The sequence below is a fragment of the Aeromonas enteropelogenes genome, from assembly GCF_000819845.1.
Lineage (GTDB): Bacteria > Pseudomonadota > Gammaproteobacteria > Enterobacterales > Aeromonadaceae > Aeromonas > Aeromonas enteropelogenes.
In genome coordinates this window covers 409,531-511,660 of record NZ_CDCG01000037.1, presented here as the reverse complement: position 1 = coordinate 511,660, position 102,130 = coordinate 409,531, and the positions used below count along the sequence as shown (strand labels likewise).

Sequence of the window (102,130 nt, the reverse complement as noted above, 5' to 3'; positions counted from 1 at the left end):
CCCGCCATCACGGCGGGAGCCCGTTTTTTTATCTGAGTGCAATAGGAATAGCTTGGGTCAATAGTCGTAGCGACCGCACTGTTTCTTGTTGAATTCACCCTGCCAGCGCGCCAGTTCCTCCCGTGTGCCCAGGGTATCCCCCTTCTCGATGGCCTGTTTGAGATGCGCCATCCTGTCATAAAGCCAGCGGCACTCCGCCGTGGGGTTGTTCTTGGCGCTCACGGCCAGCGGCAGCAGGCAGAGTCCCAGCCATAGATATTTCATCCCGAACGTTCCTTGTTGTGCATGAAAGGTCTCTTTGGAGTCTATCATCTTGTGCCGATGACGGGGATAGTGCGCTGTTTCACCCTGGGGTAAGATAGCCGCATGTCTGGTTATTTATACAGTAGTATGCGCAAGATCATCCATATCGACATGGACTGCTTTTATGCGGCGGTGGAGATGCGGGACAACCCGGCGCTGCGTGACGTGCCGTTGGCGGTCGGCGGTGCATCCGATCGCCGTGGCGTCATCTCCACCTGCAACTATGTGGCCCGCCGTTTCGGCGTACGTTCCGCCATGCCGACGGCGCTGGCGAAAAAGCTCTGTCCCCCCCTGGTGCTGCTGCCGGGGCGCATGGCGCTCTACAAGGATATTTCCCGCCAGTTGAGGGCCATCTTTCTGCGCTATACCGATCAGGTTGAACCCTTGTCGCTGGACGAGGCCTACCTCGATGTGACTCACAGTGCCTGCTGTGGTGGCAGTGCGACCCTGATGGCCCGGGAGATCCGCCATGCCATCGCCACCGAACTGGGGTTGACCGCCTCGGCCGGGGTGGCCCCCAACAAATTCCTGGCCAAGCTTGCCTCGGAGCAGCGCAAGCCCGACGGCCTGTTTGTCATCCGTCCCGACGAGGTGGCCGAGTTTGTCCGCCAGCTGCCCCTTGGCAAACTGCCCGGGGTGGGGCGCAAGACGGCGGAGCGGCTCGAAGCGCAGGGGCTCTACAGCTGTGAAGATGCCAGAGCCTTGAGCACGGAGGAGCTGTGCGAGCGGTTTGGCAAATTGGGCGAGATGCTGGCAGGCCGGATCTGGGGGCGGGATGATCAGCCGGTTCAGGCACAACGCATACGCAAGACCATAGGGGTGGAGACTACGCTGGCGAGCGATCTGTGTGACGAGCAAGGCTGCCTTGCGGTACTGGGATCCCTGCTCCCCGAACTGGAGCGACGTTTTGAGGCCGTCTGCCCGGCAGATCAGTTGATGGGGCAGGGGATCAAGCTCAAGTTCTCCGATTTTCACCAGACGACTGTCTACCGCAGCCAGGGGGGTTACCAGCGCGGACTCTTTGCCGTCTTGCTAAAGGAGGGATTGCAACGGGCTCAAGGGCGGCCGGTGCGTCTGCTGGGGCTGGTGGTCGGCCTGCCGAAAGAGGGGGAAGTGAACCAACTGTCGCTGGATTTGCTCTGAAAAAGTTAAGTTTTTGTTTATAAAGTCGATACTCTATTTATCTCAGTATGACGTGAAGTAGGAACTTGGCATGCGCGCTCTCTCTGTCCAGGGTCGGATCACCCTGATCTCCGGTTATTGTCTGTTGGTTACGGCCGCCGTCCTGGTTATCTCCTCGCTCTACAATGCTAACAAAATGCAGGATCAGGTGCTGAAGGCCACCATGCAGGAGGCCCAGCTGTCGGCCGAGCACTGGATGACGGCGATAGGGGGTGAACAGGCAGCCAAGGTGACCAGTTACCTCGACGAAGCCTACTTCCGGGCCACCTTGCTGGCCGAAGATCTCCTGTTCCAGCGCAGGAATGCGGCCGAGAACTTTACCCATTCGGAAGCTCTGCGCGGAGCTCTTAATCAGCAGCTGAGGGATGCCGTGGCCTCTTCTGCCAATCTGCTCGGTGCCTATGCGGTGTTCGAGCCGGATCAGCTGGATGGGGAGGACAGCAACTATCAGGGCTCCAGCGCTCTGGGGGCCAATGACAAGGGGCGCTTTGCCAGCTACTGGGCCAACGATCACGGAAAGATAGTCTCCGAGGTCATGGATGAGGAGGTGCTGGCCGACGAGAGCCTGACCCCGACTGGCGGGGTGGAAAATGAGTGGTATCGTTGCAGCATCCGCACCCGGGCGCTCTGTCTGCTCGAACCCTATCTGGATGAGGTGGGGGGCCAGCAGATCCTGATGACCTCGGTCACCTATCCCTTGCAGGAAGAGGGGGCCTTGCTCGGTATGGTGGGGGTCGATGTCCCCCTGACCAGTTTGCAACAGCTGGTGAACAGCATGGATCAGCAACTCTACAGCGGAAAAGGCAAGATCCTGCTGGTCAGCCACGAGGGGCGGGTCGCCGGGGCCAACGAGTTTGACGTGTCCATGGGGCAGACGCTGGGTCAGCAATATTCCGATCTGGCCGCCGATTTGAAAGGGTGGCTCGATCAGGGGCAAGTGCTGAGCCGCTGGAGTGATGACGGTGCCTTGTTGCAGACCTTCGTGCCAGTCACGATGCGCGGTACCCCGCAACAGTGGGGTATTTATATCGAACTCCCCAGGAACGTGGTGCTGGCGTCGGCCAAGCGGCTGCATGGCAATCTGGCCGAGGAGGGCAGACGCAGTGTAGCCACCCAGGTGGTGATTGGCGTGCTCATCTCCCTCATCGCCCTGTGCGGTATCTGGCTGATGGCACGCCAGATAGTGGCTCCCATCCGTGCCGTGGTGGCTCGCCTCAAGGACATTGCCAGCGGTGAGGGGGATCTGACCCAGCGCATCGAGATCCAGCGCGAGGATGAGATCGGCGAGCTGGCCAAGTGGTTCAACAGCTTCCTCAACAAATTGCAATCCACCATCAGCCAGGTCATCGCTACCGTGGAAGGGACGCGAACCAGCGCGGAGCGGGCCGCCCAGGTGGCCGAGCGTACCAGCAACGGCATGCAGGCCCAGTATCAGGAAATTGATCTGGTGGCCACGGCATTCGAAGAGCTCAGTGCGACGGCGCTGCAGGTGTCCGGCAATGCCAGCGCCGCGGTGACGGCGGCCAACGAGACAGACACGGCGGCCCAGGAGGGCAAATATGTGGTGGCCGATACCCAGACCGCCATGGGGCGGTTGATGACGACCATCAATGAGGCCCAGCCTGTGGTGGAGCGGCTCTCGGCCAACAGCGAGAACATCAATGACATCCTCATCGTCATCCAGGGGATCGCGGAGCAGACCAATCTGTTGGCCCTGAACGCCGCCATCGAGGCGGCCAGGGCAGGTGAACAGGGGCGGGGTTTTGCCGTGGTGGCCGATGAGGTTCGCAATCTGGCGGGCCGCACCCAGAACGCCATCGTCGAGATCCAGACCCTGATCAGCGAGCTGCAATCGGGCACGGGGGCCGTAGTCAATGCGATCCGCGAGGGCCATGGTCAGGCGGATCAGACGCTCGCCAAGGTCGACCTGTCGGTACGGGTGCTGGAGCAGATCATCCAGTCCGTTTCCACCATCCATCAGATGAATGAACAGATCGCCAGGGCAGCCCAGGAGCAGACCCGGGTCGCGGAGGAGATCAATCGCAATGTCAGCAATATTCGCGATGTGAGCCACACCATTCGGGGTGAGGCGGCCACTTCCGCCGAAAACGGTCGCGAGCTGTCGGCACTGGCGGACAAGCAGCAGCAACTGGTGGGGCAGTTCAAGGTATAGAAAAAAGGCGCCATCCAATAAGAGGCGCCAAACACATTCAGATGACAGACTGGGTTAAATCGCGTCGATTTAGCCCCTCTTCCCGCAGAGGAAGAAACACAACACCACAATCACAGTCGGAAGGCTCACGGAAAACACATTAAACCAATATGTCGCAGAAAATGTGAGCCATATGACAACTGATTGCAGGGCGAATTATGTTTATTCACTGGTCGACCCGCAACCGACAAATTATAATGCGCCCCATTAGAAAAACTCATCGTCGGCTGGTGTCATGTCTCGTCGTTTACCCCCGCTCAATGCCCTCAAGGCGTTTGAAGCAGCGGCCCGTCACTTAAGCTTTACCCGCGCAGCAGAAGAGTTGTTTGTGACTCAGGCTGCCATCAGTCACCAGATCAAGGCGCTGGAGGAGTATCTTGGCATCAAGCTGTTCCGCCGCAAGAATCGCTCCTTGTTGCTGACCGAGGAGGGGCAGGGCTATTTTCTCGATATCAAGGATATCTTTGCCTCCATTTCAGAAGCGACCGACAAGCTGCTGGCGCGCAGTGCCAAAGGGGCGCTCACCGTCAGCCTGCAGCCGAGCTTTGCCATCCAGTGGCTGGTGCCCAGGCTGGTCAAATTCAGCGAGCGTCACCCCGATATCGACGTGCGGATCAAGGCCGTCGACATGGACGAGGGATCGCTCACCGATGACGTGGACGTGGCCATCTACTATGGCCGTGGCAACTGGCCCGGATTGCGTTGTGACAAACTGCATACCGAATACCTGATCCCCGTCTGCTCTCCCTTGCTGCTGACCGGCCCCAAACCGCTGCGCACGCCGGACGATTTGACCCGGCATACCCTGTTGCACGACACCTCGCGACGGGACTGGAAGGCCTGGTTCCGCCAGCTCGACATCGATGCCCCCAACGTCAATCAGGGGCCCATCTTCAGCCACTCCACCATGGTGATCCAGGCGGCCATTCATGGACAGGGGGTGGCCCTTGGCCACAGCGTGCTGGCCCAGCCCGAGATCGAGGCTGGCCGCCTCATCTGCCCGTTCGAGCAGGTGCTGGTGAGCAAGAATGCCTTCTACCTGGTGTGCCAGGAGCAACAGTCCGATCAGGGCAAGATAGTCGCCTTCCGCGACTGGATGCTGGAGCTGGTGGAACAGGAAGAGGCCCGTCGCCGGGCAAGGCTTGCCGATGCATGAGGTGATCCGGGAGGGGGCGAGTGACGCCCCCGTTCGTATTTTGCTGGCCCACGGAGCCGGCGCCGGCATGGAACACGCCTTTCTCGCCGAGCTCTCCCGTCTGCTGGCCGGGCCCGATATCGAGGTGGTGCGCTTCAACTTCCCCTACATGATCAAACGGGCCCGGGATGGCAAGCGTCGTCCGCCCGATCGTCAGCCGGCGCTGCTCGAGCACTGGCGTCAGATGGTGCGGGAGTTTGCCCACCCCAGACTGTTTCTGGCAGGCAAGTCCATGGGCGGGCGGATGGCGGCCGAGATTGTGGGCGAGATGAATGCTGCAGGATTACTCATTCTCGGGTATCCTTTCCACCCCCCGGCCAAGCCCGAGTGCTGGCGGGGCGAGGTGCTCAAGCAGATCACCACGCCGACCCTGCTGCTGCAGGGGGAGCGTGACACCTTTGGCAGCCGTGCCGAACTGGTCGATTTCCCCTTCTCCTCCGTCGTATCGGTCCATTGGCTGACCGATGGCGATCATGGCTTCAAGCCGCGCAAGGCGAGTGGCGTGAGTGAACAGGAAAATCTGCAGCAGGCAGCGAACGAGATAAGGCGCTTTGTCACCAACCCCCCGGTACAGGGTTGAGGACGGCGAGCGAGAACACAAGGAGAGTTGGGATGCAGACCCATCGACACTGGCTGGTACTGGCCGGCTGCTTTGGCCTGACGGCCACCATGCTGGGCGCCTATGGTGCCCACGGCCTGGCGGCGACCGGCATTACGCCCGAGCGCCTGGCGGCCTTCAATACCGCCGTGCAATATCAGTTTTTTCACGCATTGGCCCTGCTGGTGCTGGGTTGGTGCGGTGTGCGCAGCAAGTTGATCACCTTTGCTGGCACCGCCTTTGTGCTGGGGATCCTGGGATTCTCCGGCAGTATTTATGCCATGGTGCTGCTTGGCAGCAAGGGGTTGGGGCTTATTACCCCGGCCGGTGGCCTCTGTTTTATGTTGGGATGGGCGGCCCTGATCTGGGCTGGCTGTCGTCTTGGAGGAAAAAATGAATAATCTGCTGCTGTATTGCCGCCCCGGTTTTGAGAAAGAGGCGGCGGCAGAGATCACCGAACGAGCCACTAACATGCAGTGTTATGGCTTTGCCCGGGTCAAGGACGACAGTGGCTACATCATCTTCGAATGCTACGGTGAGGAAGAGGCCGACCTGCTGGCGCGCAAGCTGCCATTTCGCGAGCTCATCTTTATCCGCCAGATGCTGGTGGTGACCTGCGAGCTCAAAGATCTGGATCTGTCCGATCGCATCACCCCCATCCTGGAGGCGACCCGTGACTACGCCATCTGCGGCGATCTGCGGGTGGAAACCGCCGATACCAACGAGGCGAAAGAGCTGTCGGCCTTCTGCCGCAAGTTCACCGTGCCGTTGCGCCAGGCGCTGCGCAGCAACGAGATCCTGACCAAGAAGGAGACGCCGAACCGCCCCGTATTCCACGCCTTCTTCCTGGCCAACGATCACGTGATGCTGGGCTATTCCTACTCCTTCAACAACTCCGCATTCCACATGGGGATCCCGCGCCTGCGCTTCCCGGCCGATGCGCCGAGCCGCTCCAGCCTCAAGCTGGAAGAGGCATTCTATGTGTTCGTACCGCGGGAAGAGTGGGACGTGCGGCTGCGCTCCGGCATGAAGGCGGTGGATCTCGGTGCCTGCCCGGGTGGCTGGACCTATCAGCTGGTGCGTCGCGACATGATGGTGACCGCGGTGGACAACGGCATGATGGCGCAATCCCTGATGGATACCGGCCAGGTCAAGCACATCCGCGATGATGGCTTTGTCTGGCGCCCCAGCAAGAAGAATATCTACTGGTTGGTGTGTGACATGGTGGACAAGCCGGCGCGGGTCACCCACATGATCGCCGACTGGTTCCGCGAGGGTGACTGTCAGGAAGCCATGTTCAACCTCAAGCTGCCGATGAAGAAGCGCTACGCCGAGGCGGTGCACAACATCGAGGTGCTGCGTGAACTGCTGGCCGAGATCGACAGCGGCTTCATCATTCAGGCCAAGCAGCTCTATCACGATCGCGAAGAGATCACGGTACACGTCTACAACAAGTACTGGGTCTCCAAGCTCGAACCCAAGGCGTGATAGAGACGGGATATCAGCCGTAACATACGGAAATGATGTCAGGACCGGCGGGGTTGCCCGTCGGTCTTTTTTTATCTGCAAAAATGCGACAGGTTCAGAAGCGGTAGTCGACGCGCAGGGAGGATTCGTCGTCGGTCACTTTCAGCTCGATCTGCAGCGGAATGGTCTTGTCGACCGGATTGAACTGCATCTTGACGCCATCCCCTCTTAGCTTGATGGCGGTGTGCATGCCACCGGCCTGGAATTTGACCCTGGGTTTGTAGCGCTCGAACGACAGGCTGACACTCTTTTCCGGTGTCAGGTTGAGCTGCGGGTAGGAGGTGACTCTCTGGTTGCCATAGTTGTCAGTGGCGACATCGATCCCGAACGAGAGCGGCTTGGGGGCCTTGAGAAGGTCATTGGTATCCAGGCTGGAGCGCCACACCTCGGTGGCGGTCCGCTTCTCCTGCTGCGGCAATCTGGCGGTCTGGGTCGGCAACGTTTGCTCGAAGGCAGAGACTGAGCCCCATATCAGCAGGTAACCCGGAACCAGAAAGCGCCCATACCCGTTCATGAAAAACTCTCCCTGTTCTTCTTCTCTATTGAACATAGTTGCTCTCAAGAAGAGGGGAAAGTTGTCTGGAGCATAAAAAAGGGAGCCGAGGCTCCCTTTTAAAATCAATGAATTAGCTTACAGGCGATCGATAATGGCCTGGGTGAATTCACTGGTGGAGGCGCTGCCCCCCAGATCCCGGGTAACCCTGTCGCCGGATTCGATAGTGGCGCGAACCGCCTCGCGGATCCGCTCTGCTTTATCCTGCATGCCGAGGTATTCCAGCATCTGGATGGAGGCGAGGATCACCGAGGTGGGGTTGGCGATATTCTTGCCTGCGATATCCGGGGCCGAACCGTGCACCGCCTCGAAGATGGCGGCGCCATCGCCGATATTGGCGCCAGGTGCCATCCCGAGACCACCGACCAGACCGGCACAGAGATCGGAGAGGATATCGCCAAACAGGTTGGTGGTGACCATCACATCGAAACGCTCCGGGTACATCACCAGATTCATGCAGGCGGCATCGACGATCATCTCCTCGCTCTGGATGTCCGGATAGCGGGTCGCAACCTCGCGAGCCACTTCCAGGAACAACCCTGAGGTGGATTTGAGGATATTGGCCTTGTGGATGATGGTGACCTTCTTGCGCCCTTCCTGGCGGGCCAGTTCGAAGGCGAACTTGACGATGCGCTCGGCTCCGTCACGGGTCACTATGCTCATTGCCTCGGCGCTCTGGTTGTCGTCGCTGCGCTTCTGACCTGCGCCCGAGTACATCCCCTCGGTATTTTCACGGACCGTGATGATATCGATGTTGTCGTAACGGCTCTTGGTGCCCTTGAAGGAGATGACGGGGCGGACGTTGGCGTAGAGGTTGAACTTCTTGCGCAGGGAGACGTTGATGGAGGTAAAACCGCCGCCGACCGGGGTGGTGAGCGGTCCTTTCAGACTGACCTTGTTCTTCTCGATGAGATCCAGGGTTGCCTGGGGCAGCAGTTCGCCATGTTTTTCGAGGGCGGTCAGGCCCGCATCGGCGTAGTCGTATTCGAAGTCACAGCCGGCGTGGTTCAGGATCTGGATAGCCGATTCGATGATGCTGGGGCCAATGCCGTCGCCGGGGATCACGGTAATTTTTGTTTTGGACATGAGAGGGTTCCACTTCCAGGGAGTAGGGGAGGATGGGGCTGTTTTATATCATTTACTCAGCAAACCAACCAGATTCCTTTACATTTTACTCAATTTCCTCAACGAGGTGGGTGAGTCGTGTCATGGTTCGCGCCCTCGACCGGCAATTTGTGTGCACCAGTCACTCGGGTTGTGGCGGATAACGGATATCCCGCAGGTTGAATCCCAGTGGAATATCCTGTTGCAGTCGGACCAGCCGCTGGGCCAGCAGAGCCTCCTCCTGATGCTGCTGTAGCTTGCGCAGGGCCTTGGGGGCCTCTTCCTGTTGGCAAGCCGTCAGCAGGGTAGCCAGATCGCCATATTGTTGCAGCAGCTGGGTCGCTGTCTTGGGGCCTATGCCGGGGACTCCCTTGATGTTGGAGCCGCTCACCCCGGTCAGTGCCCAGAAATCCACCAGTTGGGCCGGCGCCACCCCGTAGTGCTGCTGGACGAAGGCAGCATCGAGCCAGCGCTTGTTGAAGTAGTCGCGGATCCGGATCTGCGGGCAGATGAGCTGGCAAAACCCCTTGTCGGTGGAGATGATGGTGGCCTGATGGCCGCGCCTGGAAATGCCGCAAGCCAAGGTTGCGACGAGATCGTCCGCCTCGTCGGTCTCGGACAGCAGGGCGTCCACACCGCACTCCCAGAATGCATCCTGCAGCTCTCCCAGCCCTTCACGCAGTTCGGCCGGCATGGGCGTGCGTCCCTCCTTGTAGGCCGGGTAGACCTCCTTGCGCCAGCTGTGCACCTCGCCATCGAACACGGCGATGACATGGGTGGGTTCGCTGGCGGCCAGCAGCTTGCGGCAGGTATTGACGAGGTTGGCGCGAGTGGCGACGAGGGCCTGGGCGGGAGTCAGGGCCTGCTGGGCTTGCACCGCATGCAGACGGCGGATGAGATTGAGGGCGTCGATGATGAGCAGGTGTGGCCTGAGATTTGACATGGGGCACTCTTGGCAGTCGGGGCGCCACATTGTAACAACTGACGGAAGTCATGGCAGCCCTTCCATAGTCCGCACCGCAAGCAGAGGATAAAAACGGGGGCCGATGCGCCCCCGTTTGTCATCTTGATCTGCCTATGAGCAGGCTTGATTGGCCGTCAGCGCACTATCTCGTAACAGGGCACATACTGGCTGCCAGGCAGCTTCATCCGCTGCTGTTTGACGAAGCTCTCCAGCAGCCTGTCCATCAGGTGCATCAGCTCCTTGTCGCCATGGATCTTGAAGGGGCCCTTCTTCTCGATGGCGCGAATGCCCCCTTCCTTGACGTTGCCTGCGACGATACCAGAGAAGGCGCGCCTCAGATTGGCTGCCAGCAGCTGGGGGGGCTGGTTACGATGCAGATCCAGGCCCCCCATGCTGGCGTGATCCGGCTCGAACGGCAGCTGGAACTCGGGCTCAATCCGCAAGGACCAGTTGAAGGAGTAGGCATCCCCGACCGATTTGCGGTATTCGCGAATTTTCGGCATTGCCTCTTTCATCACCCGGGCCACCTCGGGCGCATCGCCGACGATGATCCGGTAGAGCTTGGTGGCCGGTTCTCCCAGCGTCGCCTTGATGAAGTCGTCGATGGCGCGGAAGTAGTCGGCACTCTCCTTCGGCCCGGTCAGCACGATAGGCATGGGCTGGCGCTCGTTGGCCGGGTGCATCATGATGCCGAGCAGGTAGAGCAGTTCCTCTGCGGTGCCGACGCCGCCCGGGAAGATGATGATGCCGTGACCGAGGCGCACGAAGGCCTCCAGGCGCTTCTCGATGTCCGGCAGGATCACCAGCTCGTTGACGATGGGGTTGGGCGGCTCGGCGGCGATGATAGAGGGTTCAGTCAGGCCGATATAGCGGCCGCTGCGCACCCGCTGCTTGGCGTGGCCGACGGCGGCGCCCTTCATCGGACCCTCCATGGCACCCGGGCCACAACCGGTGCAGATATTGAGTTCACGCAACCCCAGCTCGTTGCCCACGGCCCTGGTGTACTGGTACTCGATCTCGTTGATGGAGTGACCGCCCCAGCAGACGATCAGGTTGGGATCGGCGCCGGGCTGGATCACCTTGGCGTTGCGCAGGATGGCAAACACCACGTTGGAGATATGGGTGGAGTTGGTCAGGTTGACCTGGCGGTTGGACTCCAGCTGGTTAGAGACATAGAGGATGTCGCGCAGCACGGAGAAGAGGTGTTCCTGAATGCCGCGGATGATCTCGCCATCGACGAAGGCGTGCTCGGGGGCGTTGAACAGCTCCAGCTTGACCCCGCGCTCGCGCCGGATCACATGAATATCGAAGGATTTGAAACGCTCCAGTATCTCCTTGGAGCTGTCGGTATGGCTGCCCGAGTTGAGTACCGCCAGTGAGCAGTTGCGAAACAGCTGATAAATATCGCTGGAGGCAGTCTGTTTGAGGCGATCCACCTCGAGCTGTGACAGCAGGTCCATGCTGCCAACGGGATTGATGTGCGTAATCATAAATTCCCCTTTCACTCGCTTGTTATCGTTGTGTTTTCCCTGGGGAGAAAAGGGGGATGCTTGTGCATCCCCTGAGTTCGATAGTAGTGGCAAGGCAGGGGGAAGGGGAATAGGGATGAGTTGCGTTTGCCGTTTTTTTAGCCGCCTCAGGCAAGTGTCACTTGATCCCGGCCATTGTTCTTGGAGTGATAGAGCGCCTTGTCTGCCCGCTCGAACACGTCCGAGGGGTTGTCACCATCCTGGAACAGGGTGGCACCGATGGAGATGGTGATCTCCACCTTGGCATCACGAAACCGGAACGGGATGCTCTTGATGGTCTGGCGCAGGGCCTCCAGCGGCTTCTGGAATTTGTCCGGATTGATGTTGGGCAGCAGCACCACGAACTCCTCACCGCCAAAACGGGCGATGAAATCGGTATCGCGCAGGGTGCTCTGCAGGGCCTTGGCGACCACCTTCAACGCCTTGTCGCCGGCCATGTGGCCGTAGTTGTCATTGATGTGCTTGAAGTGATCGATGTCGATGATCGCCATGCACAGCGGGGTGCGGTAGCGCAACCAGCGCTTGTACTCCTGCTCCAGCCGCTCGTCGAGGGCGGCCCGGTTGTGAACTTGGGTCAGGCTGTCGAGGAACAGCTTGTGCTTCTGGATAGTGAGCCGCTTCTTGTACTCGGCAGTCTCCTCCTTCATCAGCCGCAGCTTGGACTCCATGGTGGAGAGGCGGGTGAGCAGGTGACGCTCACGGGCAGCGGTGTTTTCCCGCTCCTGCAGTAGCAGATTGATGGCTCCCATATGACTGGAGATGGTCTCTTTGAGTGCCTCCAGAGTCTGGTGGTTGGCCAGGGAGTGATCGATGGCCTGCAGTTCGCTGACCAGCGCCTCCCGGGTCTCTTTGGTCTCGTTTTGCAGGGCGCGCCCTTCATCCAGCGATTCGGTAAAGCCGACATGTACCGCAGACAGGCTCTCGTTGAGGGTGCTCAAAAATGCCCGGGAGGCTTTGCGCTCCTCACGGGTGCCCTCGATGATAAGCTCGATCACCTGCATGCAGGTCTCGGCCAGCAGGTGAGGGGCTATGCCAAGCAGCAGTTGGCGGCGGATATCCCCCAGGCTTTCGCCGATGGCGCCGGCAAAATCGAGTTCCGTGATGAGGCGCTGCAGCTCGTCGGCAATACGGGCATGATCCTTGAAATCGAAAGAGTCATGTGGTGCCTGATGATGCTTTTCGCTTTCTGACGCCTGGGGAGCTGGTTTGACAAGCAGTGGCTGGCTTGGCAGCAACTGGATCTTGATCGCCTGCTGATAGAATTCGAGCAGCTTGATCACCTTCTTCTGGTGGTCGGCGATACCGTAACCGGCGGGGCTTGCCAGAAACTCCTTGAGGGATTTACGGGTCTCTTCCGGGAAGCCTTTGATGGTTTTGAGCTGCTTGGAGCCGAGTTCGATGGCCGCCTGGGTCAGGTTCATCGACTCTTCCAGGGCATTGCTGTGCTGTTGCAGCAGTTTTTCGATGGCGAGCAGGTCGGCATCCAGCGAGGTGTAGGATGGATTGCCGTCGAGTTTTTGTTTCAGGCGGGCAAACCGGTTGTCGAGTTCCCGATCGAAACCACGGCAGGATAGCATCAGTTTGTTGATGAACTGGATGCTGCGGATGCGTTCCGCATCGGAGAAAGAGAGAAGACCGTCAAGCTCCAGCTGTTTCTGCTGGAGGGACTCCCTGAGTCTGGCCAATTGTCCTGTTACGGCAGCGATGTCGTTCATTATCAGGTCGCCCTGTTGTCATTCTTGTTTTTTATGTTGGATAGCAACCGTGGTCGAACCTCGCTTCGAGCCTCGTCTGTTATCTATGTTTTTATTGGTCAACTGGTGCTTGCGTCCTTGCAAGTCGGGGCCAATTAACCCATTGCTTTTCATGAGAAGAATTGACTTTTACCAATCCCTTGTCAATCGCCATCAAGCCGCATTGCCACACATCCCCATTAAAAAATGCCGCCTGCTGGCAATCGATGGCAGCCAGCTCCAGCCAGGCACTTTCCTGGCATTTTTCACTGAGCTGAATGGCTCCCGACAGGGCGAGATAGCAGAGATCGAACAGCCCGTTGTGATCCAGCGCGGTGGCGGCCTTTGGCAGGAAGGGGTGACTCACTATCCCGAGGCTTATCTGGCGATCCAGCGGATATTCGCAGGGGAAAGCGGCGATGGACGCCAGCAGGTCGCCAGCCAGCTGATGCAGATTGGCGACGTGACGCTGGGGCACCACATAGAGGATATGGCCTTCCCGCAGATCATAGATACGGCCATCCTGGGGGGTCAGGGTGTCGACATAGGTGCCAAAGGCCTGCTCTATTTCGCGACTGGCCTGATAGCCGTGATGCTCCAGGGCGTTGATCAGGAAAGGGACCCGGAACAGCAGGTAGTGCAGCTTGTCGTCAAATTCGCTGGTGGGCTCTTCACTCAGGAACCAGCGTTCCGATTTCAACTGGCGTTTGGCCATCTCCCGCGGCCAGCGATTCATCAGGCGTTGCCAGTTGGCGAGGCCGGAGCGTGGCTCGATCTGCAGGGCCTCACCGGTACGCTTGACCTGCAGGCGGGCGGTACGCAGCTTGAGCCAGAGCGTGAAGAAGAGGTAGATGAAGAGCGCCAGCAGCAGGCTGGTGGTGATGCTCGACCAGAGGTAGCGCTCCTGCTGGTGCTGGCTGTTGCTCAGGCGCTGCTCCAGCTCCTTGATTTGCTGAGCCCGTTCAACCTGAACATAGTTGTCACGAATGGCCGCCTGCTCCAGGGCCAGCTCCTGCTGGCGCACCTCTTCACCCAGGCGATGGAACTGCTTGTAGCTGTCGAGGGCCTGGCGCAGATAACCCTTTTGCTCATATGCGAGGGAGAGCAGGCGGAACACTTCGTACTGGCGGCGAGTGTCACCAATCTGGCTGGAGAGGGTTCTGGCATTTTCCAGCTGCAAGATGGCAATGGCGGCTTCCTGCTTCTTCAGATAGAGCTCCCCCAGCAACAGCAGGGTGTCGATCAGAGGCTCCTTGGCATCGTTCAGCTCATGGGACTGACGTGCCGCGTTGAGGTAGTTGCCGGCCAGCGAAAGATTGCCGCTGTACAGGTAGGTCTTGCCGATCTCGTACTTCAGCAGGGAGGCCTGTGCCCGGTTGGTGCCTTCATCCAGCAGATCCAGCGCATTGAAGAAGTAGACCAGCGCCATGTTGAGATCATTTTGATCGCGGTTGAGGCGGGCCAGCACGATGAGGGAGTCACATAGCAGCGAACGGTTGCCGATGGAGTGAAAATAGTTGGCCGCCTCATTGGCATATTGCAGCGCCTTCTGGGGCTCCTGCTCCTCCTGATAGAGCTTGACGATCTGGTTCGACAAGAGACCGAGGAAGAGGGGGGCGTTGAGGTTCTTGGCGCGCTGCTGGGCATCGATATATTCACCGAGCGCCAGCTGGGGTTGTTGCAGAGCGCGATAGAGATCACCACTGATGGCGCTGACCCAGGCGCTGGCGAGCGGATTGGTGGACTTGGCCGCCCAGGTCCTTGCCTCGGCCAGATGGGCCTTGGCCCCTTCAAACTGCCGCTGCTCGATATCGTAACTGGTACGCAGCAGACGGCTGTATACCTGCAACTGGCTCTGCTTGAGAAGAGGGGCTGCCAGCTGGCCGTCCAGCTGTTCCAGCAGGGATTGCCGATTGCCCTGCTGCTCCGGCATGCGCTCCAGGCTGCGCAGTTTGAAATAGAGCGCATGGGCTTTGAGTTCGGGTTGCTGCTCTTTTTCCGCGAGCGCGATGGCCGTGTCGAGCGCCTGTTGGGTGGCCTGATATTGACCGAGTTGCAGCAGGCACTTCCCCTTGAGCAGATTGGCACTGATATTCTGCGTCATGTTGCTGTAGCTCAGGAGCGGTTCGCGATAGCCGAACTCCTGGCGATTGCTGATGATCTGCTGGGGATTGTTGGCTGCTCGCGTCAGGAAGGCGGAGGTGATCTGGACGCATCTGGCCGGATCGGTCAACACCAGGGACTGAGCCTGTTGCAGGTCGACGGAGAGCTGCTCCCTGTCCAGATCCAGATTCGGAGCGGACACGGAGGTCATCATCATGGCCAGAAAAAACAGTTGATTCATTGGATTAAGGGCGGCGCAGAGGTGAGGGCATGTTATCCAAGGCCCCCCCTCTGAGTCCAGTGTTTACTGGTGGCCGCGATGCGGTCCGGGGGCCGGAGAGGGGATTTATCCTCGCCTCTACTGTCTGGAGGCGGGCAAGGGGAGGGCGGGTTACCCTCTCTCCTTACCTCTTCGAGCCGGGGTTACTGACGGATCAGGCGCAGGTTGGCGGGGACAGCCTCGAAATCGGAGCGGAACGGATTGATATCCAGCCCGCCGCGGCGAGTATAGCGGGCATAGACGGTCAGCTGCTGCGGTTGGCAGTAGTGCTGCAAGTCGATGAAGATCCGCTCGATGCACTGCTCGTGGAACTCGTTGTGCTGGCGAAACGAGATGAGGTAGCGCAGCAGCTTCTCCCGATCGACCCTGGGCCCCTTGTAGCGGATCACCACCGAGCCCCAGTCCGGCTGGCTGGTTACCAGGCAGTTGGATTTGAGCAGGTGGCTGTGCAGCGTCTCTTCCACCACCTCTGAGCCTGCGGCCCCCTGCAGCAGGGTCGCGTCAAACTCGTAACCATCGATCTCGATATCCTGATCGTCGATGCACTCCCCGGGCAGGGTGGCAATCTGGTGCGGCGCCCGGTCGAGGGGGAACAGGGTGACCTGGACGGCTTCTCCCGCACAGGCGCTGAGATCCTTGATCAGCATGGCCTGCACCGCCTCTATGGAGTCGCAGCGGGTCTGGTTGAAGGAGTTCAGATAGAGCTTGAAAGACTTGGATTCAATCAGGTTAGCGCTGGTGGCCGGTATGGTCACCTCGCCCACCGCGACCATCGGCTTGCCCTTGGCATTGAGCCAGGATAGCTCGTAGAGGGTCCAAACATCGCAACCGGTAAATGGCAGATCGCTACCCAGTTGCAGGTCGTCCCGGTTCAGGCTGCGCGGAACCGGCTGCAACAGGGAGGGGGTGTACTGGCTGATGTAGTCGGACTGCTGGCCCAGGGTGAGGCCCTTGAGAGCGCTGGCCCCCGCGTATCTTTCTTGTTTGCTCACGTGTTTGCTCATGAAGTGTAGTGATCCCAGGGAAAGGCATGCCGACGGCCCAGTACGGGCTCGGTTCAGGCAGCCTTGTCTGTCGCCATGTTTGATGGTGCAATAGCGGACTTTGCCAGCAATTGTGGGGATTTTCGATGTCGGATCAAGTTTTGTCTGCCCTGGCGCATTTTTTGGCCCGCTGGCAACGGGATGGTGAGGCTCGCCGAGGTCTGCCCCTGTGCGACTGGGAGGCGGACTGGCGCTCCCCCTGCCAGTTGCAGGAACCGGTCGATGGTCGCATCTCCTGGCGCCCTTATCAGCGCACCGAACCTGCCGATTTCAGCGCCCTCGCCGAGGCGCTGGAGCTGACGCTGCACCCTGATGCGCTGGTGCTGTTTGGTCACTGGTTCAGTCGCCCCATCCCCTGCCTTTTCAAGGGGCTGCGCCTTGAGCTGCTCCTGCCCTGGAACGAGGACGATCTCGATCTGCTGAAAGAGAACCTCATTGGCCATCTGCTGATGCTGCGCAAACTCAAGCGCCCCCCTTCCATCTTCATCGCGACTACGCGCAATGAGATGACCCTGATTTCGCTTGATAACGAGAACGGTCAGGTGTGGCTGGAGTGGCTCGACTCCGGTCGCCGGTTGGTGCTGGCGCCTTCCCTGGCCGAGTTTCTCGCGCGGCTGGAGACCCTTTCGCAATAAAGTTGTCGAAGAGTTGTGAATATAAGAGAAGGGCCTTGCCACGGAGCAAGGCCCTTCTTTTTATCTATCCCTGGCCGGTCTATCTGAGCCCGACTCTTAATCCTTGAAATCCCAGGAGAGGTTGGAGACCAGTCGGCAGTGGTCACATTTGAAGTCGAAGATCTCGTGCAGCGGCTCGGCCAGCGCCCACTCGCCGCCACAGCCGGGGCAGGGGCGGGCTTTTTCCTCGGCGGCGTTCAGGCCGCCAACCCGGTAGAGGTAGTAGTAGGTGGGTATGCCGGTCAGGGCCTCCAGCCGTTTGCCGAGATCGCTGCCCCGGCGATGGAGGCGACTGCCGACTTCGCCAATCTCGTGCAGCGCCGCATGTTCGGCGATGGAGCCGTTCATCTGCAGCTGATCGCACGCCTCCCAGTCCTCCTGCCACTTGATGATCTGCTTGTGATCCCCGTTGGCGATGGCGGGCAGGCGGTAGAGCGGGATGGGGGCGAAGTGATCGCCGCAGCGTAGCGGCGAGCAGGTGTGCAGGAAGCTGGTATAGAGCAGCATCCAGCTGGGGCGAGGACAGGGATCCGTGCTGTCGGAGAGCAGGTCGGCCCCCTGCAGATGGAGCTTGGGCGCGAGCAGCCCCGCCTGGTGAAGCCCCTGTTCCGCCAGCTTGACCTGTTCGCTCTGGTTGTCCGGGTGCAGGCTGTCCTGCTCGGGGCAGACGACCCGGCTGACGAAATAGCCCTCGTGCATGCTGGTGGGGAACTCGCGCCCGAGGACCTGGCCCTGATAGCGCAGCATGTCGAGATAGTTGACGATGGCACGCTCGGCTTCGCCCAGCGAGGTGTCGCGGTAGCATTCAAAACAGAGTTCGACGATATACATGACTCAGTTCTGCCCCTGGCGGATCAGCAGTTCGGTCAGTCGATCCAGTTTTTGTTCGAGTCGGTTCAGCTGTTCGCCCAGCTGTTGCAGGGTCGGCTCGCCCACAGGTTGCGGCGTTTCTTCTGGCTGACTGTTGGCCAGTTGTGGCTCGGCAGGCTGTTGTTTCCACTGGCTCAACACTTTGAGCAACTCGGCCATGGGGACGGGCTGGCTCAGGCGAGCCTTGATCATGGCGGTGGTGGGGGTCAGGCCCCGGGCGGCCAGTTCATTGGCGATACGGATGATCTCGTGGGCGGACATTAGCGTGCTCTGGAGGGATGGGAGATTGATGGGGGATCTTAACCAAACCCCAATGGTGAGGAAAGAGGTTGCCTAGCGGGGCTGGCGCAGCATCACATCCAGCTGATCGATCGCCTCGCACCAGTCCGAGTCGTGCCACAGGGCATCACGTAGAAAGCTGGCCTGGGAGCGGTTCCAGAAACTGGCTTCCGGCAGCAGGGTTTCATTGTCGAGGTGATGCTCATGCACGAAGCGGTGCAGGCTCAGCTCGTCGTTGGCCATGCCCAACTGGGCAAACAGGGCCGGCAGGTCGTGGACAAGGGGTTCCATCTCGTCTCTCCCGTTGCTTGACCCTGAGATTATAGCCAGCCAGTTCCCCCTGTTGCAGCCATGCCCCGGTTCAAAGTGAGGGCATGCGGTGTGGCGGCAGTTCGACGCCGACCACGTGCAATCCCTGCATCTTGAGAGTGCCCTGATAATGGCTTTCGCCGTCGCTGGAGAACTCGAACTGGTAGTGGGTCAGCAGACGCAGTGGTTGGCGGGCCAGCTCGCGCTTGCCACGGGCCAATGACAGGAGCTGCAAGTCGTGGTGCTGACAGTAGCGACGCATATATTGCCAGGCCAGCTCGGCCTGTCGCCGCTGCTGCCAGAAGAGTCCGCCGATGGCCATCAGCAGCAGGATTCCGAGCATCTCTCCCATGGAGGGGCTTCCTTGTTGTCCGTGTGATGACGGGAATCCCCATGCCGGGCTTCCCGTCTCCTTTTCGTTGTCCGTGCGCGAACGCGGGGTTAGGCCGAGGCGAACAGACGGCCGATGGCCTTGCCCAGTGCCTCGCTGCGCTCTGGGTCGCGCAGCCTGGCCAGCATATCATTGCGCAGGGCCGGCAAGGTGACCAGTTCGGCAAAAACCTGATTGAAGAACTGGGTCGGTTGCAGGGCCAGCTGCTCCAGATAGTGGCTGAGCAGATCGGCATTTTTCAGATCGGGCCAGAGCCGGCCGGCGATGGCAAGCAGCAGTGCCGGACTGGGTTGGGTTTGCAGCAGGGTCAGCAGCTTGTTAGTGCGCAGAGTATTACCGTTGCAGGAGGCCAGCGCCCGGCACAGATAGGCGAGGGTCTCGGGATTGGGGGCTGCGCACTCCTGCTCCCGGCCGATGCGCTCCAGCAGGGCACCTTGCACTGCCGGTGGCAGGGGGGCGCTCTCCAGACTCTGGCAGAGGGCATAGAGGGGCTCCAGCGGCAGGGTCGGCAAAGCCTTGCACACCAGTGCCAGGTTGCGCTCATCGTGCAGCCGCTCCGCCAGATCGGCGAAGCCCTGTACCCCCAGGGTTTGCCAGCCATCGGCACCGGGCGCCGCCAGATAATGGCGCAGGGCATCGTAATAGGCGGACGGTGCCTGTTCCAGTTGATAGGCCAGCTTGGCATGCAGACTGGCCATCTTGGCCTCGGCCGGGCGGAAGGTATAGGGATTGTCGGCCAGCCGTTGGGCCTTCTCCTCGTCCAGCTCGCCAGTCAGCTTGTAGCCTAGGGTTTTCACTACCTGGTCCATGAAGTGTTTGGGGCCGCTTGAGATGAGCAGGCCGCGTTCATCGAGGGCAAACTTGAGGAACCAGAGGTAGTGACGGGATTCGGCAGGCTGGAAGAAGTGGACGCCGAGCCAGGCATGCTGCTGCAGGGGCCAGGGGTAGGGCTCCTGCTGCTGTTCGATGCGAAAAAAGAGATCGCTTGGCAGCGGGCGCACCTGGCGGCCCATGTCAAACAGCTGGAACTGGGTTCCTGCCTGGGTCAGAAATTCGGTCAGGGTATTGATGCTTGAAGCGGTGGCAGACATGGTGTAATCCGGCTTTGGGTGATGCGGGCCGATTATAAGGCCCTCGCCGAGGATCGCCAGTGGTTGCCACGGTTCGCCATGGCAGCCGTGCGGGGCGAGGTGTATAGTATCGCCCTTTTTTGACGGCGGCAGGCCCGGTCCGGCCGCCAGGCGATCGCGTCATGTTCGCCGCCCAAGGATCAACCCGTGGTGAAGAGGAAGAGAGCGAGATGAATCAATATTTGCTGGTAGCTGGCCTGTTGGGGGAACTCACCGCCGAGTTGCAACGCCTCGAACGCTGGCAAGCCGAACACCCTGGCGAGGAGGCGCTGGCGAGCACCCTGCCTTTTTGTGTCGATACCCTGAGCTTCGATCAGTGGCTGCAGTTCGTGCTGATCCCGCGCATGGAGCAGCTGGTGCTGCTGCAGGCCCCGTTGCCGAGCAACGTCTCCATCTATCCCATGGCCAGCGAAGTCTATAAAGAGGAGCTCGCCGAGGTGGCAGATCTGCTGCGCCTCATCGCCCGTTTCGATCTGCTGCTTTCCGGCAAAGTGGTGGAAAAATGAGCCTGACCCTGCTTTATCAGGATGACTGGCTGGTGGCGGTCAATAAGCCCTCCGGCCTGCTGGTACACCGCAGCTGGCTGGACAAGGCCGAAACCCGCTTTGCCATGCAGATGACCCGGGATCTGATCGGGGGCCGCCATGTCTACCCGGTTCATCGCCTCGATCGTCCCACCTCCGGGGTGCTGCTGTTTGCGCTGGATCCAGCCGTGGCCCGCACCCTGACCGAGGCGTTTGCCAATCGCCAGGTACAAAAGGAGTACCTGGCGCTGGTGCGGGGCTGGGCGCCCGAGCAGGGGGTGATCGACTATCCCCTCAAGGAGCAGCTGGACAAGATAGCCGACGCCATGAGTGACCCGGATCGTCCGGCCCAGGAGGCCGTCACCACCTTCCGGCGTCTGCACAGCGTCGAGCTGCCTTATGCCGTCTCCAAGAAACACCCTACCAGCCGTTACAGCCTGGTCAAACTGTTCCCGAAGACAGGTCGCAAGCACCAGCTGCGCCGCCACCTGGATCATCTGTTCCACCCCATCGTCGGTGATACCACCCACGGTGATGGTCGCCATAACCGCTTCTTTCGCGAGCAATATGGCTGTGAGCGCCTGCTGCTGGTGGCGCGCACCCTGAGCTTTGAGCATCCGGTGTTGAAGGTGCCGATGCGCATCCAGGCCCCCCTCGGTCAGGACGTGCTGCAGCTGTTTGCCGAACTGGGTTGGCCCGCCAGCGAGAGCGATTACTGAGCCTCATTCGGTGGCATCCCCGGTCTGCTTGCTGATAGAGTCGGTGATTATACCGACAACAAGTGCGTGCAGGAGGCAGGTAGTGGCGCAGATCGATATTGTGGTGGGAACCGTCTATGGTGCGGCCATGCTGGTGGCCGAGACGCTGACGGACGAGCTTGAACGCAAGGGGCACCAGTGTGCCCTGCATGAAGAGGCTCGGCTGGAGGACATAGACCCCGGCCGTTTTTTGTTGCTGGTGAGTGCCACCACGGGGCAGGGAGATATTCCGCCCAATCTGCAACCTTTTGCCAGCGATCTGGCCGATCGGGCGCCCTGGCTCAAGGGGTTGCGCTATGCCCTGATCGCCATGGGTGACAGTAGCTACGAGCATTTCTGCGGGGCCGGCCGTCGTCTTGACGAGCAGCTGCAAGAGTTGGGGGCGAGCGCTGTGATCCCCCGCCTTGAACTGGATGCCACCCTTCATGATGAACCCGAGCAGGTGGCACTTTCCTGGCTCAAGGAGTGGACGTTTCAGCCCTGAATTGCTTGTTAAATAGCGCCATAAAAATCCCCTGTCGGTTTGCCACAGGGGATTTTTATTTTCACTATCCGCCAACCCAATTGGTATCCATATTTCTCCCCTGTAAGGTATCTATTTCAAGATGCTAAAAAGTTATCCCGCTCATTTAGTGCCCAGAGGCCGCGACACAACGAGGAAATAAAAGTTCAATCATGAAAGCGATTTCAGTCATGTTTTTAAAAAAGGATGCACAAATATTCACTTTTGCTTAGAAGCAAATTAATTGTTGGTACCGATTTCAAGTGCAATGTTATTTGCATTTTGTGTGTTTTGGCGGTGTTTTATTGCTCAGTTTTCTCTGTTTTTACTTCCTTTTGGCGCCACTAACGTTTGCCGAGCGATTTGTCGCCATTTTGTGAGTCTGCTCATATTTGTCGCGATATGCGCTCCCTATAATCGACCTCGGTTATCACCTGCAGGATTGCCTGGTGATATGAAGTTGAATATTCAGGATCACACTCCTCACAGCGGGAAATAAGGAATATGACAATGAAAATGAAGTGGCTCCCGATTGCAGCAGCTGTTACTGCCGCCCTGGCTTCCCAAGCCGCCTTTGCCGTAGATTTCCACGGTTACTTCCGTTCCGGTGTCGGTGTTTCCAGTGATGGAGACATGCAGACCCTGAGTAAACAAAAGGTTGGTCGTCTGGGTAATGAAGACGACACTTATGGTGAGGTTCAACTGGGCCAAGAAGTATTTAACAAGGATGGTAAAACTTTCTACGTTGATTCCATGTTCGCAATGGCATCCAATGGGTCCAATGATTGGGAAGGTACTAGCTCGGTATGTAATTTTGATGAAAAACAGTGCAATGGCGATTCAGAATTTGCTCTGCGTCAATTCAACGTACAAGCCAAAGGACTGTTGAACTTTGCACCTGAAGCCACGCTGTGGGCCGGTAAGCGTTACTACCAGCGTCACGACATTCATATCTCCGACTTCTACTACTGGAATATCTCCGGTGCCGGTGCTGGTATTGAAGGCGTTCAGGCCGGTCCTGGCAAACTTTCCTTCGCCTGGGTTCGCAATGACCGTGGTTGGGATGGTAAAGACGGTTGGACCAAGTTTGAAGGCATGGATGTTAACACTCTGGATCTGCGTTATGCAGGTATTCCTCTGTGGCAAGACGCCTCTTTGGAAGTTGGTGTTGATTATGCGTTGGTTAACCCGACAGATGCTCAAAAAGATTCTACCAATGCTCAATATAAAAACGCCAAAGATGGTGTCATGTTGACTGCAGAACTGACTGCGGGAGTGTTGGGTGGCTTCAACAAAACTGTACTGCAATACGGTACAGAGGGTTATTCCAAAACAATGGCGTTTTATGGTGATGGCTCCTGGTACGGTGCTGAAGCCAAAGATGGCGCCGATGGTTTCCGGATCATCAACTGGGGTGTGATCCCCATGGGTAACTCCTGGGAGATGGGTCACCAGCTGGTGTACGGCGTAGGCAATGAAATGTGGGATGGCAACGACAAGTGGGAAACCATGTCTGTTGTAGCGCGTCCGATGTTCAAGTGGGATGATTTCAACAAAACAATCTTTGAAGGTGGTTACTTTAAAGATGCCAACAAATCCAATGACGGCACTGAAGCTAAAGATTCCGGTTACAAGCTGACTCTGGCACAAGCCTGGTCTGCTGGTTCCAGTTTCTGGGCTCGCCCTGAAATCCGAGTATTTGCTTCTTATGTAGCGTTGGACGACAACGATATGGCAGGCACTCCTTACAACAGCAACACATCCAAAGATACTTGGAACTTTGGTGTCCAAGCAGAAGCGTGGTGGTAAGCCGCTGTTTAAGTTAAGTTAACCACTGCCCCCATATGGGGGCAGTGTTGTTTCACCGGGTACGGTAACCGGGTTAGGGAGATAAGAAGAATGAAACTGGTAAAGATGTCTATCACGGCTATGGTTACTGCGCTGTTGGCTGGTTGTGCTGGCAGTATGGTGGTTCCGACTCAGGAGCATGCATCGGTGTTGAACAACGCTGAACAAGCTAAGCAGGCGTTGTTGCAGGCAGTCAGTTGCTGCAAGTCATTCAATGATTTTAGTTATGCATCTTTACCGGAAGGAGATACCTTGCTGGTGGTTGATGGCAAACAGCCCAGCTTTCAGTTTGAAGAGGGCATGAGTTACTTTGCCGCTTATCGCCTGCCCGTCAATACTGGAAATCTGGCTATCGGTATTGCGTCTCAGGTAAGTAAAACAGTGATGGTGCCCAAGGTCATCATGTTGGATAGCCAATTCAAGGTAACCCGTGTCCTTGGTGAATCAGTATTCAGCTATCAGCCGGCGCATCTGCTGGATAATGATCGGATAGAAGGGCGTGTATTTGTTGACCGCAGTATGCCTGGCAACGCGGACAGTGAGACCTATATGATCATTTATGCACCGGCGGATGAGCTTTCCACCAGTACCACCATATTGCATCCCTCCAAGGCATTCGCTCGCGCAAATGGGACTGTAGAACCGGACATCAAGGATCCTGTTATCCCTCATTCGCCATGGGGATTGGTACAGATCAAGGTGAAAGATATGGCCAAAGGCAGCGGCCTTGAAGCGGTATTCAAACCCGAATATGCCGACAAGGTAGCGATGAGCCAAGGCCAACAAGCAGCAGGTGTGGTGACTACGACTGCAGCTGCAACGGCGACCAAGGTCGCGGCCAAGCCAGCTCCGGCGATGCTAAGTGAAACCGAAGCCTTCTATCAATCCCAGATCGAGAAAGCGGTCAATGCCGGTGATATCGACAAGGCGATGCAGCTGGTCAGCGAAGCTGAGCGTGCCGGTTCCAGCAAGGCCAAGGCGGTGTTCGTCGATGCGGTAAAGCGTTCTCAAAAGTAGGGATTAACCCGACTTCTTGACTGAGTAATATATTTTTAAGGCCTCCCTTGTTGGAGGCCTTTTTAATCGGTAGACTGTAATAATAAAAAGGAGTTGGTTACATAATGTTACACTGTGTTTCCTGTGGATATATTTGGATTTATTAAAATACAAAGCGAAACTGTAATTTATCTATTTGTGTAATAGACTTATCGTGCAGTAATTTATCTTGTGAAAATAAGATTTTATTGCAGCCAAACAAGTTGTGATCTCCCCTCCAAATTCAATATTCCTCTCTCTTCGAAAGCAGCAATTTATTACCCGGTGGGTTATATTTTGATGGTCAAAATAATCAAACCCGATCCGACGATATTTGGATGAACTGCTGTTATTTCATTCAAAAATTCGTTCAGGGAAGACAATCCATTCAGGAGCGCACACAATGTTGAAAAATGCTTTCTCTAATCTGCAAAAGGTTGGTAAGGCGCTGATGCTGCCCGTATCAGTCTTGCCCGTTGCAGGTATTCTGCTGGGGGTGGGTGCTGCCCACTTCAGCTGGCTGCCGGAAATCGTCTCCCAATTGATGGAGCAGGCAGGTGGTTCCGTGTTTGGCCAGATGGCCCTGCTGTTTGCAGTCGGTGTGGCACTTGGCTTCACCAATAACGACGGCGTATCCGGCCTGTCAGCCATCGTTGGCTACGGCATCATGGTCGCCACCCTGAAAGTCATGGCGCCGGTCATGGGCGTTGAAAGCATCGATACCGGTGTGCTGGGTGGTATCCTGGCTGGTGGTATCGCCGCCTGGGCCTTCAACCGCTTCTACAAGATCCAGCTGCCCGAGTACCTGGGCTTCTTCGCCGGCAAGCGTGCCGTGCCCATCATCACCGGTTTCCTGTCTATCGGTCTGGGTGTGATCCTGTCCGTGATTTGGCCGCCGGTCGGTGGTGCCATCGGTGCCTTCTCTGACTGGGCTGCCAACCAGAACCCGGTACTGGCCTTCGGTATCTATGGTGTGGTTGAACGTTCCCTGATCCCGTTCGGTCTGCACCACATCTGGAACGTACCTTTCTTCTACCAGGCTGGTACCTGTGTCAACGGTGCCGGTGAAACCGTACACGGCATCATGACCTGTTTCCTGACTGCTGACGACGCATCGCGCGCCGCCGGTAACGGCTTCGGCCAGCTGGCCGGTGGCTACCTGTTCAAGATGTTCGGTCTGCCTGCTGCCGCGTTTGCCATTGCTCACGCCGCCAAGCCGGAAAACCGTGCCAAGGTCGTTGGTATCATGGCCTCCGCTGCCCTGACCTCCTTCCTGACCGGTATCACCGAGCCGATCGAGTTCTCCTTCCTGTTCGTGGCACCGGTACTGTATGCCATCCACGCCGTACTGGCTGGTCTGGCTTACGTGCTGACCAACATGCTGGGCGTGGTTCACGGTCACACCTTCTCCAACGGTTTCATCGACTTCGTCGTACAGTCTCCGCGTGCCAGCAACATGCTGCTGCTGGTGGGCCTGGGTCTGGTCTACGCAGCTATCTACTACGTAGTGTTCAGCTTCGTGATCCGAGCCATGAACCTGAAAACTCCGGGTCGTGAAGACGAGACTGCCGAGGAGTCCGTGGGCCAAGGCAAAGACGAAATGTCAGCCGCTCTGGTTGCCGCCTTCGGTGGTAAAGAGAACATCGCCTCTCTGGATGCCTGCATCACCCGTCTGCGTGTCGGCGTGAAAGATGTGGCCAAGGTTGACCAGGCTGGTCTGAAGAAACTGGGCGCTGCCGGTGTGGTTGTGGCTGGTTCTGGCGTACAGGCCATCTTCGGCACCAAGTCCGACAACCTGAAAACCGACATGGATATCTGGATGAAGAGCAACTAATCCGGTTGTTTGAATCCTGGAGTTCCGAAAAGGGAGGCGCAAGCCTCCCTTTTTCCGTTTTGTAGCTGGGGTGTAGAGGGTTGCCGTGCCAGATAAGCGGAAATGAGGTGATTCACCGTTTTTTCTGTTTGGAGAGCAGGTGTTTGCCTCGAGAGTGGAGACAGTGATGTGGATTCTGCGTGTAGGGCAATAAAAAGAGCGCCATCAGGGCGCTCTTTGGGGAAGAGGAGGATTACAGCTTTTCGAGGTCCCGCTCGATTTCGCTGATCTTGTTTTGCACCACTTTTTCCAGGTGGCGCAGGTCGCGCAGGATCTTCTGCTTGATATCCGGATCGGCCTGAACGTGCACGCCCTGAGTCAGGTTGTCCAGCTCGTCCACCACATACTTGAGATTGGCGTTGATCTCGGTGACATCCTTGTACTCATGGGTACCCGAGTCGACCAGCATGGTCTTGCGCTGGCGGGGGTATTTGAATTTCACGCTCTTGGCGAAGAACTCGCCTTTCTGCTTCTTGAAGTAGATCTTGAGGATATCGTGGTTGGCCTCCTGGCGCAGGGTGTAGCTGTCGACGGAGGCGGGATCCTGGATCCCCAGGCTCTTCAGATTCTCGTACATCAGGCTTCCTTGGTTTGAAACGATCCTGTGTCATCTATCTTAACCGAGCGGGTGTGGCTTGCCTGTGACAGGGGCGCCAAAATCCAAATGGGGTTCAAAAGGCCCTTTCTGCCTTCTCCGAACATCATGCGAGATGCACCGACGAGCATTCTTCGACGATAAAAAAAGAGCGCCATCAGGCGCTCTTTTTCAAAGGTCTGCCAGTTACTCGTCGATGGAGCGCAGCAGGGCATTGATGCCCACCTTGGCGCGAGTCTTGGCATCGACTTTCTTGACGATCACCGCAGCGTACAGGCTGTACTTGCCGCATTTGGAGGGCAGGGAGCCGGAAACCACAACGGAACCCGCCGGTACGCGGCCGTAGTGAATTTCGCCGGTTTCGCGGTCATAGATGCGGGTGGACTGGCCGATGAAGACGCCCATGGAGATGACGGAGCCTTCTTCCACGATAACGCCCTCAACCACCTCGGAACGGGCGCCGATGAAGCAGTTGTCCTCGATGATGGTCGGGTTGGCCTGCAATGGTTCCAGCACGCCGCCGATGCCGACGCCGCCGGAGAGGTGGACGTTCTTGCCGATCTGGGCACAGGAGCCGACGGTGGCCCAGGTGTCGACCATGGTACCTTCGTCAACGTAGGCACCGATGTTGACGTAGGAGGGCATCAGCACGGTATTGGGGGCGATGAAGGAGCCTTTGCGGGCGGTCGCCGGCGGCACCACACGCACACCCGCTTCGCGGAACTGCTCTTCGGTGTAGTTGGAAAACTTGAGGGGAACCTTGTCGTAGTACTGGGCATCGTCACCCTTGATGATGCCGTTGTCGTTGATGCGAAACGAGAGCAGCACTGCCTTCTTCAGCCACTGGTGGACGACCCACTCGCCGGCAATCTTCTCGGCAACACGGGCCTTGCCGGAGTCCAGCAGGTCGATGGCTTGCAGGATGGCGGATCTGGTGGCGCTATCCACTGTGCCCGGGGTGATGGTGTCGCGGCGCTCGAAGGCCGATTCAATGATCTGTTGCAACTCGGTCATGACAGGTTTCCTTTAAAAAATTCTGTTTGTTGTATCACACTTTTCCGATCGTGTTTAAGAGGGGAAACCCGATTTCTTCAGTCTTGTGGCCATTTCTGTGTCACCCCTGGTGAGGCCTCTGGTTTCTCAGGGTAAAAACGCTCTGTAAACAGTCTCTTGCGAGGGTTTTTTGCTCACGTCACAGTCAGGATTGCTGCGGATTGAGCTGGTGCACCAGCCGCTCTTCCAGTTGCAGCTGTTGTTCCGCCGTCAGGGGATCACCCGCCAGATTGGTGAGGCTGAAAAAGTCCTCTACCCGTTCCCCTATGGTGGTGATCTTGGCGGCGTGGAGCGACAGCCCGCACTGCTGGAATACGGCGCCGATGCGGGCCAGCAAGCCTGGTGTATCGAGCGCCGTCAGCTCCATCAGGGTGTGGCGGGTCTCTCCCTTATGGGGCAGAAACACCACCCGGGTCGGCACGCTGAACTGGCGGTGGCGTCGTGACAGCGGCTTGCTGCGCAGCACCAGCTTGCCGGGCTCCTGCAACGCTTTCTCCAGCGCCTTCTTGATGGGCGCGGTACGGTTCGGGCTGATAGGCTCGCCGCTCGGCTCCAGCACCACGAAGGTATCAAGCACGAAGTTGCTGCGCGAGTTCATGATCTGGGCGTCGTGGATGTTGAGGTTCTTCTGATCCAATGCCGAGGCTACGGTGGCAAATAGATTCGGCGTGTCGCGACAATAGATGAACACCTCGCTGCCACCCCGGGTCGGGTGCTTGCCAATGATCACCAGAGGAGCCGGGTTGTCGCCGTGTTCGATGATGTGGCGGCAGTGCCAGGCGATCTGTTCTGGGCTGTGGCGCAGGAAGTAGTCGGCCTTGAAGTCGGCCCACAAGCGGTTGACGGCTTCTTCCGATACATCCCGCTGGGCCAGGATCTGCTTGGCCTGACGCTGGTTTTCGCGGATCCGCAGGCGCATGTCCGGCGGGTTTTCCAGCCCCTGGCGCAGCGCCTTCTGGGTTGCGAAGTAGAGCTCCCGCAGCAAAGTGCCCTTCCAGTCGTTCCACAGGGTGTCGTTGGTGGCACAGATGTCGGCCACCGTCAGGCAGTAAAGCAGGTCGAGATGCTGTTCGTCGCGCACCTTCTGGGCAAAGTCGGTGACGACCTCTGGGTCGTAGATGTCGCGGCGCTGGGCGGTCACCGACATCAGCAGGTGGTGGCGCACCAGCCAGGCGACCAGCCGGCTCTCGTAGCGATCAAAACCGTGCAGCTGGCAAAACTCCAGCGCATCGACCGCGCCGAGCTCTGAGTGATCGCCGCGCCGCCCCTTGGCGATGTCGTGGAACAGGGCGGCTACATAGAGCAGCTCCGGCTTGCGCAGCCGGGTAAACACTTCGTGGCAGAGCGGGTGAGTCTGGCGGCTGGCCGGATTGGGAAACTGATGGATGTTCTTGAGCAGCCGGTGGGTATGTTCGTCCACCGTGTAGGCATGGAACATGTCGAACTGCATCTGGCCAACGATGAGGTTCCACTGGGGCAGGTAGGCCGCCAGGATCCCGTACTTGTGCATCAGACTGAGGGGTTGGCCGATGCCATTGGGATGACGCAACAACGCCATAAACAGACGGCGGCACTCGGGGATATCCTGCAGCCAGCAGTTGAGCTTGCGCCGCGCTTCGCGCAACTGGCGCAAGGTGGCCGAGTGAATGCCCGCTATCTCGGCATGCTGTGCCATCTGGTAGAAGAGGCGCAGGATGGCGACGGGCTCGTGGGCAAACAGTTCGGCATCCACCGCATCGATGAGGCGGCCACGGAGCTGGAATTCATCGGAGAGGCGGCGCACGTCCATGGCGGTGTTGCCGAGGATCGCCTCGTCAAACAGCTGCAACAACATCTCGTTGAGTTCGGAGACTCGCCGCACCGTCTGGTAGAAGCGCTTCATCATCTGCTCGACCGGGGTGTTGCCTTCCCCCTCGAACCCCAGCATCTGGGCCACGGTGCGCTGGCGATCGAACAGCAGGCGGTTGTCCCCCTTGTTGATGGCCATGTGCAGGGCGAAGCGTACCTTCCACAGGAAGTTCTGGCAGTCGAGTAGTTCGCGGTATTCGGCGCGATTGAGAAAACCGTGGCTGGTCATCTCGAACAGGGTGGTGGCGCCGAAGTGGCGGCGGGCCACCCAGGCTAGGGTCTGGATGTCGCGCAGGCCCCCCGGATTGCACTTGAGATCGGGTTCGAGCTTGTAGGCGGTACCGAGGAACTGCTGGTGGCGTTCGGCCTGCTCCTGGCGCTTGGCGCGAAAGAAGGCCTCGCTTGGCCAGAAGTGTTCTGGGCCGGTCGCCTCCCTGAGCTGCTGGAACCCCGCCTGGCGGCCGGTGATGTAGCGCGCCTCAATCAGGTTGGTGGCCACCGTGATGTCGGCCCGCCCCTGCTCGATGCACTCTGCCACGTTGCGTACCGCCTGGCCCACTTCCAGTTTCAGATCCCACAACAGGGTGATGAATTCACCAATGCGCAGCCCCAGCACCTCGTCCAGCTCGTCCCCGTCATAGAGGATCAGCAGGTCGATGTCGGAGTGGGGGTGCAGCTCACCCCGGCCATACCCTCCCACCGCGATCAGGGTGAGATCCGTTTTGTCGAAGCCGAATTTTTGCCACAACCGGGTCAGCAGCTGATCCATGTACTCCGAGCGGGTGGCGACCAGCTCGATGATGTTGTCGCCGGCGTCGAAGCGGGCGTGCAGCCAGCCAAGGAAACGACTCAGGTACTCCTTGCAGTTGTCACGGGTGAGCTGATCGTCGGGTAACAGGTGGGGGGAAAGCAGGCTGGCGTCCATGGCATCTCACACGCAGGTGGCTGGGAAATGGCGAAAACGGGCAATAAAAACCCCGGCGCTTCTGAGCAGAGCCGGGGTTCAATGTTAACCGTGTTTGATGAAACGGTCGATGGTGTCGTCAGGGCGCAGGGTCAGGATCTCGCAGCCATCTTCGGTCACCAGCAGGGTGTGTTCCCACTGGGCGGAGTCGCCGCCATCCTTGGTGGTCACGGTCCAGCCATCTTTCGGGTTGACCTTGCAGTGATACTTCTTGCTGTTGACCATGGGCTCGATGGTGAAGCACATGCCGGCCTTGAGCTCCAGCTTGCCGCTATTGCGGTAATGCAGGATCTGCGGCTCTTCGTGGAATTCGGCACCGATGCCGTGGCCGCAGTAGTCACGTACCACGGAGAAGCCGGCCTTCTCGACGATGGGCTGGATCACGGCGCCGATCTCGGTGATGCAGGCACCCGGGCGCACCGTCTTGATGGCGGCGTAGAGGCTCTCCTGGGCGACCTTGCACAGCTGGCGACGCAGCGGCGTGGTCTCGCCCACGATGAACATGGCGGAGGTATCGCCGTGGTAGCCATCCTTGATGACGGTGATGTCCAGGTTGATGATGTCGCCGTCGCGCAGCTTCTTGTGATTCGGAATGCCGTGGCAGATCACATCATTCACCGAGGTGCAGATGGATTTGGGGAAGCCATGGTAGTTGAGAGGGGCCGGGATGGCCTGCTGCACGTCAACGATGTAGTTGTGGCACAGGGTGTTCAGTTCGTCAGTGGTGACGCCAGCTTTGACATGGGGCGCAATCATGACCAGCACATCGGCGGCCAATTGGCCGGCAACGCGCATCTTTTCAATCTCTTCCGGTGTCTTGATTTTAATGGACATGGGATCTCTCTTGCGGCCTACCACAACAACCAGCAACGGCTGGTCGGGCAGGTAATGAAAAATAGATGCGTTTGCAATCAGGGCAAAATTTTATCCGCAACCCCTGCTCACTTCCAGTGTGATTGTCATCACATCGTCAAATCGACGTTGCAGCCTCTCCTGACGGGATCCAGATTTCACACCCGTTTGATGTGTCGCCGGTGGTGTCCTGAGCAAACTTATGGTATAAAGCGCGCCGGAATGGGGATCATGGGTCCCTGTTTCATCACCCTTACTTAAACAACACACACACATCGACACCTGTACCGGGGTGCCCCTTTGGGGTCGGTTACATGGGATGTGTGGAGGCCTAACCCCAATACAGAGGTATAAAATGGCTAAAGTTTCTATGCGCGACATGCTGCAAGCCGGCGTTCACTTCGGTCACCAGACTCGTTACTGGAACCCGAAAATGAAATCCTACATCTTCGGTGCCCGCAGCAAAGTTCACATCATCAACCTGGAAAAAACCGTTCCGATGTTTGACGATGCCATGAACTTCATCAGCTCCGTAGCTGCCAAGAAGGGCAAGGTACTGTTCGTAGGTACCAAGCGTGCCGCGTCTGAAGCCGTCAAAGAAGCCGCTGAGCGTTGCGACCAGTTCTACGTCAACCACCGCTGGCTGGGCGGCATGCTGACCAACTGGAAAACCGTTCGTCAGTCCATCAAGCGCCTGAAAGATCTGGAAACCCAGAGCCAGGACGGTACCTTCGACAAGCTGACCAAGAAAGAGGCGCTGATGCGTACTCGCGAAATGGAAAAGCTGGAGAAGAGCCTGGGTGGTATCAAGAACATGGGCGGCCTGCCTGACGTTCTGTTCGTTGTCGATGCCGACCACGAGCACATCGCTATCAAAGAAGCCAACAACCTGGGTATCCCGGTAGTTTCCATCGTTGATACCAACTCCAACCCGGACGGCGTTGATTACGTCATCCCGGGTAACGACGACGCTATCCGTGCCGTTCAGCTGTACCTGAATGCTGCTGCTGACACCGTACTGGAAGCTCGCGCTCAGGACATCGTTGTTCAAGCTGAACAAGATGGCTTCGTTGAAGCTGAGTAATTGATAAGGTCTGTAAAGCCCTTATTAACCAAGCTGATGTAATTGGTTAGCAGGGGCCCTTGTGGCCCCTGTTTCTTGTCAATTCAAGACCGAGGATACTGGACATGGCAAACATTACTGCCGCCCTGGTAAAAGAACTGCGCGAGCGCACCGCCGCTGGCATGATGGATTGCAAAAAAGCGCTGGAAGAAGCCAACGGTGATATCGAGCTGGCTATCGAGAACATGCGTAAATCCGGTCAGGCCAAAGCAGCCAAGAAAGCTGGCCGTATCGCCGCTGAAGGCGTGATCTTCGCCCGTACCGAAGGCAACGTTGCCGTCATGATCGAGCTGAACTGCGAAACTGACTTCGTTTCCAAGGATGCCGGCTTCCTGGCCATGGGTCAGAAGATCGTCGAGATCGCCGCTACCCAGAAGATCGCTGACGTTGACGCGCTGAAAGCCGCTGACTTCGGCAACGGTGAGTCCGTAGAGCTGACCATCACCAACCTGATCGCCAAGATCGGTGAGAACATGAACCTGCGTCGCGTGATGCTGGTTGAAGGTGACAACCTGGGTACCTACGTTCACGGTTCCCGTATCGGTGTTATCACCAAGCTGGTCGGCGGTACCGACGAGCTGGCCAAAGATCTGGCCATGCACGTAGCTGCCAACAGCCCGCAATTCGTCAAGCCGGAAGATGTATCTGCCGACGTCGTTGCCAAAGAGCGCGAAATCCAGATCGACATCGCCGTCAACTCTGGCAAGCCGAAAGAGATCGCCGAGAAGATGGTTGAAGGCCGCATGAAGAAGTTCACCGGTGAGGTTTCCCTGACTGGTCAGCCGTTCGTGAAAGATCCTTCCATGACCGTTGCCGAACTGCTGAAGAAAGAAGGTGCTGACGTTGTTTCCTTCACCCGTTTCGAAGTGGGCGAAGGCATCGAGAAGCAAGAGACCGATTTCGCTGCTGAAGTTGCAGCTCAAATCGCGGCCGCTCAAAAGGCCTAATCGAACCGGTTTTTCCGTTTCCCCAGACCGCGACTTATGTCGCGGTCTTTATATGACCAGGAATCAGTGACATGAGTACCAATCCCAAGCCTGCATACAGACGTGTTCTTCTGAAGTTGAGTGGTGAAGCCCTGCAAGGATCCGAGGGTTTTGGCATTGATCCGGCCGTGCTGGATCGGATGGCCCAAGAGATCAAAGAACTGGTTGAGCTGGGTGTTCAGGTCGGTCTGGTCATCGGTGGCGGCAACCTGTTCCGTGGCGCCGGTCTTGCCAAAGCTGGCATGAACCGTGTGGTGGGCGACCACATGGGTATGCTGGCGACCGTGATGAACGGTCTGGCCATGCGTGATGCCCTGCATCGTGCTTATGTGAATGCCCGTCTGATGTCTGCCATCTCCCTGCAAGGGATCTGTGACTCCTATGTCTGGGCAGAAGCCATCAGCCAGCTGCGCGCTGGCAAGGTGGTAATTTTCTCCGCCGGTACCGGCAACCCCTTCTTTACTACCGATTCTGCCGCCTGTCTGCGCGGGATCGAGATCGAAGCCGACGTGGTGCTGAAAGCCACCAAGGTCGATGGTGTCTTCAACGAGGATCCGGTTAAGAATCCGGATGCCGTGCTGTATCATGAACTGAGTTATGATGAAGTTCTTGAAAAAGAGCTCAAGGTGATGGATCTTGCTGCCTTTACTCTGGCCCGTGACCATGACCTGCCGATCCGCGTGTTCAACATGAACAAACCGGGTGCCCTGCGCCGGGTTATCATGGGTGAGCCGGAAGGCACCCTGATCCATCACGTCAGCAAATAAGATAGATACGAGCTGTAGACGGCTCGTTCGCCAAAAGGAAAACCACTGTGATCAACGAGATTAAAAACGACGCCAAGGACCGTATGGGCAAGAGCGTTGAGTCGCTCAAGACCCAGATGTCCAAGATCCGTACCGGTCGTGCTCATCCGAGCCTGCTCGACGGTATCCAGGTTGAGTACTACGGTGCTGCCACTCCGCTGAAACAGTTGGCCAACGTGGTGGCAGAAGATGCTCGTACCCTCTCCATCTCCATCTTCGATCGCTCCATGATCCAGGCCGTTGAAAAGGCGATCCTGACCTCCGATCTGGGCCTGAATCCGTCCAGCAACGGCCAGACCCTGCGTGTGCCGCTGCCGCCGCTGACCGAAGAGCGTCGTCGCGATCTGACCAAGGTGGTGCGTGCCGAAGCAGAAAACGCCCGTGTGGCCGTGCGCAACATCCGTCGCGATGCCAACGCCGACCTCAAGGCGCTGCTGAAAGAGAAAGAGATCTCCGAAGATGACGACCGTCGTGCCCAGGAAGAGATCCAGAAGCTGACCGACTCCTTCGTCAAGCTGGTCGATGAGGCCCTTGCCGCAAAGGAGAAGGAGCTAATGGAAATCTAAGGCTTCGAAAGGTATATTACGAGCGCCGTGTAGTGCCCCTGCACGGCGCTTTTGTCTTTGTGGGAGAAAAACATGTCGCTTTTGGCTGCGTTGGGTGATTGTGCCAACTCGTCTTTGCCACGTCACGTCGCCATCATCATGGATGGTAACGGTCGCTGGGCCCAGAACCGAGGCAAGATGCGGGTCTACGGGCACAAGGCAGGCGTCAAGTCGGTACGCGAGGCGGTCACCTTTGCGGCGCGGGCCAAGATGAAGGCATTGACTCTGTTTGCCTTCTCCAGCGAGAACTGGCGTCGCCCGGAAGGGGAGGTTAGTGCTCTTATGGAGCTGTTTGTCACCGTGCTGGGGCGCGAGGTGCAAAAACTGCACGACAACGGGATCCGGCTCAAGGTGATCGGCGATACCTCTCGTTTCAGTGAACGATTGCAGGCAAAAATCGCCAAGGCGGAAGCGCTGACCGCCAACAACAAGGGACTGACGCTGAATATTGCGGCCAACTACGGGGGCCAGTGGGATATCGCCCAGGCTGCCCGCAAGCTGGCCAGGGCCGTGGCTGCCGGTGAAATGGCGGCCGATGACATTGATGAAACCATGCTGAGCAGTGCCGTCTGCATGGCCGATCTGCCCCCCGTGGATCTGTTGATCCGGACCGGTGGTGATCATCGCATCAGCAACTTTGTGTTATGGCAGCTCGCCTATGCCGAGCTCTATTTTACCCCGGTATTGTGGCCCGATTTCAACGAAGCCGAGTTCAGCGAGGCGGTCGCCTCTTTCGTGGCGCGTGAGCGCCGCTTCGGCTGTACGGGTGAACAGATCCGGGAATTGATCGCCGAGCAGCAGACCGGCTAAACCCCGCTCCCAAGAGAGAGGTTTCTTTTGCTAAAACAACGAATTATTACTGCTTTGATGTTGATCCCCCTGGTCCTGGGGGCGCTCTTCTTTTTGCCATTGAAGTTTTTTGCCCTGTTGGCATCGCTGGTATTTTTGCTGGCCAGTCGTGAATGGAGCACCTTCGTGTCGGCCAAGCCGCTGCAGTGGTTGCCCATCGTATTCTGTCTGTTGCTCGGCGCCAGCCTGTTTTGCTTGCCGGTGGAACAACTCTGGGCCCCTGGCCTGCATCCTCTGGTGATGGGAGTGCTCTGGACCGCTGCCAGCTGGTGGTTGCTGGGGCTGATCCTGGTATTGCGCTACCCCCAAAGCGCCAAGTTGTGGCGTGAATCCGTCTGGCTCAAGTCCCTGTTTGGCCTGGTAACCCTGGTGCCCTTCTTCTGGTCCCTGGTGGCCATTCGCGGTTACAACTTCTACCACGACCCCATGATGGGGGCCTGGATATTGCTGTTCGTCATGGGACTGGTCTGGGCGGCAGATTCTGGCGCGTATTTTTTTGGCAAGGCGTTCGGCAAGCACAAGCTGGCGCCCGCCGTCAGCCCGGGTAAAACCATCGAAGGCATGTGTGGCGGCCTCTTTACCGCCAGTCTGCTGGCCATCGGTGTGACCTGGTGGATGGGCTTTGTGCCTGTCAAGATGGGCATAGTGCTGTTCTGCTCCCTCTTGGCGGTGCTGGCCTCCGTGCTGGGTGATCTGACCGAGAGCATGTTCAAGCGCGAGGCGGGCATCAAGGATTCCGGTACCCTGCTGCCCGGTCACGGCGGTGTGCTCGACCGGATCGACAGCCTGACCGCCGCCTTGCCGGTCTTCTTGCTCAGCTATCTGTTGCTCAGTCAGGAGTTCTGATGCGTAACCTGGTGATTCTGGGAGCCTCCGGCTCCATCGGTCAGAGTACCCTGAAGGTGCTGCGCCATAACCCGGGCCGTTGGCAAGTATTGGCGCTGACCGCCGCCCGCAGCGTGGATGCCATGCTGCGGGATTGTCTCGAATTTTCCCCGCGCTTTGCCGTCATGGTTGACGAGGAGGCTGCCCGCGAGCTGGCGAGCCGCCTCAAGACCCATGGCAGCCAGACCCGGGTGATGTCCGGCCCCGCGGCCCTGTGCGAGGTTGCGGCACATCCCGATGCCCACAGCGTGATGGCGGCCATCGTCGGCGCGGCAGGACTGGCACCCACCATGGCGGCGGTGCGTGCCGGCAAACGCATCCTGCTGGCCAACAAGGAAGCGCTGGTGATGTCCGGCGCCTTCTTCATGGAGGCGGTGCGCGAACATGGCGCCGAGCTGTTGCCCATCGACAGCGAGCACAACGCCATCTTCCAGTGCTTGCCGACCGCCATCCAGCGTCAGCCTGGCTTCTGCGATCTGGCTGCGGCGGGGATCTGCAAGATCCTGCTGACCGGTTCAGGTGGTCCGTTCCGCTATACCGAGGTGGCTGAGCTGGCCAAGGTGACCCCGGCCCAGGCCATTGCCCATCCCAACTGGTCGATGGGTGCCAAAATTTCGGTGGATTCCGCCACCATGATCAACAAGGGACTGGAATATATCGAGGCGCGCTGGCTGTTCAACGCCGCCCCCGAGCAGATCCAGGTGGTCATTCACCCGCAGTCCGTCATTCACTCCATGGTGCAGTACAAGGATGGCTCCGTGCTGGCCCAGCTCGGCAATCCGGACATGTGTACCCCCATCGCCCATGCGCTGGCTTATCCCAATCGCATCCCTTCCGGCGTGGAACCTTTGGATTTTTTCAGTGTCGGAGAGTTCAGCTTCATTCGACCCGATTACGATCGCTACCCCTGTCTGGCACTGGCCATCAACGCCTGCCAGAAGGGACAAGCGGCCACCACGGCGCTCAATGCCGCCAACGAGGAGGCTGTCGCAGCCTTTTTGGCCGAGCGGATCGGTTTCATGGATATCGCCCGGATCAACGAGGCCGTGATGCTGGCGCTGGAGAACAGTGCCGTCAGTTCTCTCAATGATCTGTTTGCCCTGGATGGTGCGGCCCGTGCCCGTGCCCACCACCTGATTGAGGAGATTGGCTGATGGGCGGTGTATTGTGGAACATCGGCGCCTTTGTCGTTGCGCTGGGCCTGCTGGTTGCAGTGCATGAATTCGGCCACTTCTGGGTGGCCCGTCGCTGTGGTGTCAAGGTGGAGCGTTTCTCCATCGGTTTTGGCAAGGCGATCTGGCGCCGGATGGGTAAGGACGGTACCGAATATGTGCTGGCACTGATCCCGCTCGGGGGCTACGTCAAGATGCTGGATGGCCGGGTCGATGAACTCAAACCCGGTGAAGAGCAGCAGGCGTTCAATCACAAGAGCGTCTGGGCACGGATGGCCATCGTCGCGGCCGGTCCCATGGCTAACTTCGTGTTTGCCCTGGTCGCCCTGTGGCTGATGTTCATGATCGGGGTGCCGAGTGTCAAACCCGTGATTGGCGAGGTGCGTCCCGCCTCCATCGTGGCTCAGGCCGGTATCGAGCCTGGTGTCGAGATCGTCGGGGTAGGGGATGAGCAGACCGGTGACTGGGAGAGCGTGACCTATGCCCTCATCAGCCATCTGGGTGACAAGTCGGTCACCCTGAAGGTGCAGGCGCCGCAGACCAGCTATGCCACCGAGAAGACCCTGTCGCTGGAAGGCTGGACTTTCGACCCTGACAAAGAGTCTCCCATCGGCAGCCTTGGCATAGTTCCCCTGGGTGGCAAGATGTTGCCTGTGGTGGCTTCGGTGGTGGCCAAGAGTGCCAGTGAACAAGCGGGTCTGCAGGTCGGTGATCGCATCAAGCAGGTGGGCGATCAGGAGATAACCACCTGGCTCCAGTTTGTCGAACAGGTGCAACAGTCGCCAGGCGAGCCGCTACAGATAGTGGTGGAGCGCAACAACCAAGATCTCGGCTTGACCCTGACCCCGGATAGCAGGAAGGTACAGGGCAAGGTGGTCGGTTATGTCGGACTCGCTCCGCAACTGGTTCCATTACCGGATGAATATCGAATTCTGTTACAGTATGGGCCTTTGCAGGCGCTGTGGCAGGGTGCCGACAAGACCTGGAGCCTGATCACGCTCACTTTCGACATGATTGGCAAGCTGATCGGCGGCATAGTGTCGCTGGACAACCTGAGCGGGCCCATCTCCATTGCCAAGGGAGCGGGTAGCAGTGCCGATTATGGTCTGGTCTATTTCTTGAGTTTTCTGGCACTGATCAGTGTCAACCTGGGGATCATCAACCTGTTCCCCTTGCCGGTGCTGGATGGTGGTCATCTTGTCTACTTCCTGATCGAGGCTATTACCGGCAAGCCGGTATCGGAGAAAGTACAGGAAGTGGGTTTCAGGATCGGCGCCGCCATTCTGATGTTATTGATGGGTATTGCGCTGTTTAACGATTTCGCTCGCCTCTGAGGCCAGAGCATCAACAAGGACACATAAGAACAAAATGGCTGTTAAAAAAGCATTGGTGTTGAGTTGCCTGCTGGGTGCCAGTTTCCTGGCCCAGGCGGCCCCTGCCTCTTTTGTGGTGCAAGATATCCAGGTCGAGGGCCTGCAACGGGTGACCCTGGGTGCCGCACTGTTGAACCTGCCGATCCGGGTTGGCGACAACGTCGACTCCGTGACCCTGGCGAATGCCATCAAGAAACTCTATGCCTCCGGCAACTTCGAGGACGTCAAGGTCTACCGCGATGGCCAGGTGCTGCAGGTGATGGTCAAGGAGCGTCCGACCATCTCCAGCATCGAGTTTTCCGGCAACAAGGACATCAAGGAAGAGCAGCTGACCCAGAGCCTGGAATCCTCCGGCATCCGGGTCGGTGATCCCCTGGATCGCACCGTGCTCACCTCCCTCGAGAAGGGGCTGGAAGATTTCTATTACGGCGTGGGCAAGTACTCCGCTAAGGTAAAAGCCATCGTCACCCCGCTGCCGCGCAACCGGGTCGACCTCAAGTTCACCTTCGTGGAAGGCCAGGCCGCCAAGATCCAGCAGATCAATATCGTCGGCAACAATGTCTTCCCGGAAGAGAAGCTGATCGCCCAGCTCTCCCTGCGTGATGAGGTGCCTTGGTGGAACTTCACCGCGGATCAGCGCTACCAGAAGCAGAAGCTGGCCGGTGACATCGAGACCCTGCGCTCCTACTACATGGATCGTGGCTATATCCGTTTCGCCCAGGAGTCCACCCAGGTCTCCATGACTCCGGACAAGAAAGGCGTCTACGTCACCCTCAACATCAAGGAAGGGGATCAGTACAAGGTCTCCGGTATCCAGCTCAAGGGCAACCTCATCGATCGCGCCGGCGAGATGAAGGGGCTTATTCCCATTGAAGCTGGCAACGTCTACTCGGCGAGCCAGGTGACCCACACCGAAGAAGTGCTCTCCAAGTTCCTCGGTCGCTACGGCTACGCCTATCCCAAGGTGGTCACCTTCCCGCAGGTCAATGACGAGACCAAGGAAGTGGAGCTTATCGTCAACGTCGAGCCGGGTCCCCGCGTCTATGTACGCAACATCAACTTCAACGGCAACGTGACCACCGAAGATCAGGTACTGCGCCGCGAGATGCGCCAGATGGAAGGCACCTGGCTCTCCTCCGACAATATCGAACAGTCCAAGACCCGTCTCAACCGCCTCGGTTATTTCGAGAGTGTCGAAGTGGATACCAAGCGGGTGCCGGGCAATGACGATCTGGTCGATCTCGACTTCAAGGTCAAGGAGCAGCCGGCCGGTTCCATCAACGCGGGCGTCGGTTATGGTACCGAGTCTGGCCTCAGCCTGCAGGCGGGGATCTCCCAGGACAACTTCATGGGGACCGGCAAGCGGGTCTCCATCAACGCCAGTACCAACGACTACTCCAAGAACGTTGACCTGAGCTACAACGATCCCTACTTCACCGTGGATGGTGTCAGCCTGGGTGGCCGTGTCTACTACAACCAGTTCCGTGCCGATGATGCGGATATTGTGGATTACGAGAACGAGACCATAGGCTTCCGTCTCTCCAGCGGTTTCCCGGTCAACGAGCACAACCGTCTGGACTTCAGTACCGGTATCGAAAGCTCCAAGCTGAGCCGTCCTACCTTCAATGAGTCCAAGTTCAACGAGTGTATCGCCGACAACAAGCCGTCAGCAGACAACACCTACTGCTACGACCTGTGGAACGACAACCGTCAATCGGTACAGATGGACCAGTTCTGGGATCTCTATGCCAAGGGTGAGGACAGCGTCGACTTCGTCACCGTTGACCTGACTGCAGGCTGGACTCGTTCCACTCTCAACAAGGGGATGTTCCCGACCGCAGGTGATCGTCAGCGGGTCAACGCCAAGGTCACCATTCCTGGCATGGATCTGCAGTACTACAAACTCTCGGCCGAAGATGCCCACTACTTCCCGCTGGACGCGGATCACAGCTGGGTCATGATCGGCAAGGGCCGGGTCTCCTACGGTAACGGTTATGGTGACAGCACCATGCTGCCCTTCTTCGAAAACTACTATGCCGGTGGTTTCGATACGGTGCGCGGCTTCAAGAGCAACACAATAGGTCCCAAGGCGATCTACCGACAGTACACGAACAACGGTACCGGGGCTCCGACGGCGACGGGTTATTACGAAGGTTCCGACACCTCGGTCGGCGGTAATGCGCTGGCGGTGGCCTCGTTCGAATTGGTCTTCCCGACTCCCTTCGTCTCCGAGACCTATCGTCCGCAGATCCGCAGCACCGTCTTCGTCGATGCGGGCTCCGTATGGAGTACCGATTTTGCCAACGGCGCCTACCCCTGTGCTCCTGGCGCAGACTGCAACTACCAGAGCCAAGACTACTCGGATCCGGCCAACATCCGGGTCTCCGCCGGTGTCTCCCTTCAGTGGCTCTCGCCCATGGGGCCGCTGGTGTTCGCCCTGGCCAAACCAATCAAGAAATATGAAGGGGATCGTACCGAAGTCTTCTCCTTCAACATCGGTCGTACCTTCTAAACGACATCACGCCCCCACCCGCAAGGTGGGGGTATTCAATGATGGGATGCGCAGTTTGCGTGCCTCACCAGGTAACAAGACGGTAGTCATGCCGCTTGCATAATCGGGTAAATCAGGTAGCCCTCACCATGAGGGAACAAGGAGTAAGTGTGAATAAAGCGTTGAAAGTAGCTGGTTTGAGTTTTGCACTGATGGCTGCCGGCATGAGCTCAGCCTTCGCTGACACCAAGATCGCCGTGGTCGACATGGGCGAGGTGTTCCAGAAGCTGCCCCAGCGTGAAGCCGTGGCCAAGAAGCTCAAGGGTGAATTCGAGCCGCGCATGCGCGAGCTGCAGAAGCTGGAAGCCGACGGCCAGAAACTGGTTGAGAAGTTCCGCAAGGACGAGGCTTTCATGAGCGCCGAGCAGAAGAAGCAGAACCAGGAGAAGCTGGCCAAGCTGCAGATGGAGTTCAACAAGAAGCGTCAGGCATTTGAGCAGGACAACGGCCGCCGTCAGTCCGAAGAGCGCAACAAGATCCTGACCAAGGTGCAGGCTGCCATCGATTCCATCGCCAAGAGCAATGGTTACGATCTGGTGCTGGAGCGCAATGCCGCCCCGTATGCCGCCAGCAAGCTGGACATCTCTGCCCAGGTTATTTCTCAGGTAAGCAAGAGCAACTAATTGATGTCATTCACTCTCGCACAGCTGGCCCAGCAACTGGGGGCCCAGGTTCATGGCGACGGAACCCTGGAAATCCGCAAGGTAGCGACACTGGAAAAGGCCGGGGAGGGGGATATCACCTTCCTGTCCAACAAAAAGTACCGGCATTATCTGGAGCAGAGCAAGGCCACGGCCGTGCTCATCACAGAAGCGGATCTGCCGTTTTGTCCCACCAACGCCCTGGTGCTCAAAGATCCCTATGTGGGCTTTGCCCGGGTGGCCCAACTGCTGGATACCACCCCGCAGCCGGCGATGGATATCCATCCGAGCGCCGTTATCGCGGCGGACGTGCAACTGGGCGAGAGAGTGGCCATCGGTGCCAATGCGGTGATCGAATCCGGCGTCGTGCTGGGTGACGATGTGCGCATTGGCCCGGGCTGTTTCGTTGGCAAAAATACCCGGCTGGGCGCCCGTTCCCGCCTGTGGGCCAACGTCACCCTGTATCACAATGTCACCATGGGCACCGACTGTCTGGTTCAATCCGGTACAGTGATCGGGGCCGATGGTTTCGGCTACGCCAACGAGCGTGGCGAATGGATCAAGATCCCCCAGCTTGGCGGCGTGACCATCGGCAACCGGGTCGAGATCGGCGCCTGCACCACCATTGACCGTGGCGCGCTGGAAGATACCCGCATCGCCGACAACGTCATCATCGACAACCAGTGCCAGATTGCCCACAACGTCGAGATCGGCTACGGCACCGCCGTGGCGGGCTCCACCGTGATGGCGGGTAGTCTCAAGGTCGGCAAATACTGTATCATTGGCGGCGCCTCCGTTTTTAACGGGCATATGGAGATCTGCGATCAGGCCACCGTTACCGGTATGGCCATGGTGATGCGACCCATTACCGAGCCCGGTGTCTACTCTTCCGGCATCCCCCTGCAGACTAATAAAGAGTGGCGCAAGACCGCCGCCCGGGTGATGCGTATCGAAGAGATGCACAAGCGGTTGAGCAAGCTTGAGAAGAAGCTGGATCAAGAATAATCACGATTGGTATAGGGTACTGTTTTGACTACTGAAAAGAAGAGCCTGGATATCCAGGAAATCATGAACCTGCTGCCCCACCGTTATCCGTTCCTGATGGTGGATCGGGTGGACGACTACGAGATCAGCGATGAGCGCAAAACCCTGCGTGCCATCAAGAACATCTCGTTCAACGAGCCTATCTTCCAGGGCCACTTCCCGGCCAAGCCGGTGTTTCCCGGTGTGCTGATCCTGGAAGCCATGGCGCAGGCGACCGGTATCCTGGCGTTTACCATGGTGGGCAAGCCGTCCCCCAATGAACTCTATTATTTTGCCTCAATCGACAACGCTCGCTTCAAGCGTCCGGTCGGCCCCGGCGATCAGCTGGTGCTGGACGTGGAGTTTCTGAAAGAGCGCCGCGGTATTGCCAAGTTCACCGGTGTCGCCACCGTCGACGGTGAAGTGGTCTGTACCGCCGAGCTGATGTGCGCCAAACGCGAGGTTTAACACACGTGATCGACCAGACTGCCATCATTCACGATACTGCCATCGTCCATGAGTCTGCTGTGATCGGTAAAGGGGTTGAAATCGGCCCCTTTTCTGTCATCGGCGCCGAGGTAACGATCGGTGACGACACCTGGGTGGGTTCCCATGTGGTGATCAAGGGCCCGACCAAGATTGGTCGCGGCAACAAGATCTTCCAGCACACCTCCATCGGTGAGGATTGCCAGGACAAGAAGTACGCCGGCGAGCGCACCTTCCTCGAGATTGGCGACAACAACGTCATTCGCGAAAACTGCACCTTCCACCGTGGTACCGTGCAGGATCAGAGCCTGACCAAGGTGGGCAGCGGCAACCTGTTCATGGTCAATGTGCACGTCGCCCATGACTGCATCATCGGTGACAACTGCATCTTCGCCAACAACGCGACCCTGGCGGGCCACGTGGTGATCGGCGATTTCGTGATCTTTGGCGGTCTCTCCGCGATCCACCAGTTCGGCCGCGTCGGCTCCCACGCCTTCGTCGGTGGCTGCGCCGCCCTCAACAAGGACGTGCCGCCCTACGTGATGGCCGCCGGTAACTACGCCAAACCGTTCGGGGTCAACTCCGAAGGCTTGCGTCGTCGCGGTTACACGCCTGAGGCCATCTCCGCCGTCAAGCGCGCCTACAAAGAGATCTTCCGCTCCGGCAAGACCATCGAAGAGGTGCTGCCGGTGCTGACCGAAATGGCCGCAGCCGAACCTGCGGTGCAGCTCTATGTCGACTTCCTCAAAGACAATGAGCGCGGGATCATCCGTGCCTGATCCTGTCGACAACAAGATCCGCATCGGCATCGTCGCCGGAGAAGTTTCCGGCGATATTCTGGCTGCGGGTCTGGTGCGCGAGCTGCAAGCCCGCTATCCGGACGCGCAGTTCGAAGGGATCGCAGGGCCGCGCATGCAGGCCCTGGGCGTGAACGCCCTGTTCGAGATGGAAGAGCTGGCGGTGATGGGCATCAGCGAAGTGCTGGGCCGTCTGCCCCGTATTCTCAAGGTGCGCCGTGAACTGCTACGCCATTTCATCGCCAATCCGCCCGATATCTTCATCGGCGTGGATGCTCCGGATTTCAATATCGGGGTGGAGCTGAAACTGCGCCGCGCCGGTATCAAGACGGTTCACTATGTCAGTCCCTCCGTCTGGGCCTGGCGCCAGAACCGCATTCACAAGATCAAGGCTGCCACCGACATGGTGCTCGCCTTCCTGCCGTTCGAGAAGGCCTTCTACGACAGATTCGAGGCTCCCTGCCGCTTCGTCGGCCACACCATGGCGGATGACATTCCGCTGGTGCCGGATCAGGCTGCGGTGCGCAGAACCCTCGGTATCGACGCCAACCGCCGCTGGCTGGCGGTGCTGCCGGGTAGCCGGACCGCAGAAGTGGGCTTTATGTCCCCCCTGTTTCTCGAGGCGTGCAAACACCTGACGGTGCGTTACCCGGATCTCGGGTTCATCGTGCCCCTGGTCAACGAGAAGCGGCGCGAACAGTTCATGGCCATCAAGGGCGAAGTTGCGCCGGATCTCGATATGGTGCTGCTGGAAGGGCAGGGCCGCGAGGCCATGATCGCCGCCGATGTGGTGATGCTCGCCTCCGGTACCGCGTCGCTCGAGGCCATGCTGGTGAAAAAACCCATGGTGGTGGGTTACAAGCTCAAACCCTTCAGTTACTGGCTGGCCCAGCGCCTGGTGAAGACAGATTTCGTCTCCCTGCCCAACCTGCTGGCGGGTCGCATGCTGGTGCCCGAACTCATCCAGCACGAGTGTACCCCGGAAAACCTGGTGGTCGAGGTCAGCAAATACTTCGAGCATGACAACAGCGAGCTGGTGAACACCTTCACCGAGTTGCACCAGCTCATCCGCTGCAATGCGGATCACCAGGCCGCCGAGGCGGTGGCCGAGTTGCTCGGCAGATAAGGCTGCGGCCGGCTGTGCCCATGTTATGTCAGGCCCTGCGGGGCCTGTTTTGATTCAAGGCGACAAGATGATGATCGATATTCCTGACGACAAGCTGGTTGCCGGTGTGGACGAGGTGGGGCGTGGCCCCCTGGTGGGGGACGTGGTGACCGCCGCCGTCATCCTCGACCCGGCCAATCCCATCGCCGGCCTCGCCGACTCCAAGAAGCTCTCCGAGAAGAAGCGTCTGGCCCTGTTTGACGAGATCAGGGAGAAGGCGCTGGCCTTCGCCATCGGCCGTGCCAGCCCGGAAGAGATCGACGAGCTCAATATCCTGCACGCCACCATGCTGGCGATGCAGCGTGCCGTGGCGGGGCTCAAGGTCACGCCGGAGCTGGTCTTTATCGATGGCAACCGTTGTCCGGCCCTGCCGATGGAAGCCCGCGCCGTGGTCAAGGGGGACAGCCTGGTGGCCGCCATCAGCGCCGCGTCGATCCTGGCCAAGGTGACCCGGGATGCGGAAATGACCGAACTGGACAGCCGCCATCCCGAGTACGGCTTTGCCCGTCACAAGGGCTACCCGACTGCGGAGCATCTTGCCATTCTGGCGGAACGCGGGCCTCTGCCCGAATATCGCAAAAGCTTCAAACCGGTGCGCCGCGCACTGGGGATCGAATAACCCATGCCACGCTGTCTGCATGATGACATTCACGCCAGCTGGCGCCACGAGAGGGGATAACCATGGCTGACCCCCGTTTTATCCATCTGCGCGTTCACACCGACTTCTCCATGGTGGACGGTCTGCAGAAGATCAACCCCATCGTCGGGGCGGCAGCGGCCGATGGCATGCCGGCGCTGGCCCTGACCGACCAGATGAACATGTGCGGCCTGGTGCGCTTCTATGGCGCCGCCCACGGCAAGGGGATCAAGCCCATCGTCGGGGCCGACTTCTGGGTACAGAGCAATGAACTCGGCGACGAGCAGTTCCGCCTCACCCTGCTCGCCATGGACAACGACGGCTACCAGAACATCACCCTGCTCATTTCTCGCGGCTACCAGCGCGGCCATGTGCAGGGGCGCCCGGTCATCGACAAGGCCTGGCTCGCCGAGCACGCCAAAGGGGTGATTGTCCTCTCCGGCGGCCGCGAGGGGGATGTGGGCAAGTTCCTGCTCAAGGGCAACCGCCAGATGACGGAGCAGTGTCTCGCTTTTTATCAGGAGCACTTCCCTGACGCCTACTATCTCGAGCTGCTGCGCACAGGCCGGCCGGATGAAGAGGCCTACCTGCACATGGCGGTCGCCCTGGCCACCGAGTTCGAGCTGCCGGTGGTGGCGACCAACGAGGTGGTGTTCCTGAGTGCTGATGATTTCGACGCTCACGAGATCCGGGTCGCCATCCACGATGGCTATACCCTGATGGACAAGCGCCGTCCACGCCGCTACAGCCCCCAGCAGTACCTGCGCAGCCAGGAGGAGATGCTGGATCTCTTCGCCGATATCCCGGAGGCGCTCGAGAACACGGTGGAGATCGCCAAGCGCTGCAACGTGACGGTGCGTCTGGGTGAATACTTCCTGCCCAACTTCCCCACCGGCGACATGACCACCGAAGACTTCCTGGTGGCCAAGTCGAAAGAGGGGCTGGAGGAGCGGCTCGAGTTCCTGTTCCCGGATCCGGCGGTGCGGGCCGAACGTCGTCCCGAGTATGACGAGCGTCTCGACGTCGAGCTGAAAGTGATCAACCAGATGGGCTTCCCGGGTTACTTCCTCATCGTGATGGAGTTTATCCAGTGGTCCAAGGACAACGGCATTCCCGTTGGCCCGGGTCGGGGTTCGGGGGCTGGTTCGCTCGTTGCCTACGCCCTCAAGATCACTGACTTGGATCCCCTCGAATTCGACCTGCTGTTCGAACGCTTCCTCAACCCCGAGCGGGTCTCCATGCCCGACTTCGACGTCGACTTCTGCATGGACAGACGTGACGAGGTGATCGAGCACGTCTCCGACATGTATGGCCGCGACGCGGTCTCCCAGATCATCACCTTCGGCAGCATGGCGGCCAAGGCGGTGGTGCGGGACGTAGGCCGGGTGCTTGGCCATGCCTACGGTTTCGTGGATCGCATCTCCAAGCTCATTCCGCCCGACCCCGGCATGACCCTGGCCAAGGCGTTCGAGGCCGAACCCAAGCTGCCCGAGCTCTACGAGCAGGATGAGGAGGTCAAAGACCTTATCGACATGGCGCGCCGCCTCGAGGGTGTGGTGCGCAACGCCGGTAAACACGCCGGTGGCGTGGTGATCGCGCCCACCAAGATCACCGACTTTGCGCCGCTCTACTGCGATGACGAGGGGCACCACCCGGTCACCCAGTTCGACAAGAACGACGTGGAGTACGCGGGCCTGGTGAAGTTCGATTTCCTGGGGTTGAGAACGCTGACCATCATCGACTGGGCGCTCGGCATGATCAACCCGCGCCTTGCCAAAGAGGGCAAGCCGCCGGTCGATATCGCCGCCATCCCCATCGATGACAAGAAGTCGTTCGACTTGCTGCAGCGCTACGAGACCACGGCGGTATTCCAGCTCGAATCCCGCGGCATGAAGGATCTCATCAAGCGGCTGCGTCCCGACTGCTTCGAAGACATGATCGCGCTGGTGGCCCTGTTCCGACCGGGCCCACTCCAGTCCGGCATGGTGGACAACTTCATCGACCGCAAACACGGCAATGAAGCTATCTCCTATCCGGACGAGAAGTGGCAGCACGAGAGCCTCAAACCCATACTCGAGCCCACCTACGGCATCATCCTCTACCAGGAACAGGTGATGCAGATCGCCCAGACCCTGGCGGGTTATACCCTGGGTGGCGCAGACATGCTGCGCCGGGCGATGGGTAAGAAAAAACCCGAGGAGATGGCCAAGCAGCGGGCCGGTTTTGAAGAGGGCGCCATCAAGAACGGGGTCGATGGCGAGCTGGCCATGAAGATCTTCGACCTGGTGGAGAAATTCGCGGGTTACGGCTTCAACAAGTCGCACTCCGCCGCCTATGCGCTGGTCTCCTACCAGACCCTCTGGCTCAAGACCCACTTTCCGGCCGAGTTCATGGCGGCGGTGATGACCGCCGATATGGACAACACCGACAAGATAGTGACCCTGGTGGATGAGTGCCAGCGCATGGGGCTCACCGTGATACCGCCGGATGTGAACACCGGCCGCTACCGCTTCACCGTCAACGACGATGGTCACATCGTCTATGGCATAGGTGCGGTGAAGGGGGTGGGGGAAGGGCCTATCGAAGCCATTCTCTCGGCGCGAGATCAGGACGGCCCCTTCCGCGATCTGTTTGACTTCTGCAACCGGGTCGACATCAAGAAGCTCAACAAGCGGGTGATGGAAAAACTCATCCTCTCCGGTGCCATGGACCGGCTCGGTCCTCACCGCGCTGCTCTGATGGCGACACTGGAAGAGGCGATGCGCGCCGCCGAGCAGCACGCCAAGGCGCAGGCTGTGGGCCAGGTCGACATGTTCGGTGTGCTCACCGAGGAGATAGACGACGTCAAGAAGGCGTTCGCCAACGTGCCCCACTGGCCTGACAAGGTCTGGCTGGAGGGGGAGCGCGAGACCCTCGGGCTGTACCTCACCGGTCACCCCATCAACCAGTACAGCAGCGAGCTGCGTCGCTACACCTCGGGTCGCTTGTGCGATCTGCATCCCACTTCCCGGGATACGGTGACCACGGCGGCGGGTCTGGTGATCGCGGCACGCAGCATGGTGACCAAGCGTGGCAACAAGATGGGGATCTTCACCCTGGACGACCGTTCCGGTCGCCTGGATGTGACCCTGTTCAGTGAAGCGCTGGAAAAATATGAAGAGTTGATGCAAAAAGACCGCATTTTGGTGGTTTCTGGACAGGTCAGCTTTGATGACTTCTCCGGTGGCCTTAAAATGTCGGCCCGGGAATTACTGGATATCAACGATGCGAGGGAGCGTTTTGCCAGGGCAATTCGCATCTCCCTCGATGAGACGCGGATCGATGATCGCTTTTTTCCGCGTTTGTGCGAGATTTTGGAGCCCGCCCGTGCCGGAGTCTGTCCGGTTCAGGTAAACTATCGTCGCCCCGGCTCCCGGGTGCGATTGACACTTGGTACCGAGTGGCGGGTGACACCCACCGATCAACTGATAGATGACTTGCGAGTCCTGCTTGGACGAGAGCGGGTTGAATTGGTTTTTGATTAGAGGATCTATAGTCCCTATGAGTCTTTTTCTGGATTTTGAACAGCCGATCGCCGAATTGCAGGCGCAGATTGATGAACTCCGTCATGTGAGTGAAGGCAATCACGCCGTGGATCTCAAAGAAGAGATCCGTCGGCTGGAGAAGAAAAACGAAGAGCTGACCAAGAAGATCTTCGGCGATCTGGGTGCCTGGCAGGTGTCACAGATGGCGCGTCATCCCCAGCGCCCCTATACCCTCGATTACATCGAGCACATCTTCACCGACTTCGACGAGCTGGCCGGCGATCGCGCCTATGCCGATGACAAGGCCATCGTCGGCGGCATCGCCCGTCTCGACGGCGAGCCCGTGATGATCATCGGTCACCAGAAGGGTCGCGAGACCAAGGAGAAGATCAAGCGCAACTTCGGCATGCCGCGTCCGGAAGGGTACCGCAAGGCCCTGCGCCTGATGGAGATGGCCGAGCGCTTCAAGATGCCGATCATCACCTTCATCGACACCCCGGGCGCTTATCCGGGCGTGGGTGCCGAAGAGCGTGGTCAATCCGAAGCCATCGCTCGCAACCTGAAAGTGATGGCCGGTCTGACTGTGCCGGTAGTCTGCACCGTGATCGGTGAGGGTGGCTCGGGTGGCGCACTGGCCATCGGCGTGGGCGATCGCGTCAACATGCTGCAGTACTCCACCTACTCCGTCATCTCGCCGGAAGGGTGTGCCTCCATCCTGTGGAAGAGTGCCGACAAGGCCTCCGTGGCGGCCGATGCCATGGGCATCACGGCCCAGCGCCTGAAGGAGCTCAAGCTCGTCGATTCCATCGTCGAGGAGCCGCTTGGCGGCGCTCACCGCGACGTGGAGAAGATGGCCAAGCACCTGAAAGACCGCATCCTGCAGGATCTCAACGCCCTGCGTCCGCTCGATACCGAACAGTTGCTGGAGCAGCGCTATCAGCGTCTGCTGGGCTACGGCTACTGCTAAACCCGGCTCAGCACCTGCATCATGAAGCCCCCGTCCTGCACGGGGGCTTTTTTATGTCTGCTTCTGGCCAGGGGGTCAGAGACTCAGAGGGGTTGGGGAGTAAAGCAGGATTGGCTTGTGGGCGTGCCGGCGGCAGTGGGTCTGTCGGGGCAGAATGACCAGGTAAAATAAAACGCCCCGCAGGAGCGGGGCGCTGGTATCTCATGTGTCGGTGTTACAATTCAATCTCGTCACACATTCCTTCGTAGGCGATATCGATGGATTGCAGCTCCTTCTGCAGGCGATGCTTGTCTTTCAACGCCTCAATCTCACGCCACTTGCGTTTTTTTCCCGTTGTCCCGCGGCTACGCGAACCGAGTTCAACCACCTCTTCATACTCGAAGTTGAACATGTCCATGGCTCCCTCCTTGGTTGTTATCGTTTTCACCATCCGTATAACATAACGACATTGAAAGTAAAACGTTTTTATTGCGACTCCATGACAGCGCTAAAAAAAGCCCATAAAAAAACCGGGAGCCCAACATGGCTCCCGGTTTTTTTCAGCAAAAAGAGTCGATTACAGGTGGCTTGCCAGCATGGTTTCCAGCTTGCCCTGGTCGATGGCAAACAGGCGGATACCTTCGCCCAGCTTCTCGACAGCCATGGCGTCCTGGTTCAGCTCCCAGCGGAATTCGGCTTCAGTCATCGGGGTCGGCTTGGGCATACGCTCGCCGGTGTAGTCCAGCTTGCGAACCACGGCGCCTTCGGCCTTGCTCAGCTCTTCCAGCAGGGCCGGGCCAATGGTCAGGCGGTCACAGCCAGCCAGTTCCAGGATCTCGCCGGTGTTGCGGAAGCTCGCGCCCATCACCACGGTCGGGTAGTCATGCTGCTTGTAGTAGTTGTAGATGGCGGTGACGGAGACCACGCCCGGATCTTCGCTCGCGGTGTAGTCACGGTTGTGCTTGGCCTTGTACCAGTCGAGGATGCGGCCCACGAACGGGGAGATCAGGAAGGCGCCGGCTTCGGCACAGGCACGGGCCTGGGCGAAGGAGAACAGCAGGGTCAGGTTGCACTGGATACCCTCTTTTTCCAGTACCTCGGCGGCGCGGATCCCTTCCCAGGTGGAGGCCAGCTTGATCAGGATGCGATCGTTGCTGATGCCTGCTTCGTTGTAGAGACGGATCAGTTTGCGGGCCTTGGCGATGCTGGCCTCGGTGTCGAAGGAGAGACGGGCATCCACTTCGGTGGAGATGCGGCCCGGGACGATCTTCAGCACTTCCAGACCGATGTTGACCGCCAGCTTGTCGCCCGCGTCGATGATTTGCTGTGCCTTGTCCTGGCTCTGGGATGTTGCCCAGTTGATGGCGTCTTCGATCAGCGGAGCGTACTCGGGGATCTCGGAGGCCTTCAGAACCAGAGAAGGGTTGGTGGTGGCATCGATGGGCTGATAGCGTTTGATGGCTTCGATATCACCGGTATCGGCAACAACAGTGGTCAGGGCTTTCAGCTGGGTTAATTTATCGGCCATAGCGAATATCATCTCTTAATGCGGGAGTCATCCCGGGGTTGCGGGCGTGAGACGGCGATTCTGAAATAAAATTACAGGTTCCTGTTGCCTCATGCTCAGAAAAACGCGACGGGGCCAGCCCATCGTCATTGCCTGCCTAATTAATACTGATGTGGTGCATCCTGCAATAGGGAGGGTTGGCCGTTAATCATCCAGTGTTTGATGTCACCTCAAAAAACGTGATAAAAGTATATGATTAGTAAGGTTTTTTGCTTCATGCAACAAGGTTGGCTCCGCTTGTCGTCGAGCCATCTTTTTTCACCAATATCCATATTTGTGTCCTCGATCACATAAATTATTACTTAAGGTACTTGAAATTTAATTACATGGAAAACGTTTGGCGACAGTGCGCGATTTGAGCGCCGTTTCAGGCAAGCGTTTGCATTTTTTGACGAGGTTTGGCGGCGGCAGATGAAAGGTTTTCTTATGAGGCCTGTTTTCTGCTTGCTCGATTAACTTATTGGAATTGTTGAAAGTTTGCGATTTGAATGGAGCTTTTTGGGCTTTTTCCGTTCGTTTTTTGTATCCCGAGTGATCGGGATCACTATTCTGAACTCCCCCGCTATGCTAGATTCCGCCCCTTTAGCGAAACGCTAATTAAAACGACAGACAAAAAACGGCCGGCACGGATCGGCCATGGATGTGAATAACAACGAGAGAATTATGGACACTTTGATTGCGATGCTAAACGACCTGATGTGGGGAGCCGTGCTCATCTACCTGCTCATCGGGGTCGGAATTTTCTTCACCTTCAGACTCGGCTTTATCCAGGTTCGTCATTTTGGCCACATGTTTTCCGTGCTGAAGAACAGCCGTAAATCGGACAACGCAGGCATCTCCTCCTTCCAGGCTCTTTGTACCAGTCTCGCCGCACGTGTCGGCACCGGCAACCTGGCCGGTGTGGCCGTAGCCATCTATCTGGGTGGCCCGGGCGCCATCTTCTGGATGTGGCTGATCGCCTTCATCGGCATGGCGACCGCCTTCGTCGAGAGCACCCTGGCCCAGCTCTACAAGGTCAAGGATGAAGACGGCAACTATCGTGGCGGCCCCGCCTACTACATGGAAAAGGGGCTTGGCATGCGCTGGATGGGGGTGCTGTTTTCACTGTGCCTGATCCTGGCCTTCGGTCTGGTGTTCAATGCGGTGCAGGCCAACTCCATCAGCCTGGCGATGAACGTGGCTTTCGGCATTCCTGACTGGGTCAGCGGCCTGGCGCTGGTGGTCCTCTCCGGCCTCATCATCTTCGGCGGGATTCGCGGCATCGCCCGTTTCGCCGAACTGGTAGTGCCCTTCATGGCACTGGCCTACATCCTGCTGGCGCTGATCATCGTCGCCATGAATATCAGCGAACTGCCCGGTGTGTTTGCCCTGATCATCAAGTCGGCGTTCGGCATTGAACAGGCAGGGTCCGGTGCCCTGGGTTATGCCATCTCCCAGGCGATGATCAACGGCATCAAGCGCGGCCTCTTCTCCAACGAGGCGGGCATGGGTTCTGCGCCCAACGCTGCAGCGACTGCGACCCCTTATCCGCCCCATCCGGCCTCCCAGGGTTATGTGCAGATGCTGGGTGTCTTCATGGACACCATCGTCATCTGCAGCTGTACCGCGGCCATCATCTTGGTCTCCGGCCAGTTTGAACCGGGTTCCGGTGTGACCGGCGTCGAGCTGACCCAGCGTGCGCTGTCATCCCAGATAGGCAACGGTGGCAACATCTTCATCGCCGCAGCCATCTTCTTCTTCGCCTTTACCTCCATAGTGGCGAACTACTCCTACGCGGAGACCAACCTGGTGTTCCTCGAGCACAACCACAAGGGCGGCCTGATGCTGTTCCGTCTGTTCGTGCTGGGCATGGTGATGTTCGGTTCCGTGGGCGAGCTGCCGACCGTGTGGGCCATGGCGGATGTCTCCATGGGGCTGATGGCCATTGTCAACCTGGTGGCTATCCTGTTGCTCTCCGGCGTTGCCATCAAGCTGGCCAAGGATTACAACGACCAGCTCAAGCTGGGCAAGCTGCCCACCTTCGATGCCAACAAGTACCCCGAGATCCGCTCCCAGCTGGAAGCGGGGATCTGGGACAACCCGACCAAGAAATAAGAGCGGGTGAGTCAGACCGACAAGGGGAGCCAGTGGCTCCCCTTTTTTTCGTTATGTCAGAAGATCCCAGCGGCGACAGACCTGGTTCAGCCGTCGCTGCAGCTGGCGCCAGCAGCGTTGGCGCTGCCGTACATTGAGGGAAGCGTAGCGCCACCTGCGATAGAGCCAGGCACTTTGTCGCAGGGGATGGGCCAGCTCGGGACGCTGCTGTGCCAGATGTTCGCACCACAGGGCCAGGCTTTCCCCCGGAGCGGGTGAGCAGCCTATCTTCCGCCCCCGTTTTAGCAGTGGCGACCAGATGCGTTGTTGTGGCGGTTGGCGGCCTGGCCAGAGCAGGGGCAGGCTCACCAGCAGGGTAACCAGCATCAGGCTGGCGAGGATAAGCCATGGGATCTGGCCGGCGAGTGCCGGCCAGCGTTGGCCGAGCTGCTGCCAGAGCTGGCTGGCATCATGACCCAGCACCCAACGGCTCCACTGATAGTCGATGTTGCTGCCCCACCAGCGCAGCTGGTTGAGCAGGGCCCAGTTGCGATAGCGCTGCAGGGCGAGAGGATCGGCGGCGGTAAACTCCTCATTCAGCGCCTGGGTGATGCCTCCTTCGATACGCTCTGGCGCGACTACCGCAGTGGGATCGATGCGTCGCCAGCGTCCGGCCTCATCAAGATATTCCACCCAGGCGTGGGCATCGAACTGGTGTACCGCCAGATAATTGCCGCTGGGATTCCACTCGCCGCCGAGATAACCGGTCACCAGCCGGGCTGGCACCCCGGCTGAGCGCAGCACGAAGGCGGTGGCCATGGCGTAGTGGCCGCAAAAGCCGCGCCGGGTATCGAACAGAAACTCATCCACCCCGTCGTCGCCAAGGGGAGGGAGCGTCAGGGTGTAGGCGTAGGGCTCACGGCGAAAGGTCGCCAGCAAGGCGGCCACCATGGCATCCCGCTCGGGGTATTGCTCGCGCAAGTCAAGGGCGAAGGCGCGCGCCCTGGGGTTGCCCGCCACCGGCAGTTGCAGATTGCGCTGGCGTGATGGCAGGGTAGCATCTTGTTCTGCCTGAAGGCCGCTTACCCGATAGCGGATGGTCACCTCGCCGCGTCCCTGGCGATAGAGGGTGGCAAGGGGGGTCACCAGTACGGGACCATCCAGCACCAAGGGACTGGCCAGGGCAAAGGCCCAGCGATGGCGCTGGGGCTCGGCGATCACCTCGTAACTGCCGGTTGGCAGAGGCACATCGGATAGCACACCGGGGACGCCCTCTCTGGTTGGCACGGTGCGCTGCCAAGCCTTGACCTCGGCGCTCAGCTGCCAGCTCCGGCCATCGAAATACTCCTGACGCATCACCGGAAAGTAACGCTCGCTGGTGGGGGGCGGGCCACCTGCGAAGGTGACGCGAAAGGCGAGCTCGGACGAGTTGGCCAGCTCGCTGATGTCCCCGGGTGATACCTCCTCCGACAGCCCCGACAGGGCGCGGCTGGTGGCGGGCATCTGCCATAGAGGCGGCAGTTTTGGCAGCAGCAAAAACAGGGTAAGTAGCAATGGAAAGGCCAGCAGCAGCGCAAAGCCCGCCTTGCGCCAGGGCTGCTGCAAAGCGGGATCCACCGCCGCCACCAGCGCTGTGATTGCCAGCCAGAGGGTCAGCGCCATCACCAGGGTCCAGCCGATGCTCTGACGATGTACCAGCGCCAGCGCGATGAGGAAGAAGGCGAGCAGCAGCACCTGCTCTATGTCCCGCTCTCGTCGCACCTCTATCATCTTGAGGCTATAGCCGAGCCAGAGCAGGTTGATGAGGGCCGGCAGGGTGCCCAGCGCCCGCCATTGCCATACCAGCAGCAAGATGCCGATGCCGGCCAGCAGCGCCAGTAGCCGGGCAGGGGGCGGACGCCAGCCCCGCCACAGCATCATGGCGCGCACGCCCAGGGTCGCGGAGCCCACGGCCAGCACCCAGAGTTGCAGCTGGGGCCAGAGCGCCGCCGCAAGCAGCAACTGCTGCAGGGCGATGAGCGGCAGCAGGCGACGGTTATCGAGCAGCATCCATCCCCCTCTCTGCTGTCGTATCCCCCTTGTCGCCAACGCGCGCCAGTGCCAGCCGGCAACGCTGGAGGAAGGCAGGCCCGCTCTCGGGACCGAGGGTCTGGCCCGCCAGAGTCAGGGTGAAGGTGACGCCCCGCTTGGCGAAATCGCTGCACCACCAGGCCAGCACTGACAGCCGCGCTTCGAGATCCTGGCCACTGACCCGGGAGAGGGAGAGGTGGGTGTCATCTTGCAGGGGCTCTTCGAACTGCTTGACCAGGAGGCCGCGTCCCTGGGCGAGCTGCTTCCAGGCGATCCGGCTCGGCGGCTCCCCCGGGCGATGCTCCCGCAGGGTATCAAAGTCCCCGAGAGTGGCGGGAACGACTTGCCCCAGTCCCGCTTGTTCCGTTTGCGACGCGCCCGTGAGCAGACTCCCATAAAGAGGTGCGGGGGCGAGCCAGGCCTCCAGCTGCAGGTCCAGTAGCGACCAGCAGCGAAACAGTCCCAGGGGATAGCGGCTCTCCACCCTTAGCCGGTTCAACGCCACCCGGCCGCGCCGGCCGCCCTTGACTGGCAGGATCAAGCTGGCGGGGGCCGGGTCGGCTTGCGCCAGCCAGAGGGAGCCTTCGTTCAGGGTAAACTGCAGTGCCCGCGCAGGGCGAAGGGCTCTCACCGTCACCCGGATGGGCAGGGGCTGGCCCGCTTCACCCAGCACCATGGGGCCCCCAAGCAGGGACAACCCCAGCAGGTTGCGATGGGTGAGCCACATGGCGGCCATAAACAGGCTGGCGAGGCAGTAGGCAATCAGCAGCACCAGGTTGTTCTGGTAGTTGGTGCCGAGCAGATAGATGGCGATCATCACCAGCAGGTAGCCAAGCCCGAGGCGGGTCGGCAGGATAAACAGGCTGCGCGGCCCCAGGGTTACCTGGCGGGCGGGGGGAATGCGGCGGGCCAGCCAGCGCCGCTGCCATGCATCCCGTCGGTGTCGCCAGCCCATCAGGGGTTGTCCGGATCCACCCTGGCCAGCAGGCGCTGACTCAGGGGGCAGGCCTCGCCGCGTTGCACGCCAAAGCTCCCCCTGAGCCTGTGTTCGGCCACATAGGGGAAAACGGCCTGCACATCCTCTGCCGTCACGAAACGGCGCCCCGCGACCAGGGCCCAGGCGCGGCTGACCGCCAGCAGGGTGCGAGCGGCCCGGGGGGAGAGGGGCTGGGGCAGATCCTCATCGAACCGGCTCTGGTGGACCAGCGCCAGCAGGTAGTCGAGGGTGGCATCGGAGAGATGAATGCCATCCGCCTGCGCTTGCAGGGCGGCCAGGGCGGCGGCATCCAGCTGGCGGGTCAGGGTGACGGGCTGGTTGGCACCGCGCAGTAGCTGTCGCTCGGCTTCCCTTGGGGGAAACCCCAGCGACAGGCGCACGGCAAAGCGGTCGAGCTGGGACTCCGGCAGGGGATAGGTGCCTGCCTGATCCGCCGGATTCTGGGTGGCGATGACGAAGAAGGGGGAGGGCAGCGGATAGCTCTGCCCCTCCATGCTCACACTGTGCTCGGCCATGGCCTCCAGCAGGGCGCTCTGCACCTTGGGGCTGGCGCGGTTGATCTCGTCGGCCAGCAACACCTGGGTGAAGACGGGACCGGGGTGAAAGCGAAACTGCTGCTGGGCTTTATCAAAGATCTGCAGCCCCAGCAGATCGGCAGGCAGTAGATCGGCAGTGAACTGCACCCGTCGGCAATCGAGCCCCAGCACCTGGGCCAGCGCATGGGCCAGGGTGGTTTTGCCCATGCCGGGCAGATCCTCGATCAGCAGATGGCCGCGAGCCAGCAGGGTGACCAGGGCTATCTTGAGTTGCTGCGGCTTGCCGAGGATCACCTGCTCCAGGGCCGTCAACAGTTGCGCAATCTGTTCCTGTGTCCTCATTCGCACCTCCATTGTGCTCTCTCCCATTTATACCCCAGTCAAAAGAGATTGGTCTAAGCTGGCCGTCGTTTATTTCTTGGTGACTTCACAGAGACTTCACACAGGTTCACCCTGGGCTCATGCAGCATGGTTATAGTGGCATCTCTGACTCCACCATGAGATTGACACCATGAAACAACGAATCGCGCTATCACTGCTGGCATTGGGGCCCCTGTTGCTCGTCCCACGCGTTTATGCCGCGGCAGATGAGCCCATGGCGAACATAGTGGAAAAGGCTGTCCAGCCGCTGCTGGAGGAGTACCGGATCCCGGGCATGGCGGTCGCCGTGCTGAAGGAGGGCAAGCCTCACTACTTCAATTATGGCGTCGCCAATCGGGAGAGCGGCCGGCGCATCAGCGAGCGGACCCTGTTCGAGATTGGTTCGGTCAGCAAGACCTTTACTGCGACCTTGGGCACCTACGCGGTCGTCAAAGGGGGCTTTCGGCTGGATGACAAGGTGAGCCAGCACGCGCCTTGGTTGCAGAATTCGGCGTTTGATCGCGTCACCATGGCCCAGCTGGCGACCTACAGCGCAGGGGGCTTGCCGTTGCAGTTTCCCGATGCGGTCGACTCAAACGAGAGAATGCGCCAGTACTACCGGCAGTGGTCACCGCTTTATGCGGCAGGCACTCATCGCGAGTACTCCAACCCCAGCATAGGTCTGTTCGGCCATCTGGCGGCGAGCACCCTGGGCCAACCATTCAGACAACTGATGAGCCAGACTCTGCTGCCCAAGCTCGATTTGCAGCACACCTATCTCGAGGTGCCAGACGCAGCCATGGTTGACTACGCCTATGGCTATTCGAAGGAAGACAAACCCGTCAGGGTCAATCCCGGAGTGCTGGCGGACGAAGCCTATGGCATCAAGACCAGCGCGGCGGATCTCATCAAGTTTGTGGGCGCCAACATGACAGGCAGTGGCGACAAGGCGGTGCAGCAAGCGCTGGCCATGACCCGTACCGGTTTCTACTCGGTGGGAGAGATGACCCAGGGGCTGGGGTGGGAGAGCTACGCCTATCCCGTGACCGAACAGGCGCTGCTGGCGGGCAATTCACCGGCGGTGAGCTTCAAGGCCAATCCGGTCAAACCCTTTGTGGCTCCCAGAGTGATGGGGAACGAGCGACTCTACAACAAGACAGGCTCGACCAACGGCTTTGGTGCCTATGTGGTGTTTGTCCCGGCCAGAGGCGTGGGCATCGTCATGCTGGCCAATCGCAACTACCCCATCGAGGCCAGGGTCAAGGCTGCCTATGCCATCATGCGCCATCTGGCACCCTGATGGCCGCATTCAATGTTTGGCCATGATAAGTGGCTGGTTGACGTAAACAATGACGCCGGGCTGATCCCGGCGTCGTTGTTTACGGGGCTTGGAGGGGGATAAGCAGATTAGCCGTACTGCTCTTCCATCCAGGCTTCGACGATGAGCTGGGCGGAGACGCCGTCCACGCTGCCTTTCTCCAGGGCGCGATAGCCACCCTGCGCGAACAGGCGGGCCCGGGCATCCGTGGTGGTGAGCCGCTCATCCTTGAACTCCACCGGCTTGCCGAAGCGGCCGTGCAGGCGATTGCCGAACTTGCGGGCGCGCACCGTGATCTCCTGATCGGTGCCGTCCATGTTGAGCGGCAGGCCGACAATGAGCAGGTCCGGTTGCCACTCCTTGAGCAGCTTCTCTATCTCGTCCCAGTTGGGGATGCCGTCGTTGGCCTTGAGGGCGCGCAGCGGGCGGGCCGTGCCGGTGAGCTCCTGGCCGATGGCGACCCCTATGCTCTTGGTGCCGTAGTCAAAGCCCATGATACTGCGTGATGACATTGAATAATTTCCTCAAAATGCGTCGCAAAATGCACAGCAGATTGCATCAGCCATGGCCGATGTCGCTGGACAGGTGAACGGGATTGACGCCAATGCTGGCGGCGGCGCGTTGCCAGCGCTGGTGGATGGGGGTCTTGAACACCAGATCCGGATTGGGAGGGATCACCAGCCAGGCTCCCTCGACCAGCTCCTGCTCCAGCTGACCTGCACTCCAGCCGGCATAACCCAGGGCAACCAGCCAGTGATCCGGCGCCTCGTCGGTGCCCAGGGTCTCGAGAATGTCCTTGGAGGTGGTCACCATCACCTCGTCTCCCACCTGCAGGGTGGAGTTGAACCCGGGGCGGAAGCTGTGCAGCACGAAGCCGCGATCGGCATGCACCGGTCCCCCCTGCAGCACGGGCTGCTTGAGCTCCGGGTTGGCGGGCGGGGCCAGTTTGAGCTGCGCCAGCATGGTCTCCAGCGACATATCCACCGGAATATTGACCACCAGCCCCATGGCGCCTTGTTCATTGTGTTCGCACAGGTAAACCAGCGAACGCTCGAAATAGGGGTCGGTGAGGCTCGGCATGGCGAGCAGGAAGTGATTTTGCAGTGTTTGCATATGGGCCAAATATTGCAAAGGTATTTGCGTCAATTATGGCAGCTCGCTTCGTCTGGCAAAACCGCTTTTTGGCGGCCGGTTCAGGCCTATCAATCTATTTCGGGTGGAGAGAAAGCCATGGAAGGTATTTCAATCAAGCAGAAGCTTATCCTGGGCTGCGTAGTCCCCCTGCTGGCGCTGTTGCTGCTGGTCATAGGGGCAACCCAGGCGATGTCCCAACTGATGACGGGGATAAACGCCATGTATCAGGGGGAGGTGGTCCAGCTCAAGGAGCTCAAGCAGATCGCCGATCTCTACGCGGTCAAGGTGATCGATGCTGCCAACAAGGCCAACGTCGGGGGCTTTGAACCTGCCCGCTCCAAGGCCGACATGAGCGCCGCCCAGCAGGAGATAACCCGGATCTGGCGCCAATATCGCAGCCACAACATGAGCGACGAGGAGCGCAGGCTGGCGGACAAGGTGGAAGGGTTGTTTGCCGCCGCCAATCACGAGATAGACAGCGTGATGCAGTTGCTGGATCGCTCGCAGGGGCAGGATCGCACGGCCCTCTCCGCCGCCATCATGCCCCTTTATCAGGTGATCGACCCGGTCAGCGATGCGGTGAGCGTGCTGGTGGAATATCAGCTGACGGAAGCGGAGAAAAAAGTGGCCGAGCTCAACCAGCTCAGGCAGCAGCTGACCCAGCTGTTTATCGCGCTGTTTGTGGTGGTGGGTGGCTGCGTGCTGTTTATCGGGATTTGGGCCGGGCGCAGCGTCAGCCAGCCGCTGGCGGCCATGGGCCAGATTCTGCGCGGTATGCAAACGGATCTCGACTTGAGCAAGCAGGCCCCCGTACTGCGCAAGGATGAGATGGGCAGCCTGGCGCACTCCCTCAACGAGGTGATCCGCCATTTCCGCGGCCTCATCGCCCAGATCAACGACATGGCGGAGCAGCTTGCCAGAGAGTCGGCCCAGCTGGCCCATATCGGGGTCGAGAGCCGCCAGCGTTTTGCCCAGCAGCAGGCGGAGACGGATCAGACTGCCACCGCCATGAACCAGATGAGCAGCACTGTGGCCGAAGTGGCCAACAGTTCCAACAACGCCGCCGATGCAGCCCGTCATGCCGATGACAGCGCGCGGCACGGCCACAAGACAGTGGAAGACGCCATCCACCGGATGTCCGGCCTCTCCTCCCAGATTCAGAACACGGCAGCCATGATCACCCAGCTTGCCGATGACAGCCGGGACATCGGCAGCGTGATGGACGCCATTCGCGGCATTGCCGAGCAGACCAACCTGCTGGCTCTCAACGCCGCCATTGAGGCGGCCAGGGCCGGGGATCAGGGACGCGGCTTTGCTGTGGTCGCCGACGAGGTGCGCACCCTGGCCCAGCGCACCCAGCGTTCCACCGAAGAGATTGGCAAGACCATCATCAAGTTGCAGCAGGGGGCCAACCAGGCGGCCAGCAGCATGGAGCAGGGGTTGGAGCAGGTGGAGGAGTCCAACCGCACCGTGCTGGCCTGTGGTCAGGCGCTGGGGGATATCGTCAGTTCGGTCAACGTGATCAACGAGATGAACACCCAGATTGCCACGGCGGCGGAGGAGCAGAGCAAGGTGGCCGAGGAGATCACCCGCAACGTGGTTAATATCGCCCATATCTCGACCGAGTCGACCGAGGCGGCGACCCAGCTCAACCAGAGTTGCCACGAGCTGGAGCAACTGTCGAACGATCTCAAGGCGAAGGTGGGGCAGTTCCGCTGCTAAGAGTGTACCGCTCTGGTGTGACGACCCGATCCGTGAGCGGGGCTGAATGGATAGTGATGCTTCCCGCGTCAGCGGCAGAAACCGGAGGCAAAAAAAGAGGCGGCACAGGGTGCAGCCTCTTTCGTTGCTGTTTGTTCGCCAGCAGAAACTGTGATTAGGCCTTGGCCAACCGGCGCTCGATGGCGTCCATCAGCATGCTGGTGATGTGCACCGGGAAGGCCGCTTCGATCTCGCGGATGCAGGTCGGGCTGGTCACGTTGATCTCGGTCAGCCGATCACCAATGATGTCGAGTCCGACGAAGATGAGGCCCTTCTCCTTCAGGGTCGGGCCGACCGCGCGGGCGATGGCCCAGTCGGAGACGCTCAAGGGGCGTGCCTCGCCACGACCGCCGGCGGCCAGGTTACCGCGGGTTTCCCCTTGGGCCGGGATGCGCGCCAGACAGTAGGGAACCGGCTCGCCGTCTACCACCAGCACCCGCTTGTCCCCTTCCTTGATGGCCGGCAGGTAGGTCTGGGCCATGCAGTAACGCTCGCCGTGCGAGGTTAATGTCTCGATGATGACGCCGACGTTGGCGTCATCCTCCTTCATGCGGAAGATGGAGGCGCCGCCCATGCCGTCGAGGGGCTTGAGGATGACGTCCTTGTGCTGGGCGTGGAAGGCGCGCAGCTTGTCGGCACGGCGGGTGACGAGGGTGGTCGGGGTGTGCTCGGCAAACCAGGCGGTGTAGAGCTTCTCGTTGGCGTCGCGCAGGCTCTGGGGCTTGTTGACGATGAGGCAGCCCTCGTCCTCGGCACGCTCCAGCATGTAGGTGGCGTAGATAAATTCGGTGTCGAACGGCGGATCCTTGCGCATCAGGATCACGTCCAGGCTGGAGAGGGGCTGATCGACCACCTCGCCCAGGCTGAACCAGTTGGCGTAGTCATGTTTGACCGTGAGCGGACGCATGGTGCCAAATGCCCGGCCTTCCTGCATGTAGAGATCCTTCATCTCCAGATAGAAGAGCTCGTAGCCGCGCTTTTGCGCCTCTTCGAGCATGGCGAAGCTGGAATCCTTTTTGATGTTGATGGACGAGATGGGGTCCATCACGATGCCGAGTTTAATGGTCATCCGCTGTTCCTTTTTAATGGCTCGATAGGGTTGTAGGGTCGATTAGCGCAGCGTAATCGTCCGCTTGCGGCTGCGTCGATGCAGCCATGGGGCTGATTGATGCGGCCGATAGTATCAAGCGAGATCGCCGAAGCGACACTGCAGTGCCGTAATGGCGGTCAGGGCGGCGGTTTCGGTGCGCAGCACCCGTGGCCCCAGTAGCATCTCCTTGAAATCTTCCTGCACGGTACGGGCGATTTCGTCGCTGGACAAGCCCCCTTCCGGGCCGATCAGCAGGCGCACGCCATGCTCCGGTACCGGCAGGGTGTTGATGCTGTACTCGGCGCGTGGATGCAGGTTGAGCTTGAGCTCTTTGGTCTCTTCCGCCAGCCAGGCGTCCAGCTCCATCGGCATGCGCACTTCGGGCACCACGTTGCGGCCGCACTGCTCGCAGGCGCTGATCACCACTTTCTGCCACTGCTCGCGTTTTTTCTCCAGCCGATCCGCCGGCAGCTTGACGCCGCAGCGCTCGGAGAAGAGCGGGGTGATGCAGGTGACGCCCAGCTCCACGGATTTCTGGATGGTGAAATCCATCTTGTCGCCACGGCTGATCACCTGACCCAGGTGAATGGCGAGCGGTGACTCCACCGAGCGCTGTTCGCAGCTGTCTATGGTCACGTCCACCGACTTCTTGCCGACGCTGGTGATGGTGGCGGGGTACTGGTTGCCGTCGCCGTTGAACAGCTCGAGCTGTTGGCCCGGCTGCATGCGCAGCACCCGGCCGATGTGGTTGGCACCGTCTTCCGACAGGGCGAGGGTCTGGCCCACCTGCAGGGTGGCCGGTTCATAGATACGTGGAATGCGCATGGCGGCTTATCAGTCTCTTGCTCGTTCAACAGGCGAGGATGCCTGATCCTCGTCATTAGATAGGGTTATTGGCACTGCTTTTCAATAAAGGGGTTGGTATTGCCCTGCAGCTTGCCGATGCGACGGTTGCGCTCGCACTCCCAGCCCTCGGCCGGGTACTGGCGATCCCAGGCTTCGAACAGTCTACGCTGTTGCGCGGCGAGGCGCAGCCCATACTGCTGGCTCATGTAGAGATAGGCACGGGCGATCTGGCCGCGTACCGGCCCCTTGGGCGGCTGTACCCGGCGCTCCTTGAAGTCCACCAGCATCTGGCACTGGCCGTATTGATCCGGCTTGCCGTTCCAGTCGGAGAAGCGGAAGTTGGCGCGATCGCCGTTCACCTCGCCGATGGCGGGGTAGAGGTTGTGCATGTCCCCCTCCATCTTGTTGAACTCGTCGCTTTTGCCGCAGTTCTTGCGGCCTCCTTCCTGCCAGCATTTGAGCTGGTGCCCGAACTCCCAGGCGGGCACCACGTGTTCCCACTCGATGCGGGCGGCTCGCTTGGGTTGCTTGCGTGGTTCATAGCCGCAGCTGGCGAGATCCGGGCTCATTTTCCTGCCTTGATAGTCGATGTCGCAGCCGCAGTAGAAGCTGGTGACGGCGGGTTGGGTCTGGTAGAGCCTGACCAGATCCTGCTTGGCTTCGCGAAAGGTCTGGGCATGCAGAGGGGCGCTGAGCAGCGGCAAACCGGCCAGCAGGGTCAGAGTGAGGGACAATAGCGGACGAAACATGGAGATCCTTGAAAATAAAGCAGTTTAACGTAACGAAGCGGGCACCCTAGCACAGAGGTGCGACACAGGCTGGCTTATTCCGTCTGGGCCCGTTCCAGTGCCGTATGGCAGCGGCGACAGTGATAGCGGGCCTCGCCGCGCATCACCTTGTTGTGGCGACGGATCGACAGCTGATGCAGCTGGCACTGACAGCGATAGGGCACGGTCGGCTGTGCCAGTACCGCGAGATCGAAGCTGTGGGTGGTTCTGGGCTCAAGGTTGAACACTTCCCGCATTACCGACTGCCACTGCTTGCCGTGGGGCAGTACCCGCGCCTTGCCGCGCCCTTCACCCCAGAGGGCATAGACCAGCAGGTGGGCGACCTCGTGGGGCACCACCTCGGCCAGAAAGGCCTGCTGGTTGGCCTGATAGAGGGCGGGGTTGAAGCGCAGTTCCCAGGTTTGCAACCGTGCCGACCCGGCTGCCCGGCCCCGCATGTTGCAATGAATGCGCGGGCGGGGGAAGGTGCGGCCAAGGCGAGCCTCGGCCTGGCTGAAGCAGGCGTCAACGCGTTGATGGAGCAGGGATTCTAGCTGGGCAGACATGGGACTTCCGGTGGTCGGCAGACAAGCAAAAGGGGAGCCAGGCTCCCCTTTATATCACAACCGTGAGCCTTACAGGCCGGCGGCAGCGCGCAGCAGCTCGGCCTTGTCGGTCTGCTCCCAGGGGAACTCGTTGCGACCGAAGTGACCGTAGGCGGCGGTAGCCTGGTAGATCGGGCGCTTGAGATCCAGCATCTCGATCAGGCCATACGGGCGCAGCTCGAAGTGCTCGCGCACCAGCTTGACCAGCAGATCCTCGGCCACCTTGGCGGTGCCGAAGGTCTCGACGCTGATGGAGGTCGGCTCGGCCACGCCGATGGCGTAGGAGACCTGCACTTCACAACGATCGGCCAGGCCGGCGGCAACGATGTTTTTGGCCACGTAGCGGGCAGCGTAGGCGGCGGAGCGGTCAACCTTGGACGGATCCTTGCCGGAGAAGGCGCCACCACCGTGACGGGCCATGCCACCGTAGGTGTCGACGATGATCTTGCGACCGGTCAGACCGCAGTCACCCATGGGGCCGCCGATAACGAAACGGCCGGTCGGGTTGATGAAGTACTTGGTGTCCTTGGTGATCCACTCGGCCGGCAGCACCGGTTTGATGATCTCTTCGCGTACCGCTTCCACCAGATCGCTGTGGCTGATGGAGTCACAGTGCTGGGTGGAGAGCACCACGGCGTCCACGCCGAGGATCTTGCCTGCGTCATCGTAGGCGAAGGTCAGCTGGCTCTTGGCATCCGGACGCAGCCACGGCAGGGTGCCATTTTTGCGTACTTCAGCCTGGCGCTTGACCAGCAGGTGGGAGTAGGTGATGGGTGCCGGCATCAGCACGTCGGTTTCGTTGGTGGCGTAGCCGAACATCAGGCCCTGGTCACCGGCGCCCTGCTCCAGCGGGTCGCTGCGGTCAACCCCCTGGTTGATGTCCGGGGACTGCTTGCCGATGGCGTTCAGCACGGCGCAGGAGTCGGCATCGAAGCCCATGTCGGAGTGGGTGTAGCCGATTTCGCGCACGGTATTACGCACGATCTCTTCGATATCGACCCAGGCAGAGGTGGTTACTTCACCGGCCACCATGACCATGCCGGTCTTGACCAGGGTCTCGCAGGCGACGCGCGCCTTGGTGTCTTGCTGGAGAATGGCGTCCAGCACCGCATCGGAGATCTGGTCCGCGATTTTATCGGGATGGCCTTCGGAGACCGACTCGGAAGTAAACAGCTTTGCCATGATGAAATTCTCAGTTTGTCCGGGTTATCGCCAGTGCAATAACCGGGTGATATTGGGATGACTGTAGAGGTATCTACATCTGGACGTCTATTCTAGTTAGCGCCCCCCTTGAATGCCAGTACTATTTTCCCGCTACCGGCCAGATTGGTTTCTTATGACGCCTTGCTATCTCCAAAGGGATGGAGATCAAACGTTTGCAGCCGGTTTGGGTCGCCAACCCAAGGCGAGAAAAGCGATTGTCCTCCCAAAGCCACTTTATTCATCCAGATAACATTTGCACGGCGCGCGCCCTGCTGGGACAATAACGCGCCTTAATCTTGGCCATCAAATGAAGCAATCGCAGGAGATACAGATGCCTTCTCGTAAAGAGCTTGCCAATGCCATTCGCGCATTGAGTATGGATGCCGTTCAAAAAGCCAACTCCGGTCACCCGGGCGCCCCCATGGGAATGGCGGATATCGCCGAAGTGTTGTGGCGCAGCCACCTCAAACATAACCCGAACAACCCCAAGTGGGCCGACCGCGACCGTTTCATTCTCTCCAACGGCCACGGCTCCATGCTGCTGTACTCCCTGCTGCACCTCTCCGGTTATGACCTCTCCATCGATGATCTGAAAAACTTCCGCCAGCTGCACTCTCGCACCCCGGGTCACCCGGAGTACGGCTACGCGCCGGGCGTCGAAACCACCACTGGCCCGCTGGGTCAGGGCATCACCAACGCCGTGGGCATGGCGATCGCCGAGAAGGCCATGGCCGAGCAGTTCAACCAGCCGGGTCACGACATCGTTGACCACTACACCTACGCCTTCATGGGCGACGGCTGCCTGATGGAAGGTATCTCCCACGAGGCTTGCTCCCTGGCCGGCACCCTGCAACTGGGCAAGCTGATCGCGTTCTGGGATGACAACGGCATCTCCATCGACGGTCACGTGGAAGGCTGGTTCACCGACGACACCGTCAAGCGCTTCGAAGCCTACGGCTGGCACGTCATCCCGGCCGTTGACGGTCACAACCCGGAAGCGATCAACGCCGCCATTGAGGCCGCCAAGGCCGAGACCGGCAAGCCGACCCTGATCTGCTGCCGCACCATCATCGGTTACGGCTCCCCGAACAAGTCCGGCTCTCACGACTGCCACGGTGCACCGCTCGGCAACGACGAGATCGCCGCTGCCCGCGCCTTCCTGAAGTGGGACCACGCACCGTTCGAGATCCCGGCCGACATCGCTGCCGAGTGGAACGGTCGCGAGAAGGGCGCTGCGCTGGAAGCCGACTGGGCTGCCAAGTTCGCCGCCTATGAAGCCGCTCACCCGGCGCTGGCTGCCGAGTTCAAGCGCCGCAGCGCTGGCGAACTGCCGGCCAACTGGGCTGCCGAATCTGCCAAGATCATCGAAAACCTGCAGGCCAACCCGGCCAAGATCGCCACCCGCAAGGCCTCCCAGAACGCTCTGGAAGCCTTCGGCAAGTTGCTGCCGGAATTCATGGGTGGCTCCGCGGATCTCGCTCCGTCCAACCTGACCATGTGGTCCGGTTCCAAGTCCCTGACCAACGACGATGCCTCCGGCAACTACATCCACTACGGTGTACGCGAGTTCGGCATGTCCGCCATCATGAACGGTATCGCCCTGCACGGTGGTTTCATCCCCTACGGCGCCACCTTCCTGATGTTCATGGAGTACGCCCGCAACGCCCTGCGCATGGCCGCCCTGATGAAGCAGCGTTCCATCTTCGTTTACACCCACGACTCCATCGGTCTGGGTGAAGATGGCCCGACTCACCAGCCGGTCGAGCAGATCGCCTCCCTGCGTCTGACTCCGAACATGAGCACCTGGCGCCCGTGTGACCAGGTAGAGTCTGCCATCGCCTGGAAACACGCCATCGAGCGTACCGATGGCCCGACCTCTCTGATCTTCTCTCGTCAGAACCTGGCCCAGATGGACCGCACTGCCCAGCAGCTGGCCGATGCTGCCAAGGGTGGTTATGTGCTGAAAGATTGCGCCGGTACCCCGGAGCTGATCCTGATCGCCACCGGTTCCGAAGTGGAGCTGGCCGTGGCCGCCTATGAGCAGCTGACTGCCAAGGGCCGTGCCGTGCGAGTTGTCTCTCTGCCTTGCACCGACGTATTCGACGCTCAATCCGCCGAATACAAGGAGTCCGTGCTGCCGTCCTCCGTCACCAAGCGCGTGGCCATCGAAGCCGGCATCGCCGACTACTGGTACAAGTACGTGGGTTTTGGCGGCAAGATCATCGGCATGCGCTCCTTCGGCGAGTCCGCGCCGGCCGAGCTGCTGTTCAAGGAATTCGGCTTTACCGTGGAAAATGTGGTTGCCACCGCTGAGTCCCTGTAACAGCCCCTGTAATTACTGACCATTGGGTCGCGCAGGCCCAATAGCCGGAAAATAAAACGCCCTCCATCGCAAGATGGGGGGCGTTTTTATAAGAAATTTCTGATTGGGAGATATAGCTGAATCAGGGAATGTATCTCTGACTTAAATTTCCTATTTTTGAACAGTCTCACTTTTATCTTAACCATGTTACATGATTGGTATCATACGATGCCTTTCATAATATATTATGTGCCTGAATGGCGATTTTTCGCGCTCAATGAAGTATCGTTTTTGGTGATAAAGGGCAGGTGAATTATTTTTTCGGATTGTTATGCTAATGATTGGTTTAATTATAAATAAATCAGGTGATATATAGCATTTTAAAAGGATAGGGGTATCTATAATGGTTTGTTCTATCGTAGTTGATCAGTCAGAAAGAAAATTGAAAATAAATGCTGATTCGTATGATGTGAACCGAATTTCGGATGTACAAGTGAAAGTGCTTACATGGAAGGATAATTTGATAAATATGCTATTGCTTGGGCTGATCACATCAAGCATTCTCTTCTACTTTATCCCACCTGAAGCGCAGGGCAAGGGAATGACATTATTTCTGCCCGCGGTGGCTTTTCTGGTAGGAATAGTGATGGCCCTGATCACCAGTGCCAAGTACGTCTTCAGACTGGAATTTAAAAATGCCGATGAAACTGGTGTGCAATGGATTACAGTCGCCAAGAGTAGAAATGCGCAGGAGTACGAGGTCTTCAAATTGAAAGAGGCGGAGCTTAAACAGATCCTCGGATAATGAAGGCTGCTTTTTAACTGCGGGCCGCCAATGCTGACTCCCGAAAAAAACACCGGCCTAAGCCGGTGTTTTTTATTATTTAACGCAACCTTACGCCTGCGGCGGGGTACTTTCCGCATTGGACATCACCGCATCCATCTGGATCAGGGCGCCTGCGGGCAGCTCGCGTACCGCGATCACGGTGCGGGCGGGCTGATAATCCGGAAAGTAGCGGGTATAGATGGCGTTGACCGCCTCCAGATCCTCGATACGGGCCAGCTGGATATTGACCTTGACGATATCGTCCATCACATGGTCGATGCTCTCTACAATCGCCTTGATATGGTTCAGGCACTGGGCGGTCTGCTCCTTGACGCAACCGGTCAGGATCTTGCCGGTGGCGAGATCGACCGGCAGCTGCCCGGCGATATGGTTGTAGTGGGAGAAGGCGACGGTCTGGGTGTGCAGCGGGCTGCGCGGTGCCTTGTCGGTATTGCGGGCGCGGATCACCAGATTGTGTCTGTCTTCCACCAGCTGCGGCGGGGTGCCGTCACCGTGGGAGATGACCGCATCCATCTGCACCAGGGCGTCCATCGGCAGGGCAGAGGCGGCAATCACACTGCGGGCCGGCAGATAGGCGGCGGCGCGGGCGATGGCGGAATCCGGGAAGAAGGTGGTGTAGACCTCGTTGACGGCATCCAGATCGGCGAGGTTTTTCAGATAGACGGTCACCTTGACGATATCGTCGAAGGGCACGTCGATCCCCTCCAGAATAGCCTTGATGTTATTCAGGCACTGGGCCGCCTGCTCCTTGATGCCACCGGCAACCAGCTGGCCGGAGGCTGCATCGATGGGCAGCTGGGCGCCGATGTTGTTGTAGTGGGAGAAGGCAACGGTCTGGCTGGAGAGGGCGCTTTGCGGCGCACGGCTGCTGTTGCGAGCCAGCTTCACCAGGGCGCAGGGGGCCTGCGGATAGGTGCCTTCGCCGTTGGAGATGATGGCGTCCATCTGAACCTTGGCGCCCAGCGGCAGGGCGGCTACCGCCAGGGAGGTGCGGGTCGGCACATAGCCCGGGAAGAATTCGCGATAGACCTCGTTGACCGCATCCAGATCGGCGATGTCGCTGAGGAATACGGTGAGTTTCACCATATCGTCCATCACGTGATCGATGCTCTCGACGATGGCCTTGATATTGGTCAGGCACTGTCTGGCCTGCATTTTGACATCACCCTCGATCAGCTTGCCGGTGCGGGGATCGACCGGCAACTGGGCCGCAATATTGTTGTAGTGGGAGAAAGCCACCGTCTGGGTGTAGGGGCCCAGGCCCTGGGGGGCGTTGGAGGTATTTCTGGCAGCCTTGATGATGGTGTCACTCATGGTGTATTCCTCGTTGTAATACTGGTTATCGATGTAGGGACAGGTTAACCCTCGCCAACGCCTTATCTATTTTGACGTCGCTCCTGCCTTGCCGTGTTTTATCTCTTTAATATTTACCCTGACCCGCAATCACTGCAGGCATAAGGCTATAAAGGCAAACACAGGAGCCGCTGCCTCTATTTATGACTAAATCCATCAATTGAGGGATTTGATAAAAAGAAGCCCGGGTTGGGTTAATGATTTCAGACAGGGGAAATCCTATGAGGCGCGAACACGGGATGCAAACCGGGATCTCATTTCTATGAGATGGCTCAACGCGCTGAAATATAGCCAGATTGCGATTCAATTCACGGGCAGGAGGGGGACAAAGCAGGCTGAATGACTCTTAACACCAGGGCACATCAGCTATGGCAAGGCTCTCTCCTGGGTCGAACCGGAGGCGACTCTGTGAATAAAGCGTTAATAATATGCCGAAACCCGGCAGTTCATGCATTTAATTATGCATAGATATGTATTTTCAGAATTTTTTAGGGGCTACCCAAACGCTGGAAAATATGCCTGCCTGCGTCAATAAAGATGCATCTGGAATATAATTCAGTGGCGCTGCATGGGCGACCTATAAGAGTGATATCGGTATGGTGCGTCCATGACGCACCAACAGGTGAAAAGGACTCCTTTCTGATTGCCTTGGTAATAACGAAATATGCCATGAATTTGCAGCACCGAAATAAGCGGCCATCGTTCGGTTGCTGGCCAATCTGATCCGCCGGGTGGTACGCGGGGAACGGGGTGTTTCGGATTGGTTCACATTCTCCGGCGCCCTGCTCGGCGATAAGGCGATAAGAGTGCCTTGAGGGAGAAAGATGCTCAGCGGGTTGAGTGTGGGCTGCGACAGAAGCGTCGGTGACCTGACGAGCCCTTCCCGTGCCACAAAATGCCGCCATGGCTGCACTTCCCGGGCGTTATATGGACACGGGGGCTGGGGGATATGGCGCATCATCTTGAAAAACTATCGCCTAACTGGTTGTTTAAAAAATAGAAATGATCGAAGAGAGCAGCCGCTTGCCATTTTGTCGTAGCTGCCCGGCAACACAATGAATAACGGGAGCTGATATGCAATATGTTGCTTTTTTGATCGCCTGTTGATGGTGGTGTTGGTATGGTCATCAAAGGGTCTGCCGGATAGCGCACAGGGTCCGGCACTCAACTGCCAGGAAGTTGGCCAGCGCGATCGCAATGCGGTCGCCCTTACCTGATGGTGGAGGGCTTATGTTGGGTTTTGTTCTGGGTGATATGTACTGTCAAGGGGGCTCGCACTCCTTGCCTCCCAAGCTGGGGAAACACTTCCCCATTCCCCTTGGTTATCAATTACATGGTCGCGTGTCTGCCACCATCATGACCATAGAGACCCTGCTCAATACCCCTTATCCACAAAAGCGGTATCGGGAGCTGATCTATGGGGCCTATATTGAACGCCAGCGTCTCCTGTTTGCCGAGCACGTCATCGTGGCCCGGCTGGAAGGAGACGAGGGACTGGCGCTCTCCATCGACCTCTCTTTTATCGCCACCGCAGTGCCTGTCGGTCTGATCGCCATCTCCGAGGAGCTGGCGCTGCTGACGGCGCCGCGTCCCAAGAAGGCTCACCCTCACTACGAGGTGCTGTGCAAGGTGATCGACTGCGTGGTGATGCTGATGTTCTATGGCAAGGTGATCCGCCAGCGCAATGCGGTGCTGGAAGACATAGGCCACCAGTTTGGCTATCACCCGGCGCCCGATCTGATGGCGCGGATTGGCAAGGGGGAGGGGGACGATTACGAGGCCTTCATGGTCAATATCCTCACCTGCATCGCCCACTCGGGCTCCTTCAAGGAGGCGCTGGAGAACGGGACCAGGATGGGGATACGGGAGCCCGCCTTTTTCTGCATCGTCGGCGCCATTGCCAGCACCCTTTGGGGCATCCCAAAACTGTGGGCCTACCAGGCCTCACAGCTGATCAATCGCTCTCACCCCTACTATATCCAGAACCTGATGCGCTGTGAGGCGCGCGCCGGCCTCAGCCAGGTCAATCTGGTGGCCCCCAGGCCGTCCCCGTTTGTCTGGCTGTGGCGACAGATCTCCCGCCTGTTCAAGGGCGCCGCTTAGGACATCCTGATATCGAGCCCTGTGCTTACGCGGGATAGAGGGCGCCCAGTATGGCAGGGCGGCTGGCGCCGGTGACGGCAGGCAGGTTGCCGGGCAGGCGATGGATAAAGCGCTGCGCCAGCCAGGCGAAGGCGGCCCCCTCTACCCAGTCCGGGGCGATGCCCAGCTCGTCGGTGGTGGTGATGCGCCACCCGGGCAAGAGCGCCGTAAGTTCCGCCAGCAACGGGCCGTGATGGGCGCCGCCGCCACAGACAAACAGTTCGCCGTTCTCGGCCACTCCCTCAAGGACTGGCAGCTGACTGGCGATGCTGTGGCAGGTCAGTGCCTGCAGGGTGCGCTGCACATCGGCAGGGTCGTAAGCCTGACCCGCCAGTGCCTCGTCCAGCCAGGTCAGGGTAAACATCTCCCGCCCCGTACTTTTGGGCCAGGGGGCGGTGAAGTAGGGGTGAGCCAGCAGCTGCGTGAGCAGCTCGGGGATAAGAGTGCCACTGGCCGCCCAGCGGCCGCCCGCGTCATAGTCGCCCCCGTGCGGGTGATGGCGGCGATACCAGCCATCGAGCAGGGTGTTGGCGGGGCCGGTATCAAAACCGTATACCCCGTCGGCGCTGCCCGGCAGCACAGAGATATTGGCAATGCCGCCAAGGTTCAGCACCACCCGCAGGGCGCCGGGGCTGGCGAAGCGTGCCTGATGGAAGGCGGGCACCAGCGGGGCGCCCTGGCCACCGAGGGCAATATCCATGGTGCGAAAATCGGCCACTACATCGATACCTGTGAGGGCCGCCAACAGGGCCGCGTTGCCGATCTGCAGGGTAAACCCGAGTTGTGGGCGATGACGGATGGTCTGGCCATGGGAGCCGATGGCGCGGATATCGGCAGGGGTCAGCCCGGCCTTGGCGAGCAGGGCACGGGTGGCGGCGGCAAATTCCCGGGCCACCAGGTTGTCGGCGACGCCCATGCGATCTATCTCGTTCTCGCCCGGGGTGCAGAGGGCATGCAGCTCGCGGGCAACCGGTGCCGGCCAGGGGTGGCAGAGCGCTACCTCGACCTTAAGCTGCTCCCCGTCGATGGCCAGCAGCACGGCATCTATCCCGTCCATGCTGGTACCCGACATCAACCCGATATAGCGCTCACTCATGGCATCTCCTTGTATGACGGGAAACCAGGCCAAGGGGAACAGAGATGAGTGGGTGACACATGATGCCGGGGCCAGCTCCGGTGCCCGACATTGGCCCTGTATCACGCTCGATCATCTCGTCTCCCCGTGTGTCACCTTCGGCCATGTGCCAAAGGCGCCAGATAAAAGTCCGGGGGCCATGCCCCCGTCGTTAGTGTTAGTTGTCATCCGGCGGCAATGACCCGCCCGAGGCTCAATTGCCGCGGTTGCTTCGCTTGTTCTGGGCCAGCTGGATCTCGGAGCTGTCCAGCTTGGCCAGTTGCGGCGTCGCCAGTTTTTTGAAGTTGGCGAGCTCGCGCCCGGTGAGTGTCTCTGCCTGGGGCAGAGTGAGAGTACGCGGGTTTTTGTGCACGCCGCCCACCACGAATTCATAGTGCAGGTGCGGACCCGTTACGCGGCCCGTGCCCCCCAGAGTACCTATGGTCTGCCCCTGTTTCACCCGCTGCCCCTTGTTGACGGTGCGCTTGGTGAGGTGCAGGTACTTGGTCACATAGTTGCCCGCATGCTTGATAAAGACATAGTTGCCGTTGAACTGGTTGTAGCCGGCGGCCACCACGCTGCCTGAGCCCGCCGCCATGATGGGGGTACCCACAGGCGCCACATAGTCGATGCCGTTGTGGGGGCGGATCTTGCCGGTTACCGGATGGAGGCGGCGCGGGTTGAAGTTGGAGCTGATGTATTTGAAGTTGACCGGCGCGCGCAGGAAGCTCTTGCGCATCGCCTTGCCCTGGGGCGTGTAGTAGTTGCCATCGTCATGGAGGACGGCGCGGTAGATCTCGCCCTGGTTGATGAATTCGGCGGCCAGGATATCGCCGGAGGCAACCCGCTCATCGTCGCGGAATTTCTCCTCATAGACCACCCGGAAGCTGTCCCCCGGCTGCAGATCCTGGGCAAAGTCGATGTCCCAGCCGAAGATGGCGGCCAGATCCATGATCTGATCCTCTGTCATGCCCGCTTCGACGGCGGCGCCCCAGAAGCTGGAGCGGATCTCCCCCTTGCTGACCAGCTCCCGGGTATCGAGGGCCATCTTGACGTTGCGGGCCACGAAGGTGTCATCCTGACGGCTCACCTTGAGGGCCTGCTCCAGGCTATGGGGATAATAAAGGCTGTGCAGCTCCCCGTTCTGGGTGAGTTTGAAGGTGAGCTCCTGGCCAGGCTGCAGCATGCGCAGCGGGTTGCTGCCCTCGAGCTGATCGATAAGGTGCAGATCCGTGGTGCTCAGACCCAGGCGCTGGAAGATGATCCCCATATTGTCGCCCCGGCGAACCTTGACCTGCTTGGTGATAAAAGTCGGTTTGGGCGGGGTGAGTGGCTGCTCTACTTGTGCTGTCAGCTCGGCAGGAATGGGGGCCTCGTCGGTTTGCTCGCTCATGGCAATCTCGTTGCCGTTGTCATCGACCCGGGTGGCGACGGCCTGTTCACTGGGCCAGGCGATCAGCATCATGGTCAGGATGCTCAGGATAAGCACCATCTTGCGATGCCAGTGGGGAAGAGAATTGAAGGCGTGCCAAATAACCATGGAAGTTGATGCAGTCGAGCAGAATGGAAGGATTTTACAGCCTTTCCAATTGGCCCGCCATTCCAGTAATATGTCTGGCCCTGTGGAATCGTGATTGGAGTGTCAAAAAATGTCCCAGCTCGAGGTGGCGCTAGCCGAGATCAAGCGCGGAGCGGAAGAAATTCTGGTTGAAGAAGAACTGGTTGCCAAGTTGAAGGAAGGGCGCCCCCTGCGCATCAAGTTGGGCATGGACCCGACCGCTCCCGACATTCACCTGGGTCATACCGTGATCCTCAACAAGCTGAAGACCTTCCAGGATCTGGGTCACGAGATCATCCTGCTGATCGGCGATTTCACCGCCATGGTGGGGGATCCCTCCGGCAAGAACACCACCCGTCCGCCGCTCTCCGAAGAGGCCATCAAGCACAACGCCCTCACCTATGCGGAGCAGGCGTTCAAGATCCTCGATCCCAAGAAGACCCGCATCGAGTACAACTCCACTTGGCTGGGCGAGCTGGGCGCGACCGGCATGATCAAGCTGGCGGCCAAGCAGACCGTGGCCCGCATGATGGAGCGCGACGACTTCAAAAAGCGCTACAGCAACGGCCAATCCATCGCCATCCACGAATTCCTCTATCCGCTGCTGCAAGGCTATGACTCGGTCGCCCTGAAGGCGGACGTCGAGCTCGGCGGTACCGACCAGAAGTTCAACCTGCTGATGGGCCGCGAGCTGCAAAAGGATGCCGGCATGGCCGCCCAGTGCGTGCTGATGATGCCGCTGCTGGTGGGTCTGGACGGCGTCAAGAAGATGTCCAAGTCCGCAGGCAACTACATCGGCGTGCACGACGCCCCGGGCGAGATGTTCGGCAAGATCATGTCCATCACCGACGATCTGATGTGGAACTACTACGAGCTGCTTTCCTTCCGCCCGCTCGCCGAGATTGAAGAGTTCAAGGCCGGCATCGCCGCCGGTACCCTGAACCCGCGCGACGTCAAGATCTGGCTGGCCAAAGAGATCATCACTCGCTATCACGATGAGGCGGCGGCCGAGGCGGCTCACGAAGATTTCACCCAGCGTTTCTCCAAGAACGCCATTCCGGACGAGATGCCGGAGGTCGAACTGGCGCTGGAAGGGGAAGGGCTGGCGATTGCCAACTTGCTCAAAGACGCCGAACTGGTTGCCACCACCTCAGAGGCGCTGCGCATGATCAAGCAGGGCGCGGTCAAGGTTGACGGCGAGAAGCTGGAGGATGGCAAGGCGCTTATTGGTGCCGGCACCGCAGTCTACCAAGTCGGCAAGCGCAAGTTTGCCCGGGTGACCGTTAAATAAGCCGTGATCTGAACACCGCTGCCATGAAAAAGCCTCCCTTGCGGAGGCTTTTTTGTATCTGTCATTCACGGTCTTTGCCGAGCGTCAGCGGGCCAGCTCGACGGTGCGGGCCGCCGTTGCCACGGCCCGGCGCTGGCGGGATTTGGGGGCACAGGCACGCTTGAGGCGCAGCCACTCGCGCCACAGCAGCCAGCACAGCGGCGGGGTGAGCAGCAGCACGGTGGCGGGCTGGGCCATCAGTACCCCGTCTTTGCCCCACATCAGCGGCAGCAGGAAGATGAACGGCAGCAGCAGCACCGTTTTGGCGATCGAGATGATCAGCGCCTGGCGGGTGCGCGCCATGGATTGCAGCAGCACTATGCCGAACATGATGACCCCCTCCAGCGGAATCGCCCCCAGGTTGAGCAGCAGGCTGCTGACCGCGGCATCGATGAGCTCGGGATCCTCCCTGCCGGTATAGAGCATGGCCACTTGCCGGGGCAGCAGCTGGATGGTGAGCCACACCAGCATGCCGTAGATAAGGGTGAACTTGAGGCCCATCTCCATCAGGTACTTGAGATTGCGATGACGCCTGGCCCCCGCTGCCTGGCTGATGAGGGGCTGGATGCCGAAGGCGAGCCCTTGCAGGATCACGATAAAGACCGCCTCGGTATAGCCGGCCACGGTAAAGCCCGCCAGATCCTTCACGTTGCCATGCACCATCAGCTGGCTGTTGTGCAGCATCAGCAGCAGTCCCAGGTTGAACTGGGCGATGAGGCTCGGCAGGCCGGTAAAGAGCAGGTTCGGCATGGCGGGAAGATGGGGCACCAGATCACGCCAGCCCAGCCGCAGTCTGGCATAGGGGGTAAAGAAGTAGCCAAGGCCGATGAGGCTCACTGTCCCCTCCGCCATCAGGGTGGCCTGGGCGGTACCGGTCAGGCCCAGCTCCAGTTTGGCCACCATCACATAGTTGAGGAGGATGTTGAGCACGGCGCCGGCGCTCACCAGCACCATGGCGAGCTTGGGGCGCCCGTCGTTGCGCAGCAGATAGGGCACAGCCAGGTTGCTGGCCAGCAGCAGGGTACCGCCACCGATCCAGTAGAGGTAATCGCTGGCCTGTTGCCAGGTCTCGGTGCCCTGCTCTATGCCAAGCCCCAGCAATATCTCCGTGTGGGTGTAATAGAGGAGAACGGGAGCGGTCACCCCCAGCACCAGCAGCAGCCAGAGGGCATTGACCAGCGCCTGGCGTGCCAGCGGGATGTTCTTCGCCCCCTGCTGGAAGGAGATGGCGGTGGCCGCTCCCATGCTGATCATGGCGGCGAGACCGATCAGCACCATGATGACGGGGTAGACCAGGTTGATGCCGGCAAGGCCGGCGGCGCCGACAAAATGGCCGACGAAGATGCCGTCAATGAGGTAATAGGCACCGGATACCAGCATGGCGAGGATCGAGGGGAGGGCGTAGGCCCAGAAGCGGCGGGTCATGGCCCGTTGCCGCAATGTGAAATAGGCAGACATATCTGTTCTCTTGCGGAGTTCGATTATCGAGCAGACAGTCTAGATTAATTCTTTTTTGGTGATAATCCGGGTTTTACTTGATGAATTGATGAGTATTACTCATTAATTCAGGGTTTTGGTAGTGCGCCTTGAGCATGTCGATCAGGATGCGCAACCCGCTGCCCAGCTGGTGCCGGCTGGGATAGAAGAGATAGAAGCCGGCAAAGGTGGGGCTCCAGGGCTCCAGTACCGTGACGAGTTTGCCCTGGGCCACCTTCTGGGTCACCTCTTCTTCCAGGCAATAGGCCAGCCCCAGCCCCGCCTCGGCCGCCCCCAGATAGAGGGCAGGGGTGCTGGTGGTGAGTGGCCCCGTCACCTCTATCTCCAGCAGGTTGCCATCGGCGGCGAAGGCCCAGCGGTAGTGATGATGAGGGGTGAGGCGATAGCCGATGCAGGCGTGACGGCTAAGCTCGCTCGGGTGCTTAGGCATGCCGTGCTGTGCCAGATAGGCGGGGGAGCCCACCACCAGATAGCGCTGGGGCGGGCCCAGGGGGATGGCGATCATCTCCTTGGGCAACAGATCCCCGTAAAAGAGGGCGGCGTCATAGCCATCCTCGATCATCCGCGGCATCAGTTCCTGCTCTACCACCTCCACCTGCATTTTGGGGTAGCGCCCCAGATAGTCGATGAGTACTGGCGCCAGCAGGCTGTCGATGGCGCTGCGCGGGGCGCAGATCTTGAGCCGTCCCACCGGCTCGTCGCTATTGCGGGCCAGTTCGCTGAGGGCCTCTTCCAGGGTATTGAGGGTGGGCAGCAGCTGCTTGAGCAGGCGTTGTCCCGCCTCGGTCGGCACCACGGCGCGAGTGCTGCGGTTGAGCAGGCGCACCCCCAGCCGCTCTTCCATACCTTTCAGACTGTGGCTCAGGGCTGAGGCAGAGACGCCCAGCTCAAGGGCTGCCTTGCTGAAACTGCGGTGGCGGGCGACGGCGGCAAACACCGCCAGTTCGGCGAGATCGGTACGGGTAATGGTCATCGGCAATCCACGAAGAGGTGTGGCTCACAAGGGTACGCCAAGGGGGAGCGGGGCACAATCCACCGTAAAAGACGGAATGTTGCCGAAAAGTAACAACTAAAAATGGAGTGAAAATACCAAATGAAATTTGAATTGTTAAAAAAAATTCAAGGTAAGGCATCTCTAATGTGATCTTGGTCGGTCGAAAGGCGACTCGAATCAAACTTTGGTTGATTAATTCAAAAAAACGCTGTGATTGATAGGGTCTTTTAATTACAGTCATTCCATCGAGAGCGTCTCTTGTTTCCAGATTGTTAATCTGTGCTGATTTGGACCTCAATGGTTATGTTTCGCAGCACCGATTGTTGCGGTCTTGTTGTCACAAGGAGTGATGACCTGATTGCCGGGGTGTACGTGATGAATTGCAAGCATGGACGACCGCTGTTCCAGGGATGAGGAGCCGGGCCAAGGCCCGAATGAACAACAAGAATCCCTTTTCCTAGATGACAGGAACAACATATGTCTGACATGAATATTGCAGCTGATGGTCTTGTAGCCAGCAAGGCTTCCCGTGGCCTCAACAAGGCCGATGTGGTCTGGATGCTGGGTCTGTACGGTACCGCCATCGGTGCCGGTGTGCTCTTCCTGCCGATCAACGCCGGTGTCGGCGGTCTGTGGCCGCTGGTGGCCATGCTGATCCTGGCACTGCCGCTGACCTTTTTCGCCCACCGTGGTCTGACCCGTTTCGTGCTGTCCGGTTCCACCCGTGATGGCGACATCACCGAAGTGGTGGAAGAGCACTTTGGCAAGACTGCAGGCAAGTTCATCACCCTGCTCTATTTCTTCGCCATCTACCCGATCCTGCTGATGTACTCCGTGGCCATCACCAACACGGTCGAGAGCCTGATGGTGCACCAGCTGGGCATGACGCCGCCCCCGCGCGTCCTGCTCTCCCTGGGTCTGATCCTCGGCCTGATGGCGATCGTTCGCCTCGGTGGCGACGTGATCGTCAAGGCGATGAGCGTGCTGGTATTCCCGTTCGTGATCACCCTGATGGGCCTGGCGCTCTACCTGATCCCGCACTGGAATGGTGCCATCATCACCGAAGCGCCGGCACTGTCCGAAGCCTTCAGCGGTGACTTCATCAAGACCCTGTGGCTGGCAATTCCGGTCATGGTGTTCTCCTTCAACCACTCCCCGATCATCTCCTCCTTCGCGGTGGACAACAAGGGTCGCTACGGTGAAGGTGCCGAGAAGAAGTGCAGCAACATCCTGCTGGGCGCCCACGTCATGATGGTGATGACAGTGATGTTCTTCGTGTTCAGCTGCGTACTGAGCCTCTCCCCGGCTGACCTGGCGGCTGCCAAGGAGCAGAACATCTCCATCCTGTCCTACCTGGCCAACCACTTCGACAACCCGGTTATCGCCACCGTGGCACCGCTGATCGCCATGGTTGCCATCAGCAAATCCTTCCTGGGTCACTACCTGGGTGCGCAAGAGGGCATGAACGGCCTGATGGCCAAGGCGCTGCGCGAGAAGGGCAAGAAGGTTGACATCAAGCAGCTGAACAAGATCACCGCGGTGTTCATGATCCTGACCACCTGGGCCATCGCCACCATCAACCCGAGCATCCTCGGCATGATTGAAGACCTGGGCGGCCCCATCATCGCGATGCTGCTGTTCCTGATGCCGATGTACGCCGTCGCCAAGGTACCTGCCATGCGCAAGTACGCCGGCAACATCAGCAACGGCTTCGTGACCATCATTGGCCTGATCGCCATGTCCGGCATCATCTACAAGCTGATTGCCTGATAACACAGATCAATCAGTTGAAAGAGAAAGCCGCCTCGCAAGAGGCGGCTTTTTTGTTTTTCACGTTTGAGCGATACGCCGTGCAGCAGAGCGGGCCGCGCCTGCATTCCCTTCTCAGGGATGGGGCGGTTCTCCTCGAGTTCCTTCCCCATTGACGCTTTTTGAGTGATCAGTCGACAAGCCTTGGCCACCTGGCGCCAAAAGGCTTAACAAAGGGGCGGGGGAGGCCTAACATGGCTGGACATTTTTTGAATCGGGACAAAAGGATATGTCTGCGTTGAAGAAGGATCTCGGGCTCTGGCAGGGGATGGGGCTGCTCGCTACCTCCCTGCTCGGCACCGGTATCTTTGTGGTACCGGCGACCGCGGCGTCGCTGGCGGGTGGGGCCTCGCTCTGGGCCTGGTTGCTGCTGATTGCGTTGGTGCTGCCCATCGCCTTTACCTTCGCCCGCCTCGGGCGCCGTTATCCCCATGCCGGTGGGGCGCCGCACCTGATAGGCCTCGCCTTTGGCAACGGCGCCGAGCGTTTCTCCGCCTTCCTGTTTCTGGCGGTGCTGCCGGTGGGGCTGCCCGCCGCCCTGATGATCGCCGCCGGGTTCTGGCACGCCCTGTTCGACATGGGGGAGTGGACTCTGTGGGGCATCCAGCTGCTCACTCTGCTCGGCGTCTTTCTGCTCGGGCTGCGGGGGGCGCGCTCCTCCGGCAACCTGCAGCTGCTGATCGCCCTGGCCATTTTGGGGCTCACCCTGCTTATCTGGTTCAAGGGGGATCTGAGCTGGCGTGACGCGGCCCAGCCGTTGCCGGCCGCCAGTGAGTGGCCTGCCATGGGCACGGCGTTGGCGGTGATGTTCTGGTGTTTCGTCGGGCTGGAAGCCTTCGCCCATATGGGGGAGGAGTTCAAGCGGCCGGAGCGGGATTATCCCCTTGCCCTGCTCGGTGGCGTGCTGTTGGCGGGGCTCATCTACTGGATCCACTCGCTGGTGGTACTGAAATATGGCCTCTATGGGGACGAAGCGAAGAATGCCACCGCCATCCCCTCTCTGCTGGCCCTGCTGTTTGGTCCCACTGCCAAGTGGCTGGTGGCGATCCTTGGCTACCTCTCCTGTTTTGCCAGCATCAACATCTATCTGCAGGGCTTTGCCCGGCTGATCTGGAGCATGGCGCGCGAAGGCAAGCTGCCTGCCTCCCTGGCCCGCCTCACCGCCCGGGGCGCCCCCTTGCTGGCGCTCAGCTGGGTGCTCGCCATCTGCCTGCTCTCTATCACCCTGATCATCTGGCTGAAGCTGCCGCTGGATGAATTGATCCGCTACGCCAACGGCAACTTCGTGCTGGTCTATCTGCTCTGCATGGCGGCGGGCTGGCGTCTGCTCGGCGGGGTGGGCAAGGGGTTGGCGGGGCTCAGCGTGCTGCTTTGCGCCGCCGTGCTGGTGGCACTCGCCTCCGAGGTGCTCTATGCAGTGGTGCTGAGTGCAGGCTACGGCCTCTTCTCCCTGTGGCGCCGTCATCTGCGCCGTAGCCGCGAACGGGACATGCTCGCCGTCTGCAAGTAAAAGCTCATGGATAAAGGACAGAACAAGCCTCCGGTACATGGGGGCTTTTGTTTTTCATATGGATACTGACTTGCCCGCCAGCCCGCTAAAACCCCCGTGCCGGATCAATTCAGAGGCGATTTGTCGCCAAAAAAAGTGGGATCTATCTCTCGTTTTGCTTAAAGTGATTTTCCCCGATCGCCGAGGTCGGGGTGCCCGCAAGGATGCCATCCAGACGTAACAGGATGGTCTGGCCAGACTGACCCCCGATTATCTTCACGGTTCCCCAACGCTGTCGCCCGGTATGACGGCAGCCTGTGCCGTTTCGTCAGTGTCGGCCTTACGTCGCTCTCATCGTGCATCGTCTTCATCTGCAGTGAGTGAACCATGAGCGAATCGATTTTTGAGATCCATGACTGGACCCTGAGGGTGGATGACAACATGTTGTCGCGCCCCGAGCGGGAGGTCTACCTCGAGCCCAGACTGGTCAATTTGTTGCGGTTTCTGGCGTGCAATGCCGGCACCGTGTTTGGTCGTGACGCCCTGATCAACGAAGTATGGGAGGGCGCCGAGGTCACCGATCAGGTGGTTACCCAGTCCATCTTCGAGTTGCGCAAGATCCTCAAAGATGGCCGCACCGATGCGGCCGACTATATCGTGACCGTGCCCAAGCGCGGCTACAAGCTGGTGGCGCCGGTGCGCGTACAGCAGGTGGTCGGTCTGGTGATGGCGGACGAGTTGCCGGCCGCCAGCCAGACGGACGGCGAGCCGGAGAGCGTCGACAAGATGGCGGATGAGACGGCGCAGAATGTGACTCCCTTCCCGGCCGGCCCGCTGACTCGCGCCATCTCCACCCATGGCAAGGACGGTCGCAGCCGCTGGAAGATGGCGAGCTTCGATATCTTCGTCGCCCTGGTGCTGGTCGCCATCGTCAGTATGCTCAGCTATCAGCATGCCGCTCCCCAGGTGCACACCATGCTGGATCCGGATCTGCTGGTGTTTCGCTTCCACGCCGGCCTGGACGGTAACAACCAGGATGTGCGCCTCGCCGATGGCATCACCCGTACCCTGATGGGGGAGGTGGCCGCCACCACGCCGCTGCGGGTGCAGTATGGGGCTACCCGGTTGATTGGGGGGATCAGGCCCGGCAAGGAGCTGAGCGTGCGGATTTCTCGCCAGCCGAGAGGCGCCTATCTGGATCTGGAGTATCGCAACCTCAATACCAACCGGGTGCTGTTCAGCCACCAGTATCTGTTCAGTCGCGACAATGTTCACGAGGTACTGCAGGCGAGCAGCCGGGATCTGCTGCAGGTGCTCGAACAGCCACAGGCGCAGCCGGGCATGGGCTGGCCTACAGACGCGGGTTCCCTGATCGCCATGATGGAGGCTCGCTACTACACCAACAGCCGCGACCCGGTGGCGCTGAAGCAGGGGGTCGACCTGCTCGACAAATCCCTGGCCAGCCAGCCAGATCAGCCCCTGCTACTGGCGGAGCGTTATCTGGCCGGTGAAGTGCTGGCGACGCTCACGGGTGAACCCGAGAGCGACCCCCTGCAGGAGATTGGCGATCATCTGGCCCATGTGGTGCAGGTTCAGAGCGGCACCTTGCCCGCCCGGGTCTGGGAGGCACTGAGCCTGAGAGCCATCCTGAATGGCCAGCAGCAACAGGCAGGCGAGCTGCTGGCGCAGGCCGCCGGTCGGGGCCGCTCCGTGCTCTATTACATACTGCAGGGCAAGCTGGCCGAGCTGGATGGCCGCCCCGAGGCGGCGGGGGATGCCTACAGCCACGCCTTCCTGATGGAGGCCACCGAGCAGACCTATCTGCTCTGCCAGCAACTCGGTTTCTACAGCAATATGGAGACCCTGACCCCGGCGCTGTTCAATACTCTGGGCCAGAGCAAGGTAAAGCTGTTCTGAGAGCCTGCACAAACCGGCTGACCGCCACTCAGGTCAGTCGTGAAGGCCGCCTATGGGCGGCCTTTTGCTTATCTGGCGTCCGCTATTGAGGGATGGCAGCAAGAGTCGCTTGCAGGCCAGATGGTGTGTTAGCTTGCCCTTGTCCCTTCTTTCCTTTCCTCCCCTCCCTTTCTTCTTGCCATGACGCTGCCCGGTCGGGTTGCGACTTGCCACTCTTGTCCCGTTGCAGCCTCTCTGTCCTGAGCGACTGCGCGCTTTCTTCTGCCTTTGTGCCTCTTTGGGAAGGGGTGTCCGTTTTTGTGCCTTGGGATGGCTTGTCCGGCGCACCACCTTTCACGCTTGCGGTTGTCGTCTTGGTGGAGATGAGTGTCATCCGGCGGCGATTTTGTCGATCGCTGCGAAGCCGTATCCGGTTGCCGGCTGGCGATGGGGAGGGCAGGGGAATGCCATCGGCCCTTTGTACTTATCAAGGGGATGAGAAAAATATCAAGGCGGCTTGATAAGGGGATTATCAAGGCCCATCAAGAGGCGATGCCGGTATCAAGGTTTTATCAAGACGGGGCTTGATAGGTGAACCAAACTTATGTTTTTAAACAACTTTATATCCATGGGGAAGAAGGCGAAAAAAACTTCACTCATATTTTTATCCCTTAGCGGGACTTTATGTTTTCCGGTGACCGGGAGCCTAGTCTGTGGCCATTCCCTGGCGGGTGACGCCGTCAGATATGTCTGTGACGACCCGACTTTTTATAGCACCGGAGATCTTATGTCCCTAGATACGAGCAAGAAGATCGGCCTTATCGCCTGTACAGGCGTGGTGGCCGGTAACATGATGGGGAGCGGCATCGCCCTGCTGCCCTCTGCCCTGGCCACTATTGGCTCCATCTCGATTTTCAGTTGGGCCATCTGTCTGGTTGGTGCCATGGGCCTGGCCTTTGTGTTTGCCCGCCTCGCCACCAAGAACCCGCAGGAAGGGGGCCCTATCGCCTACGCCGGCGAGATCTCCCCGGTGTTCGGTTTCCAGACCGGCGTGCTCTATTACCACGCCAACTGGATTGGCAACCTGGCCATCGCCATCACCGGCGTCTCTTACCTCTCCGTCTTCTTCCCCATCCTGAACAGCCCGATCCCGGCCGCCGTGGCCACCATCGCTGCGGTGTGGATCTTCACCTTCGTCAACCTGCTTGGCGGTAGCTGGGTGAGCCGGCTCTGTACCCTGGGTCTGGTGCTGATCCTGCTGCCTGTCGTGGGCACCGCCCTGATCGGCTGGAGCCACTTTGACAGCGCCCTCTACAGCCAGAACTGGAACACCACAGGGAGCAGCGATATCCATGCGGTCATCAGCGCCGTGCTGATCTGCCTCTGGTCCTTCGTGGGTGTGGAGTCCGCTGCCGTCTCCTCCGGCATGGTGAAGAATCCCAAGCGCACCGTACCGCTTGCCACCATGCTGGGTACCGGCATCGCGGGTGTCATCTACATCCTCTCCACCCAGGTGATCGGCGGCATGTTCCCGGCCGATGAAGTGGCCGCCTCCGGCGCTCCGTTTGCCATGGCCTCTTCCGCCATCTTCGGCAGCTGGTCAGCCCCGTTTGTCTCCGCCTTCACCGCCCTGGCCTGCTTCACCTCTCTGGGCTCCTGGATGATGCTGGTGGGCGAGGCGGGCAAGCGTGCCGCCCACGACGGCAACTTCCCGAAAGTCTATGGCGAAGTGGACAAGAACGGCGTGGCCAAGAAGGGGCTGATCCTGGCTTCCCTCAAGATGACTGCCCTGATGATCGGCCTGACCGCCTTCACCTCCCAGTCCGCCCACGCGGCCGACCTGTTCAACGTGCTGACCACGGATGCTGTGCTGCTGACCATGCTGCCCTATTTCTACTCCAGCATTAACCTGATCCGTTTCGAGGGTATGACCTCCCGCAGCGTTGGCGCCATGATCTTCTCCGGCGTCGCCTGTGTCTTCTGTCTGGTGGCCCTGATGGGTGCCAAGGGGTCAAACCTCACCGCTACCTTCGTGGTGTCGCTCATCATCCTGATGTTCTACGCCAAAAAACAGGGGCTGCGTCAGCATGACGCCCTGCTCAAAGAGCAGACCAGCCACTAATTCTCCCTTTTCATCTTCCGTGCGCTCTTCACTCACCATCCCTGATGGAGAGCGCCCCCTTACGTGTGGAGCATTACGATGAATATCATTGCCATCCTCAACCACCTGGGCGTTTTCTTTAAAGAAGAACCCATCCGCCAGCTGCAAGCCTCCCTCGAGCGCAAGGGTTTCGAGGTCGTCTATCCGGTCGATGTGGCCGATCTGCTCAAGCTTATCGAGAAGAACCCCCGCGTCTGCGGCGCCATCTTCGACTGGGACAAGTATTCCCTGGGTCTGTGCAAGGAGATCCACGATCGCAACGAGAAGCTGCCGATCTTCGCCTTCGCCAACGATCAGTCCACTCTGGATATCCATCTGACCGATCTGCGCCTGAACGTGCACTTCTTCGAGTACCGTCTCGGCATGGCCGACGACATCGCCCTCAAGATGAACCAGGCCACCCAGGACTATCAGGATGCCATCCTGCCGCCGTTCACCAAGGCGCTGTTCAAGTATGTGGAAGAGGGCAAGTACACCTTCTGTACTCCGGGTCACATGGGTGGTACCGCCTTCCAGATGAGCCCGGCCGGCAGCCTCTTCTATGACTTCTACGGCCCCAACGCCTTCAAGGCGGACGTCTCCATCTCCATGCCGGAGCTCGGCTCCCTGCTGGATCACTCCGGCCCCCATAAGGATGCCGAAGAGTACATTGCGCGTACCTTCAACGCCGATCGTTCCTACATAGTCACCAACGGCACCTCCACCGCCAACAAGATTGTCGGCATGTACTCCGCGCCGGCGGGCAGCACTGTGCTGGTGGATCGCAACTGCCACAAGTCGCTCACTCACCTGATGATGATGAACGACGTGACCCCGATCTATTTCCGTCCGACCCGCAACGCCTACGGCATCCTGGGTGGCATCCCGCAGAGCGAGTTCCGCCGCGAGACCATTGCCGCCAAGGTGGCCGCGACCCCGGGTGCCCAGGCCCCGCGTTACGCCGTGGTGACCAACTCCACCTATGACGGCCTGCTCTACAACACCGGCTTCATCAAGGAGGCGCTGGATACCCCCTTCATCCACTTCGACAGCGCCTGGGTGCCCTACACCAACTTCAGCCCGATTTATGAGGGCAAGTGCGGCATGAGCGGTGACGCCATCCCGGGCAAGGTGTTCTACGAGACCCAGTCCACCCACAAGCTGCTGGCGGCCTTCTCCCAGGCCTCGATGATCCACATCAAGGGCGACGTGGAGGAAGAGACCTTCAACGAAGCCTTCATGATGCACACTTCCACCTCGCCGCAGTACGGCATCGTCGCGTCCACCGAGATCTCTGCGGCCATGATGCGTGGCAACACCGGCAAGCGGCTGATCAAGGACTCCATCGATCGCGCCATCTCTTTCCGTAAAGAGATCAAGCGCCTGCGTACCGAGAGTGAAGGCTGGTTCTTCGACGTGTGGCAGCCGGACAACATCGACACAGTCGAGTGCTGGAAGCTGGATCCCAAGGATGACTGGCACGGCTTCAAGGATATCGACGACGAGCACATGTACCTGGATCCCATCAAGGTGACCCTTCTCACTCCGGGCATGGGCCGCGATGGCCAGCTGCTGGAGAGCGGTATCCCGGCCTCCCTGGTCTCCAAGTTCCTGGACGAGCGCGGCATCGTGGTCGAGAAGACCGGCCCCTACAACATGCTGTTCCTCTTCTCCATCGGTATCGACAAGTCCAAGGCGATGCAGTTGCTGCGCGCCCTGACCGAGTTCAAGCGCGGCTATGATCTGAATCTCACCATCAAGAGCATTCTGCCGAGCCTCTATCGCGAAGATCCGGCCTTCTATGAAGGTATGCGCATCCAGGATCTGGCCCAGCGCATCCACGATCTGACCCGCAAATACCGTCTGCCGGAGCTGATGTTCAAGGCGTTCGACGTGCTGCCGGAGATGAAGATGACCCCGCACGCCGCCTGGCAGCAGGAGCTGGCCGGCAACGTGGAGGAAGTGCCCCTGCGTGACATGGTGGATCGCATCAGCGCCAACATGATCCTGCCCTACCCGCCGGGAGTGCCCCTGGTTCTTCCGGGCGAGATGGTGACCACCGACTCCCTGCCGGTGCTCGAGTTCCTCGAGATGCTGTGCGAGATCGGCGCCCACTATCCGGGTTTCGAGACCGACATCCACGGCCTCTATCGCCAGGCCGATGGCAGCTACACCGTCAAGGTGCTGCGCCAGGCAGACTAATCACAACGGGCCGCAAGGCCCGTTTTTTCCTTCGGTTTTCTTGTGTGAGTCGCCAATCATGAAGCGAGTGATCTCCATTCAATCCCACGTGGTCTTTGGCTGTGCCGGCAACAGCGCCGCCGTTTTCCCCATGCGTCGTCTGGGGGTGGAAGTGTGGCCCGTCAACACGGTGCAGTTCTCCAATCACACCCAGTACAGCCAGGGGTGGCAGGGGATGGTGATGCCGGCGGGCCACATCGGCCAGCTGATGGCGGGCCTCACCGACATCGGCGTGCTGGGGCAGTGCGATGCGCTGCTCAGCGGGTATCTCGGCTCTGCCGCTCAGGGGGAGGAGATACTGGCGGCGGTGGCCAGGCTCAAGGCGTGTAATCCGCGTGCCCTCTATTTTTGCGATCCCGTGATGGGCCACCCCGACAAGGGGTGTATCGTCGCCCCCGGCGTCGCCGAGTTCTTCAAGGAGCGGGCGCTGGCCTGCGCCGACATGCTGGCCCCCAACCTGCTGGAGCTGGAGCGGCTCACCGGCCGCGAGATCCACAACGTGCCCGAGGCGGTGGCGGCCTGCCAGCAGCTGCGGGCGCGGGGGGCCAGGCTGGTGCTGGTCAAGCATCTGGGGCGGGCCGGATTCGGCCACGATCGCTTCGAGATGCTGCTGGTGTGCGACGAGGGGGCCTTTCATATCTCGCGCCCCCTCTATCCGTTTGCTCGCCAGCCCATCGGGGTGGGAGATCTGCTAAGTGCCACCATGCTGGCCAATCTGCTGGCCGGATACGAGCCGGTGGTGGCGTTCGAGCGGACCAACGCCAGCGTGGATGCGGTGCTGGCCCAGACCTGGCTGGTCAATGCCTATGAGCTGCAACTGGTGGCGGCCCAGCACGAGATGGCGCAGCCCCATGTGCGCATCCGGGCGACCCGGCTTGCCCTGACCTGTGCCGCCTGATTGGCGCCAGATAGCAAAAAGCCCTGATGATCAGGGCTTTTTATTGCGTGCTGGTTTGGGCTGTGGTCAGTCTTGCGGGCTCTTGAGCGCCTTGATGATGTCCTCGCCCGGGGGCAGATCTCTTATCTGGTGAAACAGTTCGAGTTCCCCCTGGGGGCCTATGGTGAAGGCATCGCCGCTCAGGTAGCTGCCGCTGCCGGCACTCTCCATGATGACCACCAGCTCGGGCTGCTTGTCACCGTTGAGATCCAGCAGTTTCAACTCCTTGATGCTGCCCTCCCGGGGCAATACCTTGCCCTCGACAAACTGGTCGAGGGGAAACTGGGGATTGGCCCCGGTGTAGAGGCGCACGTCATAGCTGCCGATGGAGGCGGGCTCGCCGCGACCCTCGTTCACCACGAGGATCTGGCCGGAGGGAAGGGTCAGCTGGCGGGAGTCCCCTTCCGCCCCTTGTGCGACCATGGGCAGGGCGAAAAGAGGCAGGGCGAGCAGCCCCAGCGCCATCATCCTGTTTTTCATCGTTGACTCCTTACGGGGACGCCTGGGCGCCCCCGTTGGTGGTGTTTACCAGATCTTCACCCGCTTCTCGGGCGGCAGATAGAGCTTGTCACCCGGCTGGATGTTGAAGGCCTCGTAGAAGGCGGGAATGTTCGGTACCACGCCATTGACCCTGTATTCGGGCGGGGAGTGGGGATCGGAGCGCAGCAGCATCTGCATCAGCTCGGGGCGGTACATCCCCTTCCACACCTGGGCCCAGCCGAGGAAGAAGCGTTGCTCGCCGGTGAAGCCGTCCAGTACCGGTGCCTCCTTGCCATCGAGCGACAGCTCGTAGGCTTTGTGGGCGATGGTGAGGCCGCCGAGATCGCCGATGTTCTCGCCCAGGGTGAACTGGCCGTTGACGAACTGCCCCTTGATGGGCTCGAAGCGGTTGTACTGGGCCACCAGCCGGCTGGTGCGAAAGCGGAACTCCTTGAGATCCTGCGGTGTCCACCAGTCGCGCATCATGCCGTCGCCGTCGGATTTGGCCCCCTGATCATCGAAACCGTGGCCCATCTCGTGGCCGATCACTCCGCCGATGGCGCCATAGTTGACCGCATCGTCCGCCGTCATGTCGAAGAAGGGGGGTTGCAGTATGGCCGCCGGGAAGACGATCTCGTTGTTGCTCGAGTTGTAGTAGGCGTTCACCGTCTGGGGCGACATGTGCCATTCGTCCCGATCGACCGGCTTGCCGAGGCGGGCGAGATCGTCGGCGTATTCAAACGCCTGGGCCCGCTGCAGGTTGCCCACCAGATCGTCCGGCTTGATGACGATACCGCTGTAGTCCTTCCACTTGTCCGGATAGCCAATCTTGGGTCTGAACTTGGCCAGCTTCTCGAGGGCCTGCGCCTTGGTCTCTGGCGACATCCAGTCGAGTTCTTCGATGCTCTGGCCGTAGGCGGTGCGCAGGTTTTCCACCAGCTGCTCCATCCGGGCCTTGGCCTCTGGCGGGAAGTAGCGGGCCACGTAGAGCTGGCCGACGGCCTCGCCCAGGTGATCGTTGAGCACCCCCAGTGCCCGCTCCCAGCTGGCGCGCTGCTTGGGTGTACCGCTTAAGGTGGTGCCGTAGAAGGCGAAGTTGGCACGATCCGTCTCGCCGTCGAGGTAAGGGGCGTAGTCGGTCAGCAGCTGCCACTTGAGGTAGGCCTGCCAGTCGGCGATGGAAGTCTGGGCCATCACCTTGTCCAGCGCGCTCAGGTAGCTCGGCTGGCCGATGATGAGATCGGGCTGGGCGGCGATGCCGGCACCATCGAGATAGGCCTGCCAGTCGATGGCGGGAGCGAGGCGGGTCAGCTCGCTGGCCGGGCGCTTGTTGTAGTTCTTCTCCCGATCCCGCAGGGTGACGTTGTCCCACTGGATGGCTGCGAGCCGGGTCTCGAGGGCGAGAATGCGTCTGGCCTTGCCGCTCGGGTCGGACTCACCGAGCCGGGTCAGCATGCTGGCGATGTGGCGCTCATATTTTTGGCGCAGGGCCTGACTGTCGGCATCCGTCTTGAGGTAATAATCCCGATCCGGCAGTCCCAGCCCCCCTTGATAGAGGTAGACAGCGTAGCGATCCGGCGCCTTGGCGTCGGGGCCGATCCCGATCCCGAACGGGGCGCCGCCCCCGAGCTTGCTCGCCTCGGCAAAGGCGCGGGCCAGATCCCGTTGGTCGTGGATCTGATCGATCTGGGCGAGGGCGGGAGCGAGTGGTGACAGCCCCTTGGCATCACGGCCCGCCTGATCCAGATAGCTGGCATAGAGATCGCGGATCTGCTGGGTAGGCGTGCCGTCGGCGGCGCTCTGGTTGGCCAGCCCCTCGACCAGCACCCGCACGTCTGCGAGGGATTTGTCCCTCAGCATGTAGAAGGCACCATCGGCGGGGCGATCGTCGGGGATCCTGGCGCTGGCGAGCCATTTGCCGTTTACGTAGCGAAAGAAGTCGTCGCCCGGGCTGACGGTGGTGTCCATGTTGGCCAGCGCCAGTCCCGAGTGTTTGGGGTCGCCTTGCGGTGCCTGACTGCAGCCGGCCAGCAGGGCCAGTCCAATGAGGCCGGCCAGTATGCTTTTCTTGTTGTTCATGCTGTTTGATTCCAATTCCGGTTGTTTGCTTCCCTTGCAACGGGGGCATCTTGGTACCACTTTCGGTACCATCTTGGGTACTGGGATGCGGCTCACTCTAGCAGTCGGGCTGCAGCTTGATAAGCCTGACTCTGTTAAGATCGGCCGGTTCGTTTCGGGGAAGCCTATGATTTCTCATCTTTATTCTCGCTTTTGTCAGACCCTGCCTGTGCCGGAAGGTTCCACCCGCTTGCTGGTGGCGTTCAGCGGCGGGCTCGATTCCACCGTGCTGCTGGTGCTGGCGGCGCAGTTCGCCCGCGAGCACGGCCTTGGCCTGCGCGCCCTCCACGTTCACCATGGTCTGAGCTCCCACGCCGATGAGTGGGTTGCCCACTGCAAAACCGTCTGTCAGCAATTGGCGGTAACCCTCATGGTGGAGCGGGTGCAGCTGGTGCGCGGCAATGGCGAGAGCCTGGAGGCCCAGGCCCGGGAGGCGCGCTACCGGTGTCTGACCGCGCATATGGGGGAGGGGGAGTGGCTGCTCACCGCCCATCATCAGGACGATCAGCTGGAGACCCTGCTGCTGGCCTTGAAACGGGGCGCCGGGCTGCGCGGTTTGGCCGGGATCCTGCCACGCCAGCCTTTTGCCGGGGGTCAGTTGCTGCGCCCCTTGCTCGATATCAGCCGCAGCGAGCTGGCCGAGGTGGCCGCCACCCTGCCTTGTGGTTGGGTGGAGGATGAGAGCAACCGGGATGTGAGCTACGATCGCAACTTTTTGCGCCAGGAGCTTATTCCCCGGCTCAAGGCGCGCTGGCCCGCCATGGCCCAGACCGCGAGCCGCACCATGGCGATCTGCGCCGAGCAAGAAGCACTGCTGGAGGAGCTGGCCGAACAGGACTGGCATCTGGCGGGCGAGGGGGAGGCGCTCCATATCGCCGCCCTGCAGCCCCTCTCGCCTGCGCGGCGCAACAATCTGCTGCGCTACTGGATCCGTCGTCAGGGGGGTGAGATGCCCTCTCGCGAACAGCTCAACCGGCTCTGGCAGGAGGTGGCACTGGCCCGCGGGGATGCCAACCCGCAGCTCAACTGGGGCAAGCAGAGCTGTCGCCGCTTCCAGGATCGCCTCTATCTGGTCGCCCCCGACCTGCAGCCTTGCCAGCAGGTGCTGCCATTGACCACGGGAGAGGTGATTTCACTGCCTGACGGACTGGGCTCGCTCCTGCTGCGCCGGCAAACCGGCGGGGAGGGATTGCTGCGGTTGCCCCGGGGTGACGAACCGCTCTCGGTGCGCTTTCAGGTGGTGCCCGGCACCATGCTCAAACCGGTAGGGCGCGCCGGCAGTCGCCGTCTGAAAAAACTGCTGCAGGAGTATGGCGTGCCCTCCTGGCAGCGGGGGCGCATTCCCATCCTCTACTATGGCGATCAGGTGGCGGCCGTGGTGGGGCTTTTTGTCTGTGACGGTTTTTTGGCGCAGGAGGAGGGGCTGAGATGTGAGTGGCAGGCGACCCGGCTTGCCCCCGTCATGCCGGAATCAGGCGATCTGGATTGAATCGCGGCCCCCCATCCTGTTGCCATGGCGGGGCCGCCAGATTGTCTATTCGCCGGGGTCTGTCTTGCCCGCTTTCTTGCGGGCATAGAGGTGGTTGTCGGCCGCCTCGTAGAGGCTCTGCACGTCGACCCCGGATTGCCAGGTCGCGGCCCCCAGGCTGCAGCCAACCGAGAAGGCTGAGAGTTCCTTGCTGGTCATCAGCATGTGCTGCAGACGCAGCCAGACCGGACGCCATGCCTCGGGTTCGGCCGGTTGCAGCAGCAGCGCAAACTCGTCCCCCCCGAGCCGGAATGCCTGATCCGTGCTGCGGATACACCCCTTGAGCAGCAGGGCGAAGCGGCTCAGCACCAGATCCCCCACCGGATGACCCCAGGTGTCGTTGATCTGCTTGAAGCGATCCAGATCCAGCAGCACCAGCACCAACCCGTGGGGCTCGCGGCCATGCTGCTCGATGGCGCGGCCGATGGCCTCATCGAAGTAGGAGCGGTTGCCAAGGCCGGTCAGGTGATCGAGTCGCACCAGCTGATCGAGCTTTTCAAGGCGCAGATAGAGCGGCAGCAGCAGGCTCAGCAACTGATGGCACTGCAGCAGCCGTCGTTGCTGGTGGCTGCTCATGGGCAGATCCAGCTCGTAGTGCAGCTGGCCGAGCAGCTGGCCATGCTGGCCGCGTAGCTCGAAGGAGTGGTTGTGCGGTGTCAGGGTCGCCAGGGGCGGATGTTGGATCAGGGAGCGGGGCTGCTCGTGCTCGAAGTAGAGGCTGTGGATCCTGACAATTTTTGCCGCCTGGGCGGCAAAGGTTGTCAGCAGAGCGTCGAGATCCTGCTGCCCCAGCAACTGTTCCAGCAACTGGTTACGCTCGACGCTATGTAACGGCACGACCCGCTCGCTCTGGTGCGCCCACAGCTCGAGGCTATGGGCAAAACCATTGAGTGACGACGTATTTTCCATGGTTTTCCACCTGTAAACACCTGACTACTCCCCCTTCCCTGCAATTGGCATGCCCAATATATCTTTCCTGCCTCCCGGCCTGGCTGACTAGACTTAAGTTGATAAAAGGAGAGGAAAATTTGTATACAGATCTGCTGATCCTGCTGTTTGCCGCCGTCCTGCTGGTGGCGATTTTCCGGCGCCTCGGGCTGCCGGTGATCCTCGCCTACCTGATCGCCGGGGTACTGCTCGGCCCGCATGGGCTGGCCATGGTGACCGGCCAGTCCACCATGCAAACCATCGCCGAGCTCGGCATCGTCTTTTTGATGTTTTCCCTGGGGCTGGAGTTCTCCCTGCCCAAATTGCTGGCGATGCGCCGGCTGGTGCTGGGGGTGGGGGGGCTACAGGTGCTGCTCACCTCCCTGCTCTTTTTCTGGCTTGCCCGCTGGTGGGGGCTCAGCCTGCCCCAGGCGCTGGTGGTTTCCGGCACCCTGGCACTCTCCTCTACCGCCGTGGTGATCAAGCAGCTGGGTGAGCAAAAACAGCTCCATACCCGCCGTGCCCAGCTCGGGGTGAGCGTGCTGTTGTTTCAGGATCTGGCGGTGGTGCCGCTCTTGGTGATGATCCCCATTCTGGCCCGGCCCGAGGTGCAGGGCAGCGCCCTGCTGGCGGAGATCGCCTGGGCCACCCTCAAGGGGCTGTTCGCCCTGCTTAGCTTGCTGGCGGTCGGCAAGTGGTTGCTGCCGCTTTTGTTTCACGAGGTGGCGCGGGCCCGCTCCGACGAGCTGTTCGTGCTGAGCGCCCTGCTGGTGGCTTTGCTGGCTGCCGCCATGACCTATTCGCTGGGCTTGTCGATGGCGCTGGGGGCCTTTCTGGCGGGCATGATGCTGGGGGAGTCCCACTATCGCCACCAGCTGGAGGTGGACATCAAGCCGTTTCGCGACGTGCTGATGGGGCTTTTTTTTATCACCATCGGCATGGCCATGAACTGGGAACTGGTGGCCAGAGACTGGTGGCAGGTACTGCTCTGCGTGCTGGGACTGGTGCTGTGCAAAGCCCTGCTGGTGCTGCTGGCCGGTCGTCTGATGGGGGAACGCAAGCGCGACGCCTTGGCGGCGGGCATCATGCTGAGCCAGGTCGGCGAATTCGGTTTCGTGCTGCTGGCGCTGGCCAGCCACCATGGATTACTGGCCAGGGAACTGGTGTCGCTGCTGATCGGCATGGGGATCATCTCCATCGCCATGACCCCCTGGCTGGTGATCCAGGCCCACTCCCTGGCCCGCAGTCTGACCGATCCCGCCCTGCTGACCCGCTCCGAGGTAGCCCAGTCAGGCCTTAGCAAAACCCAGCACGTGATCATCGCCGGCTTCGGCCGTGCCGGGCAGACCTGCGCCCGCTTCCTGAAGCTCGAAGAGATCCCCTTTCTTGCTCTGGATCTCGACCCCGAGCGAGTGAGCGAAGCGAAACTGGCGGGGGAGCAGGTGGCCTTCGGCGATGCCAGCCGGCGCGATATCCTGCTGGCCGCCGGCCTGCTGCGGGCCCGGCTGGTGATCATCACCTTCGACGATCGCAAGCGGGTAGAAGCCATGCTGGCGCTGATCCGCGAGCTGGCCGAGGATCTCAAAGTGCTGGTGCGCACCCGGGATGACAGCTTTCTCGAGCAGCTGAAACAGGCGGGGGCGTTCGAGGTGATCCCCGAATCCCAGGAGGGGGCCCTGATGCTGGTCTCCCATCTGCTGGTCAACTGCGACGTTCCCCTGGGGCGGGTGATCCGGCGCATGGAGCACGAGCGCAGCAGCCAGTATCGCTTCCTGCACGGCTTCTACTGGGGGGATCAGAGTGCCAGCAACATGGAGGCCGATCAGCTGCTCGAACGGCTCCACCCACTGCTGCTGCACGATCAGGCCTGGGCGGTGGGGCGCGAAGTGCAGGAGTTGCCGCTGGGGGAGGTGAGGATCAAGGAGGTGCAGCGCGGCGATCAGACCCTGGAACCCAGGGCCGAGCTGCGGCTCGCCGCCGGCGACCGGCTGATCCTGTTTGGTACTGCGGTGGCCATGGAGCAGGCCGAGCAGCGACTGCTGGAAGGGCACTGAGCCCAGTTACAGCTGGGGCTCCAGTATGGCCTCGTCTCTGAGCAGTGCCTCCAGATTGAGAAATTCGATCACCCGCGCCCGCTCTTTCAGGGTGTCCTGATAGCCCAGCTTGATGAGCTGCTGGCAGTAGCCCGGATAGAACATCAGGAAACTGGCCAGGCTGCTGGTTTCGTCCCCCTTCACTCCCAGAACCCGCAACAGGCGGCGCAGATGCAGCGGCAACTTGCGCAGGTAGGGAAGCGCCATCTCGTCGAGATCCTGACTCGGTTTCAGCACGCAGGTCTCCACCCGCTTGAGCTTGAGGCGTCGGCGCTCGCGCTCGGGGATGAGATCCAGGGTCTGGTTGATGCGCCATAGCCGCTCCAGATCCGAGTTGAGGGTGTCGGTGAACACGGTATCGAGCAGGTGGCTGGCGATGTTGGAGCTGGTCAGGTGACCATGGTGCTGGGTGGGGGCCGTGCGGGTCGGCGGATCCAGGGTGATGAGCAGGATCCGCTCCGCCCCCAAATGGATCGCCGGGCTGAGGGGGCTCAGCTGATGGATGGAACCATCGCCGTAAAACTTGCCCTCTATCTGGGTCGCCGGAAAGACAAAGGGCAGCGCCGCGGAGGCCAGCAGGTGATCCGAAGTGAGCAGGGTACGCACTCCGCGCCGTCTGGCCCGTTCCCAGGGATGGTGCTCGTTGCGCCCCTGGAAGAAGGTGGTGGAGAGGCCGTCGTCATAGTCGGAGGCGGTGATGGCCAGCGCCTCCAGGCTGCCGTAGAGGATGTTGTCGTCGATGCGATGATAGTCGATGAGCTGATCCAGCAGACGGTGCAGGGGGGCATTGTCGAACAGGTGAAAGGCGTGGTTGGTGTTGGGGGTGATGAGCCCGGCCGAGCCTTCATACATCAGGCGCCACAGCAGACGGCCGGGGTGAAAGTCGAAGATGTGGTGGGTCTCGAAGCGGCGCCAGACCCACTCCAGCTTGCGCACCCCCAGATGAAAGCAGGAGGCGTAACAGGCCAGCGCGGTGACATTGAGGGCCCCCGCCGAAGTGCCGCACAAGATGGGAAACGGGATGCCGAGATTGCGGGGATAGAGCTCCGCAATCGCCTTGAGGGCGCCGACCTGATAGGCGGCCCGGGCGCCGCCTCCGGTGAGCAACAATGCGGTGTTGGGTCTGGCCATAGGGGGTGCGCCTTATCGTTATCCATGCCGTTTTTCCCACTGACAAGTTAACTATAAAGCGCTGTATCAAATATAAAAAAGGGCGCTGACGCGTTTTTTTTTCGCCCCTTGCTTACAAGTCGCGGTGAGGATGCTCGGGCCTTGCCAGCTGATCGAAGGCGGCAAAGACAGGGGCGCTGGCGAGGATGCGCCCGTGGCCGAGTCCCCGGGTGCTCACCAGTTTGGTGTGGCCCTCCTGGCTGGCGCGAAGCGAATCGTCGTGGGGGGCAAATCTGTCCTCCTCATCGTGCACTATCATGGCGGGGCCGTGGCGGCTGGCGAGCCGGCCCAGGGGATCGACCGTGCTCAAGGGGTGCTGGTACTCCTGCTCGATTTCCTTGACCACCGCATCGAACAGCCGGATGGAATAGCCGGAGCGGGCCACCATGCCGTAGAGCTGGGGTACATAGTCAAGCACCGGTGAGATGAGCAGCAGCGGCAGTGTATCCATGGCCGGTTGGCGGCTGGAGAGGGTGACGGCGCCTCCCATGCTGTGGGCGATGATGCCGGCGATGGGGCCCAGCTCGTCGGCCACGCTGGCGGCCAGTTCGTCAAAGGCGCGCACGAAGCGGGGCAGGTGACCGGTCTGGCCAGCGCTGTGGCCGTGGGCCGGATGATCGTAGGCAATCGCCGTGAAGCCCTGGGCGGCGATATGGCTCATCAGCGGATAAAACTGGGTGGCGCTGCCGGACCAGCCGTGCATCAGCAGCCAGACCGGCCCCTGGCCGAGGCGGTAGCTCATCAAGACGCCTTCGCTGGTATGCACGGCCTGTTTGACCAGCCCGGCCGGGGGCGTCTCGTCCCGCTGGCTGCGCTGGGGGGTGAGCAGCAGCTTGCTGGCGGTGCGCTTGGCGTGGGCGGGGGCGATCCTGTGATGCAGACGGGTGCCGAACCCCAGCAACCATTTGCTCGGGTTGAAGCGGCGGGTGTTGAAGTAGATCTTGCTGCTCATGATAATCCTGTCGGTTTTATGCGCGAACGGTCGTGCTTTTTTGTCGGTTTTTAAAAGGATCAGCGCCAGCTGGCCAGCACCTTCTCCACCTCGGGCCAGAAGTGACGGGCCGGATCTTGGCAAAGATCCAGGGCATTGAACACCTGATCCGCCAGATAGAGGCCGTAGAGCCGGTAGACTGCGCGCCAGGGATCCATGTCGCCGCGCCACTCCTCCTGCGCCTGGCCCTTCACTACCTGGCGAGCCAGGTAGTCGAGCCAGAAACGCACCAGCTGGCGGGCCGCCTGCTGCACCTCACCCTCCTGGGCCGAGGTCCAGGCATCAAGGAACATGCAGCGACCGGCAAAGCATTGGTTCCAGGCCAGCCAGGCTTGCAACAGGGCGGTCAGTTTGTCGTGCTGGCTGGCATGCTGCTGCTGGCGCACCGGCTGGATCACCCGCTCGCGAAACACCTGGGCGGCATACTCCAGCACGGCGATCTGCAGGTTGTCGCGGGACTGAAAGTGGGCAAACAGGCCGCTCTTGGACATCTCGCATGCCGTTGCCAGCGAGCCTATGGTCAGGCTCTCCAGCCCTTGCCGGCTCGCCTGCTCGAACGCAGTCTGCAAAATGTTGTCGCGGGTCAGGCGCCCCTTGCTCATCGCTCTCTCCTCCATTGCCCGGGCAGCATAAAGTACGATCGTGCTAATTGTCGAGCGGCAAAGCACTCGGGGCGCTGTTGCTTTCTGTCGGGTCTACGAAAAAAGAGGAGCCGCCAAGGGGGAGCGGCTCAGTTGTCCTTGATATCCATCTGTTGCAGGGCGATCACTGCCTGGGTGCGGTTTTTGACGCCGAGCTTGCGGAAGATGGCGGTGATATGAGCCTTGATGGTGGCTTCGGAGACGTTGAGCTCCCAGGCGATCTGCTTGTTGAGGCTGCCATCGCGCAGCATCACCAGCACCTTATACTGCTGGGGCGTGAGGCTTGCCAGCTTGCTGGCAAAATCGGGGCCGTCCTCGGATTCCGGGTGCAGCGAGATGCCCTCCGGCACCCAGTTGTCCCCCCCGATCACCGTATTGAGGGCGCTGACCAGCTCCTTCATGGGGGCGGATTTGGGGATGAAACCGAGGGCTCCCAGTCGCAGCACCTGCTGGATGATGGCGGGATCTTCCGAGGCAGAGACCACCACGATGGGCAGGTCGGGATACTGACCGCGCAGATGGGCCAGCCCCTCGAAGCCATTCGCCCCCGGCATCTTGAGGTCGAGCAGCAGCAGATCGACCTCGGGGTGCTCCCCCAGCAGCTGGGTCAGGCTGTCGATGGAGTCCGCTTCCAGCAACTGGGCCTCGTCGATGGCCATGTGGACTGCCTGATAGAGGGCGCTGCGAAACAGGGGGTGGTCATCTGCGATGACGATGGTAAATTGGCTATCCATAGCTCACATGGTTGCTAACTGATTGTTTTGAAAACTCAAACTAGCATCGCTCCCCAAGGGGGTCAAACCCGC

86 protein-coding genes are annotated in these 102,130 nt (G+C 59.9%); 45 read left to right on the top strand and 41 right to left on the bottom strand.

Annotation, left to right across the window (positions count from 1 at the left end; all coding sequences use genetic code 11):
- Window positions 1-57 precede the first annotated feature (57 nt).
- A complete protein-coding gene (locus BN1123_RS15085) occupies window positions 58-264 on the bottom strand; it encodes a hypothetical protein (RefSeq protein ID WP_026455998.1) in 207 nt (68 codons plus the stop codon).
- A gap of 126 nt (window positions 265-390) precedes the next feature.
- Here BN1123_RS15085 and dinB point away from each other — a divergent pair, with 126 nt between their 5' ends.
- From dinB to rlmM, 6 genes are all read left to right on the top strand, one after another.
- Window positions 391-1,446 (top strand): DNA polymerase IV, encoded by a 1,056-nt coding sequence (gene dinB, locus BN1123_RS15080; RefSeq protein WP_042027995.1) that lies wholly within the window; start codon window positions 391-393, stop codon window positions 1,444-1,446.
- Window positions 1,447-1,516: 70 nt separating this feature from the next.
- A complete protein-coding gene (locus tag BN1123_RS15075) occupies window positions 1,517-3,658 on the top strand; it encodes a methyl-accepting chemotaxis protein (protein WP_042027994.1) in 2,142 nt (713 codons plus the stop codon).
- 274 nt (window positions 3,659-3,932) lie between these two features.
- On the top strand, window positions 3,933-4,853 hold the full coding sequence (locus tag BN1123_RS15070; RefSeq protein ID WP_042027993.1) for a transcriptional regulator GcvA: 921 nt from the start codon (window positions 3,933-3,935) through the stop codon (window positions 4,851-4,853).
- Entirely contained in the window at window positions 4,846-5,472 is a 627-nt protein-coding gene (locus tag BN1123_RS15065; protein ID WP_042027991.1) for an alpha/beta fold hydrolase, read from the top strand. Before BN1123_RS15070 ends, BN1123_RS15065 begins: the two co-directional genes overlap by 8 nt.
- A gap of 32 nt (window positions 5,473-5,504) precedes the next feature.
- Window positions 5,505-5,891 (top strand): DUF423 domain-containing protein, encoded by a 387-nt coding sequence (locus BN1123_RS15060; RefSeq protein WP_042027989.1) that lies wholly within the window; start codon window positions 5,505-5,507, stop codon window positions 5,889-5,891.
- Window positions 5,884-6,978 carry a 23S rRNA (cytidine(2498)-2'-O)-methyltransferase RlmM gene (rlmM, locus tag BN1123_RS15055; protein ID WP_042027987.1) on the top strand — a complete coding sequence of 365 codons (1,095 nt, stop codon included), beginning with the start codon at window positions 5,884-5,886 and terminating at the stop codon, window positions 6,976-6,978. The genes BN1123_RS15060 and rlmM overlap by 8 nt, the downstream gene beginning before the upstream one ends.
- 94 nt (window positions 6,979-7,072) lie before the next feature.
- Here the strand turns inward: rlmM and BN1123_RS15050 are convergent, their stop codons facing one another.
- From BN1123_RS15050 to queF, 7 genes are all read right to left on the bottom strand, one after another.
- The gene (locus tag BN1123_RS15050; RefSeq protein ID WP_042028214.1) at window positions 7,073-7,531 is read right to left on the bottom strand and encodes a hypothetical protein; all 459 of its coding nucleotides are present in this window, start codon (window positions 7,529-7,531) and stop codon (window positions 7,073-7,075) included.
- A 117-nt stretch (window positions 7,532-7,648) separates the two neighbouring features.
- On the bottom strand, window positions 7,649-8,656 hold the full coding sequence (locus BN1123_RS15045; RefSeq protein ID WP_026457369.1) for an isocitrate dehydrogenase: 1,008 nt from the start codon (window positions 8,654-8,656) through the stop codon (window positions 7,649-7,651).
- Window positions 8,657-8,816: 160 nt separating this feature from the next.
- A complete protein-coding gene (gene xni / locus BN1123_RS15040; protein WP_042027986.1) occupies window positions 8,817-9,617 on the bottom strand; it encodes a flap endonuclease Xni in 801 nt (266 codons plus the stop codon).
- A 155-nt stretch (window positions 9,618-9,772) separates the two neighbouring features.
- Window positions 9,773-11,128, bottom strand: a complete 1,356-nt coding sequence (gene ppnN / locus BN1123_RS15035; RefSeq protein WP_042027984.1) for a nucleotide 5'-monophosphate nucleosidase PpnN — start codon at window positions 11,126-11,128, stop codon at window positions 9,773-9,775.
- A gap of 146 nt (window positions 11,129-11,274) precedes the next feature.
- Entirely contained in the window at window positions 11,275-12,882 is a 1,608-nt protein-coding gene (locus BN1123_RS15030) for a GGDEF domain-containing protein (protein WP_042027981.1), read from the bottom strand.
- 91 nt (window positions 12,883-12,973) lie between these two features.
- Window positions 12,974-15,244 carry a hypothetical protein gene (locus BN1123_RS15025; RefSeq protein WP_042027980.1) on the bottom strand — a complete coding sequence of 757 codons (2,271 nt, stop codon included), beginning with the start codon at window positions 15,242-15,244 and terminating at the stop codon, window positions 12,974-12,976.
- 182 nt (window positions 15,245-15,426) lie between these two features.
- Window positions 15,427-16,287, bottom strand: a complete 861-nt coding sequence (gene queF, locus BN1123_RS15020) for an NADPH-dependent 7-cyano-7-deazaguanine reductase QueF (protein WP_042027978.1) — start codon at window positions 16,285-16,287, stop codon at window positions 15,427-15,429.
- 125 nt (window positions 16,288-16,412) lie between these two features.
- On the opposite strand from queF, the gene syd reads away from it, so the two are divergent.
- On the top strand, window positions 16,413-16,961 hold the full coding sequence (gene syd, locus BN1123_RS15015) for a SecY-interacting protein (protein ID WP_042027977.1): 549 nt from the start codon (window positions 16,413-16,415) through the stop codon (window positions 16,959-16,961).
- Window positions 16,962-17,057: 96 nt separating this feature from the next.
- On the opposite strand, the gene BN1123_RS15010 is transcribed toward syd, so the two are convergent.
- The 5 genes from BN1123_RS15010 to BN1123_RS14990 all read right to left on the bottom strand — a co-directional run bounded on the left by BN1123_RS15010 (window position 17,058) and on the right by BN1123_RS14990 (window position 19,940).
- The gene (locus tag BN1123_RS15010) at window positions 17,058-17,831 is read right to left on the bottom strand and encodes a Zn-ribbon-containing protein (RefSeq protein WP_042027976.1); all 774 of its coding nucleotides are present in this window, start codon (window positions 17,829-17,831) and stop codon (window positions 17,058-17,060) included.
- Window positions 17,832-17,834: 3 nt separating this feature from the next.
- Window positions 17,835-18,131, bottom strand: coding sequence for a hypothetical protein (locus tag BN1123_RS15005; protein WP_042027975.1), 297 nt, complete (start codon window positions 18,129-18,131; stop codon window positions 17,835-17,837).
- Window positions 18,132-18,203: 72 nt separating this feature from the next.
- The gene (locus tag BN1123_RS15000; RefSeq protein WP_026458264.1) at window positions 18,204-18,440 is read right to left on the bottom strand and encodes a DUF2789 domain-containing protein; all 237 of its coding nucleotides are present in this window, start codon (window positions 18,438-18,440) and stop codon (window positions 18,204-18,206) included.
- A gap of 70 nt (window positions 18,441-18,510) precedes the next feature.
- Window positions 18,511-18,810: a DUF3301 domain-containing protein gene (locus BN1123_RS14995; RefSeq protein WP_026458265.1), complete on the bottom strand. Its 300-nt coding sequence runs from the start codon at window positions 18,808-18,810 to the stop codon at window positions 18,511-18,513.
- Between the two features lie 89 nt (window positions 18,811-18,899).
- A complete protein-coding gene (locus tag BN1123_RS14990) occupies window positions 18,900-19,940 on the bottom strand; it encodes a DUF3549 family protein (RefSeq protein WP_042027973.1) in 1,041 nt (346 codons plus the stop codon).
- Between the two features lie 209 nt (window positions 19,941-20,149).
- Between BN1123_RS14990 and BN1123_RS14985 the strand changes: the two genes are divergently transcribed.
- The 6 genes from BN1123_RS14985 (at window position 20,150) to ptsG (ending at window position 26,480) form a co-directional block, all read left to right on the top strand.
- A complete protein-coding gene (locus tag BN1123_RS14985; protein WP_026457550.1) occupies window positions 20,150-20,485 on the top strand; it encodes a YqcC family protein in 336 nt (111 codons plus the stop codon).
- Window positions 20,482-21,222 carry a tRNA pseudouridine(65) synthase TruC gene (gene truC / locus BN1123_RS14980; protein WP_042027971.1) on the top strand — a complete coding sequence of 247 codons (741 nt, stop codon included), beginning with the start codon at window positions 20,482-20,484 and terminating at the stop codon, window positions 21,220-21,222. The genes BN1123_RS14985 and truC overlap by 4 nt, the downstream gene beginning before the upstream one ends.
- Before the next feature lie 82 nt (window positions 21,223-21,304).
- On the top strand, window positions 21,305-21,745 hold the full coding sequence (locus BN1123_RS14975) for a flavodoxin (RefSeq protein ID WP_042027970.1): 441 nt from the start codon (window positions 21,305-21,307) through the stop codon (window positions 21,743-21,745).
- A gap of 528 nt (window positions 21,746-22,273) precedes the next feature.
- A complete protein-coding gene (locus tag BN1123_RS14970; RefSeq protein ID WP_042027969.1) occupies window positions 22,274-23,572 on the top strand; it encodes a maltoporin in 1,299 nt (432 codons plus the stop codon).
- A gap of 90 nt (window positions 23,573-23,662) precedes the next feature.
- Complete coding sequence (locus BN1123_RS14965; protein ID WP_042027966.1) at window positions 23,663-24,628, top strand: MalM family protein; 966 nt, start codon at window positions 23,663-23,665, stop codon at window positions 24,626-24,628.
- A gap of 421 nt (window positions 24,629-25,049) precedes the next feature.
- A complete protein-coding gene (ptsG, locus tag BN1123_RS14960; RefSeq protein ID WP_042027964.1) occupies window positions 25,050-26,480 on the top strand; it encodes a PTS glucose transporter subunit IIBC in 1,431 nt (476 codons plus the stop codon).
- 232 nt (window positions 26,481-26,712) lie between these two features.
- Here ptsG and BN1123_RS14955 read toward each other — a convergent pair whose 3' ends face one another.
- The 4 genes from BN1123_RS14955 to map form a co-directional block, all read right to left on the bottom strand.
- A complete protein-coding gene (locus BN1123_RS14955) occupies window positions 26,713-27,096 on the bottom strand; it encodes a DUF3461 family protein (protein WP_005303475.1) in 384 nt (127 codons plus the stop codon).
- Window positions 27,097-27,300: 204 nt separating this feature from the next.
- Entirely contained in the window at window positions 27,301-28,128 is an 828-nt protein-coding gene (gene dapD / locus BN1123_RS14950) for a 2,3,4,5-tetrahydropyridine-2,6-dicarboxylate N-succinyltransferase (protein ID WP_026458010.1), read from the bottom strand.
- A 184-nt stretch (window positions 28,129-28,312) separates the two neighbouring features.
- A complete protein-coding gene (gene glnD / locus BN1123_RS14945) occupies window positions 28,313-30,940 on the bottom strand; it encodes a bifunctional uridylyltransferase/uridylyl-removing protein GlnD (protein ID WP_042027961.1) in 2,628 nt (875 codons plus the stop codon).
- Window positions 30,941-31,024: 84 nt separating this feature from the next.
- Entirely contained in the window at window positions 31,025-31,813 is a 789-nt protein-coding gene (map, locus tag BN1123_RS14940) for a type I methionyl aminopeptidase (protein ID WP_042027960.1), read from the bottom strand.
- A gap of 373 nt (window positions 31,814-32,186) precedes the next feature.
- Here map and rpsB point away from each other — a divergent pair, with 373 nt between their 5' ends.
- The 17 genes from rpsB to accA all read left to right on the top strand — a co-directional run bounded on the left by rpsB (window position 32,187) and on the right by accA (window position 51,421).
- Window positions 32,187-32,915 (top strand): 30S ribosomal protein S2, encoded by a 729-nt coding sequence (gene rpsB / locus BN1123_RS14935; protein ID WP_005303470.1) that lies wholly within the window; start codon window positions 32,187-32,189, stop codon window positions 32,913-32,915.
- A 104-nt stretch (window positions 32,916-33,019) separates the two neighbouring features.
- Window positions 33,020-33,901, top strand: coding sequence for a translation elongation factor Ts (gene tsf, locus BN1123_RS14930; protein ID WP_026457973.1), 882 nt, complete (start codon window positions 33,020-33,022; stop codon window positions 33,899-33,901).
- Window positions 33,902-33,972: 71 nt separating this feature from the next.
- A complete protein-coding gene (gene pyrH / locus BN1123_RS14925) occupies window positions 33,973-34,707 on the top strand; it encodes a UMP kinase (protein WP_026457972.1) in 735 nt (244 codons plus the stop codon).
- Between the two features lie 47 nt (window positions 34,708-34,754).
- A complete protein-coding gene (gene frr / locus BN1123_RS14920) occupies window positions 34,755-35,312 on the top strand; it encodes a ribosome recycling factor (RefSeq protein WP_042027958.1) in 558 nt (185 codons plus the stop codon).
- Between the two features lie 72 nt (window positions 35,313-35,384).
- Window positions 35,385-36,161, top strand: a complete 777-nt coding sequence (gene uppS, locus BN1123_RS14915) for a polyprenyl diphosphate synthase (RefSeq protein ID WP_042027957.1) — start codon at window positions 35,385-35,387, stop codon at window positions 36,159-36,161.
- Between the two features lie 27 nt (window positions 36,162-36,188).
- The gene (locus BN1123_RS14910; protein WP_042027954.1) at window positions 36,189-37,046 is read left to right on the top strand and encodes a phosphatidate cytidylyltransferase; all 858 of its coding nucleotides are present in this window, start codon (window positions 36,189-36,191) and stop codon (window positions 37,044-37,046) included.
- Window positions 37,046-38,239, top strand: coding sequence for a 1-deoxy-D-xylulose-5-phosphate reductoisomerase (ispC, locus tag BN1123_RS14905; protein ID WP_042027952.1), 1,194 nt, complete (start codon window positions 37,046-37,048; stop codon window positions 38,237-38,239). Before BN1123_RS14910 ends, ispC begins: the two co-directional genes overlap by 1 nt.
- Window positions 38,239-39,591, top strand: a complete 1,353-nt coding sequence (gene rseP, locus BN1123_RS14900; protein WP_042027950.1) for a sigma E protease regulator RseP — start codon at window positions 38,239-38,241, stop codon at window positions 39,589-39,591. Before ispC ends, rseP begins: the two co-directional genes overlap by 1 nt.
- 34 nt (window positions 39,592-39,625) lie before the next feature.
- On the top strand, window positions 39,626-42,142 hold the full coding sequence (bamA, locus tag BN1123_RS14895) for an outer membrane protein assembly factor BamA (protein ID WP_042027947.1): 2,517 nt from the start codon (window positions 39,626-39,628) through the stop codon (window positions 42,140-42,142).
- A 149-nt stretch (window positions 42,143-42,291) separates the two neighbouring features.
- Window positions 42,292-42,804 carry an OmpH/Skp family outer membrane protein gene (locus BN1123_RS14890; protein WP_026456029.1) on the top strand — a complete coding sequence of 171 codons (513 nt, stop codon included), beginning with the start codon at window positions 42,292-42,294 and terminating at the stop codon, window positions 42,802-42,804.
- A gap of 3 nt (window positions 42,805-42,807) precedes the next feature.
- A complete protein-coding gene (gene lpxD / locus BN1123_RS14885; protein ID WP_042027945.1) occupies window positions 42,808-43,827 on the top strand; it encodes a UDP-3-O-(3-hydroxymyristoyl)glucosamine N-acyltransferase in 1,020 nt (339 codons plus the stop codon).
- 24 nt (window positions 43,828-43,851) lie between these two features.
- Window positions 43,852-44,313, top strand: coding sequence for a 3-hydroxyacyl-ACP dehydratase FabZ (fabZ, locus tag BN1123_RS14880; RefSeq protein ID WP_026456027.1), 462 nt, complete (start codon window positions 43,852-43,854; stop codon window positions 44,311-44,313).
- 5 nt (window positions 44,314-44,318) lie between these two features.
- Window positions 44,319-45,110 (top strand): acyl-ACP--UDP-N-acetylglucosamine O-acyltransferase, encoded by a 792-nt coding sequence (lpxA, locus tag BN1123_RS14875; RefSeq protein ID WP_026456026.1) that lies wholly within the window; start codon window positions 44,319-44,321, stop codon window positions 45,108-45,110.
- Window positions 45,103-46,254 carry a lipid-A-disaccharide synthase gene (lpxB, locus tag BN1123_RS14870; RefSeq protein ID WP_042027942.1) on the top strand — a complete coding sequence of 384 codons (1,152 nt, stop codon included), beginning with the start codon at window positions 45,103-45,105 and terminating at the stop codon, window positions 46,252-46,254. Before lpxA ends, lpxB begins: the two co-directional genes overlap by 8 nt.
- A 67-nt stretch (window positions 46,255-46,321) precedes the next feature.
- Window positions 46,322-46,912: a ribonuclease HII gene (rnhB, locus tag BN1123_RS14865; protein ID WP_042027940.1), complete on the top strand. Its 591-nt coding sequence runs from the start codon at window positions 46,322-46,324 to the stop codon at window positions 46,910-46,912.
- A gap of 62 nt (window positions 46,913-46,974) precedes the next feature.
- Window positions 46,975-50,454, top strand: a complete 3,480-nt coding sequence (gene dnaE, locus BN1123_RS14860; protein WP_042027938.1) for a DNA polymerase III subunit alpha — start codon at window positions 46,975-46,977, stop codon at window positions 50,452-50,454.
- 16 nt (window positions 50,455-50,470) lie between these two features.
- Window positions 50,471-51,421 (top strand): acetyl-CoA carboxylase carboxyl transferase subunit alpha, encoded by a 951-nt coding sequence (gene accA / locus BN1123_RS14855; RefSeq protein WP_026456022.1) that lies wholly within the window; start codon window positions 50,471-50,473, stop codon window positions 51,419-51,421.
- Between the two features lie 214 nt (window positions 51,422-51,635).
- Here accA and BN1123_RS14850 read toward each other — a convergent pair whose 3' ends face one another.
- Both BN1123_RS14850 and tal read right to left on the bottom strand, forming a co-directional pair.
- Entirely contained in the window at window positions 51,636-51,818 is a 183-nt protein-coding gene (locus BN1123_RS14850; protein WP_026456021.1) for a DUF3545 family protein, read from the bottom strand.
- Between the two features lie 159 nt (window positions 51,819-51,977).
- Window positions 51,978-52,928: a transaldolase gene (gene tal, locus BN1123_RS14845; RefSeq protein ID WP_042027937.1), complete on the bottom strand. Its 951-nt coding sequence runs from the start codon at window positions 52,926-52,928 to the stop codon at window positions 51,978-51,980.
- Window positions 52,929-53,630: 702 nt separating this feature from the next.
- Here tal and BN1123_RS14840 point away from each other — a divergent pair.
- The gene (locus BN1123_RS14840; protein ID WP_042027935.1) at window positions 53,631-55,061 is read left to right on the top strand and encodes an alanine/glycine:cation symporter family protein; all 1,431 of its coding nucleotides are present in this window, start codon (window positions 53,631-53,633) and stop codon (window positions 55,059-55,061) included.
- Between the two features lie 51 nt (window positions 55,062-55,112).
- On the opposite strand, the gene BN1123_RS14835 is transcribed toward BN1123_RS14840, so the two are convergent.
- The 3 genes from BN1123_RS14835 to BN1123_RS14825 are packed head-to-tail and all read right to left on the bottom strand — an operon-like array spanning window position 55,113 to window position 58,985.
- The gene (locus BN1123_RS14835) at window positions 55,113-57,089 is read right to left on the bottom strand and encodes a transglutaminase TgpA family protein (protein WP_042027933.1); all 1,977 of its coding nucleotides are present in this window, start codon (window positions 57,087-57,089) and stop codon (window positions 55,113-55,115) included.
- On the bottom strand, window positions 57,076-58,065 hold the full coding sequence (locus BN1123_RS14830; RefSeq protein ID WP_042027931.1) for a DUF58 domain-containing protein: 990 nt from the start codon (window positions 58,063-58,065) through the stop codon (window positions 57,076-57,078). Before BN1123_RS14830 ends, BN1123_RS14835 begins: the two co-directional genes overlap by 14 nt.
- Window positions 58,065-58,985, bottom strand: coding sequence for an AAA family ATPase (locus BN1123_RS14825; protein ID WP_042027929.1), 921 nt, complete (start codon window positions 58,983-58,985; stop codon window positions 58,065-58,067). The genes BN1123_RS14830 and BN1123_RS14825 overlap by 1 nt, the downstream gene beginning before the upstream one ends.
- A 169-nt stretch (window positions 58,986-59,154) precedes the next feature.
- On the opposite strand from BN1123_RS14825, the gene BN1123_RS14820 reads away from it, so the two are divergent.
- Window positions 59,155-60,303, top strand: coding sequence for a class C beta-lactamase TRU-1 (locus BN1123_RS14820; RefSeq protein ID WP_042027926.1), 1,149 nt, complete (start codon window positions 59,155-59,157; stop codon window positions 60,301-60,303).
- A gap of 107 nt (window positions 60,304-60,410) precedes the next feature.
- On the opposite strand, the gene ruvX is transcribed toward BN1123_RS14820, so the two are convergent.
- Together ruvX and BN1123_RS14810 are read right to left on the bottom strand one after the other, a co-directional pair.
- Window positions 60,411-60,833: a Holliday junction resolvase RuvX gene (gene ruvX / locus BN1123_RS14815; RefSeq protein ID WP_026457452.1), complete on the bottom strand. Its 423-nt coding sequence runs from the start codon at window positions 60,831-60,833 to the stop codon at window positions 60,411-60,413.
- Between the two features lie 46 nt (window positions 60,834-60,879).
- Window positions 60,880-61,434: a YqgE/AlgH family protein gene (locus BN1123_RS14810; protein WP_026457453.1), complete on the bottom strand. Its 555-nt coding sequence runs from the start codon at window positions 61,432-61,434 to the stop codon at window positions 60,880-60,882.
- 117 nt (window positions 61,435-61,551) lie between these two features.
- Here BN1123_RS14810 and BN1123_RS14805 point away from each other — a divergent pair, with 117 nt between their 5' ends.
- Window positions 61,552-63,177 (top strand): methyl-accepting chemotaxis protein, encoded by a 1,626-nt coding sequence (locus BN1123_RS14805; RefSeq protein ID WP_042027922.1) that lies wholly within the window; start codon window positions 61,552-61,554, stop codon window positions 63,175-63,177.
- A 154-nt stretch (window positions 63,178-63,331) separates the two neighbouring features.
- Here the strand turns inward: BN1123_RS14805 and gshB are convergent, their stop codons facing one another.
- The 5 genes from gshB to metK form a co-directional block, all read right to left on the bottom strand.
- Window positions 63,332-64,285, bottom strand: coding sequence for a glutathione synthase (gene gshB, locus BN1123_RS14800; RefSeq protein WP_042027920.1), 954 nt, complete (start codon window positions 64,283-64,285; stop codon window positions 63,332-63,334).
- Window positions 64,286-64,399: 114 nt separating this feature from the next.
- Entirely contained in the window at window positions 64,400-65,131 is a 732-nt protein-coding gene (rsmE, locus tag BN1123_RS14795) for a 16S rRNA (uracil(1498)-N(3))-methyltransferase (RefSeq protein WP_042027917.1), read from the bottom strand.
- 65 nt (window positions 65,132-65,196) lie between these two features.
- Window positions 65,197-65,901, bottom strand: a complete 705-nt coding sequence (locus BN1123_RS14790; protein WP_042027914.1) for an endonuclease — start codon at window positions 65,899-65,901, stop codon at window positions 65,197-65,199.
- Between the two features lie 74 nt (window positions 65,902-65,975).
- Complete coding sequence (locus BN1123_RS14785; protein WP_042027913.1) at window positions 65,976-66,485, bottom strand: SprT family zinc-dependent metalloprotease; 510 nt, start codon at window positions 66,483-66,485, stop codon at window positions 65,976-65,978.
- 69 nt (window positions 66,486-66,554) lie between these two features.
- Window positions 66,555-67,706, bottom strand: a complete 1,152-nt coding sequence (gene metK / locus BN1123_RS14780; RefSeq protein ID WP_042027911.1) for a methionine adenosyltransferase — start codon at window positions 67,704-67,706, stop codon at window positions 66,555-66,557.
- A 352-nt stretch (window positions 67,707-68,058) separates the two neighbouring features.
- Between metK and tkt the strand changes: the two genes are divergently transcribed.
- Together tkt and BN1123_RS14770 are read left to right on the top strand one after the other, a co-directional pair.
- Window positions 68,059-70,050, top strand: coding sequence for a transketolase (tkt, locus tag BN1123_RS14775; protein ID WP_042027908.1), 1,992 nt, complete (start codon window positions 68,059-68,061; stop codon window positions 70,048-70,050).
- 382 nt (window positions 70,051-70,432) lie between these two features.
- A complete protein-coding gene (locus BN1123_RS14770) occupies window positions 70,433-70,834 on the top strand; it encodes a hypothetical protein (RefSeq protein ID WP_224212344.1) in 402 nt (133 codons plus the stop codon).
- A gap of 90 nt (window positions 70,835-70,924) precedes the next feature.
- Here BN1123_RS14770 and BN1123_RS14765 read toward each other — a convergent pair whose 3' ends face one another.
- Window positions 70,925-72,190 carry a RidA family protein gene (locus BN1123_RS14765; protein WP_042027906.1) on the bottom strand — a complete coding sequence of 422 codons (1,266 nt, stop codon included), beginning with the start codon at window positions 72,188-72,190 and terminating at the stop codon, window positions 70,925-70,927.
- Between the two features lie 1,269 nt (window positions 72,191-73,459).
- On the opposite strand from BN1123_RS14765, the gene BN1123_RS14760 reads away from it, so the two are divergent.
- Complete coding sequence (locus BN1123_RS14760; RefSeq protein ID WP_042027904.1) at window positions 73,460-74,332, top strand: hypothetical protein; 873 nt, start codon at window positions 73,460-73,462, stop codon at window positions 74,330-74,332.
- 25 nt (window positions 74,333-74,357) lie between these two features.
- Here BN1123_RS14760 and BN1123_RS14755 read toward each other — a convergent pair whose 3' ends face one another.
- Both BN1123_RS14755 and BN1123_RS14750 read right to left on the bottom strand, forming a co-directional pair.
- Window positions 74,358-75,467, bottom strand: coding sequence for an anhydro-N-acetylmuramic acid kinase (locus tag BN1123_RS14755; protein WP_042027902.1), 1,110 nt, complete (start codon window positions 75,465-75,467; stop codon window positions 74,358-74,360).
- Window positions 75,468-75,699: 232 nt separating this feature from the next.
- Window positions 75,700-77,025: a peptidoglycan DD-metalloendopeptidase family protein gene (locus BN1123_RS14750; protein ID WP_042027900.1), complete on the bottom strand. Its 1,326-nt coding sequence runs from the start codon at window positions 77,023-77,025 to the stop codon at window positions 75,700-75,702.
- Between the two features lie 109 nt (window positions 77,026-77,134).
- Between BN1123_RS14750 and tyrS the strand changes: the two genes are divergently transcribed.
- Complete coding sequence (gene tyrS, locus BN1123_RS14745; protein ID WP_042027897.1) at window positions 77,135-78,334, top strand: tyrosine--tRNA ligase; 1,200 nt, start codon at window positions 77,135-77,137, stop codon at window positions 78,332-78,334.
- Window positions 78,335-78,418: 84 nt separating this feature from the next.
- Here the strand turns inward: tyrS and BN1123_RS14740 are convergent, their stop codons facing one another.
- Window positions 78,419-79,831: an MATE family efflux transporter gene (locus tag BN1123_RS14740; RefSeq protein WP_042027894.1), complete on the bottom strand. Its 1,413-nt coding sequence runs from the start codon at window positions 79,829-79,831 to the stop codon at window positions 78,419-78,421.
- A 73-nt stretch (window positions 79,832-79,904) separates the two neighbouring features.
- Window positions 79,905-80,843, bottom strand: coding sequence for a LysR family transcriptional regulator (locus BN1123_RS14735; protein WP_042027891.1), 939 nt, complete (start codon window positions 80,841-80,843; stop codon window positions 79,905-79,907).
- 498 nt (window positions 80,844-81,341) lie between these two features.
- Between BN1123_RS14735 and BN1123_RS14730 the strand changes: the two genes are divergently transcribed.
- The 6 genes from BN1123_RS14730 to pdxY all read left to right on the top strand — a co-directional run bounded on the left by BN1123_RS14730 (window position 81,342) and on the right by pdxY (window position 91,337).
- Window positions 81,342-82,634 carry an HAAAP family serine/threonine permease gene (locus BN1123_RS14730; protein WP_042027888.1) on the top strand — a complete coding sequence of 431 codons (1,293 nt, stop codon included), beginning with the start codon at window positions 81,342-81,344 and terminating at the stop codon, window positions 82,632-82,634.
- A gap of 268 nt (window positions 82,635-82,902) precedes the next feature.
- On the top strand, window positions 82,903-84,183 hold the full coding sequence (gene yjeH / locus BN1123_RS14725; RefSeq protein ID WP_042027885.1) for an L-methionine/branched-chain amino acid transporter: 1,281 nt from the start codon (window positions 82,903-82,905) through the stop codon (window positions 84,181-84,183).
- A 366-nt stretch (window positions 84,184-84,549) separates the two neighbouring features.
- Window positions 84,550-86,079, top strand: a complete 1,530-nt coding sequence (gene cadC / locus BN1123_RS14720; protein ID WP_042027883.1) for a lysine decarboxylation/transport transcriptional activator CadC — start codon at window positions 84,550-84,552, stop codon at window positions 86,077-86,079.
- A gap of 766 nt (window positions 86,080-86,845) precedes the next feature.
- Window positions 86,846-88,180 (top strand): cadaverine/lysine antiporter, encoded by a 1,335-nt coding sequence (gene cadB, locus BN1123_RS14715; protein WP_042027882.1) that lies wholly within the window; start codon window positions 86,846-86,848, stop codon window positions 88,178-88,180.
- Window positions 88,181-88,258: 78 nt separating this feature from the next.
- A complete protein-coding gene (locus BN1123_RS14710; RefSeq protein ID WP_026457947.1) occupies window positions 88,259-90,400 on the top strand; it encodes a lysine decarboxylase CadA in 2,142 nt (713 codons plus the stop codon).
- 58 nt (window positions 90,401-90,458) lie between these two features.
- Window positions 90,459-91,337: a pyridoxal kinase PdxY gene (gene pdxY / locus BN1123_RS14705; protein ID WP_042027877.1), complete on the top strand. Its 879-nt coding sequence runs from the start codon at window positions 90,459-90,461 to the stop codon at window positions 91,335-91,337.
- A 66-nt stretch (window positions 91,338-91,403) separates the two neighbouring features.
- On the opposite strand, the gene BN1123_RS14700 is transcribed toward pdxY, so the two are convergent.
- Window positions 91,404-91,856, bottom strand: coding sequence for a PliI family lysozyme inhibitor of I-type lysozyme (locus BN1123_RS14700; protein WP_042027875.1), 453 nt, complete (start codon window positions 91,854-91,856; stop codon window positions 91,404-91,406).
- 45 nt (window positions 91,857-91,901) lie between these two features.
- Window positions 91,902-93,935, bottom strand: a complete 2,034-nt coding sequence (locus BN1123_RS14695; protein ID WP_042027873.1) for a M13 family metallopeptidase — start codon at window positions 93,933-93,935, stop codon at window positions 91,902-91,904.
- A 166-nt stretch (window positions 93,936-94,101) separates the two neighbouring features.
- Here BN1123_RS14695 and tilS point away from each other — a divergent pair, with 166 nt between their 5' ends.
- On the top strand, window positions 94,102-95,463 hold the full coding sequence (tilS, locus tag BN1123_RS14690; RefSeq protein ID WP_042027871.1) for a tRNA lysidine(34) synthetase TilS: 1,362 nt from the start codon (window positions 94,102-94,104) through the stop codon (window positions 95,461-95,463).
- Window positions 95,464-95,508: 45 nt separating this feature from the next.
- Here tilS and BN1123_RS14685 read toward each other — a convergent pair whose 3' ends face one another.
- Window positions 95,509-96,411, bottom strand: coding sequence for a GGDEF domain-containing protein (locus BN1123_RS14685; protein ID WP_042027870.1), 903 nt, complete (start codon window positions 96,409-96,411; stop codon window positions 95,509-95,511).
- A 119-nt stretch (window positions 96,412-96,530) separates the two neighbouring features.
- Here BN1123_RS14685 and BN1123_RS14680 point away from each other — a divergent pair, with 119 nt between their 5' ends.
- Window positions 96,531-98,483 carry a monovalent cation:proton antiporter family protein gene (locus tag BN1123_RS14680; RefSeq protein ID WP_042027869.1) on the top strand — a complete coding sequence of 651 codons (1,953 nt, stop codon included), beginning with the start codon at window positions 96,531-96,533 and terminating at the stop codon, window positions 98,481-98,483.
- A gap of 6 nt (window positions 98,484-98,489) precedes the next feature.
- Here BN1123_RS14680 and BN1123_RS14675 read toward each other — a convergent pair whose 3' ends face one another.
- From BN1123_RS14675 to BN1123_RS14660, 4 genes are all read right to left on the bottom strand, one after another.
- Window positions 98,490-99,653 carry a patatin-like phospholipase family protein gene (locus BN1123_RS14675; RefSeq protein WP_042027868.1) on the bottom strand — a complete coding sequence of 388 codons (1,164 nt, stop codon included), beginning with the start codon at window positions 99,651-99,653 and terminating at the stop codon, window positions 98,490-98,492.
- 112 nt (window positions 99,654-99,765) lie between these two features.
- Complete coding sequence (locus BN1123_RS14670) at window positions 99,766-100,644, bottom strand: alpha/beta hydrolase (RefSeq protein WP_042027867.1); 879 nt, start codon at window positions 100,642-100,644, stop codon at window positions 99,766-99,768.
- Between the two features lie 59 nt (window positions 100,645-100,703).
- Window positions 100,704-101,285 carry a TetR/AcrR family transcriptional regulator gene (locus BN1123_RS14665; RefSeq protein WP_042027864.1) on the bottom strand — a complete coding sequence of 194 codons (582 nt, stop codon included), beginning with the start codon at window positions 101,283-101,285 and terminating at the stop codon, window positions 100,704-100,706.
- Window positions 101,286-101,413: 128 nt separating this feature from the next.
- Window positions 101,414-102,058: a response regulator transcription factor gene (locus tag BN1123_RS14660; protein ID WP_042027862.1), complete on the bottom strand. Its 645-nt coding sequence runs from the start codon at window positions 102,056-102,058 to the stop codon at window positions 101,414-101,416.
- Window positions 102,059-102,130: the final 72 nt, after the last annotated feature.

Excerpts from the sequence above, each read along its gene's own strand:
- BN1123_RS15045 (WP_026457369.1), bottom strand. The coding sequence starts at position 8,656 with ATGTCCAAAACAAAAATTACCGTGATCCCCGGCGACGGCATTGGCCCC.
- tsf (WP_026457973.1), top strand. The coding sequence starts at position 33,020 with ATGGCAAACATTACTGCCGCCCTGGTAAAAGAACTGCGCGAGCGCACC.
- pdxY (WP_042027877.1), top strand. The coding sequence starts at position 90,459 with ATGAAGCGAGTGATCTCCATTCAATCCCACGTGGTCTTTGGCTGTGCC.
- ispC (WP_042027952.1), top strand. The coding sequence starts at position 37,046 with ATGCGTAACCTGGTGATTCTGGGAGCCTCCGGCTCCATCGGTCAGAGT.
- tilS (WP_042027871.1), top strand. The coding sequence starts at position 94,102 with ATGATTTCTCATCTTTATTCTCGCTTTTGTCAGACCCTGCCTGTGCCG.
- gshB (WP_042027920.1), bottom strand. The coding sequence starts at position 64,285 with ATGACCATTAAACTCGGCATCGTGATGGACCCCATCTCGTCCATCAAC.
- BN1123_RS15010 (WP_042027976.1), bottom strand. The coding sequence starts at position 17,831 with ATGTATATCGTCGAACTCTGTTTTGAATGCTACCGCGACACCTCGCTG.
- truC (WP_042027971.1), top strand. The coding sequence starts at position 20,482 with ATGAGCCTGACCCTGCTTTATCAGGATGACTGGCTGGTGGCGGTCAAT.
- BN1123_RS15070 (WP_042027993.1), top strand. The coding sequence starts at position 3,933 with ATGTCTCGTCGTTTACCCCCGCTCAATGCCCTCAAGGCGTTTGAAGCA.
- cadC (WP_042027883.1), top strand. The coding sequence starts at position 84,550 with ATGAGCGAATCGATTTTTGAGATCCATGACTGGACCCTGAGGGTGGAT.
- BN1123_RS14760 (WP_042027904.1), top strand. The coding sequence starts at position 73,460 with ATGTTGGGTTTTGTTCTGGGTGATATGTACTGTCAAGGGGGCTCGCAC.
- xni (WP_042027986.1), bottom strand. The coding sequence starts at position 9,617 with ATGTCAAATCTCAGGCCACACCTGCTCATCATCGACGCCCTCAATCTC.
- BN1123_RS14830 (WP_042027931.1), bottom strand. The coding sequence starts at position 58,065 with ATGGGCTGGCGACACCGACGGGATGCATGGCAGCGGCGCTGGCTGGCC.
- BN1123_RS15025 (WP_042027980.1), bottom strand. The coding sequence starts at position 15,244 with ATGAATCAACTGTTTTTTCTGGCCATGATGATGACCTCCGTGTCCGCT.
- BN1123_RS14660 (WP_042027862.1), bottom strand. The coding sequence starts at position 102,058 with ATGGATAGCCAATTTACCATCGTCATCGCAGATGACCACCCCCTGTTT.
- BN1123_RS14955 (WP_005303475.1), bottom strand. The coding sequence starts at position 27,096 with ATGTACGAGAATCTGAAGAGCCTGGGGATCCAGGATCCCGCCTCCGTC.
- tal (WP_042027937.1), bottom strand. The coding sequence starts at position 52,928 with ATGGCCGATAAATTAACCCAGCTGAAAGCCCTGACCACTGTTGTTGCC.
- BN1123_RS15030 (WP_042027981.1), bottom strand. The coding sequence starts at position 12,882 with ATGAACGACATCGCTGCCGTAACAGGACAATTGGCCAGACTCAGGGAG.
- BN1123_RS14985 (WP_026457550.1), top strand. The coding sequence starts at position 20,150 with ATGAATCAATATTTGCTGGTAGCTGGCCTGTTGGGGGAACTCACCGCC.
- BN1123_RS14990 (WP_042027973.1), bottom strand. The coding sequence starts at position 19,940 with ATGTCTGCCACCGCTTCAAGCATCAATACCCTGACCGAATTTCTGACC.
- rnhB (WP_042027940.1), top strand. The coding sequence starts at position 46,322 with ATGATGATCGATATTCCTGACGACAAGCTGGTTGCCGGTGTGGACGAG.
- BN1123_RS14695 (WP_042027873.1), bottom strand. The coding sequence starts at position 93,935 with ATGAACAACAAGAAAAGCATACTGGCCGGCCTCATTGGACTGGCCCTG.
- BN1123_RS14765 (WP_042027906.1), bottom strand. The coding sequence starts at position 72,190 with ATGAGTGACACCATCATCAAGGCTGCCAGAAATACCTCCAACGCCCCC.
- BN1123_RS14850 (WP_026456021.1), bottom strand. The coding sequence starts at position 51,818 with ATGGACATGTTCAACTTCGAGTATGAAGAGGTGGTTGAACTCGGTTCG.
- BN1123_RS14825 (WP_042027929.1), bottom strand. The coding sequence starts at position 58,985 with ATGAGGACACAGGAACAGATTGCGCAACTGTTGACGGCCCTGGAGCAG.
- lpxD (WP_042027945.1), top strand. The coding sequence starts at position 42,808 with ATGTCATTCACTCTCGCACAGCTGGCCCAGCAACTGGGGGCCCAGGTT.
- BN1123_RS14700 (WP_042027875.1), bottom strand. The coding sequence starts at position 91,856 with ATGAAAAACAGGATGATGGCGCTGGGGCTGCTCGCCCTGCCTCTTTTC.
- ppnN (WP_042027984.1), bottom strand. The coding sequence starts at position 11,128 with ATGATTACGCACATCAATCCCGTTGGCAGCATGGACCTGCTGTCACAG.
- BN1123_RS14730 (WP_042027888.1), top strand. The coding sequence starts at position 81,342 with ATGTCTGACATGAATATTGCAGCTGATGGTCTTGTAGCCAGCAAGGCT.
- dinB (WP_042027995.1), top strand. The coding sequence starts at position 391 with ATGCGCAAGATCATCCATATCGACATGGACTGCTTTTATGCGGCGGTG.
- tyrS (WP_042027897.1), top strand. The coding sequence starts at position 77,135 with ATGTCCCAGCTCGAGGTGGCGCTAGCCGAGATCAAGCGCGGAGCGGAA.
- dnaE (WP_042027938.1), top strand. The coding sequence starts at position 46,975 with ATGGCTGACCCCCGTTTTATCCATCTGCGCGTTCACACCGACTTCTCC.
- BN1123_RS14840 (WP_042027935.1), top strand. The coding sequence starts at position 53,631 with ATGGACACTTTGATTGCGATGCTAAACGACCTGATGTGGGGAGCCGTG.
- dapD (WP_026458010.1), bottom strand. The coding sequence starts at position 28,128 with ATGACCGAGTTGCAACAGATCATTGAATCGGCCTTCGAGCGCCGCGAC.
- BN1123_RS14755 (WP_042027902.1), bottom strand. The coding sequence starts at position 75,467 with ATGAGTGAGCGCTATATCGGGTTGATGTCGGGTACCAGCATGGACGGG.
- BN1123_RS14735 (WP_042027891.1), bottom strand. The coding sequence starts at position 80,843 with ATGACCATTACCCGTACCGATCTCGCCGAACTGGCGGTGTTTGCCGCC.
- accA (WP_026456022.1), top strand. The coding sequence starts at position 50,471 with ATGAGTCTTTTTCTGGATTTTGAACAGCCGATCGCCGAATTGCAGGCG.
- BN1123_RS14805 (WP_042027922.1), top strand. The coding sequence starts at position 61,552 with ATGGAAGGTATTTCAATCAAGCAGAAGCTTATCCTGGGCTGCGTAGTC.
- cadB (WP_042027882.1), top strand. The coding sequence starts at position 86,846 with ATGTCCCTAGATACGAGCAAGAAGATCGGCCTTATCGCCTGTACAGGC.
- BN1123_RS14965 (WP_042027966.1), top strand. The coding sequence starts at position 23,663 with ATGAAACTGGTAAAGATGTCTATCACGGCTATGGTTACTGCGCTGTTG.
- yjeH (WP_042027885.1), top strand. The coding sequence starts at position 82,903 with ATGTCTGCGTTGAAGAAGGATCTCGGGCTCTGGCAGGGGATGGGGCTG.
- BN1123_RS15000 (WP_026458264.1), bottom strand. The coding sequence starts at position 18,440 with ATGGAACCCCTTGTCCACGACCTGCCGGCCCTGTTTGCCCAGTTGGGC.
- pyrH (WP_026457972.1), top strand. The coding sequence starts at position 33,973 with ATGAGTACCAATCCCAAGCCTGCATACAGACGTGTTCTTCTGAAGTTG.
- BN1123_RS14740 (WP_042027894.1), bottom strand. The coding sequence starts at position 79,831 with ATGTCTGCCTATTTCACATTGCGGCAACGGGCCATGACCCGCCGCTTC.
- tkt (WP_042027908.1), top strand. The coding sequence starts at position 68,059 with ATGCCTTCTCGTAAAGAGCTTGCCAATGCCATTCGCGCATTGAGTATG.
- BN1123_RS14790 (WP_042027914.1), bottom strand. The coding sequence starts at position 65,901 with ATGTTTCGTCCGCTATTGTCCCTCACTCTGACCCTGCTGGCCGGTTTG.
- ruvX (WP_026457452.1), bottom strand. The coding sequence starts at position 60,833 with ATGTCATCACGCAGTATCATGGGCTTTGACTACGGCACCAAGAGCATA.
- BN1123_RS14665 (WP_042027864.1), bottom strand. The coding sequence starts at position 101,285 with ATGAGCAAGGGGCGCCTGACCCGCGACAACATTTTGCAGACTGCGTTC.
- BN1123_RS15005 (WP_042027975.1), bottom strand. The coding sequence starts at position 18,131 with ATGTCCGCCCACGAGATCATCCGTATCGCCAATGAACTGGCCGCCCGG.
- rsmE (WP_042027917.1), bottom strand. The coding sequence starts at position 65,131 with ATGCGCATTCCACGTATCTATGAACCGGCCACCCTGCAGGTGGGCCAG.
- BN1123_RS14995 (WP_026458265.1), bottom strand. The coding sequence starts at position 18,810 with ATGGGAGAGATGCTCGGAATCCTGCTGCTGATGGCCATCGGCGGACTC.
- BN1123_RS14675 (WP_042027868.1), bottom strand. The coding sequence starts at position 99,653 with ATGGCCAGACCCAACACCGCATTGTTGCTCACCGGAGGCGGCGCCCGG.
- uppS (WP_042027957.1), top strand. The coding sequence starts at position 35,385 with ATGTCGCTTTTGGCTGCGTTGGGTGATTGTGCCAACTCGTCTTTGCCA.
- BN1123_RS15060 (WP_042027989.1), top strand. The coding sequence starts at position 5,505 with ATGCAGACCCATCGACACTGGCTGGTACTGGCCGGCTGCTTTGGCCTG.
- map (WP_042027960.1), bottom strand. The coding sequence starts at position 31,813 with ATGTCCATTAAAATCAAGACACCGGAAGAGATTGAAAAGATGCGCGTT.
- syd (WP_042027977.1), top strand. The coding sequence starts at position 16,413 with ATGTCGGATCAAGTTTTGTCTGCCCTGGCGCATTTTTTGGCCCGCTGG.
- rpsB (WP_005303470.1), top strand. The coding sequence starts at position 32,187 with ATGGCTAAAGTTTCTATGCGCGACATGCTGCAAGCCGGCGTTCACTTC.
- ptsG (WP_042027964.1), top strand. The coding sequence starts at position 25,050 with ATGTTGAAAAATGCTTTCTCTAATCTGCAAAAGGTTGGTAAGGCGCTG.
- BN1123_RS14835 (WP_042027933.1), bottom strand. The coding sequence starts at position 57,089 with ATGCTGCTCGATAACCGTCGCCTGCTGCCGCTCATCGCCCTGCAGCAG.
- BN1123_RS15075 (WP_042027994.1), top strand. The coding sequence starts at position 1,517 with ATGCGCGCTCTCTCTGTCCAGGGTCGGATCACCCTGATCTCCGGTTAT.
- BN1123_RS14770 (WP_224212344.1), top strand. The coding sequence starts at position 70,433 with ATGGTTTGTTCTATCGTAGTTGATCAGTCAGAAAGAAAATTGAAAATA.
- BN1123_RS14670 (WP_042027867.1), bottom strand. The coding sequence starts at position 100,644 with ATGAGCAGCAAGATCTACTTCAACACCCGCCGCTTCAACCCGAGCAAA.
- BN1123_RS14820 (WP_042027926.1), top strand. The coding sequence starts at position 59,155 with ATGAAACAACGAATCGCGCTATCACTGCTGGCATTGGGGCCCCTGTTG.
- BN1123_RS14710 (WP_026457947.1), top strand. The coding sequence starts at position 88,259 with ATGAATATCATTGCCATCCTCAACCACCTGGGCGTTTTCTTTAAAGAA.
- rseP (WP_042027950.1), top strand. The coding sequence starts at position 38,239 with ATGGGCGGTGTATTGTGGAACATCGGCGCCTTTGTCGTTGCGCTGGGC.
- glnD (WP_042027961.1), bottom strand. The coding sequence starts at position 30,940 with ATGGACGCCAGCCTGCTTTCCCCCCACCTGTTACCCGACGATCAGCTC.
- BN1123_RS15085 (WP_026455998.1), bottom strand. The coding sequence starts at position 264 with ATGAAATATCTATGGCTGGGACTCTGCCTGCTGCCGCTGGCCGTGAGC.
- queF (WP_042027978.1), bottom strand. The coding sequence starts at position 16,287 with ATGAGCAAACACGTGAGCAAACAAGAAAGATACGCGGGGGCCAGCGCT.
- metK (WP_042027911.1), bottom strand. The coding sequence starts at position 67,706 with ATGGCAAAGCTGTTTACTTCCGAGTCGGTCTCCGAAGGCCATCCCGAT.
- BN1123_RS14785 (WP_042027913.1), bottom strand. The coding sequence starts at position 66,485 with ATGTCTGCCCAGCTAGAATCCCTGCTCCATCAACGCGTTGACGCCTGC.
- BN1123_RS14685 (WP_042027870.1), bottom strand. The coding sequence starts at position 96,411 with ATGGAAAATACGTCGTCACTCAATGGTTTTGCCCATAGCCTCGAGCTG.
- bamA (WP_042027947.1), top strand. The coding sequence starts at position 39,626 with ATGGCTGTTAAAAAAGCATTGGTGTTGAGTTGCCTGCTGGGTGCCAGT.
- BN1123_RS15065 (WP_042027991.1), top strand. The coding sequence starts at position 4,846 with ATGCATGAGGTGATCCGGGAGGGGGCGAGTGACGCCCCCGTTCGTATT.
- BN1123_RS14810 (WP_026457453.1), bottom strand. The coding sequence starts at position 61,434 with ATGCAAACACTGCAAAATCACTTCCTGCTCGCCATGCCGAGCCTCACC.
- BN1123_RS14750 (WP_042027900.1), bottom strand. The coding sequence starts at position 77,025 with ATGGTTATTTGGCACGCCTTCAATTCTCTTCCCCACTGGCATCGCAAG.
- BN1123_RS15050 (WP_042028214.1), bottom strand. The coding sequence starts at position 7,531 with ATGAACGGGTATGGGCGCTTTCTGGTTCCGGGTTACCTGCTGATATGG.
- BN1123_RS14970 (WP_042027969.1), top strand. The coding sequence starts at position 22,274 with ATGAAAATGAAGTGGCTCCCGATTGCAGCAGCTGTTACTGCCGCCCTG.
- rlmM (WP_042027987.1), top strand. The coding sequence starts at position 5,884 with ATGAATAATCTGCTGCTGTATTGCCGCCCCGGTTTTGAGAAAGAGGCG.